The organism is Pseudomonas sp. GW822-FHT03F08 (assembly GCF_058801265.1).
The window spans coordinates 171,304-283,509 of record NZ_JBXANC010000001.1 but is presented as its reverse complement, the minus strand read 5'-3'; the positions used below and the strand labels follow the sequence as shown (position 1 = coordinate 283,509).

General features: G+C 61.4%; 113 protein-coding genes and 1 riboswitch (2 of these 114 cut by a window edge). Of the genes, 53 read left to right on the top strand and 60 right to left on the bottom strand.

From position 1 onward, the window contains the following. Positions 1-41 carry the 5' portion of a DUF2868 domain-containing protein gene (locus tag AC1RME_RS01300; RefSeq protein ID WP_096817527.1) on the bottom strand. 1,333 nt of this gene lie to the left of the window's left edge, so the window shows 41 of its 1,374 coding nt (coding positions 1-41); the start codon lies at positions 39-41; the stop codon falls past the left edge of the window. An 85-nt stretch (positions 42-126) separates the two neighbouring features. On the opposite strand from AC1RME_RS01300, the gene AC1RME_RS01295 reads away from it, so the two are divergent. Then, positions 127-639: a dihydrofolate reductase gene (locus tag AC1RME_RS01295; protein ID WP_096817529.1), complete on the top strand. Its 513-nt coding sequence runs from the start codon at positions 127-129 to the stop codon at positions 637-639. A 40-nt stretch (positions 640-679) separates the two neighbouring features. Here AC1RME_RS01295 and AC1RME_RS01290 read toward each other — a convergent pair whose 3' ends face one another. Further along, complete coding sequence (locus AC1RME_RS01290) at positions 680-2,071, bottom strand: L-cystine transporter (protein ID WP_096817531.1); 1,392 nt, start codon at positions 2,069-2,071, stop codon at positions 680-682. 240 nt (positions 2,072-2,311) lie between these two features. Here AC1RME_RS01290 and AC1RME_RS01285 point away from each other — a divergent pair, with 240 nt between their 5' ends. After that, positions 2,312-3,373, top strand: a complete 1,062-nt coding sequence (locus AC1RME_RS01285; RefSeq protein ID WP_096817534.1) for an HAD family hydrolase — start codon at positions 2,312-2,314, stop codon at positions 3,371-3,373. A gap of 61 nt (positions 3,374-3,434) precedes the next feature. Here AC1RME_RS01285 and ilvD read toward each other — a convergent pair whose 3' ends face one another. From ilvD to AC1RME_RS01260, 5 genes are all read right to left on the bottom strand, one after another. Further along, positions 3,435-5,276 carry a dihydroxy-acid dehydratase gene (gene ilvD / locus AC1RME_RS01280; RefSeq protein ID WP_096817537.1) on the bottom strand — a complete coding sequence of 614 codons (1,842 nt, stop codon included), beginning with the start codon at positions 5,274-5,276 and terminating at the stop codon, positions 3,435-3,437. 266 nt (positions 5,277-5,542) lie between these two features. Beyond that, positions 5,543-6,775 carry an MFS transporter gene (locus AC1RME_RS01275; protein ID WP_096817539.1) on the bottom strand — a complete coding sequence of 411 codons (1,233 nt, stop codon included), beginning with the start codon at positions 6,773-6,775 and terminating at the stop codon, positions 5,543-5,545. Continuing rightward, positions 6,768-7,724 carry a diiron oxygenase gene (locus AC1RME_RS01270; RefSeq protein WP_096817541.1) on the bottom strand — a complete coding sequence of 319 codons (957 nt, stop codon included), beginning with the start codon at positions 7,722-7,724 and terminating at the stop codon, positions 6,768-6,770. Before AC1RME_RS01270 ends, AC1RME_RS01275 begins: the two co-directional genes overlap by 8 nt. Further along, entirely contained in the window at positions 7,721-8,794 is a 1,074-nt protein-coding gene (locus AC1RME_RS01265) for a SagB family peptide dehydrogenase (RefSeq protein ID WP_096817543.1), read from the bottom strand. Before AC1RME_RS01265 ends, AC1RME_RS01270 begins: the two co-directional genes overlap by 4 nt. Positions 8,795-9,230: 436 nt before the next feature. Continuing rightward, positions 9,231-10,427 carry a class I SAM-dependent rRNA methyltransferase gene (locus AC1RME_RS01260; protein WP_096817544.1) on the bottom strand — a complete coding sequence of 399 codons (1,197 nt, stop codon included), beginning with the start codon at positions 10,425-10,427 and terminating at the stop codon, positions 9,231-9,233. Positions 10,428-10,693: 266 nt separating this feature from the next. Here AC1RME_RS01260 and AC1RME_RS01255 point away from each other — a divergent pair, with 266 nt between their 5' ends. The 3 genes from AC1RME_RS01255 (at position 10,694) to AC1RME_RS01245 (ending at position 12,737) form a co-directional block, all read left to right on the top strand. After that, entirely contained in the window at positions 10,694-11,506 is an 813-nt protein-coding gene (locus AC1RME_RS01255) for an HDOD domain-containing protein (protein WP_173861305.1), read from the top strand. A gap of 25 nt (positions 11,507-11,531) precedes the next feature. Beyond that, positions 11,532-12,344: a bifunctional DNA-formamidopyrimidine glycosylase/DNA-(apurinic or apyrimidinic site) lyase gene (gene mutM, locus AC1RME_RS01250; protein WP_096817556.1), complete on the top strand. Its 813-nt coding sequence runs from the start codon at positions 11,532-11,534 to the stop codon at positions 12,342-12,344. A gap of 69 nt (positions 12,345-12,413) precedes the next feature. Then, complete coding sequence (locus AC1RME_RS01245) at positions 12,414-12,737, top strand: multidrug transporter (protein ID WP_096817559.1); 324 nt, start codon at positions 12,414-12,416, stop codon at positions 12,735-12,737. Positions 12,738-12,775: 38 nt separating this feature from the next. Here the strand turns inward: AC1RME_RS01245 and AC1RME_RS01240 are convergent, their stop codons facing one another. The 5 genes from AC1RME_RS01240 to AC1RME_RS01220 form a co-directional block, all read right to left on the bottom strand. After that, positions 12,776-13,027 carry a YfhL family 4Fe-4S dicluster ferredoxin gene (locus tag AC1RME_RS01240; protein ID WP_003195146.1) on the bottom strand — a complete coding sequence of 84 codons (252 nt, stop codon included), beginning with the start codon at positions 13,025-13,027 and terminating at the stop codon, positions 12,776-12,778. 102 nt (positions 13,028-13,129) lie between these two features. Continuing rightward, positions 13,130-13,609: a pantetheine-phosphate adenylyltransferase gene (gene coaD / locus AC1RME_RS01235; protein WP_003229157.1), complete on the bottom strand. Its 480-nt coding sequence runs from the start codon at positions 13,607-13,609 to the stop codon at positions 13,130-13,132. Between the two features lie 115 nt (positions 13,610-13,724). Then, the gene (locus AC1RME_RS01230) at positions 13,725-15,320 is read right to left on the bottom strand and encodes a GMC family oxidoreductase (RefSeq protein ID WP_096817561.1); all 1,596 of its coding nucleotides are present in this window, start codon (positions 15,318-15,320) and stop codon (positions 13,725-13,727) included. Between the two features lie 41 nt (positions 15,321-15,361). Next, positions 15,362-15,907, bottom strand: a complete 546-nt coding sequence (locus AC1RME_RS01225) for a twin-arginine translocation pathway signal protein (RefSeq protein ID WP_096817563.1) — start codon at positions 15,905-15,907, stop codon at positions 15,362-15,364. 24 nt (positions 15,908-15,931) lie between these two features. Continuing rightward, positions 15,932-17,362, bottom strand: coding sequence for a coniferyl aldehyde dehydrogenase (locus tag AC1RME_RS01220; RefSeq protein WP_096817565.1), 1,431 nt, complete (start codon positions 17,360-17,362; stop codon positions 15,932-15,934). Between the two features lie 146 nt (positions 17,363-17,508). On the opposite strand from AC1RME_RS01220, the gene AC1RME_RS01215 reads away from it, so the two are divergent. Together AC1RME_RS01215 and AC1RME_RS01210 are read left to right on the top strand one after the other, a co-directional pair. Beyond that, positions 17,509-18,180, top strand: coding sequence for a TetR/AcrR family transcriptional regulator (locus AC1RME_RS01215; RefSeq protein WP_096817567.1), 672 nt, complete (start codon positions 17,509-17,511; stop codon positions 18,178-18,180). A gap of 27 nt (positions 18,181-18,207) precedes the next feature. Continuing rightward, a complete protein-coding gene (locus AC1RME_RS01210) occupies positions 18,208-19,062 on the top strand; it encodes a sulfurtransferase (RefSeq protein WP_493090288.1) in 855 nt (284 codons plus the stop codon). Between the two features lie 6 nt (positions 19,063-19,068). Here AC1RME_RS01210 and AC1RME_RS01205 read toward each other — a convergent pair whose 3' ends face one another. From AC1RME_RS01205 to AC1RME_RS01180, 6 genes are all read right to left on the bottom strand, one after another. Then, positions 19,069-19,899 (bottom strand): AraC family transcriptional regulator, encoded by an 831-nt coding sequence (locus AC1RME_RS01205; RefSeq protein WP_096817571.1) that lies wholly within the window; start codon positions 19,897-19,899, stop codon positions 19,069-19,071. A 4-nt stretch (positions 19,900-19,903) separates the two neighbouring features. Further along, on the bottom strand, positions 19,904-20,902 hold the full coding sequence (locus tag AC1RME_RS01200) for a hydrolase (RefSeq protein WP_096817573.1): 999 nt from the start codon (positions 20,900-20,902) through the stop codon (positions 19,904-19,906). Positions 20,903-20,965: 63 nt separating this feature from the next. Next, positions 20,966-21,574, bottom strand: a complete 609-nt coding sequence (rsmD, locus tag AC1RME_RS01195; RefSeq protein ID WP_096817575.1) for a 16S rRNA (guanine(966)-N(2))-methyltransferase RsmD — start codon at positions 21,572-21,574, stop codon at positions 20,966-20,968. Continuing rightward, the gene (locus tag AC1RME_RS01190; protein ID WP_096817576.1) at positions 21,574-23,064 is read right to left on the bottom strand and encodes a M16 family metallopeptidase; all 1,491 of its coding nucleotides are present in this window, start codon (positions 23,062-23,064) and stop codon (positions 21,574-21,576) included. The genes rsmD and AC1RME_RS01190 overlap by 1 nt, the downstream gene beginning before the upstream one ends. Further along, complete coding sequence (locus tag AC1RME_RS01185) at positions 23,057-24,412, bottom strand: M16 family metallopeptidase (protein WP_096817578.1); 1,356 nt, start codon at positions 24,410-24,412, stop codon at positions 23,057-23,059. Before AC1RME_RS01185 ends, AC1RME_RS01190 begins: the two co-directional genes overlap by 8 nt. Positions 24,413-24,563: 151 nt before the next feature. Next, complete coding sequence (locus AC1RME_RS01180) at positions 24,564-24,758, bottom strand: hypothetical protein (protein ID WP_096817581.1); 195 nt, start codon at positions 24,756-24,758, stop codon at positions 24,564-24,566. Between AC1RME_RS01180 and ftsY the strand changes: the two genes are divergently transcribed. From ftsY to rpoH, 4 genes are all read left to right on the top strand, one after another. Continuing rightward, entirely contained in the window at positions 24,757-26,271 is a 1,515-nt protein-coding gene (gene ftsY / locus AC1RME_RS01175; RefSeq protein WP_493090285.1) for a signal recognition particle-docking protein FtsY, read from the top strand. The genes AC1RME_RS01180 and ftsY overlap by 2 nt on opposite strands. Then, positions 26,268-26,939 carry a cell division ATP-binding protein FtsE gene (gene ftsE / locus AC1RME_RS01170; RefSeq protein ID WP_008065082.1) on the top strand — a complete coding sequence of 224 codons (672 nt, stop codon included), beginning with the start codon at positions 26,268-26,270 and terminating at the stop codon, positions 26,937-26,939. Before ftsY ends, ftsE begins: the two co-directional genes overlap by 4 nt. After that, positions 26,936-27,961, top strand: coding sequence for a permease-like cell division protein FtsX (gene ftsX, locus AC1RME_RS01165; protein WP_096817585.1), 1,026 nt, complete (start codon positions 26,936-26,938; stop codon positions 27,959-27,961). The genes ftsE and ftsX overlap by 4 nt, the downstream gene beginning before the upstream one ends. 115 nt (positions 27,962-28,076) lie before the next feature. Then, entirely contained in the window at positions 28,077-28,931 is an 855-nt protein-coding gene (rpoH, locus tag AC1RME_RS01160; RefSeq protein WP_003229146.1) for an RNA polymerase sigma factor RpoH, read from the top strand. A gap of 70 nt (positions 28,932-29,001) precedes the next feature. On the opposite strand, the gene mtgA is transcribed toward rpoH, so the two are convergent. Further along, positions 29,002-29,724: a monofunctional biosynthetic peptidoglycan transglycosylase gene (mtgA, locus tag AC1RME_RS01155; protein WP_096817587.1), complete on the bottom strand. Its 723-nt coding sequence runs from the start codon at positions 29,722-29,724 to the stop codon at positions 29,002-29,004. Positions 29,725-29,798: 74 nt separating this feature from the next. On the opposite strand from mtgA, the gene AC1RME_RS01150 reads away from it, so the two are divergent. From AC1RME_RS01150 to trmB, 4 genes are all read left to right on the top strand, one after another. After that, complete coding sequence (locus AC1RME_RS01150) at positions 29,799-30,179, top strand: DUF423 domain-containing protein (protein WP_085709061.1); 381 nt, start codon at positions 29,799-29,801, stop codon at positions 30,177-30,179. A gap of 71 nt (positions 30,180-30,250) precedes the next feature. Next, the gene (gene thiS, locus AC1RME_RS01145) at positions 30,251-30,451 is read left to right on the top strand and encodes a sulfur carrier protein ThiS (protein ID WP_167394879.1); all 201 of its coding nucleotides are present in this window, start codon (positions 30,251-30,253) and stop codon (positions 30,449-30,451) included. A gap of 60 nt (positions 30,452-30,511) precedes the next feature. After that, positions 30,512-31,306 (top strand): thiazole synthase, encoded by a 795-nt coding sequence (locus AC1RME_RS01140; protein ID WP_085731561.1) that lies wholly within the window; start codon positions 30,512-30,514, stop codon positions 31,304-31,306. Between the two features lie 9 nt (positions 31,307-31,315). Beyond that, complete coding sequence (gene trmB, locus AC1RME_RS01135) at positions 31,316-32,041, top strand: tRNA (guanosine(46)-N7)-methyltransferase TrmB (protein ID WP_085646976.1); 726 nt, start codon at positions 31,316-31,318, stop codon at positions 32,039-32,041. Positions 32,042-32,104: 63 nt separating this feature from the next. On the opposite strand, the gene AC1RME_RS01130 is transcribed toward trmB, so the two are convergent. From AC1RME_RS01130 to AC1RME_RS01080, 11 genes are all read right to left on the bottom strand, one after another. After that, on the bottom strand, positions 32,105-32,653 hold the full coding sequence (locus AC1RME_RS01130) for an RNA 2'-phosphotransferase (protein ID WP_096817589.1): 549 nt from the start codon (positions 32,651-32,653) through the stop codon (positions 32,105-32,107). A gap of 29 nt (positions 32,654-32,682) precedes the next feature. Continuing rightward, complete coding sequence (locus tag AC1RME_RS01125; protein ID WP_096817591.1) at positions 32,683-33,006, bottom strand: DUF3392 domain-containing protein; 324 nt, start codon at positions 33,004-33,006, stop codon at positions 32,683-32,685. A 34-nt stretch (positions 33,007-33,040) separates the two neighbouring features. Further along, the gene (gene hemW, locus AC1RME_RS01120; protein ID WP_096817593.1) at positions 33,041-34,246 is read right to left on the bottom strand and encodes a radical SAM family heme chaperone HemW; all 1,206 of its coding nucleotides are present in this window, start codon (positions 34,244-34,246) and stop codon (positions 33,041-33,043) included. Continuing rightward, on the bottom strand, positions 34,243-34,839 hold the full coding sequence (rdgB, locus tag AC1RME_RS01115; RefSeq protein WP_096817595.1) for an RdgB/HAM1 family non-canonical purine NTP pyrophosphatase: 597 nt from the start codon (positions 34,837-34,839) through the stop codon (positions 34,243-34,245). Before rdgB ends, hemW begins: the two co-directional genes overlap by 4 nt. Then, positions 34,836-35,270, bottom strand: a complete 435-nt coding sequence (locus tag AC1RME_RS01110; protein ID WP_096817597.1) for a DUF4426 domain-containing protein — start codon at positions 35,268-35,270, stop codon at positions 34,836-34,838. The genes rdgB and AC1RME_RS01110 overlap by 4 nt, the downstream gene beginning before the upstream one ends. Positions 35,271-35,296: 26 nt before the next feature. After that, a complete protein-coding gene (gene metW, locus AC1RME_RS01105; protein WP_096817600.1) occupies positions 35,297-35,917 on the bottom strand; it encodes a methionine biosynthesis protein MetW in 621 nt (206 codons plus the stop codon). Positions 35,918-35,924: 7 nt separating this feature from the next. Then, entirely contained in the window at positions 35,925-37,064 is a 1,140-nt protein-coding gene (gene metX / locus AC1RME_RS01100; RefSeq protein WP_096817602.1) for a homoserine O-succinyltransferase MetX, read from the bottom strand. A gap of 65 nt (positions 37,065-37,129) precedes the next feature. After that, entirely contained in the window at positions 37,130-37,420 is a 291-nt protein-coding gene (locus AC1RME_RS01095) for a DUF167 domain-containing protein (RefSeq protein WP_096817603.1), read from the bottom strand. Next, positions 37,417-38,007, bottom strand: coding sequence for a YggT family protein (locus tag AC1RME_RS01090; protein WP_096817605.1), 591 nt, complete (start codon positions 38,005-38,007; stop codon positions 37,417-37,419). Before AC1RME_RS01090 ends, AC1RME_RS01095 begins: the two co-directional genes overlap by 4 nt. Before the next feature lie 10 nt (positions 38,008-38,017). Further along, the gene (gene proC, locus AC1RME_RS01085) at positions 38,018-38,836 is read right to left on the bottom strand and encodes a pyrroline-5-carboxylate reductase (protein WP_096817607.1); all 819 of its coding nucleotides are present in this window, start codon (positions 38,834-38,836) and stop codon (positions 38,018-38,020) included. Between the two features lie 23 nt (positions 38,837-38,859). Further along, on the bottom strand, positions 38,860-39,546 hold the full coding sequence (locus tag AC1RME_RS01080; protein WP_096817608.1) for a YggS family pyridoxal phosphate-dependent enzyme: 687 nt from the start codon (positions 39,544-39,546) through the stop codon (positions 38,860-38,862). 56 nt (positions 39,547-39,602) lie between these two features. Here AC1RME_RS01080 and AC1RME_RS01075 point away from each other — a divergent pair, with 56 nt between their 5' ends. After that, positions 39,603-40,637, top strand: a complete 1,035-nt coding sequence (locus AC1RME_RS01075) for a type IV pilus twitching motility protein PilT (protein ID WP_085709073.1) — start codon at positions 39,603-39,605, stop codon at positions 40,635-40,637. A 51-nt stretch (positions 40,638-40,688) separates the two neighbouring features. Here the strand turns inward: AC1RME_RS01075 and AC1RME_RS01070 are convergent, their stop codons facing one another. Next, on the bottom strand, positions 40,689-41,312 hold the full coding sequence (locus AC1RME_RS01070; protein WP_096817610.1) for a C40 family peptidase: 624 nt from the start codon (positions 41,310-41,312) through the stop codon (positions 40,689-40,691). Between the two features lie 248 nt (positions 41,313-41,560). Between AC1RME_RS01070 and AC1RME_RS01065 the strand changes: the two genes are divergently transcribed. Further along, complete coding sequence (locus AC1RME_RS01065; protein ID WP_096817612.1) at positions 41,561-41,995, top strand: NINE protein; 435 nt, start codon at positions 41,561-41,563, stop codon at positions 41,993-41,995. A 35-nt stretch (positions 41,996-42,030) separates the two neighbouring features. On the opposite strand, the gene AC1RME_RS01060 is transcribed toward AC1RME_RS01065, so the two are convergent. The 7 genes from AC1RME_RS01060 to gshB form a co-directional block, all read right to left on the bottom strand. Then, on the bottom strand, positions 42,031-43,302 hold the full coding sequence (locus tag AC1RME_RS01060; RefSeq protein WP_096817614.1) for a dihydroorotase: 1,272 nt from the start codon (positions 43,300-43,302) through the stop codon (positions 42,031-42,033). Next, positions 43,299-44,303: an aspartate carbamoyltransferase catalytic subunit gene (locus AC1RME_RS01055; protein ID WP_095164512.1), complete on the bottom strand. Its 1,005-nt coding sequence runs from the start codon at positions 44,301-44,303 to the stop codon at positions 43,299-43,301. Before AC1RME_RS01055 ends, AC1RME_RS01060 begins: the two co-directional genes overlap by 4 nt. 27 nt (positions 44,304-44,330) lie before the next feature. Next, positions 44,331-44,834, bottom strand: a complete 504-nt coding sequence (gene pyrR / locus AC1RME_RS01050; RefSeq protein WP_493090280.1) for a bifunctional pyr operon transcriptional regulator/uracil phosphoribosyltransferase PyrR — start codon at positions 44,832-44,834, stop codon at positions 44,331-44,333. 81 nt (positions 44,835-44,915) lie between these two features. Then, entirely contained in the window at positions 44,916-45,353 is a 438-nt protein-coding gene (gene ruvX, locus AC1RME_RS01045; protein ID WP_096817618.1) for a Holliday junction resolvase RuvX, read from the bottom strand. Then, a complete protein-coding gene (locus tag AC1RME_RS01040; protein ID WP_096817620.1) occupies positions 45,353-45,925 on the bottom strand; it encodes a YqgE/AlgH family protein in 573 nt (190 codons plus the stop codon). The genes ruvX and AC1RME_RS01040 overlap by 1 nt, the downstream gene beginning before the upstream one ends. Positions 45,926-45,984: 59 nt before the next feature. Then, on the bottom strand, positions 45,985-46,884 hold the full coding sequence (locus tag AC1RME_RS01035) for an energy transducer TonB (protein ID WP_096817622.1): 900 nt from the start codon (positions 46,882-46,884) through the stop codon (positions 45,985-45,987). A gap of 107 nt (positions 46,885-46,991) precedes the next feature. After that, entirely contained in the window at positions 46,992-47,942 is a 951-nt protein-coding gene (gene gshB / locus AC1RME_RS01030) for a glutathione synthase (RefSeq protein ID WP_096817624.1), read from the bottom strand. Between the two features lie 225 nt (positions 47,943-48,167). On the opposite strand from gshB, the gene pilG reads away from it, so the two are divergent. The 15 genes from pilG to madM all read left to right on the top strand — a co-directional run bounded on the left by pilG (position 48,168) and on the right by madM (position 65,367). Continuing rightward, on the top strand, positions 48,168-48,572 hold the full coding sequence (pilG, locus tag AC1RME_RS01025; RefSeq protein ID WP_096817626.1) for a twitching motility response regulator PilG: 405 nt from the start codon (positions 48,168-48,170) through the stop codon (positions 48,570-48,572). A gap of 60 nt (positions 48,573-48,632) precedes the next feature. Continuing rightward, positions 48,633-48,998: a twitching motility response regulator PilH gene (gene pilH / locus AC1RME_RS01020; RefSeq protein WP_007953328.1), complete on the top strand. Its 366-nt coding sequence runs from the start codon at positions 48,633-48,635 to the stop codon at positions 48,996-48,998. Between the two features lie 10 nt (positions 48,999-49,008). After that, entirely contained in the window at positions 49,009-49,548 is a 540-nt protein-coding gene (locus AC1RME_RS01015; protein ID WP_085731577.1) for a chemotaxis protein CheW, read from the top strand. 13 nt (positions 49,549-49,561) lie between these two features. Continuing rightward, positions 49,562-51,622 carry a methyl-accepting chemotaxis protein gene (locus AC1RME_RS01010; RefSeq protein ID WP_096817628.1) on the top strand — a complete coding sequence of 687 codons (2,061 nt, stop codon included), beginning with the start codon at positions 49,562-49,564 and terminating at the stop codon, positions 51,620-51,622. Between the two features lie 22 nt (positions 51,623-51,644). Continuing rightward, positions 51,645-57,560, top strand: coding sequence for an Hpt domain-containing protein (locus AC1RME_RS01005; RefSeq protein ID WP_096817630.1), 5,916 nt, complete (start codon positions 51,645-51,647; stop codon positions 57,558-57,560). Next, complete coding sequence (locus AC1RME_RS01000; protein ID WP_096817632.1) at positions 57,553-58,020, top strand: chemotaxis protein CheW; 468 nt, start codon at positions 57,553-57,555, stop codon at positions 58,018-58,020. Before AC1RME_RS01005 ends, AC1RME_RS01000 begins: the two co-directional genes overlap by 8 nt. Before the next feature lie 99 nt (positions 58,021-58,119). Continuing rightward, positions 58,120-59,790 (top strand): malonate decarboxylase subunit alpha, encoded by a 1,671-nt coding sequence (mdcA, locus tag AC1RME_RS00995; RefSeq protein ID WP_096817634.1) that lies wholly within the window; start codon positions 58,120-58,122, stop codon positions 59,788-59,790. After that, positions 59,790-60,662, top strand: a complete 873-nt coding sequence (locus tag AC1RME_RS00990) for a triphosphoribosyl-dephospho-CoA synthase (RefSeq protein ID WP_096817636.1) — start codon at positions 59,790-59,792, stop codon at positions 60,660-60,662. The genes mdcA and AC1RME_RS00990 overlap by 1 nt, the downstream gene beginning before the upstream one ends. After that, complete coding sequence (locus AC1RME_RS00985; protein ID WP_003229075.1) at positions 60,662-60,961, top strand: malonate decarboxylase subunit delta; 300 nt, start codon at positions 60,662-60,664, stop codon at positions 60,959-60,961. Before AC1RME_RS00990 ends, AC1RME_RS00985 begins: the two co-directional genes overlap by 1 nt. Further along, complete coding sequence (locus tag AC1RME_RS00980; protein WP_096817637.1) at positions 60,954-61,805, top strand: biotin-independent malonate decarboxylase subunit beta; 852 nt, start codon at positions 60,954-60,956, stop codon at positions 61,803-61,805. The genes AC1RME_RS00985 and AC1RME_RS00980 overlap by 8 nt, the downstream gene beginning before the upstream one ends. Beyond that, positions 61,802-62,587 carry a biotin-independent malonate decarboxylase subunit gamma gene (gene mdcE, locus AC1RME_RS00975; RefSeq protein ID WP_096817638.1) on the top strand — a complete coding sequence of 262 codons (786 nt, stop codon included), beginning with the start codon at positions 61,802-61,804 and terminating at the stop codon, positions 62,585-62,587. The genes AC1RME_RS00980 and mdcE overlap by 4 nt, the downstream gene beginning before the upstream one ends. Continuing rightward, positions 62,581-63,201 (top strand): malonate decarboxylase holo-ACP synthase, encoded by a 621-nt coding sequence (locus AC1RME_RS00970; protein WP_096817640.1) that lies wholly within the window; start codon positions 62,581-62,583, stop codon positions 63,199-63,201. Before mdcE ends, AC1RME_RS00970 begins: the two co-directional genes overlap by 7 nt. Further along, positions 63,198-64,118 (top strand): malonate decarboxylase subunit epsilon, encoded by a 921-nt coding sequence (gene mdcH, locus AC1RME_RS00965; RefSeq protein ID WP_096817642.1) that lies wholly within the window; start codon positions 63,198-63,200, stop codon positions 64,116-64,118. The genes AC1RME_RS00970 and mdcH overlap by 4 nt, the downstream gene beginning before the upstream one ends. Positions 64,119-64,184: 66 nt before the next feature. Next, positions 64,185-64,601, top strand: coding sequence for a malonate transporter subunit MadL (madL, locus tag AC1RME_RS00960; RefSeq protein ID WP_085709094.1), 417 nt, complete (start codon positions 64,185-64,187; stop codon positions 64,599-64,601). Position 64,602: 1 nt separating this feature from the next. Next, complete coding sequence (madM, locus tag AC1RME_RS00955) at positions 64,603-65,367, top strand: malonate transporter subunit MadM (protein ID WP_096817644.1); 765 nt, start codon at positions 64,603-64,605, stop codon at positions 65,365-65,367. Between the two features lie 37 nt (positions 65,368-65,404). Here the strand turns inward: madM and AC1RME_RS00950 are convergent, their stop codons facing one another. Continuing rightward, the gene (locus AC1RME_RS00950; RefSeq protein ID WP_096817646.1) at positions 65,405-66,325 is read right to left on the bottom strand and encodes a LysR family transcriptional regulator; all 921 of its coding nucleotides are present in this window, start codon (positions 66,323-66,325) and stop codon (positions 65,405-65,407) included. A 141-nt stretch (positions 66,326-66,466) separates the two neighbouring features. On the opposite strand from AC1RME_RS00950, the gene trhA reads away from it, so the two are divergent. After that, positions 66,467-67,084, top strand: a complete 618-nt coding sequence (gene trhA, locus AC1RME_RS00945; protein WP_039757573.1) for a PAQR family membrane homeostasis protein TrhA — start codon at positions 66,467-66,469, stop codon at positions 67,082-67,084. A gap of 14 nt (positions 67,085-67,098) precedes the next feature. Here trhA and AC1RME_RS00940 read toward each other — a convergent pair whose 3' ends face one another. Together AC1RME_RS00940 and AC1RME_RS00935 are read right to left on the bottom strand one after the other, a co-directional pair. Continuing rightward, positions 67,099-67,818, bottom strand: coding sequence for a 16S rRNA (uracil(1498)-N(3))-methyltransferase (locus AC1RME_RS00940; RefSeq protein WP_096817649.1), 720 nt, complete (start codon positions 67,816-67,818; stop codon positions 67,099-67,101). Positions 67,819-67,963: 145 nt separating this feature from the next. Further along, positions 67,964-69,370: an adenosylmethionine--8-amino-7-oxononanoate transaminase gene (locus tag AC1RME_RS00935; protein ID WP_096817651.1), complete on the bottom strand. Its 1,407-nt coding sequence runs from the start codon at positions 69,368-69,370 to the stop codon at positions 67,964-67,966. Positions 69,371-69,593: 223 nt separating this feature from the next. Between AC1RME_RS00935 and AC1RME_RS00930 the strand changes: the two genes are divergently transcribed. The 3 genes from AC1RME_RS00930 (at position 69,594) to AC1RME_RS00920 (ending at position 72,803) form a co-directional block, all read left to right on the top strand. Further along, entirely contained in the window at positions 69,594-71,378 is a 1,785-nt protein-coding gene (locus AC1RME_RS00930) for a flavin monoamine oxidase family protein (RefSeq protein WP_096817653.1), read from the top strand. Positions 71,379-71,626: 248 nt separating this feature from the next. Next, the gene (locus AC1RME_RS00925; protein ID WP_096817655.1) at positions 71,627-72,178 is read left to right on the top strand and encodes a cytochrome b; all 552 of its coding nucleotides are present in this window, start codon (positions 71,627-71,629) and stop codon (positions 72,176-72,178) included. A gap of 31 nt (positions 72,179-72,209) precedes the next feature. Continuing rightward, positions 72,210-72,803, top strand: a complete 594-nt coding sequence (locus AC1RME_RS00920) for a YceI family protein (protein WP_096817658.1) — start codon at positions 72,210-72,212, stop codon at positions 72,801-72,803. 69 nt (positions 72,804-72,872) lie between these two features. Here the strand turns inward: AC1RME_RS00920 and rhlE2 are convergent, their stop codons facing one another. The 4 genes from rhlE2 to ahcY all read right to left on the bottom strand — a co-directional run bounded on the left by rhlE2 (position 72,873) and on the right by ahcY (position 78,401). Beyond that, entirely contained in the window at positions 72,873-74,753 is a 1,881-nt protein-coding gene (gene rhlE2, locus AC1RME_RS00915) for an RNA helicase RhlE2 (RefSeq protein WP_096817662.1), read from the bottom strand. A 222-nt stretch (positions 74,754-74,975) separates the two neighbouring features. Further along, entirely contained in the window at positions 74,976-75,788 is an 813-nt protein-coding gene (locus tag AC1RME_RS00910) for a substrate-binding periplasmic protein (protein ID WP_096817664.1), read from the bottom strand. A gap of 168 nt (positions 75,789-75,956) precedes the next feature. Then, the gene (gene metF / locus AC1RME_RS00905) at positions 75,957-76,802 is read right to left on the bottom strand and encodes a methylenetetrahydrofolate reductase [NAD(P)H] (protein ID WP_096817669.1); all 846 of its coding nucleotides are present in this window, start codon (positions 76,800-76,802) and stop codon (positions 75,957-75,959) included. 189 nt (positions 76,803-76,991) lie between these two features. Next, a complete protein-coding gene (ahcY, locus tag AC1RME_RS00900; protein WP_096817673.1) occupies positions 76,992-78,401 on the bottom strand; it encodes an adenosylhomocysteinase in 1,410 nt (469 codons plus the stop codon). Positions 78,402-78,423: 22 nt separating this feature from the next. Next, a riboswitch (S-adenosyl-L-homocysteine riboswitch) is annotated at positions 78,424-78,522 on the bottom strand. Between the two features lie 197 nt (positions 78,523-78,719). On the opposite strand from ahcY, the gene AC1RME_RS00895 reads away from it, so the two are divergent. Next, the gene (locus AC1RME_RS00895) at positions 78,720-79,127 is read left to right on the top strand and encodes an acyl-CoA thioesterase (RefSeq protein ID WP_007959686.1); all 408 of its coding nucleotides are present in this window, start codon (positions 78,720-78,722) and stop codon (positions 79,125-79,127) included. A gap of 73 nt (positions 79,128-79,200) precedes the next feature. Next, positions 79,201-80,088, top strand: a complete 888-nt coding sequence (locus AC1RME_RS00890) for a formate/nitrite transporter family protein (protein ID WP_096817678.1) — start codon at positions 79,201-79,203, stop codon at positions 80,086-80,088. On the opposite strand, the gene AC1RME_RS00885 is transcribed toward AC1RME_RS00890, so the two are convergent. Continuing rightward, positions 80,089-81,354 (bottom strand): cation:proton antiporter, encoded by a 1,266-nt coding sequence (locus AC1RME_RS00885; RefSeq protein ID WP_096817683.1) that lies wholly within the window; start codon positions 81,352-81,354, stop codon positions 80,089-80,091. A 237-nt stretch (positions 81,355-81,591) separates the two neighbouring features. Here AC1RME_RS00885 and AC1RME_RS00880 point away from each other — a divergent pair, with 237 nt between their 5' ends. Next, positions 81,592-82,425 (top strand): EamA family transporter, encoded by an 834-nt coding sequence (locus AC1RME_RS00880; RefSeq protein WP_096817687.1) that lies wholly within the window; start codon positions 81,592-81,594, stop codon positions 82,423-82,425. Between the two features lie 35 nt (positions 82,426-82,460). Next, the gene (locus AC1RME_RS00875; protein ID WP_096817690.1) at positions 82,461-82,844 is read left to right on the top strand and encodes an MAPEG family protein; all 384 of its coding nucleotides are present in this window, start codon (positions 82,461-82,463) and stop codon (positions 82,842-82,844) included. A gap of 49 nt (positions 82,845-82,893) precedes the next feature. Here AC1RME_RS00875 and mltA read toward each other — a convergent pair whose 3' ends face one another. Beyond that, on the bottom strand, positions 82,894-84,066 hold the full coding sequence (gene mltA / locus AC1RME_RS00870; protein ID WP_096817695.1) for a murein transglycosylase A: 1,173 nt from the start codon (positions 84,064-84,066) through the stop codon (positions 82,894-82,896). A gap of 128 nt (positions 84,067-84,194) precedes the next feature. On the opposite strand from mltA, the gene AC1RME_RS00865 reads away from it, so the two are divergent. Next, entirely contained in the window at positions 84,195-84,644 is a 450-nt protein-coding gene (locus tag AC1RME_RS00865) for a c-type cytochrome (RefSeq protein ID WP_096817705.1), read from the top strand. A gap of 42 nt (positions 84,645-84,686) precedes the next feature. Here the strand turns inward: AC1RME_RS00865 and AC1RME_RS00860 are convergent, their stop codons facing one another. From AC1RME_RS00860 to AC1RME_RS00845, 4 genes are all read right to left on the bottom strand, one after another. After that, on the bottom strand, positions 84,687-85,082 hold the full coding sequence (locus tag AC1RME_RS00860; protein WP_096817707.1) for a DUF1090 domain-containing protein: 396 nt from the start codon (positions 85,080-85,082) through the stop codon (positions 84,687-84,689). 96 nt (positions 85,083-85,178) lie between these two features. After that, a complete protein-coding gene (ligB, locus tag AC1RME_RS00855; RefSeq protein WP_096817709.1) occupies positions 85,179-86,858 on the bottom strand; it encodes an NAD-dependent DNA ligase LigB in 1,680 nt (559 codons plus the stop codon). Positions 86,859-87,003: 145 nt separating this feature from the next. Continuing rightward, the gene (metK, locus tag AC1RME_RS00850) at positions 87,004-88,194 is read right to left on the bottom strand and encodes a methionine adenosyltransferase (protein WP_096817710.1); all 1,191 of its coding nucleotides are present in this window, start codon (positions 88,192-88,194) and stop codon (positions 87,004-87,006) included. A gap of 18 nt (positions 88,195-88,212) precedes the next feature. Beyond that, entirely contained in the window at positions 88,213-89,208 is a 996-nt protein-coding gene (locus tag AC1RME_RS00845; protein ID WP_096817712.1) for an ArsR/SmtB family transcription factor, read from the bottom strand. A gap of 271 nt (positions 89,209-89,479) precedes the next feature. Here AC1RME_RS00845 and tkt point away from each other — a divergent pair, with 271 nt between their 5' ends. From tkt to AC1RME_RS00805, 8 genes are all read left to right on the top strand, one after another. Then, a complete protein-coding gene (gene tkt / locus AC1RME_RS00840) occupies positions 89,480-91,477 on the top strand; it encodes a transketolase (RefSeq protein WP_493090268.1) in 1,998 nt (665 codons plus the stop codon). Positions 91,478-91,636: 159 nt separating this feature from the next. Then, positions 91,637-92,689: an erythrose-4-phosphate dehydrogenase gene (gene epd / locus AC1RME_RS00835; RefSeq protein WP_096817715.1), complete on the top strand. Its 1,053-nt coding sequence runs from the start codon at positions 91,637-91,639 to the stop codon at positions 92,687-92,689. A gap of 12 nt (positions 92,690-92,701) precedes the next feature. After that, positions 92,702-93,865 (top strand): phosphoglycerate kinase, encoded by a 1,164-nt coding sequence (locus tag AC1RME_RS00830; RefSeq protein WP_102619725.1) that lies wholly within the window; start codon positions 92,702-92,704, stop codon positions 93,863-93,865. A gap of 34 nt (positions 93,866-93,899) precedes the next feature. Continuing rightward, positions 93,900-94,121, top strand: coding sequence for a hypothetical protein (locus AC1RME_RS00825; protein ID WP_085688661.1), 222 nt, complete (start codon positions 93,900-93,902; stop codon positions 94,119-94,121). A 57-nt stretch (positions 94,122-94,178) separates the two neighbouring features. Further along, the gene (locus tag AC1RME_RS00820) at positions 94,179-94,511 is read left to right on the top strand and encodes an MliC family protein (RefSeq protein WP_096817719.1); all 333 of its coding nucleotides are present in this window, start codon (positions 94,179-94,181) and stop codon (positions 94,509-94,511) included. Positions 94,512-94,635: 124 nt separating this feature from the next. Beyond that, positions 94,636-95,700, top strand: a complete 1,065-nt coding sequence (gene fba, locus AC1RME_RS00815) for a class II fructose-bisphosphate aldolase (protein ID WP_007959708.1) — start codon at positions 94,636-94,638, stop codon at positions 95,698-95,700. Between the two features lie 159 nt (positions 95,701-95,859). Beyond that, on the top strand, positions 95,860-96,111 hold the full coding sequence (locus AC1RME_RS00810; RefSeq protein WP_102619726.1) for a helix-turn-helix transcriptional regulator: 252 nt from the start codon (positions 95,860-95,862) through the stop codon (positions 96,109-96,111). Next, positions 96,104-97,375, top strand: a complete 1,272-nt coding sequence (locus tag AC1RME_RS00805; protein ID WP_493090265.1) for a type II toxin-antitoxin system HipA family toxin — start codon at positions 96,104-96,106, stop codon at positions 97,373-97,375. The genes AC1RME_RS00810 and AC1RME_RS00805 overlap by 8 nt, the downstream gene beginning before the upstream one ends. Before the next feature lie 157 nt (positions 97,376-97,532). Here AC1RME_RS00805 and AC1RME_RS00800 read toward each other — a convergent pair whose 3' ends face one another. The 3 genes from AC1RME_RS00800 to AC1RME_RS00790 all read right to left on the bottom strand — a co-directional run bounded on the left by AC1RME_RS00800 (position 97,533) and on the right by AC1RME_RS00790 (position 100,124). After that, positions 97,533-98,375 carry a hypothetical protein gene (locus tag AC1RME_RS00800; protein ID WP_493090263.1) on the bottom strand — a complete coding sequence of 281 codons (843 nt, stop codon included), beginning with the start codon at positions 98,373-98,375 and terminating at the stop codon, positions 97,533-97,535. 356 nt (positions 98,376-98,731) lie between these two features. Further along, a complete protein-coding gene (locus AC1RME_RS00795; RefSeq protein WP_493090261.1) occupies positions 98,732-99,091 on the bottom strand; it encodes a DUF6124 family protein in 360 nt (119 codons plus the stop codon). Positions 99,092-99,455: 364 nt separating this feature from the next. Continuing rightward, positions 99,456-100,124 (bottom strand): polysaccharide lyase family 7 protein, encoded by a 669-nt coding sequence (locus AC1RME_RS00790; protein WP_096817722.1) that lies wholly within the window; start codon positions 100,122-100,124, stop codon positions 99,456-99,458. A gap of 333 nt (positions 100,125-100,457) precedes the next feature. Between AC1RME_RS00790 and AC1RME_RS00785 the strand changes: the two genes are divergently transcribed. Genes AC1RME_RS00785 through AC1RME_RS00775 form a run of 3 tightly spaced genes read left to right on the top strand, consistent with a single transcriptional unit; the run spans position 100,458 to position 103,435 of the window. After that, positions 100,458-102,581: a putative bifunctional diguanylate cyclase/phosphodiesterase gene (locus AC1RME_RS00785; RefSeq protein WP_096817724.1), complete on the top strand. Its 2,124-nt coding sequence runs from the start codon at positions 100,458-100,460 to the stop codon at positions 102,579-102,581. Between the two features lie 41 nt (positions 102,582-102,622). Continuing rightward, a complete protein-coding gene (locus tag AC1RME_RS00780; protein WP_096817726.1) occupies positions 102,623-103,114 on the top strand; it encodes a YgjP-like metallopeptidase domain-containing protein in 492 nt (163 codons plus the stop codon). Positions 103,115-103,138: 24 nt separating this feature from the next. Next, the gene (locus AC1RME_RS00775; protein WP_007894945.1) at positions 103,139-103,435 is read left to right on the top strand and encodes a winged helix-turn-helix domain-containing protein; all 297 of its coding nucleotides are present in this window, start codon (positions 103,139-103,141) and stop codon (positions 103,433-103,435) included. A gap of 42 nt (positions 103,436-103,477) precedes the next feature. Here the strand turns inward: AC1RME_RS00775 and AC1RME_RS00770 are convergent, their stop codons facing one another. After that, positions 103,478-103,930, bottom strand: a complete 453-nt coding sequence (locus AC1RME_RS00770; protein ID WP_011336314.1) for a GNAT family N-acetyltransferase — start codon at positions 103,928-103,930, stop codon at positions 103,478-103,480. A gap of 256 nt (positions 103,931-104,186) precedes the next feature. Between AC1RME_RS00770 and AC1RME_RS00765 the strand changes: the two genes are divergently transcribed. Next, positions 104,187-104,924, top strand: coding sequence for a substrate-binding periplasmic protein (locus AC1RME_RS00765; RefSeq protein ID WP_096817728.1), 738 nt, complete (start codon positions 104,187-104,189; stop codon positions 104,922-104,924). Between the two features lie 6 nt (positions 104,925-104,930). Here AC1RME_RS00765 and yccS read toward each other — a convergent pair whose 3' ends face one another. The 5 genes from yccS to AC1RME_RS00740 all read right to left on the bottom strand — a co-directional run. Then, complete coding sequence (gene yccS / locus AC1RME_RS00760) at positions 104,931-107,114, bottom strand: YccS family putative transporter (protein WP_096817731.1); 2,184 nt, start codon at positions 107,112-107,114, stop codon at positions 104,931-104,933. Between the two features lie 110 nt (positions 107,115-107,224). Next, positions 107,225-108,403 (bottom strand): BaiN/RdsA family NAD(P)/FAD-dependent oxidoreductase, encoded by a 1,179-nt coding sequence (locus AC1RME_RS00755; RefSeq protein ID WP_493090258.1) that lies wholly within the window; start codon positions 108,401-108,403, stop codon positions 107,225-107,227. A gap of 149 nt (positions 108,404-108,552) precedes the next feature. Then, on the bottom strand, positions 108,553-109,938 hold the full coding sequence (dbpA, locus tag AC1RME_RS00750; RefSeq protein ID WP_096817735.1) for an ATP-dependent RNA helicase DbpA: 1,386 nt from the start codon (positions 109,936-109,938) through the stop codon (positions 108,553-108,555). Between the two features lie 200 nt (positions 109,939-110,138). Then, a complete protein-coding gene (gene mdtD / locus AC1RME_RS00745) occupies positions 110,139-111,566 on the bottom strand; it encodes a multidrug transporter subunit MdtD (protein ID WP_493090256.1) in 1,428 nt (475 codons plus the stop codon). 64 nt (positions 111,567-111,630) lie between these two features. Further along, positions 111,631-112,206, bottom strand: the final stretch of a protein-coding gene (locus AC1RME_RS00740) for a TldD/PmbA family protein (protein ID WP_493090254.1). Its footprint extends 762 nt past the window's final position; 576 of the gene's 1,338 nt are visible here — the last part of the coding sequence; its start codon lies beyond the right edge, outside the window — the gene reads right to left on this strand; its stop codon occupies positions 111,631-111,633.

The following is a 112,206-nucleotide window of genomic DNA, read 5'->3' as shown; positions in this document are numbered from 1 at the left end:
TCGGTGAGCCAGAGGTTTTGCAGTGGAGTCAGTTCAGTCACGCGGCATCCCGTTGCTTGATTGAGCCGTGAGCATAACCGCTGTGGCGCTTATCGGGGTAAGCGCGGCTCTGGTATCCTCGCCGGCATGACTAAATCACTCCCCCTCAGCCTGATCGCAGCCCTCGGTGAAAACCGCGTGATCGGCGTCGACAACAGCATGCCCTGGCACCTGCCGGGGGACTTCAAATACTTCAAGGCCACGACGCTCGGCAAGCCGATCATCATGGGCCGCAAGACCTGGGATTCGCTGGGTCGTCCGTTGCCGGGCCGTTTGAATATCGTGGTCAGCCGTCAGGCCGATCTGGTGCTGGAAGGGGCGGAAGTCTATCCGTCGCTGGAAGCTGCCGTGGTTCGCGCCGAAGAGTGGGCGAAAGAGCAGGGCGTCGACGAATTGATGCTGATTGGCGGGGCGCAACTGTATGCGCAGGGGCTGGCGCAGGCGGATCGTCTGTATCTGACCCGTGTGGCACTGAGCCCGGAAGGCGATGCGTGGTTTCCGGAGTTCGATCTGAACCAGTGGAAACTGGTGTCGAACGTGCCGAATCCGGCTGAAGGCGACAAACCGGCTTACAACTTCGAAGTCTGGGAAAAAGCCTGAATCTGTAGCGAGGGAGCACGCTCCCTCGCTACAACGTCAATCAAGCCTGAGCAAGCTCCGCATGCTCATCGGCATCCAGCAGGGCCTTGTCGGTCTGCTGCATCACCTGGCTGGTAATCGCGCCAGCGGTGATCGAACCACTCACGTTCAGCGCCGTACGACCCATGTCGATCAGTGGCTCGACCGAAATCAGCAGCGCCACCAGCGAAACCGGCAAGCCCATGGCCGGCAGCACGATCAGTGCCGCGAAAGTCGCACCGCCACCCACGCCCGCCACACCGGCCGAACTCAGGGTCACAATCGCCACCAGCGTCGCGATCCACAGCGGATCCAGCGGGTTGATGCCGACTGTTGGCGCAACCATCACCGCCAACATTGCCGGGTACAGACCGGCGCAGCCGTTCTGGCCGATGGTCGCACCGAACGATGCGGCGAAGCTGGCAACCGATTGCGGAATGCCCAGACGTCGGGTCTGCGCTTCGATGCTCAGCGGAATGCTCGCGGCGCTGGAGCGACTGGTGAACGCGAAGGTCAGCACCGGCCAGATCTTGCGGAAGAAGCGCAGCGGGTTGATCCCGGCGGCCGACACCAGCAGGCCGTGCACCACAAACATCAGGCCCAGGCCGAGGTACGACACCACCACAAAACTGCCGAGTTTGATGATGTCTTGCAGGTTGGAACCCGCCACCACTTTGGTCATCAGCGCCAGCACGCCGTACGGGGTCAGCTTCATCACCAGACGCACCAGACGCATCACCCAGGCTTGCAGGGTGTCGATGGCGTTGATCACTTTCTGACCTTTTTCGATGTCATCCTTGAGCAGTTGCAGCGCGGCAACCCCAAGGAATGCGGCGAAAATCACCACGCTGATGATCGAGGTCGGCTTGGCCCGCGCCAGGTCGGCGAACGGGTTCTGCGGGATGAACGACAGCAGCAGTTGCGGCACATTCAGGTCGGCGACCTTGCCGGCGTAGTCGGTCTGAATGGTTTGCAGACGGGCCATTTCCTGAGTGCCGGCGACCAGGCCTTCGGCGGTCAGGCCGAACAGATTGGTCAAGCCGATGCCGATCAGCGCCGCAATCGCGGTGGTGAACAGCAGTGTGCCGATGGTCAGGAAGCTGATCTTGCCCAGCGACGAAGCGTTGTGCAGGCGGGCCACGGCGCTGAGGATCGAGGCGAACACCAGCGGGATCACGATCATTTGCAGCAGTTGCACGTAACCGTTGCCGACCAGATCGAACCAGCCGATCGAGGCTTTCAGTACCGGGTTGCCGGCACCGTAAATCGTGTGCAGCGCGACGCCGAATGCCACGCCCAGCACCAGCGCGAGCAGGACTTTTTTCGCCAGGCTCCACGAGGTGTGGCGGGTTTGTGCCAGACCGAAGAGCAGGGCGAGGAACACCAGCAAGTTGAGAATCAGGGGCAGATTCATGAGGACTCCAGAAAAGACTGTGCCAACAACCTTCCGGGGCTGTTGCGAACCGGCAAGCCTAACAGTTTGATTTCCAATGAATTAATACCGAAATCGAAGGTCGTCCGTCGTTTTTGGAATAAGCGTGTGTCGCTCTCGGGGATGCAACTGGCGCGGAAGGGACGCGGACGGTCGCTGACAGACGAGGACTGTCACATTTATTTGTTAGCGTCGATTTCTTTGACTCAGGGAGAAGTGTCCATGAAGTTTGCACCGAAATTTCTGGCTGTCGCGCTGACTGTGGGGATGGGCCTGGCCACTCAGGCGTTCGCCACCGACCTGAAACACTGGCCGGCGGATCAGGCCAAGGCGCTGGACGCGATGATTGCCGCCAACGCCAACAAGGGTAACTACGCGGTGTTCGACATGGACAACACCAGCTACCGCTACGACCTCGAAGAGTCGTTGCTGCCGTTCATGGAAAACAAGGGCCTGATCACCCGCGACAAACTCGACCCCTCCCTGAAACTGATGCCGTTCAAGGACACCGCCGACCACAAGGAAAGTCTGTTCAGCTACTACTACCGCCTCTGCGAAGTCGACGACATGGTCTGCTATCCATGGGTCGCGCAGGTGTTCTCCGGTTTCACCCTCAAGGAACTCAAGGGCTACGTCGATGAGCTGATGGCCTCGGGCAAACCGGTGCCGGCAACGTATTACGATGGCGATGTGGTGAAGAACCTCGACGTCCAGCCGCCGAAAGTCTTCGCCGGTCAGGCCGAGCTTTACAACAAGCTGATGGAGAACGGCATCGAGGTCTATGTGATGACCGCCGCCTCCGAAGAACTGGTGCGGATGGTCGCGGCCGATCCGAAGTACGGCTACAACGTCAAACCGCAGAACGTGATCGGTGTATCGCTGCTGCTCAAGGACCCGAAAACCGGCGAACTGACCACAGCACGCAAGCAGATCACCGCCGGCAAGTATGACGAGAAGGCCAACCTTGGCCTGGAACTGACGCCTTATCTGTGGACACCTGCAACCTGGATGGCCGGCAAGCACGCGGCGATCCTGACCTACATCGACGAATGGAAAAAACCGGTGCTGGTGGGCGGTGACACCCCGAGCAGCGACGGCTACATGCTGTTCCACAGCGTTGACGTGGCCAAGGGCGGCATTCACTTGTGGGTCAACCGCAAGGACAAGTACATGACCCAGCTCAACGGCATGATGGCCAAACACGCAGCGGCGCAGGCGAAGGAAGGTTTGCCGGTGACCGCGGACAAGAACTGGGTGATCGTGAAGCCGGAAGAGATTCAGTAATCCTCAAGGCAAAAAAATGCCCCGCACTTGGCGGGGCATTTTTATGCGCGACGGTTAAGTATCACAGCCCGTCGAGCATCGCCTTGTTACGCACCGCACCCTTGTCGGCGCTGGTCGCCAGCAGGGCGTAGGCCTTGAGGGCGGTGGTCACTTTGCGTGGACGTATTTCCACCGGTTTCCAGCCCTTCTTGTCCTGCTCGACCCGGCGTGCAGCCAGTTCTTCGTCGCTGATCAACAGGTTGATCGAGCGGTTCGGAATGTCGATCAGCACCTTGTCACCGTCCTGCACCAGACCGATCGCGCCGCCGGCTGCAGCTTCTGGCGAAGCGTGGCCGATGGACAGGCCGGAGGTGCCGCCGGAGAAACGGCCATCGGTCAGCAGGGCGCAGGCTTTGCCCAGGCCTTTGGATTTCAGGTACGACGTCGGGTAGAGCATTTCCTGCATGCCCGGGCCGCCTTTCGGGCCTTCGTAGCGAATGATGACGATGTCGCCTTCCTTCACTTCGTCGGCGAGGATGCCGCGCACGGCGCTGTCCTGGCTTTCGAAGATCTTCGCGTTGCCTTCGAAGACGTGGATCGACTCATCGACGCCGGCGGTTTTCACCACGCAGCCGTCCAGGGCGATGTTGCCGTACAGCACGGCCAGGCCGCCTTCTTTCGAATAGGCGTGCTCGAAGCTGCGGATGCAGCCGTTTTCACGGTCGTCGTCCAGGGTTTCCCAACGGGTCGACTGGCTGAACGCTGTTTGCGTCGGAATGCCTGCCGGGCCGGCCTTGAAGAAATGATGCACGGCTTCATCGTCGGTCTGGGTGATGTCCCACTTGGCGATGGCTTCTTCCATGCTGCGGCTGTGCACGGTCGGCAGGTCGGTGTGCAGCAGGCCGCCACGGGCCAGCGAACCGAGGATGCTGAAGATGCCGCCGGCGCGGTGCACGTCTTCCATGTGGTACTTCTGGATGTTCGGCGCGACTTTGCACAGTTGTGGCACTACGCGCGACAGGCGATCGATGTCGCGCAGGTCGAACGCAATCTCGGCTTCCTGGGCAGCGGCCAGCAGGTGCAGGATGGTGTTGGTCGAGCCGCCCATGGCGATGTCGAGCATCATCGCGTTCTCAAACGCCTTGAAGTTGGCGATGTTGCGCGGCAGTACCGACTCGTCGTTCTCGCCGTAGTAGCGTTTGCACAGTTCGACGATGGTACGGCCGGCCTGCAGGAACAGCTGTTCGCGGTCACTGTGGGTGGCGAGGGTCGAACCGTTGCCCGGCAATGCGAGGCCCAGGGCTTCGGTCAGGCAGTTCATCGAGTTGGCGGTGAACATGCCGGAGCACGAACCGCAGGTCGGGCAGGCGCTGCGCTCGTACTCGGCAACCTTCTCGTCAGAAGCGCTGGAGTCGGCGGCGATGACCATGGCGTCGACGAGGTCGAGACCGTGGCTGGCCAGTTTGGTCTTGCCGGCTTCCATCGGGCCGCCGGAGACGAAGATCACCGGAATGTTCAGGCGCAGGGCGGCCATCAGCATGCCCGGGGTGATCTTGTCGCAGTTCGAGATGCAGACGATGGCGTCGGCGCAGTGGGCGTTGACCATGTACTCGACGGAGTCGGCGATGATCTCGCGGCTCGGCAGCGAATAGAGCATGCCGTCGTGGCCCATGGCGATGCCGTCGTCCACGGCGATGGTGTTGAATTCTTTCGCCACGCCACCGGCGCGTTCAATTTCACGGGCAACCAGTTGGCCCAGGTCCTTCAGGTGAACGTGGCCCGGTACGAACTGGGTGAAGGAGTTGGCAATCGCGATGATCGGCTTCTTGAAGTCGTCATCTTTCATCCCGGTGGCGCGCCACAGTGCGCGGGCGCCGGCCATGTTGCGGCCGTGGGTGGATGTTTTCGAACGGTAATCTGGCATGGAGCACTCCGGGCGGCTAATCACTTACTAATCAGGTGCAAAAGGGGAGTGAGCTTCTATTGACGTCTGGAACACTCAGAAATGGCCGTGTGTCCTGAAGTTGCCGATGACGTTGCGGGATCGCCGCTGGTCTCAGCCTGAGCTCATAAACCCGCCGGGGATGAATGGCGATGAATCTCGCGATTCTACACCGCTGGCGTCAGGAGGGAATGGCGCAAAACGTTGTTCCAGCGCTGACGCCCCGTGCGGAATGACGACTGGCAGGTTTAATCGCCGCCCGGCTGTGCGATGGCACCGGTTTGCAGGATTCTGGCGCGACGGCTGATCCGGTTGTTCAAGGCGAGCGCCACACCACTGAGCAAGACAAAGCTGTAGCCCAGGGTGGATTGCAGGTTGGTCGGGCTCAGACTGATCAAGGCACTGATCAAACCGCCGCAGATGAAAATGATCGTGCTGCCGGCCGAAGCCGAAGTGCCGGCGATGTCCGGAAACAGGCTCATGGCCCGTGAGGTGGCGGCCGGTCGGGCGATGGTGGTGCCGGCGGTGCAGATCAGCATCGGGATCAGCACTGTCGCCGGAGCCAGTGCAAAGCTCGACGACAGGTACAGCATGGTCACACCGGCGAACAGGATCAGGCTCAAACCGACGACCATCTGCTGGCCGCTGGTGATGCGCCTGCTCAGCACGCTGGCGAGGATGCCCCCGGTGACGTACGCCGCACCGTAGATCAGCAGGATCAAGGAAAATTCGTAGGCGGACAATTGCAGCCGGTCCATGAAGATCAGTGGCGAGATCACGATGAATGAAAAGTGGCAGGCGAACGCGAATGCCGAAATCAGCCAGTAGCCGACGAAGTCGAAATCCCCCAGCACCCGACGGTAGGCCTTGAGGAAGTGTGTACGTGTGCCGCTGGTGGTCGGTCGGCTGTTTTCCAGAAACAGACAGGCCTTGAGCAATACCACGGCGGATAATGCGATGAACACCCAGAAGCTGCCACGCCAACCCAACGTTGCCTGCATGAAAGTCCCTGCCAGCGGTGATACCGAGATGAAAATCCCGCCGGCGGTGACCATCAGGATTCGCAGGCGATCACGTTCCTCGCCTTCGAACAGATCCTGGACCAACGCCTGGGACAGCACGAAGCAACCGCAACCCAGCGCCTGAACGACCCGGAATATCAGGAACAGCGAATAGTCCGAGGTCATCACACACCCGAGGGCGCCGAGCATTGAAACGCTCATGCCGGCGAGCAGCAGGCCCTTGCGACCGATCACATCCGACAGCGGCCCGATCAGCAACTGGGCGAAGGCGATGCCGACGGCGAACAGGCTGATGGACAGTGCGATGTCCGCCGGAGTGCTGCGAAAGTGTTCGGCCAGCGCCGGGAACGAAGGCAGCAGGACATCCAGCGGAAATACACCCAGCAACACCATCGCCAGCAACAGGCTGACGGCCCCGCGACGTTGTCGGGTCGTCACCCCGGGTTTTCCTTTATCCATCGATCAATCCTGCCTTGGCGAAAAGTATCTGGTTTTGAGGTTCAGTGAAAAATCCGGCTTTCTTCAGTGCATTCAACGTGGCGACGCTGCCTGCCCGTGCGCGCGATCGGGTGGCTTGCACCGTTACCAGCTTGCCGAGTATCTCCGTCACGACGCTGTCTGCGATCCCGGCGTTGTACAGGCTTTGCCGCAGCCACGGTTCATCGATTTCGAAGAAGATCCCGAGGATCTCAAGCAGGGTGGCGGCGGCGAACGTTCGTTGTTGCGCGCCCAGGTGCAGCCAGAGGTAGTGGAACACTTCAGTGAAGTAGCGACTGTGGCGCGCTTCGTCCGCGAGGTGATCGCGCAGCATGTCGTTGACCCCGGACACCAGGCTGTCCCGGCAGACGTCGAGCAGTTCCCGGGCAATGATGGTTTCCGAGACGAAGCCGAGCAGGAACCCTGTCAGCGGTCGCTGCTCTTGAGGGGTTCTGGCGATCAGCCCGTTCATCCGCGTGATGCGCCTGGGCATCACCGGGCGCCCGGTGATGGCGTAGAACCCGGCGATCTGTTCCGCGACCTGATGGGAAAACAGGGCGTGGTAGCCCTCATCGGTGTAGAGCTGCAGTGCAGCGGTTTTCATGGAGGGCGGAACATCGACCGGCAGTTCGCCGTGGACGATGACTTCCACGGCGCGATTGACGATGCGGTGTTCAAGCAACGTGGTGTAGTCGAGAAAATGCACCAGATGACTGGCCGTGAGCCGATGCACTACCGAACGGCCCGCCGCTTCGATGGCCGGGTGGGCAAGATAGGGCAGAAATGCCGGCGGGAACCAATGACGGGTTTCCAGTTGTTGCGCGATGTCAGCCGGCAAGCGGTAATCGTGGGCGCTGGTACGCACCGAAGCGCGGGTGTTCCAGTCGCCTAGTGAAAACTCGAAGGCCGGGGCTTGGGAGAGAAGGCTCATGCTTGCGACTCACGCAGCAGGTCGCGCATTTCCTGGCACATCGCCTGACCGTCGCTTTCGCCGCAACCGACAAAGAACAGCGGTTGCTCGGTACCGTTCTCCAGTTGCAGCAATGTGTCAACCTGATCGTCGGCGAATGCACCTGTCAGCCAGGTGTTCATGCCTAGCGCGGTGGCGGCCAGTTGAAACGTCTGTGAAAGATGCCCGGCCTCGACGAACGCCATTCGGTAGGCGCGCGAGTGGGGATACTTCCACCAGAGCCTGTCGAAACGGGCGGTGATGAACAGGCCCAGTGGCAGGTTGTTGATGAAGTGCTGGCCTCCCAGCAGATTGCCCAGCGCTGTGTCGGGCGACGGGTTGATCAGGCTCAAGGCGTGTTCGGTCGGGTGATAGGCATATACGCCAGGTGCCAGTCCTTCGACGTTCTGGATCAGCAGGTAACCTTCGCAGGCATTGAGCCCGCCACCGGAAGGGCTGCTGCGGCGGGCGTCGAGTCCTTCGGCAATGCTGTCGTCGCAATCGCCTTCGCGCTCGTGCAGATAGCCGAGAGTCAGGTACAGCAAGGAGCCGACATCACTCAGCCGAACGGCTGAACCGGTGAAGGACCGGCAGGTTTTTCGCCGGGTCAGGGCGTTCGACAGACTGTCGTCATTCAATGTCGACGGCGCGGGGAGAGCGATGCGTCTGCCTGGGGGGCGCTCAGCCGTGTCATCGGCCGGGGGCGAGGAGGCGAGCACTTCGTTGCAATGTTCCAGGTATTGTCTGGCCCATTCATGAATGTTTTTCGGAATGTATTCGCAGGGAATGTTGCGGGTGCCGATGTGATAAATCTTCGACAGTTCATCCCAGCCCCATATGGGGTTGTTTATTGTCGATGTTGTCAGTATTCCGGCATTGAGTAACTGTGTATCTATGATGTTGTCGTTGTCGTACAGCTCGGGGTTGTGGATTAGTTGTGCCAGGCGAGATGAATAGTCCAGATCGAGTTCATGTTGCGTGTGATCTTTATAGTTCCAGACTATTTGTCCTGGCGTGCGCGGCAATATGAATAGATAGGGATTTATTTGCATGTTAAGGCAAGGCTCTCTGGATAGGTCATCAAAGACGCTGGGTAGCCGGCAATACCCAGCGCCGCCTTACTTATCGGGTTTTAGGTGCAACCAGAAAAGCCAGGTTTGCGATTTTTCGGGATTCCAGAGTAATTGCTTTCATGTTTGAACTCCTTGTTCATTGATGCTTCGTTGTTTGTTGAGTGTCACCTCGTGGTGACGACTTAATAATAGTTTGTAATGGATTAATCGCAAGCGGATATTAAGTAGGAATATTCCAGTAATTTTGTCGGAGTGATCTTCCGCTTGAAAAGGTCTTGTAAGTTAGATATTGGTAAATGATGGATGTAAGGAAATGTCCTGCACGCTGACCGGACGATAAATGTAGGAAAGCCAATAACGGAAGGCAAAAAGAAGGGGAGCCCGTTGGCTCCCCTTCTTTTATGCATCGATACCGTTAGCTGTTGGGCAGCAGACGGCAGGTGATGCTCTTGATGTAGCGGGTTTCCGGAATGGCCGGGTGCACCGGGTGATCCGGGCCCTGACCACCACGCTCCAGCAGCTGGATGTTGCGGTCCAGGTGGCGGGCGCTGGTCAGCAGGATGTTCTGCAGGTCGTCTTCCGGCAGATGCATCGAGCACGAAGCGCTGAACAGGATGCCGTCCTTGTTGAGCAGGCGCATGGCTTGCTCGTTCAGGCGGCGGTAGGCGCCTTCACCGTTTTTCATGTCCTTCTTGCGTTTGATGAACGCAGGCGGGTCGGCAACGATCACGTCGAAGCGTTCTTCGCTGGCCTTGAGTTCCTTCAGGGCTTCGAAGACGTCGCCTTCGATGCAGGTCATTTTGTCGGCGAAGCCGTTCAGCGCGGCGTTGCGCTCAACACCGTCGAGGGCGAAGCCCGAGGCATCGACGCAGAACACTTCGCTGGCGCCGAATGCGGCAGCCTGCACACCCCAGCCACCGATGTAGCTGTAGAGGTCCAGCACGCGTTTGCCTTTGGCGTAAGGGGCCAGGCGCGCGCGGTTCATGCGGTGGTCGTAGAACCAGCCGGTTTTCTGGCCCTGAATCACCGGGGCTTCGAATTTCACGCCGTTCTCTTCCAGCGCCACCCACTCCGGCACCAGGCCGAACACGGTTTCGGTGTAGCGCTCGAGGCCTTCGGCATCACGGGCGGCGGAATCGTTCTTGAACAGGATGCCGCTTGGCTTGAGCACTTGGGTCAGCGCCGCGATCACGTCATCTTTATGCGCTTCCATGGTCGCCGAAGCGATCTGCACCACGAGGATGTCGCCGAAACGGTCGACCACCAGACCCGGCAGCAGGTCGGAATCACCGTAGACCAGACGATAGAACGGCTTGTCGAACAGGCGATCGCGCAGCGACAGGGCCACGTTCAGGCGATGCACCAGCAGCGACTTGTCCAGCGGCAGCTTGATGTCGCGCGACAGCAGGCGGGCGCAGATCAGGTTGTTCGGGCTCATGGCGACGATGCCCAGCGGCTTGCCGCCGGCGGCTTCGAGGATCGCCTGGTCGCCGGCCTTGAAGCCGTGCAACGGGGTCGCGGCCACGTCGATTTCGTTGCTGTAGATCCACAGGTGACCGGCGCGCAGGCGACGGTCGGCGTTGGCTTTGAGGCGCAAGCTAGGCAGGGACATGACGTCGCTCCGGAAAAAAGAGCGGGAGTATACCGTGTTGCGCTGCACGCGGGTTCGGTGCTGGACATGTGGCGCGCAAGCCCGGCCTGTCAGCGGATGAAGGCAGAATTGGCCAAATGGTCTTGAATGAAAGTTTCCGTCGATCTGCCCCCGATGTGTCGTTCGTCGGTTTTTAGGGGTTAGAATCGCCGCCTGTCCCAGAGTGTGTACTTATGTCCCAAGAGCTGACCACCGAACAGATTCAACAGTCCCTGCAAGGCATCAGCGTGCCTGCGCAACCGCAGATCATGGTGGATCTGCAAATGGAGCAGTACATGCCCGACCCGGATCTGGAGACGATCGCCAAGCTGATCTCCCAGGACCCCGGCCTGTCCGGCTCTCTGTTGAAAATCGTCAATTCGCCGTATTACGGCCTGAGCAACAAGATCACTTCGATCAAGCGCGCGGTGAACCTGCTGGGCAGTCGTTCGATCATCAACCTGATCAACGCGATGTCGATCAAGGGCGAGATGAACGATGACACCATCGTCACCCTGAACCGCTTCTGGGATACCGCCCAGGACGTGGCCATGACCTGCCTGACCCTGGCCAAGCGCGTCGGCACCGAGGCGAGCGACGAGGCCTACGCATTGGGCCTGTTCCATGACTGCGGCGTGCCGCTGATGCTCCAGCGTTTCCCGGATTACATGAAGACACTCGAAGAGGCCTATGCCAACGCGGGTGCCGAACGCCGGGTTGTGGACACCGAGAACGATGTCTACAACACCAATCACTCGGTGGTCGGTTACTACACCGCCAAGTCCTGGCGCCTGCCGGAACACGTCAGCGCGGCCATCGCCAACCACCACAATGCGATGGCGATCTTCAGCGACGAGACTTCGCGCAACAGCCAGATGAAAAACCTGCTGGCGATCCTGAAAATGGCCGAGCACATCTGCGCGTCGTATCGGGTGCTGGGCAACCAGACCGAAGACTTCGAATGGCAGGCCGTCGGGCCGCTGGTGCTCGAATACATCGGCCTTTCGGATTACGACTTCGAAACGTTGAAGCAGACGATCCGCGAACTTGGCGCACATTGATTTAGCAAACTGATTCGAGACCCCCATGCCTGAATTGCCGGAAGTCGAAACCACCCGTCGCGGCATCGCCCCGCACCTGGAAGGCCAGCGCGTCAGCCGGGTGATCGTGCGTGACCGGCGGCTGCGCTGGCCGATTCCCGAAGACCTCGATGTGCGCCTGTCCGGGCAGCGCATCGTGCTGGTCGAGCGGCGCGCCAAGTATTTGCTGATCAACGCCGAGGTCGGCACGCTGATCAGCCATTTGGGCATGTCGGGCAATCTGCGGCTGGTTGACGTCGGGCTGCCGGCGGCCAAACACGAGCATGTCGACATCGAGCTGGAATCCGGCCTGGCCCTGCGCTACACCGATCCGCGGCGCTTCGGCGCGATGCTCTGGAGTACCGACCCGCTCAATCACGAATTGCTGATTCGTCTGGGGCCGGAGCCGTTGACTGACCTGTTTGATGGCGAGCGGTTGTTTCAGCTATCACGAGGGCGGTCGATGGCGGTCAAGCCGTTCATCATGGATAACGCAGTGGTGGTGGGCGTCGGCAATATTTACGCGACTGAAGCGCTGTTCGCCGCCGGTATCGATCCGCGTCGCGAAGCCAAGGGCATTTCCCGGGCGCGCTATCTGAAGCTGGCAATCGAGATCAAGCGCATCCTCGCCGCCGCCATCGAACGTGGCGGCACCACGTTGCGCGATTTCATCGGTGGCGACGGGCAGCCGGGGTATTTCCAGCAGGAACTGTTTGTCTACGGGCGTGGCAACGAGCACTGCAAAGTCTGCGGCACCGGTCTGCGGGAAGTGAAACTGGGTCAGCGTGCCAGCGTCTTCTGTCCGCGCTGCCAAAGCTGAGCGCAAAAGCTGAAAAAGTCCTACGGTCTATAGTGAGTTGTCTCACTGTTCAGCCCGAAGGATCGTGCCATGAAATCCTCGCAAGCCCTGTTCCTCGCACTGCTGCTGTGTTCCGGCCTGACCGTTCATGCCACGGAAGGCGGCAGCGGTGACCCGCGATACGCCATCCAGAACCCGCCAGCCTACGCCATGCTCGGCGATCTGCTGATTGCCCGCCCCTTGCTGGTAGCGGCGACAGTGATCGGTGCGGGGGCGTTTGTGGTGTCTTTGCCGTTTACCGCGCTGGGTGGCGGCGTCGGCGATGCGGGGGAGGCGCTGGTGGTGGCACCGGCGAAAGCGGCGTTCGTGCGCTGCCTGGGCTGTACCGGGGAAGGATTCGAGCAGCGTGAGTAACGCGATCGCAGCCTGGCGCTGCGATCGGGGTCAGAGGCTCAAGCCTTGCCGGTAATCTTGCGGTACTTCTCCATCAACTGTTCTTCAGTCTCCGGATGGGCTTCGTCCAGTGGAATGCAATCCACCGGGCAGACCTGCTGGCACTGCGGCTCGTCGTAGTGGCCGACGCACTGGGTGCACAGGTTCGGATCGATCACGTAGATCTCTTCGCCCTGGGAAATGGCGGCGTTCGGGCACTCAGGTTCGCAGACGTCGCAGTTGATGCAATCGTCGGTGATGATCAGGGACATGCTAACTCCAGCCGGGGCGGCGGGCCCGGGCGCAATAAATCAATGCGCGCAATTGTGCCGCATTGGCGCCCGCAGTGCACGCGGGCGCCGTTTGAACGGTCGTTACTTCTTGAAGCGCAGGGTCAGGGCGTCAGCCACCGCCGGGTGGACGAACTTGCTGATATCGCCGCCCAGGGCTGCAATTTCCCGCACCAGCGTCGAGGAAATGAACGAATAACGCTCGGACGGGGTGAGGAACAGGCTCTCCACATCCGGTGCCAGTTGGCGGTTCATGTTGGCCAGCTGGAATTCGTATTCGAAGTCCGACACCGCGCGCAAACCACGCAGGAACACATTGGCGTTCTGCTCTTTGGCGAAATGCGCCAGCAGCGTCGAGAAGCCGACCACTTCCACGTTCGGCAGGTGTTTGGTGACCTCGCGAGCCAGCTCGACCCGTTGTTCCAGCGGGAACAGCGGATTCTTCTTGGGGCTGGCGGCGACGGCGATGATCACATGGTCGAACAGGCGCGAGGCGCGTTCGACCAGATCGCCATGGCCCTTGGTAATAGGGTCGAAGGTACCTGGGTACAACACTCGGTTCATCGCGTCGTCCTGGCGGGAATCCGTTGGGGAGTCGGATGGTATCGCAGCCGTCCCGGTCGGCCAAGTCGCCTTTTGGGTAAGAAAGCACTATAGACGGTACGAATCTTCGGCTTTTTCACGAGTTTCTCAGCCGTTCGCCGAGGGATGTCGCCAGTTGCGCCGTCAGACCATACACCGACAGCTGCGGGTTGGCGCCGATGCTGGTGGGGAACAGCGAGCCGTCATGAATCGACAGATTGCGCAGTTGATGATGCCGGCCAAGACTGTCGGTGACGGCGGTTTTCGGGTCTTCGCCCATTGCACAACCGCCCATGACGTGGGCGCTGCCCAGGCGTGTGCGGTACAGCTCAAGGCTCAAGCCGTCGATCATTTTGCGTGCCTCGGCCAGACTGTTCACATAGCGCGCATCGGCGTGCATCGGCATCACCGCTTTGGCGCCACCGGCGAACTGGATTTCGGCCATGACGTGGAAGGCCCGGCGCAAACCGTCCCAGGCGTAGGACGACACCTGATAATCGAGCACCGGCGAGCCGTCGCCACGCAATTCGACACTGCCGCCCTGGCTGTCCTGATGAAAGCCGTCACGCAGCAACGCCAGCATGGCGTGGGTGTGCGGAAGATCCGCCATGTGTTGCGCGTTTTCCTGGCCGAAGCCGCCGAGCAGGGTGGCAGCCAGCGCCGGGTGCAGCGGCGGCACTTCGAGTTTGAAGGCCATCGGCCCGGTGGTGCCGTCCTTCCACTGGAAGTGGTCGGAGTAGATCGACTGCGGCGCGCCATAAAACGGGTTGATGACCTCGTCGAAGCGCCCGGCGGACATGTTCACCGGGTGCAGAAAGGTGCGTTTGCCGAGGCGCTGATGGGGATCCGGCGCATCCGAGCGCAGCAGCAGGGCAGGGCTGTTGATCCCGCCGCCGGCCAGCACGTAATGGCGGGCCTTGACCGTGATCTTGCGTCCGGTCGGCTCGACGCAGCGTTCGTCCATTGCCACGCATTGCAGTCCGGTCACTTTGTCGCCGCTGATCAACAGCTTCTCGGCACGGGCCAGATAAAGCAGTTCACCGCCCTTTTCCAGGGTCGCCGGAATGGTCGTGACCATCATCGATTGTTTGGCGTTGGTCGGGCAGCCCATGCCGCAATAACCCAGATTCCAGCAGCCGCGCACGTTGCGCGGGATCACGTGCCAGCTGTAGCCCAGTTGTTCGCAGCCTTTGCGGATTACGTCGTTGTTGGCGTTGGGCGGGATCATCCATGGCGCTACGCCGAGGCGCTGCTCCATTTTTTCGAACCACGGCGCCATGTCGGCGGGGCTGTGGCCTTTGACGTTGTGTTCTTTAGCCCAGTGTTCGAGGGTCGGCTCGGGGGTTCGGAAGCTCGATGTCCAGTTGATCAGGGTGGTGCCGCCGACCGCGCGGCCCTGAAGGATGGTGATCGCGCCGTCCTTGCTCATGCGGCCGATGCCTTCCTGATAGAGGCTGCTGTAGGCCTTGTCTTCCAGCATTTTGAAGTCGCTGCTGGTCTTGAGCGGACCTTCTTCGATCAGCAGCACTTTATAACCGGCGGCGCTGAGGATTTCCGCCGTGGTGCCGCCGCCGGCACCGCTGCCGATGATGGCCACGTCGGCTTCCAGAGTCAGGTCGTCGGTCAGTTGTGCGCCGTTGTAGGTTTTCCAGCCACGGGCAAGGCCTTCGCGAAACGGGTCAGGTACGGGCATCAATCAGGCTCTCTTATTATTTTTCGGAGGAGGCGCGCGTCTCAGACGGTGGGCGGGCCGGGATAACCGCAGTGCGCCCAGGATTCGGCGCGGGTGTACCAGGCCATCATCACCATTTGCTGCAGGGAGCTGTGGCCCATGCGCAGCAGGCTCAACGAACTGTTTTCCCAGCGCTCGAGGAAGTGTCGGATCGCCTCCGGGCTGGCGTTTTCCCAGCTGCCCCAGATTCCGGTCAGCGGTCCTCGGGTCACGGCCATGCCCAGCACGTCGAACAGTTGCCGGGTCAGCTTGAGCATTTCCGGCGACAGGTGATCGAGGCTGTAGTCCAGGGACTTCAGCGCTCCGTCGACAGCGGTGGGCATCTTCTCCACTGCGACGGCGCCCTCGAGCATCACCGGAATCAAGGCGCGCAGAAAAAGCAGGTCGCCGCTGCGCAACGCGGTGAATCCGTTGGCCGATACGCTCGACGAACAGCCGCTGAGGCTGGCGCCGAGGCCGGCGGTGGCGAGGAAAGCCGTGGCGCCCAGGCTGAATTTCAGCAGGCCACGGCGCGACAGTGCAGGTGTTTCGGTCAGGCTTGGGTGCATTGTTGTTATTACCCGGCGGTGACGTTAGCGAATGAACAGTTTCTGGATCAGTTTCTGGATGGATTTGCCGTACGGCGGGTAGATCAGCTTCGCCGCGTTGAAGCGCTGTTTAACCAGTACACCCTTGGCCTTGCTGAAGGTCAGAAAACCTTCGTGCCCGTGGTAATGGCCCATCCCCGACGGCCCGATACCGCCGAAGGGCATGTCGTCCTGGGCCACATGCAGCAACGTATCGTTGAGGCAGACGCCGCCGGAATGGGTTTCGTGGAGCACGCGCTTTTGTTCGCGTTTGTCGTAGCCGAAGTAGTAAAGAGCCAGAGGACGTGGCCGTTGATTGATGTAAGCAAATGCCTGATCCAGATCCTGATACGGCACGATCGGCAGCAGCGGGCCGAAGATTTCGTCCTGCATCACCGTCATCTCGTCACTGACATTCAGCAGCAGGCTGTGAGGCATGCGTCGGCCCTGGCCCTGGTCGAACAGCGGAATCAGCAGCGCGCCCTTGCTGGTGGCGTCGCTGAGGTAGCTGTTCAGCCGCGCCAATTGGCGCTCGTTGATGATGGCGGTGTAGTCCGGGTTGTCGGCGAGTGTCGGATAAAACCCGCGCACGGCCTGGCGATAGGCTTCGACGAAACCGCCGACCCGATCTTCCGGCACCAGCACGTAGTCCGGGGCCACGCAGGTCTGGCCGGCGTTGAGCGTCTTGCCGAAGGCGATGCGCTCGGCGGCGTCCTTGAGCGGCACATCGCGGGAGACGATGGCCGGGGATTTGCCGCCCAGTTCGAGAGTCACTGGCGTGAGGTTTTCCGCCGCTGCGCGCATCACGTGCTTGCCGATGCTGGTGGCGCCGGTGAACAGCAGGTGATCGAAGCGTAGTTTCGAGAACGCCACGCCGACATCGGCCTCGCCGAGCACCACGCAAACCAGGTCTTCCGGGAAGATCCGCGCCAGCAACTCCTTGAGCAGCAGGCCGGTGGCCGGGGTCGATTCGCTGAGTTTGAGCATCACCCGATTGCCCGCTGCGAGCGCGCCGGTCAACGGGCCCATGGCCAGAAACAGAGGGTAGTTCCAAGGCACGATCACGCCGACCACGCCCAGCGGCTGATACACCACTTTTGCCGATGCCGGCTGGAAGGCGACACCCACTTTGCGCCGCGATGGCTTCATCCACTGGCTGATATGGCGGCTGGCGTAATGAATGCCATGCAGGCTCGGCATCAACTCGGCGAGCAGGGTTTCATCGGCGCTGCGGTGGCTGAAATCCGAACTGATCGCCTCGACCAGCGCCTGCCGTTCGCTGCTCAGCAGATCGCGCAACGCCTTGAGCCATTGCTGGCGCTGGGCGGCCGGCGGCATCGGGTTGGCGGCGTAGGCGGCGCGCTGCGCGTTGAACAACCGGTTGAGCTCTTCCAGCGGCTGTTGCAACGATTGCAGGTAGGCAATATCGGCGGTCATTGTCGGCTCCGGATTTGTTGTCGTGAGGAACTTTTTAGAGTCTATGCTCTAGAAAGTCAAATGACTTCCTTGTGCGTCATGGTTTTATCCCATTCCGGTTAGGTCGTAAGATGCCCCCCAACGCACTCTGAATTAAAGCTCAAGCCATGGCCCCACGGATCAAAACCAGCGAGCGCATCGTGCAGAACAGCCTCGAGCTGTTCAATCAGCAGGGCGAGCGCAGCATCAGCACCAACCACATCGCCGCTCACATGGAGATTTCTCCGGGCAACCTGTACTACCACTTCCCCAACAAGCAGGCGATCATCTCCGTGCTGTTCAGTGAGTACGAAAGCCTGGTGGACAGCTTCCTGCGCCCGCCTCAGGGGCGTGCGGCGACGGTCGAAGACAAGCGTTTCTATCTCAAGGAACTGTTGTCGGCGATGTGGCGCTACCGCTTCCTGCATCGCGATCTTGAGCACCTGCTCGACAGCGACCCGGACCTGGCCGGGCGTTACCGGCGCTTTTCCCAGCGCTGTGTGATTCAGGGCGCGGCGATCTATGAAGGCTTCGTCGCCGCCGGCATCCTCAAGATGGACCGGGTGCAGATCGAATCCCTGACCCTCAACGCGTGGATCATCCTCACCTCCTGGGTGCGCTTTCTGTGCACGACCCGGGAAAACTCCAATCACCTCAGCGAGCAGGCCATTAAACGTGGCGTGTATCAGGTGCTGGTGCTGGAAGCGGGGTTTGTCACCGAGCAGGCCCGCGATGAGGTCAACGCACTGTTCGAAGAGTTCTACGTACCGTTGGCCCAGGCCCTCGAAGAAAGGTCCTGACCCATCCGCTCACAGGAGTCGTTCGCTATGCCGATTGCGCAACTGATCAGCCCGACCACGCTGGATGCCCGCAAGGAGCAACCGGGGCTGGTGATTCTCGACTGCCGTTTTGCCCTCGAAGACCCGGACTACGGCCAGCGCAGCTATGCCGAAGGACACATTGCCGGGGCGAGCTATGCCGATCTTGAGCGAGACCTCAGCGGCCCGGTGACCAAGGGCGTGACCGGACGTCATCCGTTGCCGGAGCCGGCAGCGCTGATCGAGCGCCTGCAAGCCTTCGGCATCAACAACGACAGCGACGTGGTTCTGTATGACGACGGCCCCGGTGCCTACGCGGCGCGGGCCTGGTGGTTGCTGGCGTGGCTGGGCAAGCGCGACGGCGTGTTCATTCTCGATGGCGGGCTCAAGGCCTGGCACGCGGCCGGTCTGCCGCTGAGCCTGGATGCGCCTTCGGTGACTCGCGGGACGTTCAGCGGGCATCCGGACAAACATCTGCTGCTCAGCGCCGAGCAATTGCAGCAACGCCTCGGTCAACCGGCTCTGACTCTGCTCGATGCCCGCGCCTTGCCGCGTTTCAAGGGTGAAGTGGAGCCGATCGACCCGATCGCCGGGCACATCCCCGGTGCGCAATGCGCGGCGTTCACCGACAACCTGGGCAGCGATGGGCGTTTCCTGCCGGCCGACCAGCTCAAGCAGCGCTTCGCCGCGAAACTCGGCGCACGTTCGCCGGCCGATCTGGTGGCGTATTGCGGCTCGGGGGTGACGGCGTGTCACAACCTGTTCGCCCTGTGCCTGGCGGGTTATCCGTTGGGTTCGCTGTATGCCGGGTCGTGGAGCGAGTGGATCAATGAGCCTTCGCGCGGTATCGCCACCGGCGAGTAAGCGCGTTCAGCGGTCCAGCCGCGCACTGCGATAGGCCGCTGGCCCCACGCCGTAAACCTGTTTGAACTGCCGGCTCAGATGGCTCTGGTCGGCAAAGCCCAACTGCGTGGCGACTTCTACCGGCAGGCAGCCGCTCTGCAACAAGCCCCGCGCGCAGGCAATCCGCTGTTGCATCAGCCAGGTGTGCGGCGGCATGCCGGTGGCGCGGCGGAACACCCGGGCGAAGTGGAAGGGCGACAGGTTCACCGCAGCCGCCAGTTCTTCCAGGGAGGGTGGCGCCGCCAGTTGCGCGTGCAGCAATTCCTTGGCCATTGCCACCGCTCGATGTTCCTTGCCGGGCTTGCCGTTGATCTGCACCGCCGCGTGGCGTTGCAACAGCAGCATCATCATTTCGCGCCACACCGTTTGCTGTTGCAGCGCGGTGGCGGGGCTTTCCAGCAAGCGGTGCAACTGGCTGAAGCCGTTGACCAGATCCGGATCGCGATAGAGCGTCGCGCCAAAAGCCGGCATCGGCGCAGTCGGCAGTTCCAGTTCTTCGAGCAGCGAGACAATCTTGCCGGTATCCGGATAAAACGCCCGGTACAGCCAACCGTCCTCGGTGCCTTTGTGGCCGGTGTGCAATTCGTCCGGGTTGATCAGCACCAGCGTGCCGCTGCCGGCCAGGTGTTCGGCGCCGCGATAGCGGTAGCGCTGGGCGCCGGCCATGATCATGCCGATCACGTAGCCGTCGTGGACATGCGGGGCGAAGCGATGCTCGATGTAGCGCGCCGACAGTAATTCGACCCCGGCCAGTGGCGCGGTTTGCCAGAAACGGATCGACTCGCCCTGTTCGCTCATGACGTCACCCGCGCCCCGAGTCGGCCAGCCATTGGGGAATGCGCCGTTCCAGGTAATAACCCGGTTGGCGGAACGAGCCATCGACGAAGCCGACATGCCCGCCCTTGCTCTGCAATTCGAACGCGGTCGAACTCGACAGCTCACTGGCTGAAGGCAGGCTGTGGGGGAACACGAACGGGTCGTCCGCCGCTTGAATGATCAGGGTCGGTGTACGGATCTCGCCAAGAAAGTAGCGGCTCGATGCCCGGCGATAGTAATCCTCGGCATCGGCAAAGCCATTCAGTGGCGCCGTCACCCGGCCGTCGAAATCCCAGAAGGTGCGCATGTTTTCCAGTGAGCCGAGGGCGGCCAATGCGGCAAGACCCTCCTCGCGGCCGTCGTGCTGGAACTGGCGCTGCTTGTTCTTGATGTAGGCGACCATCTCGCGCATGAAGTGCGCCTGATAGACCTTCGAGAAACCCTGGCCAATACGGTCGGCGCACTGATCCAGACGAAACGGCACCGACACCGCCACCGCACCGAGCACGCCGCTGGCGCTGCCGGTTTCCCCCAAATGCTTGAGCAGCACGTTGCCGCCGAGGGAGTAGCCGACCGCATACAGCGGCGCCAGTGGCCGCTTGGCCTTCAGATGACGGATGGTTTCGGCGAGGTCTTCGCTGGCGCCGGAATGGTAGCTGCGCGGCAACAGGTTCGGTTCGCCCGAGCAGCCACGCCAGTTCAGCGCAACACTGGCCCAGCCTTGGGCGGCGAGCGCTGCCTGGATTCCGGCGACGTAAGGCGAATTGGAAGAACCAGTCAGCCCGTGCAGCACCAATACCAACGGCGCTTCCGCACTGTGGGGGCCGTGCCAGTCAAGGTCGAGGAAATCGCCGTCGTCCAGCCACAGTCGTTCGCGCTGGCGATCAAGGTGCACGGTTTTGCGCCACAGCGGCCCCCACAAGGTTTGCAGGTGCGGATTGCCGAGGCCGAAGGCGGGGATGAACGGTTTTGACGAAGGGGACACGATTGCTCTCGATGCAGCGCAGCGAGCCTCGGCTGAAGCTCGCCGCTTTTTCAGGCCGGTCGGTTAACCGGCGATCACTGCCATACGTTGCCACAACGCGTAGTACACCCGCCCGGATTTCTGCTCGCGGTGCAGGCGCCAGTTGCCTGGCAGGCCGAGGGTCGATGGCGCGGTTTCGCTTTCAGTGTAGATCCACGAATCATCGGCCAGCCATTGGCGCTCTTCCAGCAGCGTGCAGACGGCTGGCAGCAGGTTCTGGTTGAAGGGCGGGTCGAGGAACACCAGATCGAACGCGGTCGCGGTCTGGGTTTCCAGGTAGCGCAAGGCATCGGCGGTCTGCACGTGGCCGTTGGTGCAGCGCAGCGTGCCGAGGTGTTCTTTCAGGCTGGAGACCGCGACATGGCTGGCATCCAGCGCCTGACCCATGGACGCGCCGCGAGACAGCGCTTCCAGGAACAGCGCGCCGCTGCCGGCGAACGGATCGAGCACCTTGGCCCCGGCAACGTACGGCGCGAGCCAGTTGAACAGGGTTTCACGCACCCGGTCCGGCGTCGGACGCAGGCCCGGCGCATCAGGGAAGCTCAGTTTGCGGCTGCGCCATTCGCCGCCGATGATGCGCAACTGGTTCACACCGTTGTGCAGTTTTTGTACAGGTTTCTTTGGGCTGGCCATTAATGCTCCGGAACCCCGAGCGGCTGCTCGGCAGGTTTATCAGATGGGGCCGGTAACGGCTTTTGCGGCACGGTCGGGCCAGCGCTGACGATGACCAGTTTATCCGTGCTCAAGTGTTTGTTCAGGGCGTCGCGAACCTGCTCGACGGTCAGGCTCTGGGACTGACGCATGAAGTCGTCCAGATAATTCAGCGGCAGGTTGTAGAAACCCATGGCGCCGAGTTGGCCGACGATATCGGCGTTGCTCGCAGTGGACAGCGGGAAGCTGCCGGCCAGTTCGCGCTTGGCGTCATCAAGTTCTTTCTGGGTCGGGCCTGTCTTCAGGTAATCGGCGAGCACATCCTGCACCAGTTTCAGGGTGCCTTCGCTCATTTCCGCGCGGGTCTGCAGATTGATCATGAACGGGCCGCGCGCCTGCATCGGGCTGAACGCCGAATACACGGTGTAGGCCAGACCACGTTTCTCGCGGACTTCACTCATCAAGCGGGTGCCGAAGCCTCCGCCACCGAGGATCTGGTTGCCCATCGACAGTGCGGCGTAGTCCGGGTCGTCACGGTCGATGCCCAGTTGCGCGAGCATCAGATTGGTCTGCTTGGACGGGAACTCGATATGGCCGACGCTGGCCTTCGGCTCCTGCGGCTGGGCGATCTTCGCCAGCGCCGGGCCTTTTGGCAGGGCGGCAGAAACCTGATTGGCAATTGCCTCGGCCTCGGCACGGGACAGGTCGCCGACCAGCGCAATCACCACGTTGCCGGCGGCATACGCCTTGGCGTGGAACTCACGCAGTTGCGCCAGGGTGATCTTCGGTACGCTTTGCGCGCTGCCATCGCTGGAGTGCGCGTACGGGTGATCGCCGTACAGGCGCTTCATCAATTCCAGGCTGGCGAGTTTGCCGGGGCTCTGTTTCTGGTATTCGAAACCGGCGAGCATCTGGTTCTTGATACGCGCGAAGGAGTCGGCGGGGAAGGTCGGTTTGCCGATCACTTCGGAGAACAGCTTCAGTGCCGGTTCGCGTTTGTCGACGGCACTCAGGCTACGCAGCGATGCGATGGCCATGTCCTTGTAGGCGCCGTTGCCGAAATCCGCGCCCAGGCCTTCAAAGCCCTGGGCGATTGCACCGACATCCTTGCCGGCCACGCCTTCGTTGAGCATGGCGTTGGTCAGCAGGGCCAGGCCCGGCGCGTTGCCGTCCTGGCTGCTGCCGGCGGAGAAGATCAGGCGCATATCGAACATCGGCAGTTCGCGAGCTTCGACGAACAACACCTTGGCGCCTTCGGCGGTGTTCCAGGTCTGCACGTCGAGCTTGCGGCTGGCCGGGGCCTTGCCGTCGAGTTCGGCCAGCGATTGCAGCTTCTGGCTGGACTTGGCGTTATCCAGTGCTTCGCTGGCTTTGGAGTTGTCGCTCGGCGCCAGGTAGAACGCGGCGGAACCGATCACCGCCACGGTGATCAGGCCGAGCAGCAACAGGCGTGGGGTTTTGCGCTCACTCATGAGTCGTCTCCAGTGGCAGGACGTGGGCGACGCTGAGACGTTCGCGGGTGAAATACAGCTTGGCGGCGTTCTGGATGTCTTGCGGGGTGACGCTTTCCAGATCGGCCAGTTCGGTGTCCATCAATTTCCACGACAGGCCGACGGTCTCGAGTTGGCCGATGGCGGTGGCCTGGGCAGTGATCGAGTCACGCTCGAAGACCAGGCCGGCGATGACTTGCGCACGCACGCGCTCCAGTTCTTCGGCGGACGGTGCGGTGGTTTTCAACTGTTCCAGCAGTTTCCACAGACCGGCTTCAGCCTGGGCCATGGTCTTTTTCTTCTGGGTGTTCGGTGTGGCGGACAGGGTGAACAGGCTGTCACCGCGTGTGTAGGCGTCATAACTCGACGAACCGCCGGACACCAGCTCTTCGCCGCGCTCCAGTTGGGTCGGGATACGACCGCTGTAGCCGCCGTCCAGCAGTGCCGAAATCAGACGCAAGGCATTGATGGAGCGCTTGTCCTCGACGGTGGCCAGGCTCGGCACGTTGAAACCGAGCATCAGGCTGGGCAGTTGGGTCTGCACATGCAGAGTGATCTGGCGTTCGCCGGGTTCGGCCAGTTCCAGCGGTTTTTTCGCCGGTGGCACGTCGCGTTTCGGGATCGGCCCGAAATAGCGCTGGGCGAGGGTTTTCACCTCGTCCGGGGTCACGTCACCGACCACCACCAGCGTGGCGTTGTTCGGCACATACCAGGACTGGTACCAGTGGCGCAGCTCTTCGACCTTCATCCGGTCGAGGTCGGCCATCCAGCCGATGGTCGGCGTGTGATAGCCGCTGGCCGGGTAGGCCATGGCCTTGTAGCGCTCGTAAGCCTTGGACATCGGTTTGTCGTCGGTGCGCAGGCGGCGCTCTTCCTTGATGACTTCGATTTCCTTGGCGAACTCGTCGGCCGGCAGACGCAGATTGGCCATGCGGTCGGCTTCCAGTTCAAAGGCTACGCCCAGGCGGTCGCGGGCCAGCACCTGGTAGTAGGCGGTGAAGTCATCGCTGGTGAACGCGTTCTCTTCGGCGCCGAGGTCGCGCAGGATCAGCGAGGCTTCACCGGGGCCGACTTTCTCGCTGCCCTTGAACATCATGTGCTCGAGGGCGTGGGACAGACCGGTCTGGCCCGGGGTTTCGTAGCTGGAGCCGACCTTGTACCAGACCTGCGACACCACCACCGGCGCGCGATGATCTTCGCGCACGACGACCTTCAAGCCGTTGTCGAGGGTGAATTCGTGAGTCGGTTGCGGGTCGGCTGCCAGGGCCGAAAGGGGCAGGCAGACTGTGCTGAGCAGCAGGCCTGCGGCGCGGCGGGCTAGAGCATTCATTCGTTTTTAAACCTGTTGGGCTGCCCGCTTGGTCTTAGCCTAGGCGGGCGAGGAGGTGCTAGGATACTGATCCGTTTTACCGGCGACCACGCCTATCCGGTTTTGAAACTTGATCAGGTTGTATGGGTTTGCGGCAGAAGGCCTTGGTTTATCAGCTAAACTTCGCTTTTTCGCCGATTTTGCCGGCTAGTCCTTCATTAAAACGATTCCTTTGAGGTGCCGTTGGCGCTTCGACAAAATGTTGCGCGTGAACAAGCTGGGTGAAACGCAGTCTGTTCTGCATCGAATATTTATTTGCCGGGGCGCCCCTGTGGCGCGTCGCTACCGTGAGATAGCCGTCCTCCATGTTTGGTTCCAACGACGACAAGAAGACCCCAGCTGCGGCTGGCGAGAAGAAAAGCCTGTTCGGATGGCTGCGCAAGAAACCGCAGGAACCCGTCGTCGAACAGCCGACGGCCATTCCTGAGCCGGCCCCGGCGCCAGCGCCGGTAATAGAGGAAGCGCCGGCCCCGGTTGTGCTGCCGATTGCCGAGCCGGTGTTGCAACCGGTGGCTGAGGCCGAACCTGAAATGCCGGCTGCCGCCGAACTGCCGCTGACTCCGGTTGCCCAGCCGTGGCTGACCTTGCCGGTGGCCGAAGAGCCGGTGGCATTGGTTGAAGAGGCTGCGCCGCATGTGACGCCGGTGATTCCTGCGCCGGTTGCTTGGGTGCCTGAGCCGGTTCCCGTTCCGGCGGCCGAGCCTGTGATCGAGACCGCACCGGTTCCTGCAGAGCCTGTCGCAGTTGCTCCGGTTGCTCCGGCTATCGAAATCCCCGAGCCTGCACCTGCACCTGCACCTGCACCTGCACCTGCACCTGCACCGGTCGTCGTTGCGCCTGTCGCGGTCGTCGAAACTCCGGTCGCTGCGCCTCGCACCGAAGAAACCAAGGCCGGCTTCTTCGCGCGTCTCAAGCAAGGCCTGTCGAAGACCAGCGCCAGCATCGGCGAGGGCATGGCCAGTCTGTTCCTCGGCAAGAAAGCCATCGATGACGAGTTGCTCGACGACCTCGAAACCCGCCTGCTGACCGCTGACGTCGGCGTCGAAGCCACGTCGGTGATCATCCAGCGTCTGACCCAGAAGGTCGCACGCAAGGAGCTGGCCGATTCCGACGCCCTGTACAAATCCCTGCAAGCCGAGCTGTCTGCGATGCTCAAGCCGGTCGAGCAGCCGCTGAAGATCGTTTCGCAGAACAAGCCGTTCGTGATCCTGGTGGTCGGCGTCAACGGTGCCGGCAAAACCACCACCATCGGCAAGCTGGCCAAGAAGCTGCAACTGGAAGGCAAGAAAGTCATGCTCGCCGCCGGTGACACCTTCCGTGCCGCGGCGGTCGAGCAGTTGCAGGTCTGGGGCGAGCGCAACAAGATTCCGGTGATCGCCCAGCACACTGGTGCTGACTCAGCCTCGGTGATCTTCGACGCCGTGCAGGCCGCCAAGGCCCGTGGCATCGATGTGCTGATCGCCGACACCGCCGGTCGCCTGCACACCAAAGACAACCTGATGGAAGAGCTGAAGAAGGTTCGCCGGGTAATCGGCAAGCTCGACGCCGATGCGCCGCACGAAGTGCTGCTGGTGCTCGACGCCGGTACCGGTCAAAACGCCATCAACCAGGCCAAGCAATTCAACCAGACCGTCGAACTGACCGGCCTGGCGCTGACCAAGCTCGACGGCACCGCCAAGGGCGGGGTGATTTTCGCCCTGGCCAAGCAATTCGGCCTGCCGATCCGCTACATCGGCGTCGGTGAAGGCATCGACGATCTGCGTACCTTTGAAGCCGAACCCTTTGTCCAGGCACTGTTTGCCGAGCGGGAGCGTTCATGATTCGTTTCGAACAGGTCGGTAAACGCTACCCGAACGGTCACGTCGGCTTGCATGAGCTGAGCTTTCGAGTCCGTCGCGGCGAGTTCCTGTTTGTCACCGGCCATTCCGGTGCCGGTAAATCCACTCTGTTGCGCCTGCTGCTGGCGATGGAGCGTCCGACCAGCGGCAAACTGCTGCTGGCCGGGCAAGACCTGAGCACTATCAGCAATGCGCAGATTCCGTTCCTGCGCCGGCAGATCGGCGTGGTGTTCCAGAATCATCAACTGTTGTTCGATCGCACGGTGTTCAACAACGTCGCGCTGCCGTTGCAGATCCTCGGGCTGTCCAAGGCGGAAATCGCCAAGCGCGTCGATTCGGCGCTGGAGCGCGTGGCGCTGTCGGACAAGACCGATCTGTACCCCGGCGACCTGTCCACCGGTCAGCAACAGCGCGTCGGCATTGCCCGCGCCATCGTTCACCGTCCGGCCCTGCTGCTGGCGGACGAACCGACCGGTAACCTCGACCCGCGTCTGGCGGCCGAAATCATGGGTGTGTTCGAAGACATCAACCGTCTGGGTACCAGCGTGCTGATCGCCAGTCACGACCTGGCCCTGATTGCGCGCATGCGCCATCGCATGCTGACCCTGCAACGCGGCCGATTGATCGGTGACGGGGAGGCTGGCGAATGAGTGCAACACGTAGTCCGAAGGTTTCCGAGCGTGTGGCTCCCAAAGCCGCCGATCCGCAGCCGCCAAAAAAGAAAAAGCACGACGATGACGATGGCCCGGATTTCGCCACGCTGTTCCGTGCCTGGGTAGAAAACCACCGTGCCAGCCTGCTCGACAGCCTGCGCCGCCTCGGCAAGCAGCCGATCGGCAGCTTCTTCACCTGCATGGTGATGGCGGTCGCACTGAGTCTGCCGATGGGGCTGTCGCTGTTGCTGAACAACGTCGAGCGCCTGGGTGGTTCTTGGCAGCGTGCGGCACAGATCTCGCTGTACCTGGAGCTCGAAGCCAGTCCGGCTCAGGGCGAGAAGCTGCGCGATCAGATCAAGGGCATGCCCGGTGTAGCTGATGCTGAATATGTCGGCCGCGATCAGGCGCTGGAAGAGTTCCAGCAGCAGTCCGGATTGGGCGAAGCCCTGCGCGAGCTGCCGGAAAACCCGCTGCCGGGCGTGGTGCTGGTCACGCCGAACGAGGTCGACAAGTCGACGCTGGAAGCATTAAGACAAAAACTTTCCGAGCTGCCCAAGGTACAACAGGCGCAACTTGATCTAGTCTGGGTCGAGCGTCTGGCTGCCATCCTCAAGCTCGGCGACCGCTTTGTCTTCGGTCTGACGGTGTTGCTGGTTTCCGCATTACTTTTGGTGATAGGCAATACCATTCGTCTTCATATTGAAAACCGCCGCACCGAGATAGAAGTGATTAAACTCGTTGGCGGCACTGACAGCTATGTGCGTCGTCCCTTCCTTTATATGGGCGCGTTGTATGGCTTCGGTGCGGGGCTGCTGTCCTGGGGTGTGCTGGCGTTCGGCCTGAACTGGCTGAACGACGCGGTGGTTGGACTGGCCGGCTTGTACGGCAGTGATTTTGCACTGGCCGGAGTGCCAGTTGCCGACGGTCTGTCGCTCTTGCTTGGCGCGGTGCTGTTGGGTTATATCGGTGCATGGATTGCAGTCGCACGTCATCTCAGGGAGCTGGCGCCGAAGTAGAATCTTTTTTTGCGCGTGATTGACCTTACGGTTTTTAGGGAACTTGTACTTGAGTTCCCGGTCAATTTTTCGCAGTGCCGAAAGGCGCGAGTATGTAAGTCGGAGGTTTTTTCGTATGACCAATTCTTTGCAACCTGCGTATGCATTGGTTCCGGGCGCAAACCTGGAAGCCTATGTACACACCGTCAACAGCATTCCATTGCTGACGCCGGAGCAGGAGCGTGAACTGGCCGAGAGTCTCTACTATGAGCAGGATTTGGGGGCGGCTCGGCAGATGGTGCTCGCCCACCTGCGATTTGTCGTACACATTGCCCGTAGCTATTCCGGCTACGGTCTGGCTCAGGCTGACCTGATCCAGGAAGGCAACGTCGGCCTGATGAAGGCTGTGAAGCGTTTCAACCCGGAAATGGGCGTGCGTCTGGTGTCCTTCGCGGTGCACTGGATCAAGGCCGAAATTCACGAGTTCATCCTGCGCAACTGGCGGATCGTGAAAGTCGCGACCACCAAGGCCCAGCGCAAGCTGTTCTTCAACCTGCGCAGCCAGAAGAAACGTCTGGCCTGGCTGAACAACGAGGAAGTCCACCGTGTGGCGGAAAGCCTCGGCGTCGAGCCGCGTGAAGTGCGTGAGATGGAAAGTCGCCTGACCGGTCATGACATGGCCTTCGACCCGGCTGCCGAAGCGGACGACGACAGTGCTTTCCAGTCGCCGGCCAACTACCTGGAAGACCACCGGTACGACCCGGCGCGTCAGCTGGAAGATGCCGACTGGAGCGACAACTCCAATCACAACCTGCACGAAGCGCTGGAAGTGCTGGACGAACGCAGCCGCGACATCCTCTACCAGCGCTGGCTGGCAGAAGAGAAAGCCACGCTGCACGACCTGGCACAGAAGTACAACGTGTCGGCCGAGCGGATCCGTCAGCTCGAGAAGAGCGCGATGAACAAGCTCAAGTTGTCGATTGCCGCGTAACCGGTAGTCCGACAATAAAAAACGCCCCGATCAGTGATGATCGGGGCGTTTTTGTTTGCCTGTCAGAAAGTCATTGAGCCCAGGGTGCCCGCCGCGAATCATTGAGTGTCAGCAAATAGCTGTCGCCACCCAGTTGGCTCATCTGCTGGCGAATCCATCCGGCCCTGCGTGAAACATAGGATGTCGGGTGGCTGGCGCTCCAGACCCGGGGATTGGGCAATACGGCTGCCAGATAACTCGCCTGCTGCCGGGACAAAGACTTGGCGCCTACGCCAAAGTGATGCCTTGCTGCCGCTTCGGCACCAAACACGCCGTCATCCCACTCGACACTGTTCAGGTACACCTCAAGAATCCGCTGCTTGGGCCAGAACACTTCGATCAGCGCGGTAAACCACGCTTCCAGGCCTTTGCGCAGATAACTGCGACCCGACCACAAGAACAGGTTCTTCGACACTTGCTGGCTCAAGGTGCTGGCGCCGCGAATCGAGCCGCCGAGTTCGTTGTGGGCCAGTGCGGCCTTGATCGCGCTCAGGTCAAAACCCCAATGCTCGGGGAATTTCTGGTCTTCGCCGGCAATCACCGCGACCTTCAGGTCATCGGAGATCTCGTCCCACGGCTTCCAGGTGCGCTGCAGATCAATCGGCTCGCCGTCGACCCAGGATTCGATCTTGCGCTCGACCATCAGCGCCGTGCCCGGTGGCGGCACGAAGCGAAACACCAGCACCAGCAATACGCTGCCGCCCGCGAACCAGAGCAGAGCCTTCGTGAAACGACGGAGAAATAAACGCAGCATAGAGATGGCTTGGCCGAACCGGTTGAGCGGGCCATTATACAGACCCTGCCGATCGAGTCTGACTGGAGTTCTACATGCTGCGTAGCTTTCTGATGCTGGCTGCCTTCTTTGGTTTTACCGGTGTCGGCCTCGGCGCATTCGCCGCCCATGGCCTGAAAAACCGCCTGACCCCCGAGTACCTCGCGATCTTCCACACCGGCGTCACCTATCAACTGGTGCATGCGCTGGCGTTGTTCGGCGTGGCACTGCTGGCCACGCAGCTTCAGGGGCGACTGGTTGCCTGGGCCGGTATCTCGTTCAGCATCGGCATCCTGCTGTTCTCCGGCAGCCTGTACCTGCTGACCACCGTCGGCATCGGCAAGCTCGGCATCATCACCCCGTTCGGTGGCCTGGCGTTCCTGATCGGCTGGTTGTGCCTCGGACTCGCCGCCTGGCGCCTGCAGCCAACCGCTTGACGCTTGGTGCTGACCTTTAGGTCATGATCGGGCTAGAATGCCACCCCCTAAAAATGATGGCGGCATCCGGCATGCGCATTCAGTTGAACGGCGAATCCCTTGAACTGCCCGACGGTGAAACCGTTGCGGCCCTGCTGACCCGTCTGGACCTGACCGGACGCCGTGTGGCGGTCGAACTCAATCTGGATATCGTCCCGCGCAGCCAGCATGCCGACACCACGCTGAACGACGGCGACAACGTCGAAGTGGTACACGCCATCGGCGGCGGCTAGTCGCCAGGCCTGCATGGGCCGAGAATTCTGCAAGACCCTCACCCCAACAGAGGATTTCCCATGAGCATCGTTCGTAGCGACAAGCCTTTCGTTCTGGCCGGTCGTACTTACCAGTCGCGTTTGCTGGTCGGTACCGGCAAGTACCGTGACATGGAAGAAACCCGTCTGGCCATCGAAGCCTCGGGTGCCGAGATCGTCACCTTCGCCGTGCGCCGCACCAACCTGGGCCAGATCGAAGGCGAGCCGAACCTGCTCGACGTGCTGTCGCCGGATCGCTACACCTTCCTGCCGAACACCGCTGGCTGCTACGACGCTGTCGAGGCTGTGCGCACCTGCCGCCTGGCCCGTGAGCTGCTCGATGGCCACAACCTGGTGAAGCTGGAAGTGCTGGCCGACCAGAAAACCCTGTTCCCCAACGTGATCGAAACCCTCAAGGCCGCCGAAGTGCTGGTCAAGGAAGGTTTCGACGTGATGGTTTACACCAGTGATGACCCGATCATCGCCCGTCAACTGGCTGAAATCGGCTGCATCGCAGTGATGCCGCTGGCCGGTCTGATCGGTTCGGGCCTGGGGATCTGCAACCCGTACAACCTGCAGATCATCCTTGAAGAAGCAAAAATTCCGGTGCTGGTGGATGCCGGTGTCGGCACCGCTTCCGACGCCACCATCTCCATGGAGCTGGGCTGTGATGCGGTGCTGATGAACTCGGCCATCGCCCACGCCCAGCAGCCGATCATGATGGCTGAAGCCATGAAACACGCGATCGTCGCGGGCCGCCTGGCCTACCTCGCCGGCCGCATGCCGAAAAAACTCTATGCCAGCGCCTCTTCGCCGCTGGATGGTCTGATCAAGTAAGAGCTATTGATGACTGAATCGAACGACACGCCAATCCAGACGGAAGAAGGCGACGAGCGCCAACACCGCCGCATCAAGAGTTTCGTGATGCGCGCCGGGCGCATGACCGAAGGCCAGCAGCGCGGCCTGGATCAGGGCGCGCCGAAGTTCGTCCTGCCGCTGGCCGATGCGCCGGTGGATTACGACCAGGTGTTCGGCCGTTCCGCGCCGCGTTCGCTGGAGATCGGTTTCGGCATGGGCCACTCGCTGCTGGAAATGGCAGCCGCTGCGCCGGAGCAGGATTTCATCGGTGTCGAAGTTCACCGTCCGGGTGTTGGTGCGCTGCTCAATGGCGTGCTGACGCAGGGCCTGACCAACCTGCGGGTCTACGATTGCGACGCGATCGAAGTGCTCAATCGCTGCATCGCCGACAACAGCCTCGATCGCCTGATGCTGTTCTTCCCGGATCCGTGGCACAAGAGTCGTCACCACAAGCGCCGCATCGTTCAGGCGTCCTTCGCTGAGCTGGTGCGCAGCAAGCTGAAGGTTGGCGGCATTCTGCACATGGCCACCGACTGGGAACCGTACGCCGAATACATGCTGGAAGTGATGAACGTCGCCCCGGGCTATCGCAACCTCGCCGAAGACGGCAAGTGCGTGCCACGCCCGGCCGAACGCCCGATCACCAAGTTCGAACGCCGTGGCGAACGTCTTGGGCATGGCGTTTGGGATCTGAAGTTCGAAAAGCTCGCTTAAGCATCACGCAATAAAACTGTGGGAGCCATTGGCTCCCACAGTTGTTTTAGCAGTACTCGGAAGTTACACCGTTGAAAGAAATGCCGCCGGAACCCGCTCGGTCAGCCAGACGCCATTCTCGGCCTGATAGAACTTGAAACCCTGTTCCTGCATCTGCCGCGCTGCAACCTTCAGAATCACCACCGTTCCGTAACGTTGCCCAACCGCCGAGGCGGTAGCGGTTTCCTGAGAAAGGTGCACGTGATGGCGTGACCCCGGAATCAATCCCTGCTCGTTGATCGAGTCCATGAAGCGCGTCGCGGTGCCGTGATACAGCGTTTCCGGAGGCTGCTTTTCTTCGAACTGCAGCTCCACGCTTTTCGTCGAGTGTCCCTGAACCGCACGAATCGACTGACCGTCGGCGGAGATCGAAAAGCGCTTCTTGTCGCTGCTCGCCACGACGTTTTCGATTAGCGCGCGATCCAGCGTTCTACCGTCCCGCGCCGCGCCATTGATCAAGGCGTCGATGTCTGCCCAGCCTTCAGAGTCCAGCGTCAAGCCAATCGCCTGTGGCTCATGACGCAGCACGAAGCTGAGAAATTTGCTTGTTTCGTCCAGCAGTTTCTTGCTCATGAACTTCCCTGTCTGTTTTCAATGCGCGGTCAGCGGCGATCCGCGACTACGCCGATCAAAACGAGCACCACCAACAACACCGGTGCCAGGCTGTAGTTGTTGAACTGGCTCAAGCCCTTCACCACCCAAGGCGTGGCGTAGATCAGTGCCGCGCCGCTGCCGATCAGGCAGAGCAGGGCCATCAGCGGGACGCGCAGGGCGCCGGTGATGCTGCCCAGGCGTTGGTCGACCCAGGCCTTGAAGTCAGCGCCGAACAGCACCAGCAGGCAGCCCACCAGGGCCAGCGCGATTTCCGAGAGGTTGCTGCGGCTCCAGCGGGACACGGTGGCGAGCAGGTCGAGAATCAAATCCATGGTTTTTCCTTGGGGCTGCCGTTGGGCGTTGGGCTCAGTTCAGAAATTTCTGCAGCAAGTCATTGAGGAACAGTTGTCCGCGCTCGGTGGCCGCCAGACGTGACGGTTCGACCTGCAACAGACCGCTTTGTTCGGCCTCGCGGCGGTGTTCGTCGAGGCTCTCCAGCGGCAGGCCGGTGCGCTCGGGGTACAGGCGTGATTCGACGCCGGCAGTCAGGCGCAGGGCGTTCATCAGGAACTCGAACGGCATCTCGTCATCGGTCAGGGCTTTCTCGCCAGCCTGGAAGCTTTTGGCCGGGTTGAGGTAGTCCTTCGGCAAGCGCGTCTTCCAGGTGCGCACGATCCGCCCGTCCGGGTGGCTGAGCTTGCCGTGGGCGCCGGCGCCGATACCGATGAAGTCGCCGAAGCTCCAGTAATTGAGGTTATGCCGCGCCGGGCGACCGGGCTGCGCATAGGCGGAGACTTCGTACTGCGCGTAACCGTGTTCGGCCAGCAGCGCCTGTCCGGCCTCCTGAATGTCCCACAGCGTGTCGTCTTCCGGCAGCACTGGCGGCTGGTTCCAGAACACGGTGTTCGGCTCCAGTGTCAGCTGATACCAGGAAATGTGCGTTGGCTTCAGCTCGATCGCCTGACGCAGGTCGCTCAGGGCATCGTCCAACGACTGATCCGGTAAGCCGTGCATCAAGTCGAGGTTGAAGTTATCGAACCCGGCCTGGCGCGCCATGCCGGCGGCGCGGATGGCTTCGTCGCCGTTGTGGATACGGCCGAGGGCCTTGAGCTTTTCCTGCTGGAAGCTCTGGATACCGATCGACAGGCGATTGATCCCCAGTTTGCGGTAGGCGACGAACTTCTCTTGCTCGAAAGTCCCGGGGTTGGCTTCCAGGGTGATTTCGATGTCATCGGCAAACGGAATGCGTTGTTTCACACCTTCGAGCAAGCGGCCGAGGGCTTCGGCACTGAACAGGCTCGGCGTGCCACCGCCAAAGAAGATCGAACTCAACTCACGGCCGTACACCGCGTGCAGGTCCTGATCGAGGTCGGCCAGCATCGCGTCGACGTATTCCTGCTCTGGTAGCACCGGGCTGGCGGTGTGGGAGTTGAAGTCGCAATACGGGCATTTGCGCACACACCACGGGATGTGGATGTACAGCGCCAGGGGCGGCAGCGTCGGCAACGGCGCCCGAGGCGAGGAGGCGGCGCCGCCGATGATCAGCGACGACGCAGAGGAGCTATCGGTCATTTCAAGCCCAGACGCAGGCGCAGCAGATCCATTGCACGGGCGCGGTGGCTGATCTGGTTCTTGTCGCTCGGGCTCAGCTCGGCACTGGACACGTTACGCTCCGGGACCCAGAACAATGGGTCGTAGCCGAAACCGTGTTCACCGCTGGCGGCAGTCAGGATGCGCCCATGCCACAGACCTTCGCAGAGGATCGGCAGCGGATCATCGGCATGACGCACCAGCGCCAGCACGCAGACGAACTGCGCGCCGCGCTCGGCTTCCGGTACGTCCTTCAAGGCGTCGAGCAGTTTGGCGTTGTTCGCCGCATCGCCCTTGCCGTCGGCGTAGCGCGCCGAGTAGATACCCGGCGCACCGCCGAGGAAATCCACCGCCAGACCCGAATCGTCGGCCAGCGCCGGCAGCCCGGAGATGCGCGCAGCATTTCGGGCCTTGAGGATCGCGTTCTCGATGAACGACAGACCGGTTTCTTCCGGCTCCACGCTGCTGAATTCGCCGATCGAGCGCAGATGCACTGATTCGCCGAGCATGGCCTGGAGTTCCTTGAGTTTGCCGGCGTTATGGCTGGCCAGTACGAGTTGCTTGAGGTTCATCATTCGCCGGGGAAAAGCTCTTGGTTGAAATTGATGGTGTTGATCTTGTCACCGTTCTGCACCTTGATTTCAAAGGTGCGGGTTTCCTGCTGTTCCACCGGATACTGGGCGATGTAATAGATCGCGCCCTGTTCGGTGATCTGGCGGAATTTCAGCGGCACGCTCTGGCTGGTCAGGTCTTTGACCGTGCCGGTGACATTGGCGATCAACGGCTTGCCGTCCTTGATCACCGAGACATTGATCACGCCCTGATTCTTGCTGCGGATCAGCTCGGCGGCCTTGGCAATGTCCGGTTGCAGGTAGGTCGAGTTGAAGGTGTTGTAGTGCACCGTCACGTCGCCGAAGGTTTCCTGGCGCTCGCCTTTGATGACGTCGGCAGCGATGGCCGAGAGGCTCAGGCAGGCGGCCAATAGCGCGGTAATCAAGCGTCCCATGTTCGTTCTCCTCGCAATGTCGTGGTTCAGACCGCGATTCTGTGATCCTGCAGCCCCGGGCTGCTGACGCGGTAGATACCGATCTCACCTAACAGATTAGGCCATAGCTTACTGGCCCACCCGTGGCGGTGCTGTTGATCCACGGCAAGCCGATCAATGACCTTCGCCTCACGTTCGCGGCAAAGTTCTTCAAAGTCTTCGAAGGTGCAGAAGTGAATGTTCGGCGTGTTGTACCAGGTGTACGGCAGGAACTCGGACACCGGCATCCGGCCCTTGCTCGCCAAGTACCAGCGGCAGCGCCAGTGGCCGAAGTTGGGGAAGGTGATGATGCACTGGCGACCGACCCGCAGCATTTCGTCGAGGATCTTGTCCGGGTAGTGCACGGCTTGCAGGGCCTGGGTCATCACCACCACGTCGAAGCTGTTGCTGGCGAAGTTGCCCAGGCCCTTGTCCAGGTCCTGTTCGATGACGTTGATGCCCTTGGCCACGCACTCGGCGATGTTGTCCGGGTCGTTTTCCAGGCCATAACCGGTGACCTGCTTGTGGTCGCGCAGCCAGGTCAGCAACTCGCCGTCACCGCAGCCGAGGTCGAGCACGCGGCTGCCGGCGGGGATCCATTCCTGGATGATTTCCAGATCAGCTCTCATGGCTTTCTCACAACGTAATGCGGTTCATGTAATTGCCGAACGCCTGCAAATAGCGCGGGATCGGAATCAGGAAGGCGTCGTGGCCCTGCGGCGCATCGATTTCCAGGTAGCTGACGTCCTTGCGCGCGGCCATCAGCGCGTCCACCAGTTCCCGCGATCGGGCCGGGGAGAAGCGCCAGTCGGTGGTGAACGACATCACGCAGAATTTGGCTTTGGCACCTTCGAAGGTTTTCGCCAGGTTATCGTCGAAGTTCGCCGCCGGATCGAAGTAATCCAGCGCCTTGGTCATCAACAGATACGTGTTGGCATCGAAGCGCCCGGAGAACTCTTCGCCCTGGTAGCGCAGGTAGCTTTCGACCTGGAACTCGACGCTGTGGAAGTCGTAGTTGAGCTTTTCGCTCTTCAGGCCACGGCCGAATTTCTCGCCCATGGAGTCGTCGGACAGGTAGGTGATGTGCCCGACCATCCGCGCCAGCATCAGCCCGCGCTTGGGGATCACGCCCTGTTCCTGGAACGAGCCGCCGTGGAATTCCGGGTCGGTGAGAATCGCCTGGCGCGCCACTTCGTTGAAGGCGATGTTCTGCGCCGACAGCTTGGGGGCCGAGGCGATGGCCAGGCAGTGGCGCACGCGATCCGGATACGTGATGGTCCATTGCAGCGCCTGCATGCCGCCGAGGCTGCCACCGATCACTGCGGCCCACTGGCCGATGCCGAGCAGGTCGGCGAGGCGTGCCTGGCTGTGCACCCAGTCTTCCACGGTCAGCACCGGGAAGTCGGCGCCGAACGGCTTGCCGGTTTCCGGGTTGAGGCTGCTCGGGCCGGTGGAGCCGTTGCAGCCGCCGAGGTTGTTCAGGCTGACCACGAAGAACTTGTTGGTGTCGATCGGTTTGCCGGGGCCGATGCAGCTGTCCCACCAACCGGGCTTGCGGTCGTCGACGCTGTGGTAGCCGGCGGCATGGTGGTGGCCGGACAAGGCGTGGCAGATCAACACGGCGTTGCTCGCTTGCGCGTTCAGCGTGCCGTAGGTTTCGTAGATCAGGTCATAAGCGGCCAGCGAACGGCCGCAGGCCAGGGCCAGCGGTTCGCTGAAGTGCGCCGTTTGCGGCGTCACCAGACCAACAGAATCGGGGGGAAAGGCAGCTGGCATCGACCCTGCTCTCGTTGAAATGAGGCGTAAGTCTAAAGACCGCTGCCCCCAGCGGCAAGCAACGATCAGGGGTGTTGAAGCCCCGGCAGATCCGGCAGTTTTTTGGGGGCGTGGATGCGCACACGTTTCTGCCGGTTCAACTCACCGCTGATCAGGCTGACCTGACTCTTGGAAACTCCAAAAGCCTTGGCCAGAAACCCCATCAGGTACGCATTGGCCTTGCCCTCGACCGGCGGGGCGGTCAGGCGGATCTTCAAGCGGTCGCCGTGCAGCCCGCAGAAATCATCGCTGCGGGCTGCCGGTTGCAGGTGACACTCGAGGATCAAGTCGTCACCGTCCCAACGAAACCAGCTCACATCAACAGGCGCAAAATTTCCGGCATCATCGTCATCGCCGCGAGGTTGTTGATCACCAGCATGTCGATCAGCTTCAGCGCGAGGAAGGCGAAGATCGGCGACAGGTCCAGACCGCCCATGCTCGGCAGGAAGCGACGGAACGGCGCCAGGGCCGGTTCGCAGATCTGGTTCACCAGCTCGGCGCCCGGGTTATGGCTGCCCGGAGCGACCCACGACAGGATCACGCTGATGATCAGGGCGAAGAAGAAAATCTTCAGGAACAGCGCGGTCACGCCGATGATCGACCAGATGAACAGTTGCAGCGGGTTGCCGGTGGTGCCGTAGGTCAGCAGCAGGGTCAGCGCCATCAGTGCCAGTTGCACGAGGATTGCCAGCACCAGCGACGACATGTCGAGGCCGAAGACGCTCGGGATGATCCGGCGCAGTGGCTTGAGCAGCGGCTGGGTAGCCTTGACCACGAACTGGCACAGCGGGTTGTAGAAGTTCGCCCGCACCAGTTGCAGGACAAAGCGCAGCAGCACGATCAGCAGGTACAGGCTGCCGAGGGTTTGCAGCACGTAGACCGCTGCAGTGTTCAATCCAATCATGTAAGGCTCCTTATTTGCCCAGTTGTTCGGCCATTTCGGCCGAGCGGTGCGCGGCGGCGCCGAGTGCTTTTTCCACCAGGGCTTCGAAGCCGCCGGCCTGGAACGATTTGATCGCCGCTTCAGTGGTGCCCGCTGGCGAGGTCACGCGGCGGCGCAGTTCGGCGGCGTCGACGTCGCTGGACACGGCCATGTGCGCGGCGCCCAGTGCGGTTTGCAGGGTCAGTTGCTCGGCGGTTTCCTTCGGCAGACCGAGTTTGACGCCAGCGGCGGTCATGGCTTCGATCAGCAGGAAGAAGTACGCCGGGCCGGAACCGGAGACAGCGGTGACCGCGTCCAGTTGTTGCTCTTCGTTCAGCCACAGGGCGATGCCCACGGCGGACAGCAGCTCTTCAGCCTGCTGGCGCTGTTCGGCGCTCACGTCGCCAGTGGCGTACAGACCGCTCACGCCCTGACGCAGCAGCGCCGGGGTGTTGGGCATGCAGCGCACGATCGGCTGCTCGCCAAGCCATGCGGTCATGCTGGCGCAGGTGATGCCGGCGGCAATCGACACCACCAGTTGATTCGGTTTCAGGCTCGGGCGGATCGCTTCGCACACGGCTTTCATGGCCTGTGGCTTGACCGCCAGCACGACAACGTCGGCACCGTCGATGGCCTGGGCGTTGTCGGCGAAGGTTTCGATGCCGTGCTCGGCGCTGACCCGGTTGCGGGTCTCTTCGCCCGGATCGCTGGCGCGGATCGATGCGGCTTCCAGACCCTTGGCCCGCAAGCCGCCGATCAGGCTGGCGGCCATGTTGCCGGCACCGATAAAGGCAATACGTGTGTTGCTCATGTCAGGTCCTTATCTGGAAATCATCAAGATTGGGAGTAGTCGCGAGCGCCAAACAGGGCCGTACCGATACGGACCCAGGTGGCGCCCTGGGCAATGGCCGACTCGAGGTCGTGGCTCATGCCCATGGAAAGTGTGTCGAGCGGCAGATCGAGGCTGGCCTGCAGCTTCTGAACAGCGGCGAATGCGGCGTCTTGCTCGGCGCGATCGTCGGTCGGCTCGGGAATCGCCATCAGCCCGCGCAGCTTCAGGCGCGGCAGGGCGCTGATGGCCTGGGCCAGCGCCGGCAGGTCGGCCGGGGTGCAGCCGGACTTGCTGGCTTCGCCGCTGACGTTGACCTGAATGCAGATATTCAGTGGCGGCAGATCCGCCGGGCGTTGTTCGGACAGGCGTTGGGCGATTTTGAGGCGATCCACGGAGTGCACCCAGGCGAAATGCTCGGCAATCGAGCGGGTCTTGTTCGACTGAATGGGGCCGATGAAGTGCCAGATCAAGGGCAGGTCGGCCAGTTCGAGCTGTTTGCCCAGGGCTTCCTGCAGATAGTTCTCGCCAAAGTCGCGCAGGCCGGCGGCGTACGCTTCGCGCAGGGCTTCGGCGGGTTTGGTCTTGCTCACGGCCAGCAGCTGGACGCTGTTTTCATCGCGGCCGGCGGCTTGGGTCGCTGCCTGGATGCGCGAACTAACCAGTGAGATGTTGTCTGCTATCGTGGACATCAAGAGGCGCCAGCGGTCTGTAGGTTCGCGGCATTCTACTGGAATTGAGGAACGCTATGGATATCACTGAACTGCTGGCCTTCAGCGCCAAACAGGGCGCTTCCGACCTGCACCTGTCAGCCGGACTGCCGCCGATGATCCGCGTGGATGGTGATGTGCGGCGGATCAATCTGCCGGCGCTGGATCACAAGCAGGTGCATGAGCTGATCTACGACATCATGAACGACACCCAGCGGGTGGAGTACGAGAAACATCTGGAAACCGACTTTTCCTTCGAAGTACCGGGTGTGGCGCGCTTTCGGGTCAACGCCTTCAACCAGAACCGTGGCGCCGGCGCCGTGTTTCGCACCATTCCGTCGAAAGTGCTGAGCATGGAAGACCTCGCCATGGGCGACGTCTTTCGCAAGATCACCGACGCCCCGCGCGGGCTGGTGCTGGTGACGGGGCCGACCGGTTCCGGCAAGTCCACCACGCTGGCGGCGATGATCGATTACCTCAACACCCATCGCCATCACCACATCCTGACCATCGAAGACCCCATCGAATTCGTTCACGAATCGCGCAAATGCCTGATCAATCAGCGTGAGGTCCATCGCGATACCCGCAGTTTCGCCACGGCGTTGCGTTCAGCGCTGCGTGAAGACCCGGACGTGATCCTGGTGGGCGAGATGCGCGATCTGGAAACCATCCGCCTGGCGTTGACCGCTGCCGAAACCGGGCACCTGGTGTTCGGCACGCTGCACACCACGTCGGCGGCCAAGACCATCGACCGGGTGGTGGACGTGTTCCCGGGGGATGAGAAGTCCATGGTGCGCTCGATGTTGTCCGAGTCGCTGCTGGCCGTGGTGTCGCAAACGCTGATCAAGAAGATCGGCGGTGGGCGGGTGGCGGCGCACGAGATCATGCTCGGCACGTCGGCGATCCGTAACCTGATCCGCGAGGACAAGGTGGCGCAGATGTATTCGGCGATCCAGACCGGCGGGTCACTGGGGATGCAGACACTCGACATGTGCCTGAAGGATCTGGTGACCAAGGGCCTGATCAGTCGCGAACATGCGCGGGAGAAGGCGCGGACACCGGATAATTTCTAGGGACGAAAAAAAACGCAGCCCGAAGGCTGCGTTTTTTTTGATCTGCAAAGATCAGCGCTGAACCACGCGCATCTGCTTGCCACCTGGTTCTTTCGGCAGCACGCGCTTGGCTACCACGTAATGCTGTTCCCAATACGGCTTGTTCAGCGTATCGATGCTCACCGCTTTACCGCGGCGCGGTGCGTGGATGAAGCGGTCGTTGCCCAGGTAGATGGCAACGTGATTGACCCGACGGCTCTTGATGTTGAAGAAAATCAGGTCGCCAGGCTTGAGATCCTTGCGCTCGACTTTCTCGCCGTGGCCGCTGGCCATGGCATTCGAGGTGCGGGGCAGGTCGAAAGTCGCGTCGTTGAACGCGTATTTCACCAGACCGCTGCAATCGAAGCCTTTACTTGGGCTGCTGCCGCCCCAACGGTAAGGTGTACCGAGGACGTTCACCGCGCGACTGAGGACGTTGCTGCTTTCCTTGTTCGCCATCGGTGGGACCAGCTTGCCGTGACTCTTGCTGGCAAGCGTGGTGTGTTTCGTTTGCTTGCCTTTGTTCGATGGAGCAGAGGCATGGGATTTAGGGGTGAAGCCGTTGACGTTGGGAAGACGTTGCTCACGATTGGTGGCGTGGGCGGCCAGTGGCATTAATAGGCAAATGGTTAGCCATGTCTTGAAAAATGGACGCATTAGGCAGGGCTCTTATGTGTTAGCGCGCAACTTTATAACAGCTTTTTTGTCCCTTCCGAGGCCGTTGGTCGATTCAAAAGGCGGGCAACGGAACCAAACAAGCGGCAAATAGACGCAATTGTCGGACAGAAGTCAGGTGCTATAAGGCTTTGACGGAACACACGGTAGCATTTGCCGTACGTCGGCTACCTGTAAAAAAGTCACAAAGAATTAAAGAATATTTATCTATCGTGTGAATCGAGGTCTTCATGAACAGCTATCAGCTACCCCGTGTGAAGGAAAAAGACACCCATAGCAAAGTGATCGGTTACCTGCTGTGGATCTTCGGTTTTACCGGTTCTCACCGCTTCTATTACGGCAAGCCGGTGACCGGAACGATCTGGTTTTTCACCTTCGGGCTGCTGGGGATCGGCTGGCTGATCGACGTGTTCCTGATCCCGGCGATGGATCGGGAAGCGGACCTGCGCTTTGCGGCGGGGCCGATCGAATACAACGTGGCGTGGATCCTGCTGACGTTCCTCGGGGTGTTCGGTGTGCACCGGATGTATCAAGGCAAGTGGATCACTGGCTTGCTGTACCTGCTGACCGGCGGATTGTTCTTTATTGGCGTGCTGTATGACTTCTGGACGCTGAACGATCAGGTGTCGGTGCGTAATGCCGAAGGGCGGGGCGCTTTTCAGTAAGTGATGGCGAGGGAGCAAGCTCCCTCGCCATTTTTTTATGCCTGGTGGCTGATCCGGCCATCCACCAAGGTGTAACGCACCACACTCGGCAGGCTATGACCGAGGAACGGGCAGTTCTCGCCCTTCGATAGCCAGGTTTCGCCGGCAACGGTCGAGGCCTTCGGATCGAACAGCACGATATCCGCCGCGCCACCCACCGCCAGTTTGCCCGCCGGCAGGCGCAAGGCCTCGGCCGGGCCGGCGCTCAGGCGTGAGAGCAGGGTCGGCAGGTCCAGCAGACCGTCCTCGACCAGCGTCATCGCCAGCGGCAGCAGCAGCTCGACGCTGCTGATGCCCGGCTCGGTCGCGCCGAACGGTGCCAGTTTCGCATCGCGCTCGTGGGGTTGGTGATGGCTGGAAATCGCCGAGACCACGCCGGACTTCACCGCTTCACGCAGGCCGTCGCGGTCGGCGCGGGTGCGCAGCGGCGGTTGCACGTGATACAGGCTGCTGAAGTCGATCAGCGCTTCGTCCGTCAGGATCAACTGATACAGGGCGACATCCGCCGTGACTTTCAAACCACGGGCTTGTGCCTGAGCGATCAGCGCAACGCCGCGAGCGCTGGTGAGCTGGCTGAAATGCGCACGCACGCCGGTCTGCTCGACCAGCAGCAGGTCACGGGCCAGGGCCACGGTTTCAGCGGTTTCTGGAATGCCCGGCAAGCCGAGGAAGCTGGCGGTGGCGCCTTCGTGGGCCAGGCCGCCGTCGGCCAGGTCGTGATCCTGCGAATTGAAAATCACGGTCAGGTCGAAGGTCGCCGCGTAATCCAGCGCCCGGCACAGGGTGCGGGTGTTGCGGAAGCTTTCCAGGCCGTTGCCGAACGCCACGCAACCGGCGTCGCGCAGGGCCACCAGCTCGGCGAGCTGTTCGCCGTCCAGACCTTTGCTCAGAGCGCCGATCGGGAACACCTTGGTGTTGCCGGCTTCGCGGGCGCGGTCGAGGATCAGCTCGGCCACTGCGGAGGTGTCGAGCACCGGCTTGGTTTTCGGCGGGCAGCACAGGCTGGTCACGCCGCCGGCCGCCGCAGCGCGGGTTTCGCTGGCGATGGTGCCTTTGCGGCTGTAGCCCGGCTCGCGCAGGGCGACGTTCAGGTCTACGAGACCTGGAGCGGCCACCAGGCCTTGGGCATCGATGGTTTCGAGGGCAGTGAAACCGGCCGGTGCGGCGCCGAGGGCGACGATCTTGCAGGCTTCAACGTGAATATCGGTGACTTGATCCAGGCCGCTGCTTGGATCGATGACGCGGGCGCCGAGAATGCTGAGCTTCACTGGGCGTTCTCCTGCTCGAATTGGCGCTGGGCTGTTTGTCCGCTCATGGCCATCGACAACACGGCCATACGGATCGCGATGCCGTAGGTGACTTGATTGAGGATTACCGAGTGCGGGCCGTCGGCCACCGCCGACTCGATCTCCACGCCGCGGTTGATCGGCCCCGGGTGCATGACGATGCAATCGGGCTTGGCGCCGGCCAGGCGCGCGGTGGTCAGGCCGAACAGGCGGTAGAACTCGCCTTCGCTCGGCAGCAGGCCGCCGGTCATGCGCTCACGCTGCAGGCGCAGCATGATCACCACGTCGACGTCTTTCAGGCCTTCGGTCATGTCGGTGTAGACCTTCACGCCGTATTGCTCGATGCCGATCGGCAGCAGGGTTTTCGGTGCGATCACGCGGATGTCCGGGCAACCGAGGGTCTTCAGGGCGAGCATGTTCGAGCGCGCCACCCGCGAGTGCAGGATGTCGCCGACGATGGCCACCGAGAGGTTTTCGAAGCTGCCCTTGTGCCGACGGATGGTCAGCATGTCGAGCATGCCCTGGGTCGGGTGGGCGTGACGGCCGTCGCCGCCGTTGATGATTGCCACTTGCGGGCACACATGTTCGGCGATGAAGTGCGCAGCGCCCGAATCACCGTGGCGTACGACGAACATGTCGGCGGCCATGGCTTCGAGGTTGCGCAGGGTATCGAGCAGGGTTTCGCCCTTGCTGGCCGACGAAGTCGACACGTTCAGGGTGATCACGTCCGCCGACAGCCGCTGGGCCGCCAGTTCGAAGGTGGTGCGCGTGCGGGTGGAGTTTTCGAAGAACACGTTGCACACGGTCTTGCCGCGCAGCAACGGGACCTTCTTCACGGCCCGTGCGCCGACTTCGAGGAACGAGTCGGCGGTGTCGAGGATTTCCGTCAGCAACTCGCGGCGCAGGCCGTCGAGCGAGAGGAAGTGGCGCAGCTGGCCCTGATCATTGAGCTGCAGCGGGCGCTTGGTATCTAGAGGCGTCATCGCGAAGGGGACTCTCAATAGGGCGGATTAAAGGGCGAGGTCTTGCAGTTCGAGGGCCAGCTCCGGGCCGGACAGCTTCACTCGTTCGTGGGGGGCGAGCGACAGCGTCGCGCCGACCACGTTCGGGCGGATCGGCAGTTCGCCGGCGTCCAGGTCCAGCAGGCAGACCAGCGTCACGCTGGCCGGGCGGCCGTAGTCGAACAGTTCGTTCATGGCGGCGCGGATGGTGCGGCCGCTCATCAGTACGTCGTCGATCAGTACCAGATGCTGGCCTTCGATTTCGAAGGGCAGGGCGGACGGGCGCACTTGCGGGTGCAGGCCGTTCTGGCTGAAGTCGTCGCGGTAGAAGGAAACATCCAGCGTGCCCAATGGCGCATCGCTGCCCAGCTCTTCGAGCAGGGCCTGGGCGACCCAGACGCCACCGGTGCGGATGCCGATGTAACGCGGTTCGCTGATATCACGCTGGGCAAGGTGCGCCTTGAGGCGGGACGCCATCTGGCTGATCAGATCGGCGGGATTGGGCAGGCTCATGGTTGCTCCTTCTTGGGGTCGAGCCGGTTCTCGCGAACCGAGGCTCGGGTTGTAACCAAAAGAAAAGCGCCGTAGCGCTTGTCAGGATTCAAATAGTGCGGTGTTTTCGTCGAGCCAGCCTTGCAGCAGCAAGGCGGCGGCGATGGCGTCCACCGGGTTGTCGCGGTAACTGCCTTTCTGCCCGCCGCGCACCAGTCGTTCGCCTTTGGCTTCGAAGGTCGTCAGGCGCTCGTCGTGGGTATAGAAGGGCAGGTTGTAGCGGCCGTTGAGGCGACGGGCGAATTTCTCGGCGCGCAGGCACATCTCGCTTGGCGTGCCGTCCATGTTCAGCGGCAGGCCGACCACCACGGCGTCGGGTTTCCATTCCTTTATCAGGGCTTCGACCTGATTCCAGTCCGGCACACCGTTCTGTGCCTTCAAGGTGCACAGCTCGCGGGCCTGGCCGGTAATCACCTGGCCGACCGCCACGCCGATCTGTTTGGTGCCGTAGTCGAAGCCGAGGATCAGGCGCAGGGCCATCAGGCGTGCCCTGCCTGGCTGGTCAGCAGATTGAGGTTGATCCCCAAATGCTTGGCCGCCGCTTCCAGACGCAGCTCGCTGCTGGTGTTGAACAGGATGTCGGCGTCGTACGGGCAGGTCAGCCAGGCGTTGTCGGCCATTTCAGCCTCCAGTTGCCCGGCTTCCCAGCCGGCGTAGCCGAGGGCGATCAGGCTTTTCGCCGGGCCCACGCCGTCAGCGATGGCAAACAGCACGTCTTGGGAAGTGGACAGTGCCAGCTCGCCTTCCAGTTCGACGGTCGCCTGGAAGGTCTTGCCCGCCGGGTGCAGCACGAAACCGCGATCGGTCTGCACCGGGCCGCCGATGAAGATCGGCACATGCTGGCACAGCGCTGGCGGATCGATGTCCGGGCGCAGTTGCTCGAGGATGTCGGCCAGATTCAGCTCTTGCGGTCGGTTGACCACCAGCCCCATGGCCCCATTGGCCGTGTGCTCGACGATGTAGGTCAAGGTGTGGGCAAAGTTCGGGTCGGCCATGTGTGGCATGGCGATCAGGAAGTGATGCTTGAGGTAGCTGGGGCTGACGTTTTTCATGTGCGGTAGTGTGGCGTTCGGGGGGCGAACTGACAAGCTGGAGCGGTCAAAAGATCGGCTCAGTTGCTGGACAACCGGTCGCCCCGGGCGAATTTCCAGGTACGGATGATTTCCAGCCGGTCGATGTCCGACAGATCCCCGGTAAACGGTGCGAAAGGCGCGGCCAGCCGCACGATGCGCTGCGCCGCCTGATCCAGCAGTGGCTGGCCGGAGGATTCCAGCACCAGCACTTCATACAGCGAGCCGTCGCGGTTGATCGACACCATCAGGCGCAGATTGCCGTAGATCTGCTGGCGACGGGCTTCGTCGGGGTAATTGAGGTTGCCGATGCGCTCGACCTTCTTGCGCCATTCGTCCTTGTACCAGGCGCCCTTGTCGCGCATGGTCGAGGCCGCGCTCAGGCGGTGGATGCGCGGGCGCTTGGCGTACAGCTGTTGTTCGTTGGCCAGTTCGGCTTCCAGGCTGGCGATGTCGCTGGAGAGCTGCGAGCTGTCGAAAGTCGGGGCGTCGACCGTCGGTTTGGTCTCGGTCTTGGCTTCTTCTTTCTTGGTCGGTGCCTTTTTCGGTTTCGGCGCGACGGTGGTCACGGCTGCCTTGGGCGCGGCTTCCTGCACTTGCGGCTTGGCGGCCGGCGGCGGGGTGACTTTCTTGACCTGATTGTCCTGGAACGGCGCGACCTCGGTGGTCTTGGGGATCGCCTTCTTGTCGAGGGTGCCGCTGCCTTCCTGGTTTTCCTGAGCGATGAAATCAGCCTTTTTCGGCTTGGTTTCGCTCTTGAAGGTGGCGAGGGTGATTTCCAGGGTTTTGCTGATCTGCTTGGGCTCGACCATGGTGAAACCCACGCCGAGCAGCAGCGCCAAATGGATCAGCGCCGCGAGAAACAGGGTAAATCCGAGGCGATCGACCGGGCGCACGCCTTTATGGGCGAGTTCAGCGGGCAGATCGGACGGAAGTGTCATGACAAGAAAACCAACATCGCGTTTTTCACAGGCCGCGCATGATAACGCAATGTTGGTTTCTCGCCTTGGGCTTCAAGCATCAAGCGACAGGCTGCATGTGACACACATCAAGCTTGCAGCTTTTTCTCGATGGCATCCATCAGCAGGCCGCCGATGTCGGTGCCGAAGGCATTGTCGATCTCGCGGATGCAGGTCGGGCTGGTGACGTTGATTTCGGTCAGGTGTTCACCGATCACATCCAGGCCGACGAACAGCAGGCCCTTCGCGCGCAAGGTCGGGCCGACCTGAGCGGCGATCCAGCGATCCTTGTCGGTCAGCGGACGGGCTTCGCCACGGCCGCCGGCCGCGAGGTTGCCACGGGTTTCGCCCTGGGCCGGAATCCGCGCCAGGCAGTAATCCACCGGCTCTCCGTCGATCATCAGGATGCGTTTGTCGCCATCCTTGATCGCCGGCAGGTACGCCTGGCCCATGATCTGTTGGGTGCCGAGTGCGGTCAGGGTTTCGAGGATCACCGACAGGTTCGGATCGCCGACGCGGTGACGGAAGATCGACGTGCCGCCCATGCCGTCCAGCGGCTTGAGGATCACGTCGCCATGCTTGGCGGCGAATTCACGCAGCACGTCGGCGCGGCGGCTGACCACGGTTGGCGGCGTGCACTGCGGGAACAGCGTGGCGAACAGTTTTTCATTGCAGTCGCGCAGGCTCTGCGGCTTGTTGACCACCAGTACGCCGGCGGCTTCGGCCTGTTCGAGCAGGTAGGTGGAGTAGACGAACTCCATGTCGAACGGCGGATCCTTGCGCATCAGGATCACGTTCAGGTCGCTCAGCGGCAGATCCTGCTCGGCGCCCAGTTCGAACCATTTTTCCGGGTTGGCGAAGACTTTCAGCGGCTTCATCCGCGCCCGTGCCTGACCTTCGCCCTGATAAAGGTCCTGCTGTTCCATATAGAACAGTTCCCAGCCGCGCTTCTGCGCCGCCAGCAGCATGGCCAGCGAGCTATCCTTTTTATAGGAAATGCTGGCGATTGGGTCCATGACTATCCCGACGCGAACGCTCATTGGGTTTTCCTCGAAAATTGGCTACCGGATCGGTATGAAAAAAGTGCCGCCAGAGTGGCTCCGGGCGGGTTTTCGGTCAAGGAAAAACCCGTCGATAGATTGGATCAGGAGACTGTGCTAAAAAGGCTGCCATATCGTGCTGGCCCTTAAGCATCAAGGGTTTCCGGCCATTACGCATCGCAAAACGGACAAATTGATTCGCAAAGGCGACGGTAGAGCCCCCTTATGGAACAGCAGTCCAGCGCCTTGAAGGTCATGGTGATCGACGACTCGAAAACGATTCGTCGCACCGCCGAGACCCTGTTGAAAAATGCAGGGTGCGAAGTCATCACGGCGATCGACGGTTTCGACGCCCTGGCGAAGATCGCCGACAACCACCCCGGGATCATTTTTGTCGACATCATGATGCCGCGTCTGGATGGTTATCAGACCTGCGCTTTAATCAAGAACAACAGTGCTTTCAAGGCAACGCCGGTGATCATGCTGTCGTCCCGCGACGGGCTGTTCGACAAGGCCAAGGGGCGGATTGTCGGTTCCGATCAATTTTTGACCAAGCCTTTCAGCAAGGAAGAACTGCTCGACGCGATTGCGGCCCATGTTCCGGGCTTTACCGCTGATTTGCCGCAGTAAGACACGCACAGTGACGCTCGGCCAGCGGGCCCGGTGTCGACAAGAAAAATGGGGAAGACCATGGCACGTATTCTGATCGTCGATGATTCGCCGACCGAAATGTACAAACTGACCGGCATGCTGGAAAAGCACGGCCACGAAGTGTTGAAAGCCGAAAACGGCGCCGACGGCGTGGCCCTGGCCCGTCAGGAAAAGCCCGACGCGGTGCTGATGGACATCGTCATGCCCGGCCTCAACGGTTTCCAGGCGACCCGCCAATTGACCAAGGACGCTGAAACCAGCCACATCCCGGTCATCATCATTACCACCAAGGATCAGGAAACCGACAAGGTCTGGGGCACTCGCCAGGGCGCCAAGGATTACCTGACCAAACCGGTCGACGAAGACACGCTGATCAAGACCCTGAACAACGTGCTGGCCGGTTGATCGCGCCGCCATGAGCGAGTCGCTGACCGCGTTCGAACTGTTGTGGCAGATCGACCAGCGCTGTCGCCTGCTGGCGGCGGACCTGCCGTCGCAACCGGCGCGCCAGGATCGCTGGAGCGGCATCGGCTTTCGCCTCGGCGAGCACTGGTACGTCGCGCCGATGGGCGAAGTCAGCGAAGTGCTGCCCGAACCGCGTTTCACCCAACTGCCGGGGGTAAAGCCGTGGGTCAAGGGCGTGGCCAATCTGCGCGGGCGGTTGTTGCCGATCATGGACCTGTGCGGATTCTTCGGCCATGAGCTGTCACCCATGCGCAAGCAGCGGCGGGTATTGGTAGTGGAGCATCAGGACGTTTTTGCCGGTGTGCTGGTCGATGAGGTTTTCGGCTTGCAGCACTTCGAGCAAGACAGCTTCGAACCCGTCTCGATCCGTAAACGGCAAGGCTCCAAGGGCGAGTTCGTCAAAGGGTATTTCCGACGCGAGCAGAACTGGCGAGTGTTCAGCCTGTTTGCGCTGGCGCAGTCACCGAGTTTCATGCACGTCGCGGTTTAACAGGCGAGGACCGATGATCAAAGCAAAAACCAGCAAGCCCGCAGAAGGCTCGCGCAGCCGCTCGCAGATCATCGTGCTGTTCATCGCGCTGATCGTGTTCATTATGCTGCTGTTCGCCAATTTCGCTTACCTCAACACCCAGGCCAACTACGACAAACAGTACATCGGCCACGCCGGTGAGCTGCGGGTGCTGTCGCAGCGGATCGCCAAGAACGCCACCGAAGCGGCGGCCGGCAAGTCGGCCGCGTTCAAGCTGCTCAGCGATGCGCGCAACGATTTCGCCCAGCGCTGGGGTTACCTGAAGAAGGGCGACCCGGCCACCGGCCTGCCGCCGGCACCGTCCACCGTGCGCCCGGAAATGCGCGCCGTGCAGCTGGACTGGGAACGCCTGCTGAAAAACACCGACGCCATTCTGTCCAGCGAACAGACCGTGCTGTCCCTGCATCAGGTCGCCGCAACCCTGGCCGAAACCGTGCCGCAGTTGCAGATCGAATACGAAAAAGTCGTCGAGATCCTCCTGCAACGCGGCGCCCCGGCGGCGCAGGTGGCGATGGCCCAGCGTCAGTCGCTGCTGGCCGAGCGAATTCTCGGCGCGGTGAATACCGTGCTCTCCGGCGATGAAAACTCGCAACAGGCTGCCGATGCCTTCGGTCGTGACGCCGCGCGTTTTGGTCAGGTGTTGAACGGCATGCTGCAAGGCAACCCGACGCTGAAGATCAGCCAGGTCGAAGACCGCGACGCCCGCGCTCGTCTGAGCGAGATTTCCGAGCTGTTCCAGTTCGTCTCGGGCTCGGTGGATGAAATTCTCGAAACCTCGCCGGAGCTGTTCAAGGTCCGCGAGTCCGCCACCAACATTTTCAGCCTGTCGCAGACCCTGCTCGACGAAGCCTCGCACCTGGCCACCGGTTTCGAGAACCTCGCCGGCGGGCGCAACACCGACACCATCGGCGGTTACGTGCTGGGCCTGCTGGCGCTGGCGTCGATCATCCTGATCGGCATGGTCATGGTCCGGGAAACCAACCGGCAGTTGCAGGAAACCGCCGAGAAGAACGAACGCAACCAGAACGCGATCATGCGTCTGCTGGATGAAATCGAAGATCTCGCCGATGGTGACCTGACGGTAACGGCTTCGGTGACCGAAGACTTCACCGGGACCATCGCCGATTCGATCAACTATTCGGTCGACCAGTTGCGCGACCTGGTGGCGACCATCAACCTCACCGCCGGCCAGGTCGCCGCTGCGGTGCAGGAAACCCAGGCCACCGCCATGCACCTGGCCCAGGCTTCCGAGCATCAGGCCCAGCAGATTTCCGAAGCCTCGACCGCGATCAACGACATGGCCCAGTCCATCGATCAAGTGTCGGCCAACGCCGCCGAATCCTCGGCGGTGGCCGAGCGTTCGGTGGAGATCGCCAACAAGGGCAACGAGGTGGTGCACAACACCATCCACGGCATGGACAACATTCGCGAACAGATCCAGGACACCGCCAAACGCATCAAGCGTCTGGGTGAGTCGTCCCAGGAAATCGGCGATATCGTCAGCCTGATCGACGACATTGCCGACCAGACCAACATCCTCGCCCTCAACGCGGCGATTCAGGCGTCGATGGCCGGTGACGCCGGGCGCGGTTTTGCGGTGGTTGCCGACGAAGTACAACGGCTGGCCGAACGTTCGTCCGCTGCGACCCGGCAGATCGAGACACTGGTACGGGCGATCCAGACCGACACCAACGAAGCCGTGATTTCCATGGAACAGACCACCACCGAAGTGGTGCGCGGCGCGCGGCTGGCGCAGGATGCCGGTGTGGCCCTGGAAGAAATCGAAGGCGTGTCCAAGACCCTCGCGGCGCTGATCCAGAGCATTTCCAACGCAGCGCAGCAGCAGACGTCTTCGGCCGGGCAGATTTCCCTGACGATGAACGTGATCCAGCAGATCACCTCGCAGACCTCGTCCGGCTCCACGGCCACCGCCGAAAGCATCGGCAACCTGGCGAAAATGGCCAGCCAGTTGCGGCGTTCGGTGTCCGGGTTCACCTTGCCCGCGGCGGCAGCGCCCGCCACGGACAAGGCGTGAGTTCATGTCGAGCGGAGTGGTTATGGGTGACCGGCACGACTACGTGGCCCTCGAATGGGTCAAGGGCGAAATTGCCGAAACGCTGAGGCAGGCGCATCAGGCCATCGAAGCCGTGCTCGACGATCCGCAGTCGGTGCCCGGCCTCGACGAGTGCCTGGCGTGCATCCACCAGGTCCACGGCAGTCTGCAGATGGTCGAGTTCTACGGCGCGGCCTTGCTCGCCGAAGAGATGGAGCACCTGGTCGAAGCCCTGCAGAACGATCGCGTCAGCCACCGCGACGAAGCCTTGCACCTGCTGTTGCAGGCCTTCGGCCAATTGCCGATCTACCTCGATCGCGTGCAAGGTGCCCGTCGTGACTTGCCGTTGGTGGTGCTGCCGCTGATCAATGATCTGCGCAGCGCCCGGGGCGAAAGCCTGTTGTCCGAGACCAGCCTGTTCAGCCCGCAATTGCCCGAGCTGCCGCCGCTGAGCCCTGAAGCGTTGGCCCTGCTGGAACCGGCGGATCTGCCCAATGTGCTGCGCAAGTTGCGGCAGATGTTGCAGATGGCACTGGTGGGATTGCTCCGCGAGCAGGACGACCAGACGCATCTCGGTTACCTGAGCAAAGTCTTCACCCGCCTCGAAGCCTTGAGCGGCGAGGCACCGCTGAGCCCGTTGTGGCAGGTCGCCTCGGCGCTGGTCGAGGGCATGCGCGAAGGCCGGATCGCCAACAGCCCGGCCCTGCGCAGCCTGTTCAAGGACGCCGACAAGGAACTCAAGCGTCTGCTCGAGCAAGGCATGGCCGGCCTCAACCAGCCACCGCCGCCCGAGCTGTTCAAAAGCCTGCTGTTCTATATTGCCAAAGCCGAACATCCCACCGGGCAGATGCTGACCATGAAAGATCGCTACTCCCTGGACGACGCGTTGCCCGACAGCGCGATGGTCGACGAAGAACGCGCGCGCCTGGCCGGCCCCGACCGCGATGCCATGCGCTCGGTGCTCGCGGCGTTGTGCGAAGAGCTGGTGCGGGTCAAGGAGCGCCTCGACCTGTTCGTGCGCAGCGACCGCCAGCACACCTCGGATCTGGACAGCCTGCTGGCGCCGCTGCGGCAGATCGCCGACACCCTCGCGGTGCTCGGTTTCGGACAGCCGCGCAAGGTCATCATCGATCAACTGGCGGTGGTGCTCAGCCTCGCTCAGGGTCAGCGCGAACCGAACGACGCCACGTTGATGGACGTCGCCGGTGCCTTGCTTTACGTCGAAGCGACGCTGGCCGGAATGGTCGGCACGGTGGAACCGGAGAGCCCGGAAGACTCGCGCCTGCCAACCACCGACCTGACGCAGATCCATCAGATCGTGATCAAGGAAGCGCGTATCTGCCTGCAACAGGCCAAGGACATGATCGTCGACTACATCGACGCCGACTGGGATCGCCAGCAACTGCAACCGTTGCCAGCGCTGCTGACCCAGGTGCGCGGCGCACTGGCGATGATTCCGTTGACCCGTGCGGCGAGCCTGCTGGAAGCCTGTAACGGGTTCATCCGCGAGCATCTGCTGCTCGATCCCCATGAGCCGGGCTGGCAGCAACTGGATAACCTCGCCGATGTCATCACCAGCCTTGAGTATTACCTCGAACGCCTGACCGATGACCCGCAGGCGCCGAGCGAGCAACTGCTGGACGTGGCGCAGAAAAGCCTGGCCAGCCTCGGCTACTTTCCTGACGAGCCGCCCAGCGAACAACGGGTGCCGCTGCTCGACGATGTGCTCAGCCCCAGCGAAGCGCTGGTGATGCAGGACCTTCAGGAACTCGATGACCCGGACATCGTGCAGTCGCTGGCCGACGTACTGGCCAGCCCGGTGTCGGCGGTCAACCCGCCAGCGCTGACCACGCCCGGCAGTCTGCTGCCGCCACCGGCCGATGAAGAGCCGGTGGACGACGAGTTGCGTGAGGTGTTCCTCGAAGAGACCGAGGAAGTGCTCGATGTGCTGCGCGAATACCTGCCGCGCTGGACCGCCGATCCGCAGGATCGCACAGCCCTGAGCGAACTGCGCCGGGCCTTTCACACCTTGAAAGGCAGCGGACGCATGGTGCGTGCACTGGTTCTCGGCGAACTGGCCTGGGCGGTGGAAAACCTGCTCAATCGCGTGCTGGAGCACAGCGTCGAGCCGGGCCCGGCGGTGCAACAATTGCTCGCCGATACGTTGCTGTTGCTGCCGGACCTGATTGCCGAATTCGCCATCAACCACCAGCGCCAGCGTCAGGATGTCGATCAACTGGCGGCTCGCGCCCACGCCTTGGCCAAGGGCGACACGCCGCTGCCGGCCGAAGACGTGGAAGACGTCGCGGCGCTCGATCCGCTGTTGCTGGAGATTTTCCGCAACGAAGCCGAAACCCACCTCGCCAGCCTCAACCGCTTCCTCGATCAGGCCGCCGAACACGTGCCGTTGCAGGCCAGCGATGAATTGCAGCGAGCGCTGCACACCCTCAAGGGCAGCGCGTCGATGGCCGGCGTATTGCCGATCGCCGAACTGGCGGCGCCGCTGGACAAACTGGCCCGGGAATACAAGGCCCATCAACTGGCGCTGGACCTCGACGAAGTGGAATTGCTGCTGGAAGCCGAGGGCCTGTTCCGCGTCGGTCTGCGTCAGCTCAAGCACGATCCGCTGGCGCCGATTGTCGGTGCCCAGTCGTTGATCAAACGCACTGAAACCCTGCTGAGTGAGCGGCTGGAATCGATCCTCAATGCGCCGAGCAGCAGCTTGCGGGTCAAGCGTGATCCGCAACTGATCAACAACTTCCTGGCCCAGGGCATGGACATCCTGCTCGACGCCGAAAACCTCCTGCAACGCTGGCAGCAGCACCCCGGCGAACGCCAGGAACTCAGCGCGCTGCTGGATGAACTGACGACCCTCGGCGAGGGCGCGCACCTGGCAGATCTGCTGCCGGTGGATGTGTTGTGCGAAGCCTTGCTCGACCTGTATGGCGCGGTGGAAGAAAGCAGCCTGGCGGTCAGCGAGCGGTTCTTCCTTGAGGCGCAACACGCTCACGAAGCGCTGATCAACATGCTCGACGAACTGGCCGCCGGCCAGGAAATTACCCCGCAACCGCAGCGCATTCGTGCGCTGCACGAACTGCTCGACGAAAGCCTCGACCCGTCGGCCATGGGCCTGATTCGCAGCGACGGCAGTCGAACCCTGAGCATTTCCGAACTGGGCAGCGCCACTGCCGAACTGCAAAAAAGCACCACCGGGATCGCCCCGGATGACGAGATCGTCGAGATCTTCCTCGAAGAGGCGGTGGACATCCTCGACAGCGCCGGGCAAGCCTTGCAGCGCTGGTTGAACGACCCGGAAAACGGCGCGCCGCTGTCGTCGCTGCAACGGGATCTGCACACTCTCAAGGGCGGTGCGCGAATGGCCGAGGTCGAGGCCGTCGGTGATCTTGCCCAGGAACTGGAGAGCCTTTACGAAGGCCTGGTGGATCGCCGCTACAACCACAGCGATGCCTTGGGCCGGCTGTTGCTGCAAAGCCATGACCGCCTGGCGTTGTTCCTCGATCAACTGCATGACCATCAGCCGTTGAAACCGGCCCAGGAGTTGATCGACGCGATCCGCCAATTCCGTCAGGGTCAGGCCGGCAGTCCCGAGACACCGCCCGCCGTCGCCAGCCATGACGGCCCGGGGCACGATCCGGAATTGCTGGAAATCTTCCTCGAAGAAGGTTTCGACATCATCGAAAACTCCGGCGCCGCGCTGCTGCGCTGGCAGGCCGAGCCCGGCAATCGCCAGGAAGTGGAAACCCTGCTGCGCGACCTGCACACCCTCAAGGGCGGCGCGCGGATGGTGGAAATCGGCCCCATCGGCGACCTCGCCCATGAGCTGGAATACCTGTACGAAAGCCTGTCCTCCGGCACCCTGCAGGGCAGCGCCGAACTGTTTGCCCTGTTGCAGCGCGGCCATGACCGGTTGGCGCAGATGCTCGACGCGGTGCGCGCCGGCCAGCCGTGCCCGCCAGCGGATCGACTGATCAGCGCGATCCAGAATTTCAGCCACCCGGTGGCCGCACCAACGCCACCGCTGTTGTTGCCGGCGCCGGTTAAAACCGAAGCCACCGCCCCCGTCCCCGAGGCCGGCGCGGACATGGTCAAGGTCTCCGCCGAACTGCTCGATGACTTGGTCAACCTCGCGGGCGAAACCTCGATTTTCCGTGGGCGTATCGAGCAGCAAGTCAGCGATGCACAGACAGCCCTGAACGAGATGGAAACCACCATCGAGCGCATGCGCGATCAGTTGCGCCGGCTCGATACCGAAACCCAGGGGCGGATTCTCAGTCGTCAGCAAGTGGATGCCGAGCGCCTGGGCTATGAAGAATTCGATCCGCTGGAAATGGATCGCCATTCGCAGTTGCAGCAGTTGTCCCGGGCGCTGTTCGAATCCGCCTCCGACCTGCTCGACCTCAAGGAAACCCTCGACCGGCGCACCCACGACGCCGAGAACCTGTTGCAGCAACAGGGCCGGATCAACACCGAATTGCAGGAAGGCCTGATGCGTACGCGCATGGTGCCGTTCGAGCGCATGTTGCCGCGGCTCAAACGCATCGTCCGCCAGGTTGCCGAAGAGCTGAACAAGGACGTGGCGTTCACCGTCGGCAACGCCGAAGGCGAGATGGATCGCAACGTCCTCGAACGCATGGCCGCACCGCTGGAGCACATGTTGCGCAACGCCGTCGACCATGGTCTGGAGCCGGCCGACGTGCGACTGGCAGCGGGTAAACCGGCCCAAGGACAGATCAGCCTCGACCTGTCCCGCGAGGGCGGCGACATCGTTTTCGACATCCGCGATGACGGCGCCGGCGTGCCGTTGGACGCGGTGCGACGCAAGGCGATCAAGCGTGGCTTGCTGGCGCCGAACGCTGAAATCAGCGACCGCGAAGTGTTGCAGTTCATCCTTCAGCCGGGCTTCTCCACCGCCGAAAAAATCACCCAGATTTCCGGGCGCGGCGTGGGCATGGACGTGGTGCACGAAGAAGTACGGCAACTGGGCGGCACCATGAGCATCGACTCGGTGCCGGGGCAGGGTGTGCATTTTCGCATTCGCCTGCCGTTCACCGTGTCGGTCAACCGTGCGCTGATGGTGCAGTGCGGCGAGGATCAATACGCGATTCCGCTGAACACCATCGACGGCATCGTTCGCGTGTTGCCAAATGAACTGGACGGGCATTTCCGTCACGATCCGCCGCGCTACGAGTACGGCGGCCAGCGTTATGAACTGTGCTATCTGGGCGAGCTGCTGAAAACCGCGCCACGGCCGAAACTGCTCGGCCAGAGCCTGCCGCTGCCGGTGCTGCTAGTGCAATGCAACGAGCGGCACATCGCGGTGCAGGTCGACGCCATGGCCGGCACCCGCGAGATCGTGGTCAAGAGCCTCGGCCCGCAGTTCGCGGCGGTGCAGGGCGTGTCCGGGGCGACGATCCTCGGCGATGGCCGGGTGGTGCTGATCCTCGATCTGCTGGCGCCGATCCGCGCGATGCAGGCGCGGTTGCCGCAGCGTCCGACCGGTCACGAGATTGAAAGCGAGCCGCAGAAGCCGCTGCTGGTGATGGTGGTCGACGACTCGGTCACCGTGCGCAAGGTCACCAGCCGTCTGCTCGAACGCCACGGCATGAACGTGCTGACCGCCAAGGACGGGGTCGACGCAATGTTGCTGCTGGAAGAGCACATGCCGGACCTGATGCTGCTCGACATCGAAATGCCGCGCATGGACGGCTTCGAAGTGGCGACCCAGGTGCGCCACGATGAGCGCCTGCAACACCTGCCGATCATCATGATCACTTCGCGCACCGGGCAGAAACACCGCGACCGCGCCATGGCCATCGGCGTCAACGACTACCTCGGCAAGCCGTACCAGGAATCGGTGCTGCTCGAAAGCATTGCCCTGTGGAGCAAAAAACATGCATGAGCGGCGTCATAACCAGCGCAGCAGCCAGCTCACCGGGCTGCTGCTGCCGCTGGCCGATCGCAACCTGATCCTGCCCAACGTCGCTGTGGCCGAGCTGATCGACTACCAGTCCAGCGCCTTCGACCTCGATACACCGCCGTGGTATCTGGGCCGGGTGACCTGGCGCGAACGGCAGATTCCGCTGCTGAGTTTCGAGTCGGCGTGCGGCAACAAGATCGTCATCGGCGAACGGGCACGGATTGTCATCCTCAACGCCCTGGGCGGATTGCCGACGCTGCGCTTCATTGCCTTGCTGGTGCAGGGGATTCCGCGCTCCTACAAGCTCGACAGCCAGTTGAGCTATGTCGACGTGCCGCTGTGTGCGCTGGAGCAGGCGGCGGTGCAGGTTGGGGAGCAGGTGGCGAAGGTGCCGGATCTGTTGGCGCTGGAGAAGCTGTTGGTAGATGCCGGCTTGGCGTAATCGTTACTCCAGGCGTAACGATCACGCGCCGCGCTTGATTGATGCCCCTCGAACACACTCCTAAGGTAGCTCCACGACAGCGAACCCCGTGGAGTGAGCATGACAACAACAATTTCCCCCGACTCGCGCTGGACGCGGCGGCGCGACGAGAAGCAGCGTCGCCTCGACAAGGTGCGCGGGCTGGCCGACGGTGTGGTGTTGCCCACCGACAGGATCGTCGCGGCGCTTGAGGCGCTGATCCTGCCCGGCGACCGTGTGGTGCTGGAGGGCAACAACCAGAAGCAGGCGGATTTTCTTTCCCGTGCGCTGGCCAAGGCCGATCCCGAGAAGCTGCACGACCTGCACATGATCATGCCCAGCGTTGGCCGCTCCGAGCACCTCGACCTGTTCGAACGCGGCATCGCCCGCAAACTCGATTTCTCCTTTGCCGGTACCCAGAGCCTGCGCATCAGCCAGTTGCTCGAAGACGGCTTGCTGGAAATCGGTGCGATTCACACCTACATCGAACTCTACGCCCGGCTGGTGGTGGACCTGATCCCCAACGTCGTGCTCTCGGCCGGGTTTATGGCCGACCGTGCCGGCAACATCTACACCGGCCCGAGCACCGAAGACACCCCGGCGCTGATCGAACCGGCCGCGTTCAGTGACGGCATCGTCATCGTCCAGGTCAATCAACTGGTGGACGACGTCAGCGAACTGCCTCGCGTTGACATTCCTGCGTCGTGGGTGGATTTCGTGGTGGTGGCGGACAAGCCGTTCTACATCGAGCCGCTGTTCACCCGCGACCCTCGGCACATCAAACCTGTGCATGTACTGATGGCGATGATGGCGATCCGCGGGATCTACGAAAAACACAATGTGCAGTCGCTGAACCACGGCATCGGTTTCAACACCGCGGCCATCGAACTGATCCTGCCGACCTACGGCGAATCCCTCGGCCTCAAGGGCAAGATCTGCCGCAACTGGACGCTCAACCCGCACCCGACGCTGATCCCGGCCATCGAAAGCGGCTGGGTCGAAAGCGTGCATTGTTTCGGCACCGAACTGGGGATGGAAAACTACATCGCCGCGCGGCCGGACGTGTTCTTCACCGGGCGTGACGGTTCGCTGCGTTCCAACCGAATGTTCTGCCAACTGGCCGGGCAATACGCGGTGGACCTGTTCATCGGCGCAACCCTGCAAGTCGATGGCGATGGCCATTCCTCCACCGTGACCCGTGGTCGCCTCGCCGGTTTCGGCGGCGCACCGAACATGGGGCACGACCCACGCGGTCGCCGTCACGGCACTCCAGCCTGGCTCGACATGCGCCATGACGATTCGCAGCAACCGATGCTCGAACGCGGCAAGAAACTCGTGGTGCAAATGGTCGAGACCTTCCAGGAGGGCGGCAAACCGACCTTCGTCGAAACCCTCGATGCGGTGGAGGTGGCAAAGAAAAGCGGCATGCCGCTGGCGCCGATCATGATCTACGGCGACGACGTCACTCACTTGCTCACCGAAGAGGGCATCGCCTATCTGTACAAGGCGCGCTCGCTGGAAGAGCGTCAGGCGATGATCGCAGCGGTGGCCGGCGTCACCGCCATCGGCCTGCGGCACAACCCGAAAGACACCGAACGCATGCGCCGCGAAGGCCTGATCGCCTTGCCCGAAGACCTCGGCATCCGCCGCACCGACGCCACCCGCGAACTGCTCGCGGCGAAGAGCGTGGCCGATCTGGTCGAGTGGTCCGGCGGCCTCTACAACCCGCCCGCCAAGTTCAGGAGCTGGTAATGCACGCACTCAACCTGCAACCGAAAACCATCACCCTCGCGGAACGGCTGGCGGACCTGGCAGTGGACGCGCTGATCGACGAAGCCGATCTGTCGCCGAAACCGGCGCTGGTCGACCGTCGCGGCAATGGTGCGCATACCGATCTGCACCTGGGATTGATGCACGCTTCGGCGCTGGCGCTGTGGCCGGCGTTCAAGGAAATGGCCGAGGCCGCGCTTGAGTTCGGCGAGATCGGCTTGCCGCTGCGTGAAGCCATCGGCCGTATCGGACGGGAAGGGGAGCAAGCGATGCTCGCCACCACCCACGGCGTGAACACCCATCGCGGGGCGATCTGGGCGTTGGGCCTGCTGGTCACGGCCGCTGCGCTGGATACCAAATCCACCAGCGCCAGCGCCGTCACTCTGCGCGCCGCACGTCTGGCGTTGCTCGATGACCGTTATGCGCCGCGCCCGCTGAGCCACGGCGCCCAAGTCGCCCAACGCTACGGCGCTCGCGGTGCCCGGGAAGAAGCGCAGCTCGGCTTCCCGTCCGTAGTGCAGCGCGGCTTGCCGCAGCTCAAACGCAGCCGCGTCGCCGGCCATGGCGAACAGAACGCCCGGCTTGATGCCTTGCTCGCGATCATGACCGACCTCGCCGACACCTGCGTCCTGTACCGCGCCGGCGAACCGGGCCTGCACGCCATGCAGCACGGCGCCCAGGCAGTGCTCGACGCCGGTGGCAGCGCCAGCCTCACCGGTCGCCGCCGCTTGCACGAGCTGGATCAACAACTCATCGCATTGAATGCCTCGCCCGGTGGCGCCGCCGACTTGCTCGCCGCCACGTTATTGCTCGACCGGATCGAGTGCGACGGCATCCTTCAGGGAGCGTTTTGATGGAAACCTTATCTTTTGAATTCCCCGCCGGGCAGCCGCCACGTGGTCGGGCGCTGGTCGGATGTGTCGGTTCCGGCGATCTGGAAGTGCTGATCGAACCGGGCCTCGCCGGCAAGTTGACGATCAACGTGCAGACCTCGGTCAACGGCGCGCAGCAGCGCTGGCAGCATCTGTTCGCACGGATGTTCGACGGCACCACACCGCCGGCGATGGCCATCGATATCCACGACTTCGGTGCGACCCCGGGCGTGGTGCGCCTGCGTCTGGAACAAGGCTTCGAGGAGATCGGCCATGACTGATACCTCAGCGCTTCTGCACAAACATTCGTTCGTCGAACTTGGCGCACGGCAGCGGGCGAAAGCCTTGCTCGACGCCGGTACTTTCCGCGAACTGCTCGACCCGTTTCAACGCGTCATGTCGCCGTGGCTGGAACGTCAGGGCGTGGTACCGCAGGCCGATGACGGCGTGGTCATCGCCAAGGGCAGCCTCGACGGTTTGCCGGTGGTGATCGCGGCGATTGAAGGCGCGTTTCAGGGCGGCAGCCTCGGTGAAGTCGGCGGCGCCAAAATCGCCGGCGCGCTGGAGCTGGCCGCGGAAGACAACCGCAAAGGCATCCCGACCCGCGCCATTCTGTTGCTGGAAACCGGCGGCGTGCGCTTGCAGGAAGCCAACCTCGGACTGGCCGCGATTGCCGACATCCACGCGGCGATTGTCGATCTGCAGCAATACCAACCGGTAGTCGGCGTGGTGGCCGGCAGTGTCGGTTGCTTTGGCGGCATGTCGATTGCCGCCGCCCTGTGCAGCTACTTGCTGGTGACCCAGGAAGCACGCCTCGGCCTAAACGGCCCGCAGGTGATCGAGCAGGAAGCCGGGATCGAGGAATACGACTCCCGCGACCGGCCCTTCATCTGGAGCCTGACCGGTGGCGAGCAACGGTTTGCCAGTGGCCTGGTGGATCGCTATGTCGCCGATGACGTGGCGCAGATTCGCCAACAGGTCGGCGAGTTGCTGCAACAAGGCTTGCCGCTGCAACCGCGCAGCCAGCGGGCCGAATGGTTCCTGCAACGTCTGGCGAGCCTGGACACTGACAAGCAAATCGAGCCTTCGGTGGTTCGCGATCTGTATCAAGGAGAGCGCTCATGAGCGGTTATTCCGTGCGCGGTTTGAACTGGTTCAACGCCTTGAGCGCTGGCGCGAATGTGGTTGAAGGTTTGCCGCCATCGTTGAAGGTCGCCGACGGCCCACTTGGGCGCTTTATCGCGGTGGTCGCCGATCCGCAAAACCGTTTCCCTCGCGCTCGCAACGGTGAAGTCGGGTTGCTCGAAGGCTGGGGTCTGGCCAAAGCGGTGGATGACGCAATCACCGCTGACCGTGACAAAACACAAAAACGTCCCTTAATTGCCATCGTCGATGTGCCGAGCCAGGCCTACGGTCGCCGCGAAGAAGCCCTCGGCATTCATCAGGCTCTGGCCGGTGCGGCGGACGCTTACGCCCGCGCTCGTCTGGCCGGGCATCCGGTGATTGCATTGTTGGTAGGCAAGGCCATGTCGGGGGCATTTCTGGCTCACGGTTATCAGGCCAATCGCTTGATCGCCCTGCGTGATCCGGGGGTGATGGTGCATGCGATGGGCAAGGCTTCGGCGGCGCGGGTGACCTTGCGCAGCGTCGAAGAACTGGAAGCTCTGGCCTCCAGCGTGCCGCCGATGGCCTATGACATCGACAGCTACGCCAGCCTCGGCTTGCTCTGGGAAACCCTGTCGGTGCAGCAGATCGAACAGCCGACGGCGGAGGATCTGGCGCGGGTCGGCGAATGCCTGAAGCAAGCCATCGGCGATGTTGCCGCGACTGACTTGAGCAATCGTCTCGGCGCGAAAAATCGCGAAGCCTCCAGCCGCGTACGTGAATTGCTGAGGGCGCAGTGGTGAACAGCGTTCTCGCCCACGACCTGCTGTGGGGCATGACGCCGGCGCAGTTGCCGGCGGATGCGCCGCAGTGGGCGATTGATTCGCTGGCTGCCGGGCAACCGGTGGTGGTGCGGCGGGCGTTGAGTGCTGAGGGATTCGTGGCGGTGGGTGTACGCGGTGTGTTGCGCGAGCAGCGGTTGGCGGCGTTCATGGCCATCGATGCGATTGCTTGTCGGGTCAGCCCGGAAGCCCTTTGTCATGTCGAGAGCGAGCGTGATCTACCGGTCATGCAAGCGCTCCGGCAACTGCGGCCGGTGCTTGATGATTGCGGTTGGATCTGGGGCGTCAGTGGCAGTGCCGGGTTTGAGCTTGCGAGCGGCTTTGCGGCAATGCACGAGGCCAGCGATCTCGACTTGATCCTGCGAGCGCCGCAACTGATGACCCGTAATCAGGCGCGCAAACTGGTGGCGCTTTTCGATCAGGCAGCCTGCCGGGTCGACCTGCAATTGCAGACACCATTCGGTGCCGTCGCGCTGCGCGAGTGGGCCGGGAATGCTGCGCGGGTGCTGCTGAAAAATGCCCATGAAGCCTGTCTGGTCAGCGACCCATGGAACCCGCAGGAGCAGGCAGCGTGAGCAGCCTGCTGGTGTTTCCCGGTCAGGGCGCGCAGCAGCCCGGCATGCTCCAGCGTTTGCCTCGGGAAACACTGATCGAGGCCAGTGATGGGCTCGGTGAAGATGTCTTGCGGCTGGATTCCAGCGAAGCGTTGCGCAGCACCCGGGCGGTTCAGCTCTGTCTGCTGATCGCCGGGGTCGCGGCCTCGCGGCAGTTGTTGCAGGCCGGACTCACCGCAGATTACGTGGCCGGCCTGTCCATCGGTGCCTACCCGGCAGCCGTGGTTGCCGGAGCGTTGAGCTTCAGCGATGCGTTGCATCTGGTCAGCCTGCGGGGTGAGTTGATGCAGCAGGCTTATCCACAGGGCTTCGGCATGACCGCGATCATCGGTCTGCAATTGTCCACAGTCGAAGCTTTGCTGGCTCAGGTACACAACGCAGAAACACCGGTGTACCTGGCCAACATCAACGCCGATAACCAGGTGGTGATTGCCGGCAGCGACAAGGCAATGCAAACGGTCGCCGAGTTGGCGCGCAGTCGTGGCGCCGGGCTGGCAAAACGTCTGACGGTTAGCGTGCCGTCGCACTGCCCGTTGCTGGATAAGCCTGCGCAAACCCTCGCCGAAGCGTTCGCCAGGGTTGAACTGAAAACACCGAAAATCGCTTACCTGAGCGGCAGTCGCGCAAGGCCCGTGACCAAGGTTGAAGCGCTGCGCGACGACCTCGCCTTCAACATGTGCCGCGTGGTGGACTGGCGCGGCACCGTGCAAAGCGCCTACGAGCGCGGCGTGCGACTACAGATCGAACTGCCGCCCGGTGCGGTGCTGACCGGGCTGGCGCGCCGGGTGTTCGAACAGGGGACTGTCACTGCCTTCGACAGTGCCCGGCTCGACACCTTGCAGGCGCTGTTGCGAGAGGAGGAGGGCCGCCGACTCTAGACCGCCGCGACTCAGGCTTCGAACAACAAAAACAACATTCGACGATGCACTTTGAGGACTACAACAATGATTATTTACGGTGTGGCGCTGCTGGCGATCTGTACGCTGGCAGGGGTGATCATGGGTGACCTGCTTGGCGTGCTGCTGGGGGTCAAATCCAACGTCGGCGGGGTCGGCATCGCCATGATCCTGTTGATCTGCGCGCGGTTGTGGATGCAGAAACGCGGCGGCATGACCAAGGACTGCGAGATGGGCGTCGGCTTCTGGGGCGCCATGTACATTCCGGTGGTGGTGGCGATGGCTGCGCAACAGAACGTCGTCACCGCCCTGCACGGCGGCCCGGTGGCGGTGCTGGCGGCAATCGGTTCGGTGGTGGTCTGTGGCTGCACGATTGCGCTGATCAGCCGTACCCACAAGGGCGAACCGTTGCCCGATGAACCGGCGGAAGTCTCCCCGGTCGGCACGCCCGTAGGAGGTCGCTGATATGTGGGATCTCATTGAAAAAGGTCTGGAGCACAACGGTCTGGTCACCGCGTTCGCCTTCGTCGGCGTGATCATGTGGGTCTCGGTGATTCTCTCCAAACGCCTGACGTTCGGGCGGATTCACGGCTCAGCGATCGCCATCGTCATCGGCCTGGTGCTGGCCTGGGTTGGCGGCACCATGACCGGTGGGCAGAAAGGCCTGGCGGATCTTTCGCTGTTCTCCGGCATCGGCTTGATGGGCGGCGCGATGCTGCGGGATTTCGCCATCGTTGCCACGGCGTTCGAGGTGCAGGCGACCGAGGCGAAGAAGGCCGGGTTGATTGGCGTGATCGCGCTGCTGCTGGGCACGATCCTGCCGTTCATAGTCGGCGCGTGCATGGCCTGGGCGTTCGGTTACCGCGATGCGGTAAGCATGACCACCATCGGCGCGGGTGCGGTGACTTATATCGTCGGGCCTGTGACCGGCGCAGCGATTGGCGCGACCTCGGATGTGATGGCGTTGTCGATTGCCACCGGGTTGATCAAGGCGATTCTGGTGATGGTCGGCACCCCGGTGGCGGCGCGCTGGATGGGCCTCGACAATCCGCGCTCTGCGATGGTGTTTGGCGGGTTGGCCGGGACCGTGAGTGGCGTGACGGCCGGGCTGGCGGCGACGGATCGGCGGTTGGTGCCTTATGGGGCGTTGACGGCTACGTTTCACACCGGGCTTGGGTGCTTGCTGGGGCCTTCGCTGCTGTTCTTCATCGTGCGCGGGATTGTTGGCTAGGTTCTGAAGATCGCTCCCACGCAGAGCGTGGGAGCGATCATTGGGTGGTCTGGCGATTCGCATACATCCGACACTCCGCCAGCAACGCCAGCAGATTCGGATCCCGCTCCTTGGCCTTCAGGAACACCACGCCAATGTGCTGTTGCAACCGATACTTTTCCTGCAACGGAATCAGCTTCACCCGGTTCTCGTACACCGCCGCAATCCTCCCCGGCAGCAATGCATAACCGACCCCGGAGCTGACCATGCTCAGCAGGGTGAAGATGTCGTTGACCTGCATCGCCACCTTCGGCTCGAACCCCGCCTGGCGGAACACCCGAATACCGTCCTGATGGGTGGCAAAGCCTTGCGTAAGGGTGATGAAGGTTTCGTCGCGGACCTCCGCCAGATCCACTTCGCTGCGTTGGGCGAAGCGGGAATCGGCCGGCGTGGCGAGAAAGATGTCGTCGGAAAACAGTGGAATCTGCTCGCAGTCCGGGTCGTTGACGCTGTCGTCCAGCGACACCAGGATCGCGTCGACTTCCATGTTTTTCAGCTTGTAGAGCAGGTCGATGTTCGAGCCGAGGATCAGATCGATGTTGAGTTCGCTGCGGCGGATCTTCAGGCCCATGATCAGCTGCGGCACGGTCTTCACCGTCAGCGAATACAGCGAGCCGAGCTTGAAGCGTTCTGCCGAGAACCCGGCGGCTTCGCGGGTCAGGCGCACGCTTTCGACCACGTCCTGAATCAGCTTCTGCGCCCGCTCTTCGAGTACATAGGCGCTCTCCAGCGGCGTCAGGTTGCGTCCTTCGTGCTTGAACAACGGGCAGCGCAGGGCGCTTTCCAGCGAATGGATCGCGCGGTGCACGCTGACATTGCTGGTCTGCAACTCGGCGGCGGCGCGGGCGAGGTTGCCGGTACGCATGAAGGCGAGGAACACCTCGAGTTTCTTCAGGGTCAATTCTTCGTCGATCAGCATGGCGCGGACTCTTCTTGGTATCGGTCGATTGTGCCCAAATATCAGGACAGGCGCAGGCCCGCGTTGAACGGAAACATTGCGCTTTTACGCTCAAGGCCCGAGCCTTGCGCGCTGCGGTAATGAAATCGAGGTGTGCGACACATGTATCACGGAGAAAAACTGAACGCCTGGACGCATCTGGTCGGGGCGATAGCGGCGTTTATCGGGGGCGTCTGGATGCTGGTGATTGCCAGCCTCGACGGCAGCCCGTGGAAGATCGTCAGCGTGGCGATTTACGCTTTCACTTTGCTGGTGCTCTACAGCGCATCCACCGTGTACCACAGCGTGCGCGGGCGCAAGAAAGCGATCATGAAGAAGGTCGATCACTTTTCGATCTACCTGCTGATCGCCGGCAGTTACACGCCGTTCTGCCTGGTGACCCTGCGCGGGCCGTGGGGCTGGACGCTGTTCGGGATTGTCTGGGGACTGGCGCTGATCGGCATCCTGCAAGAGATCAAGCCGCGCTCGGAGGCGCGGATCCTGTCGATCGTGATCTACGCGGTGATGGGCTGGATCGTGCTGGTGGCGGTCAAGCCGCTGATCGCGGCGCTGGGGACGGCGGGGTTTGCCTGGCTGGCGTCGGGCGGCGTGTTGTACACCGTCGGGATCATCTTCTTTGCCCTTGATCACCGGTTGCGGCATGCCCACGGGATCTGGCATCTGTTTGTGATCGCCGGGAGCCTGCTGCATTTTGTGGCGATTCTGTTTTACGTTCTGTAATCGCTCCCACAGGTTTAGAAATCACCCCACAGTTGCTGCGCCACCGCCAGCGCCACAACCGGCGCGGTCTCGGTGCGCAGCACGCGCGGGCCGAGGCGGGCGGCGTGGAAGCCGTTGCCTTTGGCCTGCTCGACTTCGGCGTCGGACAAGCCGCCTTCAGGGCCGATCAGGAACGCCAGGGTCGATGGCTTGGCGTGGCTGACCAAGGGTTCGGCCACCGGGTGCAGAACCAGTTTCAGTTCGGCTTCGGTCTGTTTCAACCAGTCGGCCAGCAACACCGGCGGATGAATCACCGGCACCCGCGAACGACCGCACTGCTCGCAAGCGCTGATCGCTACCTGACGCCAGTGCAGCAGGCGTTTGTCGGCGCGTTCATCCTTGAGGCGGACTTCGCAGCGTTCGCTGAAAATCGGGGTGATTTCGTTGACGCCCAGTTCGGTGGCTTTCTGGATCGCCCAGTCCATCCGCTCGCCCCGGGACAGGCCCTGGCCGAGGTGGATTTGCAACGGCGACTCGACCTGGCCGGCGAGTTGTTCGTCGATCCTGACCGTCACGCGCTTCTTGCCGACTTCCAGCAGTGCACCGCGAAACTCGTGGCCGGAGCCGTCGAACAGCTGCACCGCATCGCCCTCGGCCATGCGCAGCACGCGGCTGATGTAATGCGCCTGGGCTTCCGGCAGTTCGTGTTCGCCAATGCTGAGCGGGGCGTCGATAAAGAAGCGGGACAGTCTCATGGTGGTTCTCTTTAATTAGATCGTTCCCACGCTCTGCGTGGGAATGCCTCATTGGACGCTCTGCGTCCGCTTTGGGACGCGGAGCGTCCCGGGCTGCATTCCCACGCAGAGCGTGGGAACGAGTAACGAGTACGAGCCGTTGTGCTTAGCCCGGATCACGGAAACCGGGATGGAAATCCTTCGGCACCGCCACGCTGACGCTGTCACGGGTGGCGATGTCGATGCCTTCGCTGGCGACTTCGGCGAGGAAGTCGATCTGCTCCGGGGTGATCACGTACGGCGGCAGGAAATACACCACGCTGCCCAGCGGACGCAGTAACGCGCCACGCTCCAGCGCGTGCTGGAACACCTTCAGGCCGCGACGTTCCTGCCACGGATAGGCTTCTTTCGTGGCCTTGTCCTTGACCATCTCGATGGCCAGCACCATGCCGGTCTGGCGTACTTCGGAAACGTTCGGGTGATCCACCAGATGCGCCGTGGCCGACGCCATCCGTTGAGCCAGCGCCCGGTTGTTCTCGATCACGTTGTCCTGTTCAAAGATATCCAGCGTCGCCAGCGCCGCCGCACAGGCCAGCGGGTTGCCGGTGTAGCTGTGCGAATGCAGGAAGGCGCGCAGGGTCGGGTAATCGTCGTAGAACGCGCTGTACACCTCGTCGGTGGTCAGGCACGCCGCCAATGGCAGATAACCGCCGGTCAGGGCTTTCGACAGGCACAGGAAGTCCGGGCGGATGCCGGCCTGTTCGCAGGCGAACATCGTTCCGGTACGGCCGAAACCGACAGCGATTTCATCGTGGATCAGGTGCACACCGTAACGGTCGCAGGCCTCGCGCAGCAGCTTGAGATAGACCGGGTGATACATGCGCATGCCGCCGGCGCCCTGGATCAGCGGCTCGACGATCACCGCAGCGACGCTGTCATGATTTTCCGCCAGGGTCTGTTCCATGGCCGCGAACATGTTGCGCGAATGCTCTTCCCAGCTCATGCCCTGGGGGCGCAGGTAGCAATCGGGGCTCGGCACCTTGATGGTGTCCATCAGCAGCGCTTTGTAGGTTTCGGTGAACAGCGGCACGTCGCCGACCGCCATCGCCGCCATGGTTTCGCCGTGGTAGCTGTTGGTCAGGGTGACGAAGCGCTTCTTGTTCGACTGGCCGCGGTTGAGCCAGTAGTGAAAGCTCATTTTCAGTGCGACTTCGATGCAGGACGAGCCGTTATCGGCGTAGAACACCCGGTTCAGGCCCTCTGGCGTCATTTTCACCAGACGCTCGGACAGCTCGATCACCGGCTGATGGCTGAAGCCGGCCAGAATCACGTGTTCCAGCTGATCGACCTGATCCTTGATGCGCTGGTTGATGCGCGGGTTGGCGTGACCGAACACGTTGACCCACCAGGAACTGACGGCATCCAGATAACGCTTGCCTTCGAAATCTTCCAGCCAGACGCCTTCACCGCGCTTGATCGGGATCAGCGGCAGCTGTTCGTGGTCTTTCATCTGGGTGCAGGGATGCCACAACACCGCGAGATCGCGTTGCATCCACTGGTTGTTCAGGCCCATGTTCAGTCTCCTCGAGGCGGCTCGCGTCAGGCGCGGGCAAACAATCGCGCAAGCCTATGCAATGCGTCGCGTCGGGACAACCCATTGTGTCGATTGAGCTACTTTGTATGGGCCGATAGACGTTGCTGGCGGCGTTTTGATGGCTGACGTATTCTTCGCGGTTCTTTGGGTCGTCTGACCCGCAAAACTGCTTTTTCCTACGTGTTTTTCCGGAGTTCGCTGAATGTCTGTCGGTTGGCTGCGCGCCTGTGCGCTTGTGGTGTTGGGGCTGTTTAGCGTTACGGCGCTGGCCAAGGATAAAACCGCGATCGTGATCGGCGGCGGCCTGTCGGGCCTGACTGCGGCTTACGAACTGCAGAACAAGGGCTGGCAGGTGACGCTGCTGGAAGCCAAGCCGAGCCTGGGCGGTCGCTCGGGCATGGCCACCAGCGAGTGGATCGGCAACGACAAGGCTCAGCCGGTGCTGAACAAATACGTGTCGACCTTCAAGCTGAGCACCACGCCGGCCCCTGAATTCGTGCGGACCCCGGGTTACCTGATCGACGGCGAGTATTTCTCCGCCGCCGACCTGGCCACCAAGCAACCGGCCACCGCCCAGGCGCTGAAGGCCTACGAGAAGACCCGCGACGATCTGGCGCGTTCGATTGACGATCCGCAGAACCCGGCCGCGACCAACACCCTGCACGCCCTGGACCAGATCAACGTGTCGAGCTGGCTCGACAAGCAGAACCTGCCAGCCACCGCGCGTCAGCTGATCAACCAGGATATCCGCACCCACTACGACGAACCTTCGCGCCTGTCGCTGCTGTATTTCGCGCAGCAGAGCCGGGTTTATCGCGGCGTGTCCGACCGTGACCTGCGCGCTTCGCGTCTGGTCGGTGGCAGCCCGGTGCTGGCCCAGGCCTTCGTCAAGCAGCTGAAAACCATCAAGACCGATTCGCCGGTGTCCGCCATCACCCAGGACAAGGACGGCGTGACCGTCAAGGTCGGCAGCGTTGGCTATTCGGCGGATTACGTCGTATTGGCCGTGCCACTGCGCGCGCTTAACAAGATCCAGCTGACCCCGGCGCTGGACGCCCAGCACCTGGCGGCGATCAAGGGCACCAACTACGGCTGGCGCGACCAGATCATGCTGAAATTCAAGACGCCAGTGTGGGAAAGCAAGGCGCGGATGTCCGGCGAGATCTACAGCAACACCGGTCTGGGCATGTTGTGGATCGAGCCGGCCCTGAAGGGCGGCGCGAACGTGGTGATCAACCTGTCCGGCGACAACGCCCGTGTGATGCAGGCCTTCGGCGACAAGCAGATGGTCGATCAGGTGCTGATCCGTCTGCACACGTTTTATCCACAGGCCCGTGGCTCGTTCACCGGTTATGAAATCCGTCGCTACAGCACCGACCCGTCGACTGGCGGTTCTTACCTGGCCTTCGGTCCTGGCCAGATCAGCAAATTCTGGCGCCTGTGGGAACGTCCGCTGCAACGCGTAGCGTTTGCCGGCGAACACACCGACACCTTGTACCCGGGCACCCTGGAAGGCGCACTGCGCACCGGTCAGCGTGCGGCCAGTCAGGTTGAAGACCTGGCGGCGGGCAAATCCTTCGAACCGATCAAGGTCGGCCCGGCAGCGGCCACCGCAGCAGCGGCGGCAGGCGCAGCGGGTGCGGCCACGGCGGCGAAGAAAGGCAACTTCTTCACCAACCTGTTCGGCGGTTCGGACGACGACAAGAAACCGGAGCCAGTGAAAGCGCCAGAGCCGGCACCGGCCCCAGCCGCTCCAGCACCTGCGCCGACCCCGGCTCCTGCGCCAGCCCCGGTAGAAGCACCGAAACCAGCGGCCCCGGCGAAAGCCGAGCCAGCCAAGAAAGCGGCAGCCAAGCCAGCAGCGAAAAAACCTGCGACGAAAACCGAGGCGAAAAAGGCCCCGGCCAAACCTGCAGCGAAAAAGGCTGAGCCGGCGAAGAAGCCAGCGGCCAAGCCTGCAGCAGCGACCGATACCAAAGCGCAGTAAGGCTTTGCGGTGAATGAAAAAGCGCGGCTTTCATGCCGCGCTTTTTTATTGCCTGTCAGTCGGTCCGGTGAGTGGAAATCTGCGAGCCGCCAACTAACATCCCGCCACACTTTCGCCTTTAATCTTTCCTTAACTCCCCTGTTCAAGACTCTTGATCGTATTTCTCGATATTTCAAAGCGAAATTTTCCGCTTTAATTCGATAGATAACTCGCTAGTCTTGGTTCGCAGTTCTCACAGGATTTGGGCAATGCAGCTACGTAACTCTTCTTCGCGCTACGGTTGGGTCAGCATTTTCATGCACTGGGGCGTGGCGCTGGCAGTCTTCGGATTGTTCGCACTCGGTCTGTGGATGGTGGGGCTGGATTACTACAGCACCTGGCGCAAAGACGCGCCGGATCTGCACAAGAGCATCGGTCTGGTGCTGCTGGCTGTGATGGTGTTGCGGGTGCTGTGGCGTTTTGTCAGCCCTCCGCCGCCAACGCTGCAGAGCTACAGCCGCATGACCCGCATCGGCGCCAAGTTCGGCCATGGGTTCCTCTACCTTGCGCTGTTCGCCGTGATGCTTGCCGGTTACCTGATTTCCACCGCAGACGGTGTCGGGATCCCGGTGTTTGGCCTGTTTGAAGTTCCTGCACTGGTTTCCGGACTACCGGACCAGGCAGATACCGCTGGGGTGATTCATCTGTACCTGGCGTGGGCGCTGGTAATTTTTTCCGGCCTTCATGCGTTGGCAGCATTGAAGCACCACTTTATCGATCGTGATGCGACCCTTACCCGAATGCTCGGTCGCAAAGCCTGACGTTCAACCTCGACTCAAAGGAAAAGAAAGTATGTTGAAAAAGACTCTGGCCGCTCTGGCAATCGGTTCTGCCGTGCTGTCCGCCAACGTAATGGCCGCTGACTACACCGTCGACAAAGAAGGTCAGCACGCCTTCGTCGACTTCAAGATCAGCCACCTGGGCTACAGTTTCATCACCGGTACCTTCAAGGACATCAGCGGCAAGTTCAGCTTCGATGCTGCCAAGCCTGAAGACAGCAAGATCGAGTTCGACGTGAAGACCGCCAGCGTGTTCACCAACCACGCCGAGCGCGACAAGCACATCGCCAGCAAAGACTTCCTGGACGTGGGCAAATTTGCTGACGCCAAGTTCGTCTCCACCAGCGTCAAATCCACCGGCAAGAACGCCGCAGGCAAAGACACTGCTGACGTGACCGGCGACCTGACCCTGCACGGCGTGACCAAGCCGATCGTGGTCAAGGCCACGTTCCTGGGTGAAGGCAAGGATCCATGGGGCGGCTACCGTGCCGGCTTCGAAGGCACCACCAGCATCAAGCGCTCTGATTTCGGCAAGATGATGGATCTGGGTCCACAGTCCGACAACGTCGACCTGTACATCTCGTTCGAAGGTGTCAAAGCGAAGTAATTTTCGCCAGACATACAAAAACGCCCCCGGTCTTGCGACCGGGGGCGTTTTTTATTGCCTTGTTGAAACTCAGCGATTGCGAGTCAGCAAGGCCGGTTTTTCACCGCGTGGACGACTTGGCAGTTGATCGAGCTGTTCCGGAGTCGGGAAGCGGTCGGCTTTCGATTCCTTGTGCATGATCTTCGGGCCGCTGCTGCGCGGGTTCTGCACGGCCGGCTCGGCACGTTGCTGATCGTCACGGGCCGGGCGGCGGTTGCGCGGGTTTTCGTCGCGACGACCCTGGCCGTCACGCGGCGCACCGTTACGCGGGCCGCTGCGTTTGGCCGGTGGGGTGCCGGTGCTCGAACCGTTGCTGTTGCGCGGACCGTTCTGGCGACCTTGTGGCTGGCCACCGGTGCGCGGCGCGCCCGAACCTGCGCCTTGCGCCGGAGCGCCTGGACGACGACCACGGCCGCCGGCCGGAGCCTGCTTCGGCACGTAGTCAACGCGGTTACCGAAGTTATCCACATCGTCGTCGAGGAATTCGTCCGGAGCACGGTCAGCAGCGGCGCGTGGCGGTTGGCTCGGCTGACGCTGTTCGCGGGCCGGGGTGCCTTCGCGCGGCTTCTGTTGACGGGCTGGACGCTCGCCACGCTCACCGCGTTCGCCGGCAGGTTTTTCCTTGCCCTTGTCTTTGCCTTTGTCTTTACGACCGCCACCACCACCGCCGCCATTCGGGCCGTCGCCGCGTGGGCCACGGGCATTGCGCGGGTTGCGCATGTCCGGACGCTCGCGCACTTCAGGCTTCTCGGCCTCGATGGTGCTGGCATCGAAGCCCATCAGGTCGCCGTCGGCGATTTTCTGCTTGGTCATGCGTTCGATGCTTTTCAGCAGTTTTTCTTCGTCCGGCGCAACCAGCGAGATCGCCTCGCCCGAACGACCGGCACGGCCGGTACGGCCGATGCGGTGCACGTAGTCTTCATCGACGTTCGGCAGTTCGAAGTTGACCACGTGCGGCAACTGGTCGATGTCCAGGCCACGGGCGGCGATATCGGTCGCTACCAGGATGCGCACTTCGCCGGCCTTGAAGTCGGCCAGGGCTTTGGTGCGGGCGTTCTGGCTCTTGTTACCGTGGATCGCCACAGCCGGCAGGCCGTGTTTGTCCAGGTACTCGGCCAGACGGTTGGCGCCGTGCTTGGTACGGGTGAACACCAGCACCTGTTCCCAGGCGCCAGCGGTGATCAGGTGAGCCAGCAGCGCACGCTTGTGGCTGGCTGGCAGACGGAATACGCGTTGTTCGATGCGCTCGACCGTGGTGTTCGGCGGCGTCACTTCGATGCGTTCCGGGTTGTGCAGCAGCTTGCCGGCGAGATCAGTGATGTCTTTGGAGAAGGTCGCCGAGAACAGCAGGTTCTGGCGCTTGGCCGGCAGACGCGCGAGGACTTTCTTCACGTCATGGACGAAGCCCATGTCGAGCATGCGGTCGGCTTCGTCCAGCACGAGGATTTCAACGTGGGACAGATCGACGCTGCCCTGGCCGCACAGGTCGAGCAGACGACCTGGGCAGGCAACCAGTACGTCCACACCACGGGACATGGCCTGAACCTGCGGGTTCATGCCGACGCCGCCGAAGATGCAGGCGCTGACGAATTTCAGGTCACGGGCGTAGATCTTGAAGCTGTCGTGAACCTGGGCCGCGAGTTCGCGGGTCGGGGTCAGCACCAGGACGCGCGGTTGGCGCGGGCCGTGACGCTGGGATTTGTCCGGGTGACCGTTAGGGAACAGCCGCTCCAGGATCGGAAGGGCGAAGCCGCCGGTTTTACCGGTACCTGTCTGTGCCGCAACCATCAGGTCGCGACCTTGCAACACGGCGGGAATGGCCCGCTGTTGCACCGGAGTAGGCTCGGTATAGCCCGCGTCTTCGATAGCGCGGACCAAAGCCTCGGAGAGACCGAGGGAAGCAAAGGACATGAGTAATCCTGTTTTAGTTAGGGCTTGGCCCAATGGGAGTCTTGCCTGGCGCGAATGGCGTTTAAGAGGACGCAATCCCGTCCGGTCCTGCTGCGGTTCCGAAGGCACGTCCGGAGCGCTCGCGCGGGCTGAAAAGCTGCGCTGTAGCGGGTCGGGAGGCCTGTTACGGTTCCGGGCGTCCGGGCGTGAGCCTGGCGGGAACGCCGGAGTATAACAGAGCAATCACTGCGCGCCGCTTTCCTGCTGCTCAACGGTTTTGCCGCTGGCGGTGGCGCTGCCCAGTGGCGCTGTCATGGCCGGGGTCGCGCCGTAGCGTGCGCTGAGCTCGGCATAGGCCGGTTCACGCTTGAAACGCTTGAGTTCGGCGCCGAAGCGCTGCACCAGCAAATCCATCCCTGCGTTGCGCCGAACGGCCAGGAACTGGCTCTGACGGCTGATGACCGTGGGGTTTTCAGTGATCTGGTTGCGGATATTCAGTTCATCGAGCAAGTGTTGGCCCACGCGTCGGTCGGTGATCAGCAGGTCGATCCGCCCGCGCACCAGTTTGCCGAAGTTGGCTTCGTGGGTCGGGGCCGGTTCCCGGGTGAACAGGGTCGACTCGCTGAAGTCCGGGCTGTACAGATAACCCGGCGAGGTGCCGATGGTCAGGCCCTTGAGGTCTTCAAGGCTGCGAAAGGGATGCGGTCGTTCGTTGGCGTAGAACATCACGAATTCGACGTCCGACAGCGGTTCGCTCGGGTAGAGCAGGGTGGCGTCGCGTTCGGCGCTGTGAAAAATGTCCAGTGCGCCGTCGGCCTGGCCGGTTTCGAGCATCGACAGGCAGCGTTTCCACGGCAGGAACTGCCATTCGACTTCGATGCCCAGGCGTTTGAACACGATGGCGGTGGTTTCGTAGTCCAGCCCGAGGTTCTTGCCGTTCTCTTCGTAAACGTACGGGGCCCACGGTTCGGTGACGATACGCAGCTTCTCGCCCCGAGCTGCAAAGCTCAGGCAAGCAAAAACCAGCACGGCGAATAACTGCGTGATCAAAGGCATGACTTGAGATTACGACGAGAAACGCCAAAGAGCCAGAAACTGGCAGCAGAAGCTCTGTTTCGGGCCTTAAAAGCAAAAGATCGCAGTTGCGACAGCGCTATAAAAGCTGTCGAAAGTTGCGATCTTTTGTTGTGGCATGAAGCGTTCAGCTTGCGGCGTACAGCGGTCTCAGCGTGGCAACTTCAGGTTGTTCCAGATCGCCAGGCTAGGTTCGGCCTGGTTCATGGAATAGAAGTGCAGACCAGGTGCGCCGCCCTGCAGCAGGCGTTCGCACATTTCGGTGACGACCTGTTCGCCGAAGCGCTGAATGCTTTGGCTGTCATCGCCGTAGGCTTCCAGTTGCTTGCGGATCCAGCGCGGGATTTCCGCACCGCAGGCATCGGAGAAACGCGCGAGCTTGCTGTAGTTGGTGATCGGCATGATCCCCGGCACGATCGGAATGTCCACGCCCAGCGCCTGCAAACGGTCGACAAAGTAGAAGTAGCTGTCGGCGTTGAAGAAGTACTGGGTGATCGCGCTGTCGGCGCCGGCACGGGCCTTGCGCACGAAATTGGCGAGATCGTCTTCGTAGTTGCGCGCTTGCGGATGCATTTCCGGGTAGGCGGCGACTTCGATGTGGAAATGATTGCCGGTTTCTTCACGAATGAACTCAACCAGTTCATTGGCGTGACGCAACTCGCCGCTGGTCATGCCCATGCCGGACGGCAGGTCACCACGTAGGGCGACGATGCGCTTGATGCCGGCAGCCTTGTACTCGTTCAGCAGGCCGCGCAGGTCGTCCTTGCTGTCGCCGACGCACGACAGGTGCGGGGCGGCGGGGATTTTGACTTCGCTTTCCAGCTGCAACACGGTGTTCAGCGTGCGGTCACGGGTCGAACCGCCCGCGCCGTAGGTGCAGGAAAAGAAGTCAGGGTTGTAGGTGGCCAGCTGACGGGCAGTGGCGAGCAGTTTTTCATGCCCAGCATCGGTCTTGGTCGGGAAGAACTCGAAGCTGTAGCGACGGTCTTGGGACATGGAGGGGACCTCCAGCTACAAGCTGCAAGCTTCAAGCTGCAAGAGCAGCGGAGGTGCGCTGGTCTCTTGTGCCTGAAGCTTGCGGCCTGACACTGTTTTGACAAATAGGGGCAGAGCTTTCGGGCTTCGCGCGGCAAGCTCGGCTTGTGGCCTTGCTTGCCGCTTGAAGCTTGAAGCTCGCAGCTGCTCTTAGTAGCGGTAAGCGTGCGGCTTGAACGGGCCTTCGACGGTCACGCCGATGTAGTCAGCCTGTTGCTTGGTCAGTTGGGTGACCACGCCGCCGAAGCCGCGAACCATTTCCAGGGCCACTTCTTCGTCGAGTTTCTTCGGCAGTACTTCAACGGTCAGGCGCTCGGCTTTCTGGGCTGGCGACAGGTCGGCGTACTTCTGGCCGAACAGGAAGATCTGGGCCAGAACCTGGTTGGCGAACGAACCGTCCATGATGCGGCTCGGGTGACCGGTGGCGTTGCCCAGGTTCACCAGACGGCCTTCGGCCAGCAGGATCAGGTAGTCGTCGTTCTGAGCGTCGAAAGCGCCCGGGCCGGTACGGTGGATCTTGTGTACCTGTGGCTTCACTTCTTCCCATGCCCAGTTCTTGCGCATGAAAGCGGTGTCGATTTCGTTGTCGAAGTGACCGATGTTGCAGACAACGGCGCGCTTCTTCAGGGCTTTGAGCATGTTTGCGTCGCAAACGTTGACGTTACCGGTGGTGGTCACGATCAGGTCGATCTTGCCCAGCAGCGCTTTGTCGATGCTGGTTTCGGTGCCGTCGTTGATACCGTCGATGAACGGCGAAACCAGTTCGAAACCGTCCATGCAGGCTTGCATGGCGCAGATCGGGTCGACTTCGGATACTTTGACGATCATGCCTTCCTGACGCAGGGACTGGGCTGAGCCCTTGCCCACGTCACCGTAACCGATGACCAGCGCTTGCTTGCCGGACAGCAGGTGGTCAGTACCACGCTTGATGGCGTCGTTCAGGCTGTGACGGCAGCCGTACTTGTTGTCGTTCTTGGACTTGGTCACCGAGTCGTTGACGTTGATGGCCGGGATGCGCAGTTCGCCCTTGGCCAGCATGTCCAGCAGACGGTGTACGCCGGTGGTAGTTTCTTCGGTCACGCCGTGAACGCGATCCAGAACCTGTGGGTACTTGTCGTGCAGCAGCTGAGTCAGGTCGCCGCCGTCGTCGAGGATCATGTTGGCGTCCCATGGCTGGCCATCTTTCAGGATGGTCTGCTCCAGGCACCACTCGTACTCTTCTTCAGTCTCGCCTTTCCAGGCGAAAACCGGGATGCCGGCAGCGGCGATGGAAGCAGCGGCCTGATCCTGAGTCGAGAAGATGTTGCAGGACGACCAGCGAACTTCGGCACCCAGGGCAACCAGGGTTTCGATCAGCACGGCGGTCTGAATGGTCATGTGGATGCAGCCGAGGATTTTTGCGCCTTTCAGCGGCTGCTCGGAAGCGTACTTGCGGCGCAGACCCATCAGGGCCGGCATTTCCGACTCGGCGATGATGGTTTCGCGACGGCCCCAGGCAGCCAGGGACATGTCGGCAACTTTGTAATCGTTAAAATCTGCAGGCGTGATAACAGCGCTCATGAGAGCCTCCATTCGTAATGTATGCGAATGGGCGCCGTTGTGCGTTTAGTGTCCGGCCTGAGCCAGTCAACGCCCCATCCGAGCCTGACAGGTTGAACCTGCTGCAGCGCCCCTCGGACAGGTGGCGGGAAAACGGTATCAAGTGAACGTTACCGTTTTGAAACGGGGGCGATTATAGCCGTCTAGACTGATCTTCCAAAGGGTTTCTGTCGGCCAAATGAAGATCGCCAATCGCGACCATAGTAGAAGCCTCATGGAGCATGACCGATCAGTCTGCCAAGATGGCGCCCATCTTTCGGCAAACGCTCAGGAGTGAACATGAATTTCCACACCCGCAAATGGGTAAAACCCGAAGACCTCAACCCCAACGGCACCCTGTTCGGCGGCAGCCTGCTGCGCTGGATCGACGAAGAAGCCGCGATCTACGCCATCGTTCAACTGGGCAACCAGCGTGTGGTGACCAAGTACATTTCCGAGATCAACTTCGTCAGCGCCTCGCGCCAGGGCGACATCATCGAGCTGGGCATCACCGCCACCGAGTTCGGCCGCACCTCGATCACCCTGACCTGTGAAGTGCGCAACAAGATCACCCGCAAGAGCATCCTGACGGTCGAGAAGATGGTCTTCGTCAACCTCGGTGAAGACGGCCTGCCGGCACCGCACGGGCGGACCGAAATCAAATACGTCAAAGACCAGTTCAAGGATGAAACGCCTGTTACCGAGTAATCGGCGCGTTCTGTAGAACGGAAGCCGAATGGCGCGTGTCGTAGTTTTATGACCCCGCCACCGGTTTCCCGCCATGACCACGCCAACAGACGGCAAGACCCCCGACCTCTCGGCCAAGGAACAGCACGAAGTCGAGAAAAACCAGCCGCCCCGCGCGGCAGTCCTGCATGAAATCATCCGTACACAGGGCGACCAGGAACTGGAGCGCAGCATTGCCGCGCTGTGGTGGTCGGCGCTGGCGGCGGGGCTGACCATGGGCCTGTCGCTGATGGGCATGGGCCTGCTCAATTCCCGGTTGCCCGAGGGTGACGAATTCAAGGTGATCGCCAGCTTCGGTTACTGCGCAGGCTTTCTCGCGGTGATCCTCGCCCGCCAGCAGTTGTTCACCGAAAACACCCTGACCGCTGTGCTGCCGGTCATGACCAAACCGACGATCCGAAACTTCGGCCGACTGATCCGACTCTGGACAGTCGTACTGTTCGGCAATCTGTGCGGCACGATTCTGGTGGCTTACGTGATGCTCGAGCTGCCGATCTTCGACAGCAAGACCGACGCCGCCTTCCTCGAAATCGGTCGCAAGGTCATGGAAAACCACGCCAGCCAGATGTTCGCCAAGGGCATCGTTTCCGGCTGGATGATCGCCACCATGGTCTGGATGATCCCGTCCATGGAGAGCGCAAAGATGTGGATCATCATCCTCATCACCTACCTCATGGCGCTGGGCGACTTCACGCACATTGTGGTCGGATCGGCGGAAGTGTCGTATCTGGTATTTGCCGGCGAGTTGCCGTGGAGTGATTTCTGGGCAGTGTTTGCCGGGCCGACATTGGCGGGGAACATCATCGGCGGCAGTTTCATCTTCGCCCTGATCAGCCATGCGCAGATCCGTAGCGAAAGTGGAAAACCGAAGGAGTCTGCGGACCGGGTTGAAAAGCCCGGTCCGCAGCCGATCAAGAAATGATCAGTGGTGCGCGGGCTCGGCAGCCGTTACCGGCTCGTCGCGAGTCGCGTGCTTGACCAGTTTGCCGATGGTCAGGCCCTGCAGCAGGATCGACGACAGCACCACGATGTAGGTGATGCTCAGCAGCAGATCGCGTTCCGGGCCAAGCGGCAGGGCCAAAGCCAACGCCACCGAAACACCGCCGCGCAAACCGCCCCAGGTCAGGATCCGGATGGTGCCGCGCGGCACTGTGCGCCAGCGGCGCAACAGGACAATGGCCGGGGCCACGGTGAGCAGGCGCGACAGCAGAATCGCCAGCGCCAGCAGGCTCGCCGCCGCCACGTGCAGCCAGTTGAACGGCAGCAGCAACAGCTCCATGCCGATCAGCGCGAACAGCAGGGCGTTGAGCATGTCGTCGAGCAACTCCCAGAAACCGTCCAGGTATTTGCGCGTCATGTCGTTCATTGCCAGGTTGCGACCGAGGTTGCCGATGATCAGACCGGCGACCACCATCGCAATCGGCGCCGAGACGTGCAGCTCGGTGGCCATCGCCGAACCGCCAATCACCAGCGCCAGGGTCAGCATGACTTCGATCTGGTGCTGCTCGATGCTCTTGATCATCAGGTACACCAGATAACCGATCAGCCCGCCGAACAGCACGCCACCGACGGCTTCATGGACGAACAGCATGGCCGTGGCGCCGACGGTCGGGGTTTCGCCCAGTTGCGCGATGCCCAGCAGCACGGTGAACACCACCACGGCGGTGCCGTCGTTGAACAGCGATTCGCCGACGATGGTGGTCTTCAACGGTTTCGAGGCATTGGCCGTACGCAACACGCCAAGCACCGCGATCGGGTCGGTCGGGGAAATCAGCGCGCCGAACAACAGGCAGTAGAGGAAGCTCACGTGCCAGCCGAACAGGGCAAAAATGTAGTAGGCGAGGCTGCCGATCACGGCGGTGGCGATCAGTACACCGAACGTCGCCAGCAGGCCGATGGGCCAGCGGTAGCTGCGCAGGTCGTTCAGGTTGACGTGCAAGGCGCCGGCGAACAGCAGGAACGACAGCATCCAGTTCATCAGCAGATCACCGAAGTCGATCTGGCCGATCAGTTGCTGTACGCGCTCTTCGAGGCCGGGGTAGCCGAGCAGGCTCAGGCCTTGCAGCAACAGGGAAAACATCAGTGCGGTAACCATCACGCCGATGGTCGGAGGCAAACCGATGAAGCGGAAATTCACAAAAGTGAGGAGGGTGGTGAGGCAGATGAAAGCGGCGACGAGTTCAAGCATCCGGGGTCCTTTGGATGGGGGTGAAAAGACAGCGCGCCCGTTCGTGGACGCAAGGGTTGGATGGGCAGATGCCGGGTGGGGGCACAATTGTGTCGCCCAGACAGGATTTTTTGAGATTTGTCTGTGCGCAACCGGTTGCGACGGGGGCGCTTGACGTATAAACAGCGCCTGACACATCGCGAATCAAAGACCTGATCAAATGGCTCAGGTTCAAAAACAAGAATGAAGGAGTGACACGTGCTGGCGACAGCTCTGGTGTTGGTGGCGGCGCTGTTGCACGCAGCGTGGAATACCCTGATCAAGTTCAGCGCCGAACGGCTGCTGGTGGTGGCCTGTATGGACACCGTGGCGCTGTTGTTCGTCGCGCTGGCATTTCCTTTCATCAGCCTGCCGCCGCAGGAAATCTGGCCGTGGATTCTGGCGTCGGCGGCGTTCGAGCTGCTCTATCGCTACCTGTTGATCCAGGCCTATCGGGTCGGCGACCTGGGGCTGGTCTATCCGTTGATGCGCGGTTTGTCGCCGCTGGTGGTGCTGGCGCTGACCCTGATCTTCGCCGGTGAAGTGCTGACCACGCAGCAGATCTTCGGGATCATGTTGATCCCGCTGGGCATGGCCTGCCTGCTCTGGCAGGGCGGCGGCGGGAAACACTTGCCATGGTCGATGTTGCCGGTGGTGGCGCTGATCGGGTTGTGCATCGGCTGCTACACCTACATCGATGGTCAGGCCTTGCGGCGCTGGTCGCATCCCCTGGATTACCTGGTCTGGGTCACGCTGCTCAGCGCGTGGCCGTTCCCGCTGCTGGCGTGGGTGGCCAAGCGGCCGGCGTTCATGCTGTTCTGGCGCGAACAATGGAAGCTGGGACTGGCGGTCGGGTTCTGCGTGTTGTTCAGCTACGCTCTGGTGCTGTGGGCGATGCAACTGGGGTCGATTGCCGAAGCGGCGGCGTTGCGTGAAATCAGCGTGATTCTGGTGGTGCTGTTCGGCATGCGCTACCTGAAAGAACCTTTCGGTCGGCCACGGCTCTTAGCCTGTGGGCTGGTGCTGATCGGCATGCTGGTGATGAAGTTCTGACCCGCCAACTCTAAAAACTGAAGAAGGACGGCGTTATGACGGTGGCTCTGTGGTGCGTTTTGATTGCGATCTTTCTGCCCTATCTGTGCACGGGCGTGGCCAAGGCTGTCGGTGGTTATCGGCTGAGCGACAACCACGATCCTCGGGATTTTCTCGAAAGCCTGAACGGTTTGGCCCGACGGGCCCATGCGGCGCAACTGAACAGTTTTGAAGTGACGCCGGCCTTTGCGGCGGCGGTGATCGTCGCGCATCTGGTGGGCACGGCGGAGCTGGTGACGGTCAACGTGCTGGCGGTGCTGTTTATCACCAGTCGTCTGCTCTACATCATTTGCTATCTGGCGGACTGGGCGATTCTGCGGTCGCTGGTGTGGTTTGTCGGGATGGGGCTGATCGCCAGTTTCTTCTTCGTTTCGGTCTGAAGCTGAACAGATCGCAGGCTGACGAGGCCTGCGATCTTTTGCGTTGCGCTTACAGCTTGTCGGCCACCTGCGGCACTTGCGGTAACGCCGCGCCTTTGGGCCAGAGCATCCAGATCTGCCCCTGCTGCTTCATGTCACCGGCCAGTTGCCCGGCGGCCTCACCGGTGCCCCAGAACAGGTCTGCACGAACTTCGCCGGCAATCGCGCCGCCGGTGTCCTGCGCGGCTACCGGGCGTACCAGTGCCGTGCCGTCAGGGCGAGTGGTCGACAGCCACAGCAGGCTGCCCAGCGGGATCACCTTGCGATCCACCGCCGCGCTGTAACCGGCGGTCAGCGGCACATTCAACGAGCCGCGCGGGCCTTCGTTGCTGTCCGGGTTGCGGGTGAAGAACACATAGCTCGGGTTGCTGCCGAGCAACTCCGGAATACGCGACGGATTGGTCTTGGCCCAGTTGCTGATGGCGCCCATGGTCACGTCTTCTTTCTTCAGCTCACCCTGTTCCACCAGCCAGCGGCCGATCGGCCGGTACGGATGACCGTTCTGGTCGGCGTAGGCGATGCGCAGTTGCCGGCCGTCATCGGTCTGAATCCGCCCCGAACCCTGGATCTGCAGGAATTGCAGGTTCATCGGATCGGTCAGCCACGCCACCACCGGTGCCTTGACGCCTTTGGTCTCGATGGTCGCGGCGTCGTCGTAAGGCTTGAGCACGCGACCTTCGAGGCGTCCGCGCAGACGTTTGCCTTTCAGCTCGGGGTAAATGCTGTCCAGGGACACGATGATCATGTCTTCAGGCACGCCGTACACCGGCACGTTGGCGGTCGCTGTTTGCGTCAGGCTGCCGGGGTAGACCGGTTCGTAGTAGCCGGTGATCAGGCCGTTGGGATTGTCGTGCTCGGCGCGCAGTCCGAAGACGTCGAGGTGCTGCTTGAGGAAGCTGCGGATGTCGCCGGCGCTTTGCGGCACATTGGCGGCCGCCGCGCAGGTGGCGCCCCAGATCGGGTCAGCCTTGAGCCGGGTGCAGGCGCTGCGCCACGAACCGAAACCGGCCACCAGATCGTTGTCGGACACTGCGGGCAGCGCTTCCCAAGTGGCGCTGGAGTAAGTGGCCAGTGCGTGGGTTTTCGGCTTGGCACTGTCGCCCCCGGTGCAGCCGGCGAGGATGGCCAGCAGCGGCAGGGTTGCGATGAGTGGGTGACGCCAGGCCTTGAAACGGCTGTTCATGGAGAATTTCCTGTGTCGGTTGCAGGCGTGCTCCATGCGCGCCAGCAACCCGTATTATTAATAGGGCTATTGGTGTTTGGCGGTGACGCGAGGATACTGGCCGCCGAATTCCGTGACCTGAAGCCACCATGACTCTTAAAAGACTTTCTGTTGTATTGCTGGCCTGTCTGACCTTGTCCGCCTGCGGCGGTGTCGATCCGAATTCCCCGCTGGGCCAGCGCAAGGCGATCTTCAAGCAGATGCTCAAGACCGGCGAAGACCTGGGCGGCATGCTGCGCGGGCGCATTGCCTTCGACGGGCCGAAGTTCACGGAAGGCGCGGTCAAGCTCGATGCGCTGTCCCATGAACCGTGGAAGCATTTCCCTTCGGTGCGCGAAGAAGATCACACCAGCGCCAAGGACGATGTCTGGCAGCGACAGGCACGTTTCCAGGAGATGGCCCGCACCCTTGAGGCCGCCACTGGTGAACTGGTGATCGCCAGCAAGGTTCAGCCTTACAAGGTCAGCAACCTGGGGCCGGCGGTGCAGAAGGTCGAAGATGCCTGCAGTGCCTGTCATAAAGAGTTTCGCGACCATTGATGTTCAAGGGATCACAGCCTCTGGCTGTGATCCCTTGCTTTGTTACTTGTCGAGCTCGTCCAGCGCGTCCTGCAATTCCTTGCGCGACTCGGCGAGCTTGTTCTTGCGCTTGTCGATCTTCTCCGGATCGCCTTTCTTCATGGCCTTGTCGAGGTCGGCCTGGCGCTTGCTGACTTCGTGCTTGGCGTCGAGCACCTTGTTTTCACGTTCCTTTTTCAGGCCGGCGTCGGTGCAGTGTTCGGTGACTTCGCGCAGGGCGGTTTCGAGGCCGGCCTGCTGGTCGGCGTTGCCGCGGGATTTGGCCTGTACGATCTGATTGATGATGCCTTGCTTCTTGGCAGCACAACCGGTCAGGCCCGGGGCGTCTTCGCCAGCCATCGCGGGGGCGGCCATTACGCCGCAAAGAATGAGCATGGCGAGCGGTGCGAGAAATTTCATAAAAGCTCCATGTGCAAAGGCAATCGGGTCGTGAAAGCACTGCGCTCTTGGAGCGCCTCGGCGACCGTTGGGTTCCCGGCGTACCGGGATGCATGTTCAGAAACCGTCGATTCCGGCGGCACGTAAGGTTTCACTCAGGACCAGCACCTGCGGGTCGCGGAAAAAAGCGCTCAATTGCGCTGCGCGACCGGGGCCGATTCCGGGCTCTGCCTGCCATTGTTCGGTATTTCGTTGTGCCAGCGCTTGCCATGAGTCAGCCAAAGAAGCCTGGCCGGTCGGCGGCAGCCCGAGGGCTTTGAGCCACTGGGTGAACGGCCGTTGGCGAGCGCTGTGAAAACTGTGCGACAGGCGAGCGCTGCTGCGTTCGCCGAGGCCGGCAATCTTAGCAAGCTCTGGCCCGTCGAGGGTCAACCAATCCAGCAGGCTGTTCAGGCGGCCTGTTTCCAGAAGTTTCTCCCACGTACCGCGCCCGACATGGGGCAGTGCCAGCCCTTGCTTGCCGCCAAGCCAGGTCAGGCGCGCGAGGAACTGACTCTCGCATCCGGGCGTTGGTTGCCAGCAGCTTAGCGCGTGAAAGTCGCTGGCGAGTGGAGCGTTCAGCTCGACGCGCTCTGTGCTGCGCAGTACAACGCTGTCGAGTCGCGGTATCGTCAGCCCGGCCAGGCTGATCGCCACTTGATCGCCGGGACGAATGTCCAGTTCCTGCCAGCGTTTGAGTGAACTGACGCTGACGCGTCTGATCTGGCGGTCATCGAGCATGACCGACGCCAGTTCCAGCACGGGGGTGATGCGCCCGGTACGGCCGATCTTGAAATCGACCTTGCGTACATTGGCCAGTGCCTGGGCGAACGGGTACTTCCAGGCCACGGCCCAGAAAGGCGAGCGCGCCTGCCAACGTTCGGCTGCAGGGCGCAGACTTTGGCGCAAGACGATGCCATCACTGGCGAAGGGCAGCGGTGAGCGATACCAGTGATCACGCCACTTTTGCGCCTCGGCAAGATCACCAACGGGATGGCTGTAAGGTTCAGTCGTGGCGAAGCCCAGTGATGCCAGGCCCGTGATTCGCTCTGTGAGGCTGCTTGGGCCCAGCGGCCAGTCCCAGACAAAAAGCCCGATGCCTGCTGCCTGTTCGGCACTCAAGTCCTTGCGTCCCATCAGGCCGGCGACTGTCGCACGGGCGTTGGCGCTGCCGGCTCGGGCCTGGATATGGTCGTTCAGTCGCCAATAGAGTTCACCCTGCACTGACAGATCTCGCGGTTGTGTCAGTTGCCGGGGAATGGCGTTGATCTTGTGCGCCGATGCAGTCCAGTCCTGCCCGCGAATTCCGTCGCCGCGACTGATCGCCTGCTGCAAACGCCCGGCGCGATAGACCAGCGTGACGGCCACGCCGTCGATCTTGGGTTGTGCCCAGACGTCCTTGCGGTCGCGCAGCCAGGTTTCGATGTCCGCTGCGTCGTGCAGTTTGTCGAGGCCGGTATGGGCGATCGGGTGCGCGACCGGCCCTGACGCCGTTCGTAACGGCTTGGGCGGTGGGGGAAGTTTGAAGCACTGGCGCCATTCGCCGAGCCGGGTGCGGGACTGATCATAGAGTTCGTCGGTGATCAGTGATCGGCCTTCCCGATGATAGGCGTCGTCCCACTGATCGACCTGCTGCTGCAGGGCGGCGATTTCGGTTTGTGCACGGTCGGCGGGCCAGGTGGGGCAGTCGTCAGCGAAGGCGCTGAGGTGGATGAAAACCGGCAGGAAAAAGAAAAACAGGCGCAGTGTGGCAAGCATCGTGAGCGTCCTTGCTCAGAGAGATACCTGAAGGCTAGCCGGGATTTTCAAGCGGGTCGGCCGGCTGTTTTGCCGGTTGTTTCGCGGCCATGAAAAAGCCCCGCACGGTGCGAACCGTGCGGGGCTTCTTGTACCGCCAGGGAAATTACAGGCCGGCAGCAGAACGCAGAGCGTCGGCGCGGTCGGTTTTTTCCCAGGTGAACGTGGTGAAGGTGTCTTCGCCAACGGTCTTGGTCTGCGGAGCGCGGCCGAAGTGGCCGTAGGCTGCGGTTTCCTGGTACATCGGGTGCAGCAGGTCGAGCATGGTGGTGATTGCGTATGGACGCAGGTCGAACACTTCGCGGACCAGTTTGATGATCTTGTCATCGCTGATCTTGCCGGTGCCGAAGGTGTTCAGCGAGATCGAGGTAGGCTGGGCCACACCGATCGCGTAGGAAACCTGAATCTCGCAACGCTCGGCCAGGCCGGCAGCCACGATGTTCTTGGCAACATAACGGCCAGCGTAGGCGGCCGAACGGTCAACCTTCGATGGATCTTTACCGGAGAATGCGCCACCGCCGTGACGGGCCATGCCGCCGTAGCTGTCGACGATGATCTTGCGACCGGTCAGACCGCAGTCACCTACCGGGCCGCCAATGATGAACTGGCCGGTCGGGTTGATGTGGAACTGGGTGTCCTTGCTCAGCAGTTCGGCAGGCAACACGTGCTTGACGATCAGCTCCATCACGCCTTCGCGCAGGTCTTTGTACGACACTTCAGGGTTGTGCTGGGTCGACAGAACAACAGCGTCGATACCCACAACCTTGCCGCCTTCGTAACGGCAAGTCACTTGCGACTTGGCGTCCGGGCGCAGCCAAGGCAGCAGACCCGATTTGCGGGCTTCGGCCTGGCGCTGAACCAACTGGTGCGAGAAGGTGATCGGTGCTGGCATCAGCACGTCGGTTTCGTTGCTGGCGTAGCCGAACATCAGGCCCTGGTCGCCGGCGCCCTGATCTTCAGGCTTGGCACGGTCAACACCCTGGTTGATGTCAGGGGACTGCTTGCCGATGATGTTCATCACGCCGCAGGTCGCGCCGTCGAAGCCGACGTCGGAGCTGTTGTAGCCGATGTCGAGAATCACGTTACGCACGATCTCTTCCAGATCGACCCAGGCGCTGGTGGTCACTTCACCGGCAACGATGGCCACGCCAGTCTTGACCAGGGTTTCCACGGCAACGCGTGCGTGTTTGTCCTGGGTGATGATGGCGTCCAGCACCGCATCGGAAATCTGGTCGGCGATTTTGTCCGGATGCCCTTCGGACACGGACTCGGAGGTGAAGAGGGAGTATTCGCTCATCTCGATGTTTTCCTGAATTTACCGATGGTGAGTGTCGCCAGCCGGTCGCTGAAAATGGCGGACCTGAATCTGGAAACCATTACGTAAGCCTACATAGAGGCTGTCCCCGGGAACGAGTCCCGCAGCGGTGGCCCAACGGGCCAGATCGTCCTGTTCAAACCCCAACCACAGATCACCGCAGGCCTCCCTGGCCCAACTCTGGTTGTGGCTACATAACTCTGTCACGAGCAGGCTACCGCCCGGTTGCAGCAGGCTGGCCATGTGCTTGAGCGCTTCGGCCGGCGCGGCGAAATGGTGCAACACCATGTTCAACACCACGCAATCGGCCTGAAGGCTCACGCCATTCAATGCATCGGCCAATTGCAGGCTGACGTTAGCCAGCTTTTCACGTTCACATACCTGGCGGGCCAGTTCGAGCATCGCCGCGCTGTTGTCCAGTGCGGTTACGGTGCCGAAACGACGGGCCAGTTCCGGCAGGAAAGCACCATCGCCGGGGCCGACTTCGATGGCCGAGGCTGCACCATCGAAATTCAGTTTGTCGAGCAGGGCCAGCACGCTTTCACGGTACTGCGGCAGGCCGGCAATCAAATCCTGCTGGGCGCGGAATTTCTCTGCGACCCGTGCGAAAAAGTCCTGGCTGTTGGCAGCACGCTGCCCGTGTACTTGTGCGATCCGCGTTTCCACGTCGGCCGGCAGCGCCAGATTGTCGACTTCTTCTAACAACGCCGCGTGCAACTTGCCGCCCAGCAACTCGGTGTGGGGCAGGGCGCGGCGATAGAAAACCGCATTGCCTTCACGGCGAGTCGCCACCAGATCCGCCTGTGCCAACACTTTAAGGTGATGGCTCATGCCGGACTGGCCGATATCGAAGATCTGCGCCAGTTCCAGAACGCCGAACGAATCGTTGGCCAGGGCGCGCAATACATTCAGCCGCAGCGGATCGCCGCCGGCCTTGCACAGGGCCGCCAGCTCGTCGCAATCGTCATGGCGAATGGAAGGCACGCGTAAGTTCATAGGGCCAGCAGTCTAGAGACGGCCGGAAAACACCGCAAGGCCAATATCAAAAAGTTTTGATATTGCTCGATGGGTGGCACTTTTTATTGCACTTCTCACTGACCGGTTAACTCTACAGACGAACAGCGGAAAGGTTTCACCAGCCGAAACCGATGTTATCCATGGGAAAAACGTCTCCGGATGACTATCTGTCATTGCCCCGAGGCGCTCGGGTGAGGGAAAATGCCCTCCTTTTTTCCGTTTCAATCTATTCAAACCCAGGAGATCAGCGATGCCTAGCCGTCGTGAGCGTGCCAACGCCATTCGTGCCCTCAGCATGGATGCCGTGCAAAAAGCCAACAGCGGCCATCCCGGTGCCCCTATGGGTATGGCAGATATCGCCGAAGTGCTTTGGCGCGACTACCTCAAGCACAACCCGAGCAATCCATCGTTCGCTGACCGTGACCGCTTCGTGCTGTCCAACGGCCACGGCTCGATGTTGATCTACTCGCTGCTGCACCTGACCGGTTACGACCTGTCGATCGACGACCTGAAACAGTTCCGTCAATTGCACAGCCGCACCCCGGGTCACCCGGAATTCGGTTACACCCCGGGCGTTGAAACCACCACCGGCCCGCTGGGTCAGGGTCTGGCCAACGCCGTGGGCTTCGCCCTGGCTGAAAAGGTACTGGGCGCGCAATTCAACCGTCCTGGCCACAACATCGTCGACCACCACACCTACGTGTTCCTGGGTGATGGCTGCATGATGGAAGGCATTTCCCACGAAGTCGCTTCCCTGGCCGGTACGCTGGGCCTGGGCAAGCTGATCGCCTTCTACGATGACAACGGCATCTCCATCGACGGCGAAGTCGAAGGCTGGTTCACCGACGACACGCCGAAGCGTTTCGAAGCCTACAACTGGCAGGTGATCCGCAACGTCGACGGTCACGACCCGGAAGAGATCAAGACTGCCATCGACACCGCTCGCAAGAGCCCGCTGCCGACCCTGATCTGCTGCAAGACCACCATTGGTTTCGGTTCGCCGAACAAGCAAGGCAAGGAAGACTGCCACGGCGCCCCGCTGGGTGACGCGGAAATCGCCCTGACCCGTCAAGCGCTGAACTGGAACCACGGTCCGTTCGAAATCCCGGCCGACATCTACGCCGAGTGGGATGCCAAGGAAAAGGGCCGCGCCGTCGAGTCCGAGTGGGACCAGCGTTTCGCTGCCTACTCCGCCGCGTTCCCGACCGAAGCCAACGAACTGATCCGTCGTCTGAGCGGCGAGCTGCCGGCTGATTTCTCCGAGAAGGCTTCGGCCTACATCGCTGAAGTCGCGGCCAAGGGCGAAACCATCGCCAGCCGTAAAGCCAGCCAGAATGCCCTGAACGCGTTCGGCCCTCTGCTGCCGGAAGTGCTGGGCGGTTCGGCTGACCTGGCCGGTTCCAACCTGACTCTGTGGAAAGGCTGCAAAGGCGTCAGCGCCGAAGACGCCAGCGGCAACTACATGTACTACGGCGTGCGCGAATTCGGCATGACCGCGATCATGAACGGCGTTGCCCTGCACGGCGGCCTGGTGCCTTACGGCGCGACCTTCCTGATGTTCATGGAATACGCCCGCAACGCGGTGCGCATGTCCGCACTGATGAAGCAGCGTGTGATCCACGTCTATACCCACGACTCCATCGGTCTGGGCGAAGACGGCCCGACGCACCAGCCGATCGAGCAATTGACCAGCCTGCGTACCACGCCGAACCTCGACACATGGCGTCCAGCCGATGCCGTTGAATCGGCAGTGGCCTGGAAAAACGCCTTGGAGCGCAAGGACGGCCCGTCGGCGCTGATCTTCTCGCGTCAGAACCTGCAGCACCAAACCCGTGATGCCGGCCAGATCGCCGACATCAGCCGTGGTGGCTACGTGCTGAAGGACTGCGCAGGCGAGCCTGAGCTGATCCTGATCGCCACCGGTTCGGAAGTCGGCCTGGCCGTTCAGGCCTTCGACAAACTGACCGAGCAAGGCCGCAAGGTGCGCGTGGTTTCCATGCCTTGCACCAGCCTGTTCGATGCTCAGGACGCCAGCTACAAGCAATCGGTCCTGCCGTTGCAGGTTGGCGCGCGTATCGCGATCGAAGCGGCCCACGCCGACTTCTGGTTCAAGTACGTGGGTCTGGAAGGTCGCGTGATCGGCATGACCACCTACGGCGAATCGGCTCCGGCTCCGGCCCTGTTCGAAGAGTTCGGCTTCACCCTGGAAAACATCCTGGGTCAGGCTGAAGAGCTGCTGGAAGACTAAGCAGTACGAATGCGGTGGCCCTGGCCACCGCATTCCCCTGTAGGCGCTGCCGAAGGCTGCGTTCTTTTGATCTTGATCTTAAAAACAGGATCAAAAGAACGCAGCCTTCGGCAACTCCTGCATAGGGTTGTGTTGTTAGCGAATACTATCGAGAACCCCATGCCTCAACCGCGTCCCTACAAAGTTGCACTCAACGGCTACGGCCGGATTGGTCGTTGCGTCTTGCGTGCGTTGTTCGAGCGAGGCGAGAAGGCCGGGTTTGAAATTGTCGCGATCAACGATCTGGCCGACATGGCCAGCATCGAATACCTGACACGCTTCGACTCCACCCACGGCCGGTTTCCCGGTGAAGTGAAGGTCGACGGCGATTGTCTGCATATCAATGGCAACTGCGTGAAGGTCCTGCGCAGTGCCACCCCCGAAGGCATCGATTGGGCGTCGCTTGGCGTCGATCTGGTGCTCGAATGCTCAGGCGCCTACCACACCCGCGAAGACGGCCAGCGTTTCCTCGACGCCGGCGCGCCACGGGTGCTGTTCTCGCAGCCGATGGCCAGCGAGGCGGATGTCGACGCCACCATCGTCTACGGCGTCAATCAGGATTGCCTGACCGGTGACGAACTGCTGGTGTCCAACGCCTCCTGCACCACCAATTGCGGCGTGCCGCTGTTGCGTCTGCTGGATCAGGCAGTCGGCCTGGATTACGTGTCGATCACCACGATTCACTCGGCGATGAACGATCAGCCGGTGATCGACGCCTATCACCACGAAGACCTGCGCCGCACCCGTTCGGCGTTCCAGTCGGTGATCCCGGTGTCCACTGGTCTGGCGCGCGGTATCGAGCGTCTGCTGCCGGAACTTGCCGGGCGAATTCAGGCCAAAGCCGTACGCGTGCCGACGGTCAACGTGTCCTGCCTCGACATCACGATGCAGACCGCGAGCGACACCGACGCCGGCGAGGTCAACCGGATCCTGCGCGACGCCGCCACCAGCGGCCCGCTCAAAGGTCTGCTGGCCTACACCGAATTGCCTCACGCAAGTTGTGATTTCAACCATGACCCACATTCGGCCATCGTCGATGCCAGTCAGACCCGCGTTTCCGGCCCTCGGCTGGTGAACATCCTGGCCTGGTTCGACAACGAATGGGGTTTTGCCAACCGAATGCTGGATGTTGCAGAACACTATCTGCAAACAGCGACTTCAAAAAAACCGTAGGAAGTGCGACCCATGACCGTGTTGAAGATGTCCGACCTCGATCTGCAAGGTAAGCGCGTATTGATCCGCGAAGACCTCAACGTCCCAGTCAAGGACGGTGTTGTCACCAGCGATGCGCGTATCCTGGCTTCGCTGCCGACCATCAAGCTGGCCCTGGAAAAAGGCGCGGCCGTGATGGTCTGCTCGCACCTGGGTCGTCCGACCGAAGGCGAGTTCTCCGCCGAGAACAGCCTCAAGCCCGTCGCCGACTACCTGAGCAAGGCCCTGGGCCGCGAAGTGCCGCTGGTGGCCGACTACCTGGGCGGCGTTGACGTCAAGGCCGGCGACATCGTGCTGTTCGAAAACGTGCGCTTCAACAAGGGCGAGAAAAAGAACGCCGACGAACTGGCCCAGCAATACGCCGCCCTGTGCGACGTGTTCGTGATGGACGCTTTCGGCACCGCTCACCGCGCCGAAGGCTCGACCCACGGCGTTGCCAAGTTCGCCAAAGTCGCCGCTGCCGGCCCGCTGCTGGCCGCTGAACTCGACGCGCTGGGCAAAGCCCTGGGCGCGCCGGCCAAACCAATGGCGGCCATCGTTGCCGGTTCCAAGGTGTCGACCAAACTCGACGTGCTGAACAGCCTGAGCCAGATCTGCGATCAACTGATCGTCGGCGGCGGCATCGCCAACACCTTCCTCGCTGCGGCCGGTCACCCGGTCGGCAAGTCGCTGTACGAGCCGGACCTGCTGGACACCGCTCGCGCCATCGCCGCCAAGGTCAGCGTGCCGCTGCCGGTGGACGTCGTGGTTGCCAAGGAATTCGCTGAAAGCGCCGAAGCGACTGTGAAGCTGATCGCTGACGTTGCTGCCGACGACATGATCCTCGACATCGGTCCGCAGACCGCCGCCAACTTCGCCGAACTGCTGAAGTCGTCGAAAACCATCCTGTGGAACGGCCCGGTCGGCGTGTTCGAATTCGACCAGTTCGGCAACGGCACCAAAGTACTGGCCCAGGCCATCGCCGACAGCGCTGCGTTCTCGATTGCCGGCGGTGGCGACACCCTGGCCGCCATCGATAAATATGGCGTGGCGGAAAAGATCTCCTACATTTCCACCGGCGGTGGCGCGTTCCTCGAGTTCGTCGAAGGCAAGGTGCTGCCGGCCGTTGAAGTCCTGGAAAGCCGGGCCAAGGCCTGAGGCCGCCCGTTTGGCCAGGCAAAGGAGTGTTCAGATGGTCAAGTCGTTAGCGCTGTTGCTGCTGACCGGTACATTGGCAGCCTGCGGGAGTAACCCGAAGGCTGCGCCGGAACCGGCACCCGGCGAGGCACAGAAAGGCTGCTACCAGGCCGACTGGCAGGCCGAAACCAACCCGGTGCTGAACAAGCGCTCGGGTCCGGAAGGCCTGGACAAATACGAGACGCAAACCCCGGCCAAGGAACATGGTTGTCCTTGACCGGTCTGACTCTTTAACTCAGGGCCGGTGGCGTGTGCTGCCGGTCGAGGAACACGGATGAAAGGCTTGATCGCCGTTGCGGCATTGGGATTGTTGGGTGGTTGCGCGCAGTGGAACCCGTTCCAGTCATCCGCCCCTGTGGATAACTGGACCACCTGGACCTGCGACAGCCAGGCCAAGGTGCTGTGGCGCTTCACCGATGCCGGCCAGAAGGCAGTCGATGTGCGGCTAGGTGGTGGCGATCAGGTCTATCGCCTGAAAGAAGAGCCGGGCGCCTCGGGCGCGTTGTACAGCGACGACATGCTGGCGTTTCACATCAAAGGTAATGAAGGTCTGGTCTACTGGGTCGCTACCAATGATTTGATCGGCCGGGGCTGCAAAGCCGAATAAAACAGAATTTGCTGCACCGAATCACCGGGCCGGGGCCGACCCCCGATCCGCAATCACTTGAATAGCCGCCGCCGCTCCGGCAGGCTGGCACGATTAACGACCCAAACCGGGAGAGACACACACAATGGCACTTATCAGCATGCGCCAGATGCTGGACCACGCAGCCGAATTCGGCTACGGCGTTCCAGCCTTCAACGTCAACAACCTTGAGCAGATGCGCGCCATCATGGAAGCCGCTGACAAGACTGACTCCCCGGTGATCGTTCAGGCTTCGGCCGGCGCTCGCAAATACGCTGGCGCGCCGTTCCTGCGTCACCTGATCCTGGCCGCGATCGAAGAATTCCCGCACATCCCGGTCTGCATGCACCAGGACCACGGCACCAGCCCTGACGTCTGCCAGCGCTCGATTCAGCTGGGCTTCAGCTCGGTGATGATGGACGGCTCCCTCGGCGAAGACGGCAAGACGCCGACCGACTACGAATACAACGTCCGTGTTACCCAACAAACCGTCGCCATGGCTCACGCCTGCGGCGTTTCGGTTGAAGGCGAGCTGGGCTGCCTGGGTTCGCTGGAAACCGGCATGGCCGGTGAAGAAGACGGCATCGGCGCCGAAGGCGTTCTGGATCACAGCCAGATGCTGACTGACCCGGAAGAAGCCGCTGACTTCGTCAAGAAGACTCAGGTCGATGCCCTGGCCATCGCCATCGGCACCAGCCACGGCGCCTACAAGTTCACCAAGCCACCTACCGGCGACGTGCTGGCGATCGACCGCATCAAGGAAATCCACAAACGCATCCCGAACACCCACCTGGTGATGCACGGTTCCTCGTCGGTTCCACAAGAGTGGCTGGCGATCATCAACCAGTACGGCGGCGACATCAAAGAAACCTACGGCGTACCGGTTGAAGAAATCGTCGAAGGCATCAAGCACGGCGTGCGCAAGGTCAACATCGACACCGACCTGCGTCTGGCATCCACCGGCGCCATGCGTCGCCTGATGGCCACCAACCCGAGCGAATTCGACCCACGTAAATTCTTCGGCGAAACCGTGAAGGCGATGCGCGACGTGTGTATCGCTCGTTACGAAGCTTTCGGTACTGCCGGCAACGCTTCGAAGATCAAGCCGATCTCGCTGGAAAGCATGTATCAGCGTTATCTGAAGGGTGAGTTGAACGCCAAGGTCAATTGAGACTGGGTGTTGAGCTGATTTAAAAGAAACCCGCCGTGAGGCGGGTTTTTTTTGCCTGGAGTTTTATCAAGCAGTCGACTGACGCAAGGCGCTTGAAATGTAACCAATAACGGACATAATCGATTCTATATTGTAAAAAGTCCCATATGGGTGACATTTATGCTGCTCCCCAATCCCGCTGTTTTCGGTGAAAGAATTCGGCAATTGCGTCGGGCCAAAGGCTATAGCCAAGCGATATTGGCCCACAGAGCCAAATGCAGCCGCAAAACCATCATTGACCTTGAGGCCGGCGAGAATGTCGCGCTCTACACCGCGTTCAGGGTGTTGTCAGCGCTGGGCATGGCGCTGGAAATTGTCGATAACCGCATTGACCTCAAATCCCTGGCCGACCTGGTAGAGCACGATGAGTAAAGTCAAACGGCTCAACGTCACCACGCCTCAAGGCTTCTCCGGCGAGTTGTCCAGGGGATCGCAGTTTTCCTTTGCCTACCAATCCGCTGATGCAACGAGGGAGGTCTCACTGGTCATGCCCTATGACCCGACGCCCTCGGTGAGCAACGTGCTGCATCCGATCTTCGATATGAATGTGCCTGAAGGGTTTCTGGCGGATCAGATCAAGCGCCGGATGGCCAAGCACATGCAAGTCGATGAGATGCGCCTGTTATCGGTCATCGGCGGGAACCAGATCGGACGCCTCACCTACCAGAATCCGATAGAGACTCCGATATCCGTGCGTGCGCAAGTCGGATTGCAGGAGATCCTGTCTGCCGATGTTTCGCAGGGTGTTTTCGAGTTTCTGGTCGACACCTATTTCGAGTCGGGCATTTCAGGTGTGCAGCCCAAAGTGTTGGTACCCGACCTGGACAAACTCACCGGCAATCGGAAAACCATGCTCAGCTCCGATCTGATCGTCAAATCAGGCGCGGATGAGTACGCACACTTGGCGCAAAACGAATTTCTCTGCCTGGAGGCCGCTCGACTTTCCGGGCTGGAAACGCCGCCGTTCTGGCTGTCCGAAAACGGCGATTTGTTTGTGATGGAGCGCTTTGACCTGACAGAGGCTGGTCGTCTCGGGTTTGAAGACATGGCCGTTCTGTTGGGACTCAACAAGGATCCCCATGACAACTACAAGTACTCACAGAGTTACGAAACGCTTGCTGCTGTGATTGGCCAAGTCTGTCGGCATGGTGATTCGCTTCGAGAGTTGGAGCGTTTTTTTTCTTCGGTCTGCCTTTCGGTGATGGTTCGAAACGGGGATGCTCATCTGAAGAACTTCGGCGTTATATACACCCACCCCAATGTGCTTGAAACGGTGCAATTGGCACCCGTTTTCGATGTCACCACCACAACCGTTTACGAAAACTACAATCCCAAATCCGGCCGTTCATTGGTTGATCGCACGTTGGCCATCAAGATGAACAAAGTGAAAAACTATCCAGATCGCCAACAACTGATCGAGTTTGGGCGCAAGCATTGCTCAGTGGAGAAGCCAGGATTGATCATCGAGCGTATTGCCGAGGCGATGACTCAAACCTTGGCGAATCATCAGACGCGAGTGAATGGCGAGTTGTTTGCCGATATGCAGCGGGAATGGGATGCGGGGCGGGTAGTGGCGCTGAATGACTCCGTCGGCTCAGGAATAAAGCGAAAGCCAGTCGGCACGACCGGTATTTGATGTCTGTCGGCTGAGTTGAAACTAAAGTAAAGCGGGGGGGCAGATTAATTTAATCGATCAGCAGATAAATAAATCTGTCCCCTTTTATCTTTATCCCTTTTATCCGCCTTTTATCCGGATTGCATCTTTGTTGGGGTGAGTGGCATTTTTCTGTTTGTTATGGAGTAAGCTGTAAATTTCCTAAAAGAAAACTAAAGGGTATAGCTGATGTCGCACTTACGGATGTGGATATACTGAATGTAGTTGAGTTGGGTAATGAAATGCTAAATAGTAATGGGGTGGTTGGGTTTTTAGGTAGCGTTCTTTGTAGTGGTGTAGTGCTGGCGGAATTGTATATGGTTAATGTGCAGTCGATGTGGCTTAGGTAATAGAACTCTATTTTTGACCATGAGGCAAATGAATTGTTGGTCGATGAACTACATAATCCTAGGACCATCAATGAATTAGGGTTGGCGTTGGGGTCGGGGAGAGGGAAGTAATTCAAGCAAAGAACATTCTCGTCGAGTTTTCCTGTGAAGCCGGCAGGTATTGTGTTCCAGAACTCTCTGGCGCTTCTGATGCTCCCTTCGTACATGCTGTTATAACTAATGAGGATATTGTTTCTAGTTATATGTCTCCAGTTTGCTTTGAAATCAAGCCCAAGAAGCCCGGCGAAGTCCTCTTTTACAACTAGTTTCACTGTAAACGTCCATGAGGCCGTTCCTGGGGGTGATGTTACGACCGGGTTGGCTGTTGATTCGGTAAATGTGACAACTGCTGTGCCTGCTAGTAGTCCTGTCAGAGTGACCGTCCATGTAGCACTGGCGGTGATTAATATACTTGGCGTTGAAGGGGGTTGTGTTACTCCATTTATAGTTACGGTGATATTGAGTGTCACTCCAGGCAAGCCGCCGCCGGTGAAGGTAATGGTATTGCCCGAGAGGGTGCCAGAGTTATTTGCTATGGGGTTTGTTGATGGATCTAAGGCACTTGTGATTGTGGGGGGTAGAGGGCTGGGCATTATGAGTTCTCCAGTGATTCAGGGGTTTATAAAAAACGTGATTTATTGAGGAGAAAAGGAGCGGGATTTATTTGTTTTGCAGGTGAGTTCAAGCGCCTGATAAATAAATCCGCTCCCTTTGATTCGTTTTTTATATGCGGCTCCAGAATACTGAGGGGTGTGAGCTTTAACACCTGTCAGAAATTACAGTCTTTTATGTTTTTTTATTATTGTCCGTATGTTTTTTTGCTATAAGGTTCTGGAGAAAATCGCAGCGTTACGGTTTTATGAAATAAATCAGTTCCTTTATCAAAAACGAAACCCGTCGAGAGACGGGTTTCTGTTGAGCCAATGTTGTTTCCGGATGATTGAAATTCTTAGCGTGGCTCTACGTGATCCAGTGCCTGATTCACCGCCAGTTCCCCCAGCATTACCAACTGTGCGATGCCTATCGCAGTTTTGCGGTCGGCGGGGGCGAGAGTGGCGGCGAAGTTGTTGAGCATTTCGCTGGCGGAGCCGAGGGTTTCGCTGGCGTTGGCCAGCAGGGATTCGGTGTTGTAGGCGGGGTTGGCGAAGTACATGGGGTCGGGTTCGTTGATCGTGGCCATGATGCGGGCGCCGGGGCAGAGGTAGTGGTCGAGGGCGCGTTCGGCGGCTTCGTTGAGTTTTTTGGAATCGAGGGATTCGTAGGGGGAGGCCGGGTCTGTGACCGGCGGATGAGGTGTCGATTGAATCATGTTTCGTCTCCGGGAAATGGAGCCGACACCGGATCGCTACTAAACGATGGGGTGGCAGCTGAACGCAGGTTAGTAGACCGGGGAGACGCGAACCGGCACGCCCGAAAGCGCCCTGCGTACAGCTACCATCAAGCGCAGATATCGAGATATCTCACTTTCAGGAGTGCAAATACGCCTCGCGAACCCTCGGGCTACTAAACCCGATCACTGCGAATCAGTGACCCGGATCAAGCTACCGATGGCCCTCCAGGCGCACAAGCCGGCGGATTCTGGCGTACCGGTAGGCAGCGACGCAAGCCGTTGTAGGCTTCGGGACGTTACGCGCGCTGCCTTTAAACAGAAGCCTTAAACGGTCGCGCCGCCGCTATTTATCGTGATCGATATCCAGCTTGCTGAACGTGACCTGCCCACCCTCGCTGGTGTAACCGGTGTTGTCCTGCACATACACGCCCGCCTTGAAGTACAACGGCTTGTTGCGCCACGTGGCGCTGATCTGCGAGTCCCACTGATACCCGGCCGCGCTGATACCCAGTGCACCTCCGGGGCTCAGGTGAATCAGGTAATTGAACTCGCGATCCAGTTTGATCCCGGTCGCCAGGGTAATCACCCGGCCTTCGTCATCATCCGGGTGCATCCGCACCTTGATCACCAGGTTGCCGGAGTCCAGTTTGGTCTTGTACTGATACTCGAGTTTCACCAGCGGCTTCTGGCTTTCATAGGCATGGATCTGGCCGATGACGATCTTGCCGGAACTGGGCACTTTATTGACCGAAAGGGTCGCGCGCAGCAGGTTGTCGGCGTCCGGGTAGTACCAGTTGCGCAGGGTGCCGTTGCTGTAGGTTTCGCGCAGTTCGGTGCGCGGGTAGATGGCGTTTTCGGTTTTCGAGCCGGTCACCGGGGACCAGAAGAACAGGGTGCCGGTGTCGGAATGGAAGTACTGATCCTTGAAGCCGTTCACCAGTTTGGAGGTTTCGACGGTGTAGGGCGGGCTGCCAACGGGAACGCTGAGGTTCCAGGTTGCGAGGTCGATCATGTCGGTTCTTCCACTCTATTTTTCCTGCACGCGCGTGCCAGAAGCTCTAGCCCGCGGTTCTTGGGGGCGGCCTTTATAAGCGTAGAGGGTTTTTTTGTTAACGGCCGTCTGGCGGATGATTGGCGTCAACATCCTGTCGAAATGCCATCTTTCCCGGTTTTCGGGGGCTGCAGCGATGACCGTTAGTCGGCTTCTTACCGGTTTGGTTAAATGATGGCCTGATGACAGCTACTGCTTTTTCGGATCCAGGACTAGAGTGAAGGCTCAGTAACTGTACGGTTTTCACGAGAAACCGGCCGCGTCCCGATTGGATGTCCCGACAAGAGAAGCAGCATGGAATGCGCGCAACCCACGCCAGGTGAAGGCAGCTCAGTCCTTTTGATCGTTGATGACTACCCTGAAAATCTGATCAGCATGCGCGCGTTGTTGCAGCGCCAGGACTGGCAGGTGATGACCGCGGCTTCCGGTTTCGAAGCCCTCAGCCTGTTGCTCGAACACGACATCGACCTGGTGCTGCTGGATGTGCAGATGCCGGGCATGGACGGTTTCGAGGTCGCGCGTCTGATGCGTGGCAGCCAGCGAACGCGGCTGACGCCAATCATTTTCCTCACCGCCAACGAGCAGTCCCAGGACGCCGTGATCAAGGGCTATGCCAGTGGCGCGGTGGATTACCTGTTCAAACCCTTCGATCCACAGATTCTCAAACCGAAAGTCCAGGCGTTGCTGGAGCACCAGCGCAATCGCCGGGCGTTGCAGCGCTTGAGTCAGGATCTGGAGTCGGCGCGGGCCTTCAATGCGTCGGTGCTGGATAACGCGGCCGAAGGGATTCTGGTGCTGGCCGAGGATGGTTTGATCCGCTTCGCCAACCCGGCGATTTCGCGGTTGCTGAATGCCCCGGTGAAGGAGTTGGAGGGGCAGGAGTTTCTCGATTACTTGCAGAAACCGCACATTCCGCTGTGGGCCGATTCCGAGTTTTATGCCAGTTACAAACGTGGCGAGACGCTGCGATTACACGATGCGTTGCTGCGTACCGCACCGGGTCAGCAGGTGCCGGTGGCACTCTCCTGCGCGCCGTTGCCGAGCGAGCAACACGCGATGGTGGTGACGGTGCTGGACATGTCGGTGGTGCGTCATCTGCATCAGCAGTTGGAATTTCAGGCAGTCACCGATCCGTTGACCGGACTGCTTAATCGTCGCGGTTTCTACCAGACGGTTGAGAACCTGCTGCTGCGCGGCGAGCGCACGGACAGCAGTTGGGTGTTGATGTACCTCGATCTCGACGGCTTCAAACGGGTCAATGACTCCCTCGGCCATGATGCCGGGGATCGGGTGCTGCGCTGGGTCTCCGAGCAACTGAAAGCCTGCCTGCGACCGTTCGACATTCTGGCGCGGATGGGCGGTGACGAGTTCACCGCGCTGCTGGATCTGGAATTCCCCGAACAGGCAGCAAAGATCGCCGAGAAGCTCATCGAACGAGTGTCGATCTGTCAGCAGATCGAAGGCATGGACATCGCCCTCGGCGCCAGCATCGGCATCGCGACGTACCCGGATTGCGGCAACAACCTCGACGGTTTGATGCGCGCCTCGGACATTGCCATGTACGAAGCCAAGCGCGCCGGGCGTCAGCAATATCGCTTCTACGATCATGAAATGAACGGCCGCGCGCGCTCACGGCTGATGCTGGAAGAGAGCGTGCGCAACGCCATCGAGAACCGTGATTTCAATCTGGTGTATCAGCCGCAGGTGGCGATCGGTGACGGCAGGATTCGCGGTTTCGAGGCGTTGCTGCGCTGGCAGCATCCGAGCGTCGGCGACGTGCCGCCGGGGTTGTTCCTGCCGTTGCTGGAGGAGGCGACGCTGATCAGCCGGCTCGGCAGTTGGATCTATCATCGCGGCGCCGGGCAGCGTAAGGCCTGGGAGTCCGAGTTTTCCAAGGATCTGGTGCTCGGCGTGAGCCTGAGCAATACCCAGTTCGGGCTGCCGAATCTGGTGACCGAATTGCGCCAGGTGCTGGAGCGCCATGGTTTGCAGCCGCATCAGATGGAAGTGGAAGTCACCGAGGAGGCGCTGACGGTCAATCCCGATGAAACGCGCAAACAGCTGCGGTTGCTGCGCAATCTCGGGGTACGGGTGGCGCTGGATGATTTCGGTTCCGGGTCCTGTTCGTTGTCGCATCTGCGCGACCTGGAACTGGATACCCTCAAACTCGATCGCCACCTGATCGCCCGATTGCCGGACTCGTCCCGGGACGCCTCGCTGGTGCGCAGCGTCATCGAGCTGTGCAAGGAATACGGCTTGCTGGTGATTGCCGAAGGCGTGGAAACCGTCGAGCAATACCAATGGCTGCAAGCCCATGGTTGCGAGTACGTGCAAGGGTTCCTGGTGGCGCGGCCGTTGGTCGCCGAGGACGCCACGCGCTTTGCCGAGCCGTTCGACTGGAGCGCGTTGGCCAGTTGAATTCGTTACACTGGCGGCCTTTTCATGACCCGTGCCGCCCCATGACTGCGTTGAAATACCTCCAGGCCTATCCCGCGCAATTGCAGGATCAGGTGCGCCAATTGATTGCCGAAGATCGCCTCGGTGATTACCTGAGCCAACGCTATCCGGGCCGCCACGATGTGCAGAGCGACAAGGCGTTGTATGGCTACGCGCTCGATTTGAAACAGGAATACCTGCGTAACGCCCCGGCCATCGACAAGGTCTTGTTCGACAACCGCCTCGATCTGACCCATCGCGCCCTCGGTCTGCACACCACGGTTTCTCGGGTGCAAGGCGGCAAGCTCAAGGCCAAGAAAGAGATTCGCATCGCCTCGCTGTTCAAGGAGGCCGCGCCGGAGTTTCTGAAGATGATCGTGGTGCACGAGCTGGCGCACTTCAAGGAATCGGATCACAACAAGGCGTTCTACAAATTGTGTGATCACATGCTGCCGGGCTATCACCAGATCGAGTTCGACCTGCGGGTCTATCTGACCTGGCGAGACATGCAATAAAAAATCAAACAGCGGAGTGCATGCATGGACGTAAGCAAGACCAAGAGCAGTTTCTACCGGCGCTTGTACGTGGCGTACCTGATCGACAGCGGCCTGGCCAGCAGCGTGCCGGCGCTGACCGAAGTCACCGGCATGCCCCGGCGCACGGCGCAGGACACCATCGCGGCGCTGGCGGATCTGGATATCGTCTGCGAGTTCGAACAGGAAGAGGGCGCGCGCAATCATGCGGGGCGCTATCGGATTCGCGAGTGGGGGGCGATTGATCGGGGGTGGATCGAGCGGAATTTGCGGCAGATCAAGGCTGTTCTCGAGTATCCCTGACCAATGCAGTTCCTTCGCGGGCAAGCCCGCGAAGGGGGAATCTCAAGACCTGCGCATGCCAATGTGTGGAATGTCATCCTCCAGATATTCCTCACCCGCCACCACAAACCCATACCGCCCGTAATAGCCCTGCAAATGCGCCTGCGCCGACAGATAGATCGGCACCTCGGGCCAGCGCTTCTCGGCCTGTTTCAGCGCCTGCTCCATCATTTCATGCCCCAGCCCTTTGCCACGTCCGGCCGGTGCCGTCAGTACGCGGCCGATCACCACGTCGCCACCCTGGGATTCCGGGTCCAGCAGACGCAGGTACGCCACCAGTTGATCACCGTCCCAGCCCATCAGGTGGCAGGTATCGCCATCCAGATCCTGACCGTCCGGGTCCAGGTAGGCGCAGCGCTGTTCGACCACGAACACTTCCGAGCGCAATTTCAAAATGGCGTACAGCTGCTCCAGTCCCAGATCGCTGTGATGTTTGCAGACCCACTCGATTGTCATCTTCCGATTCCTTGAACAACGTCGCCCGATACTAAGCGCACCGTCGAAATATGTCTGTATGGCGCAATAATCTGTGACGAAGGCCAAAATGCCATCATTCCTTTCTCGCGCCGCCGACTTCTTTGTGTAATCTGCAGAGAAGCGCTGTGCAACGGCTTCAATGAGCTAATGTTAGGGCCTGGGATTCGCCGGTACGGGGCCTTGGGGTTTTGACTGAAAACACGCCGGGCGGCCCGCCCGCTAAGGATTTTCAAGCATGCCGCGATTGCATCGAGCGTTTGCTTTGATCGGATTGCTGTTGCTGGGTCAAAGCGCTGCAGCGGAGAAATTGCGTCTGGTCTTCGACGTCTGGCCGCCGTTTACCGATGACACGCTGGTCAACGGTGGGCTGGCCACGGACATTGTCAGCACGGCCCTGGCCCGGGCCGGTTATGCCAGCGATTACGAACAGGTGCCGTGGGCGCGGGCGCTGCTCGGGGTTGGCGAGGGGCGCTACGACGTGCTGGTCAACGCCTGGTACAACGACGAGCGCACGAAGCTGGGGCAGTTTTCCGACGAATACCTGCTCAACCGTGTGCGTTTTCTCAAGCGCAAAGACACGCCCATCGAATACAACAACTTGCAGGAACTGCACACCTATCCGATTGCGGTGGTGCGCGGCTACGCCTATTCCGCACCGTTCGATGCCGACACGGCGTTGCAGAAAGTCCCTGTGCATAACTTCGCGATGGCCGTGCGCATGCTGGCGGCGGATCGGGTCAAGCTGACTCTGGAAGATGAGTTCGTCGCCCGCTATTACCTGGCCCGTGAATCACCGAAAGTGCGCAACGCGGTGGAGTTCCTGCCCAAGCCGCTGAGCGAGAACAGTCTGCATATTCTGGTCAGCCTGAAAAACCCGGAGCACGAACAGATCGTGGCCGGGTTCGACAAGGCGATTGCGGCGATGAAGGCCGACGGCAGCTATGACAAGTTGCTCAGGCAGCATGGCATGTGAGGCGGCTCAAGCCTCGCCGGTGTCCTTGATCAGATGCGCCGCCAGCGTCCGCAACGGGCCCAGCTGGCGGCAGATCAACGCCAGTTGCGTCTGCACCAGTCGCTGGCCTTCGTCGATCTCGTCTGCCATTTGCTCTAGCTCATTGGCCAGCGCCTCTTCTTCATCGCTCTGAATCGCAATCGGCTGTTTACTCGCCAGACCCTGGGCGATCTCGTCGATGCTGCTGGCCAGTTTCACCCCGGCGCCATCGATCAGATGCTCACGCACCTCGGCCGGCAGTTGGGTTTCCCGGTGTGCGCCGAGGCCTGACAGATAACTGAGCAACGTGTGCGACAGCACCAGGAAACGGAAGCCAACGTCGGCCTCTTTCCGGAAATGCCCCGGCTCCATCAGCATGTTTGCCAGCGTGGTCGACAGCGCCGCGTCGGCGTTGTGCGCGTTGCGGCGGGCGAGGCGGTAGGCGAGGTCGTCGCTCTTGCCGGCGGCGTATTGCTGCATGATCTGGCGCAGGTAGATGCTGTTGCAGGTCAGGGTGTTGGCCAGCACTTTGTTCAGGCGCCGACCCTGCCAGTCCGGCAGGAACAGGATCACCGTCAGGCCTGCGATCAGACTGCCGAGCAAGGTATCGAACAGGCGCGGCACAAACAGCCCGTAACCGTCACCGACCTGGTTGAAGCAGAACAGCACCATGATCGTGATCGCGGCGGTCGCCACGGTGTAGCGGGTGGTGCGGTTGGTAAAGAACACCACACCGGCGGCGATGGCGAAGCACGACTGCACCAGCGGGCTCGGGAACAGATCGAACAGCGCCCAGGCGATGGTCAGGCCGATGGCGGTGCCGAGAATCCGCTGGCCGAGTTTGCGTCGGGTGGCGCCGTAGTTCGGCTGGCAGACGAACAGCGTGGTGAGGATGATCCAGTAGCCTTGCGACGGGTGAATCAGATGCACCATGCCGTAACCGATGCTCAACGCCAGCGGCAGGCGCAGGGCGTGGCGGAACAGCAATGACGTCGGTGTCAGTTGGGTGCGCAGGCGAACCAGTACGTCCTTGAAGTTACGCGGCGAGCGGTCGAGCAGGCTGCTGTCGGTGGCATCGGCCAAGGCATCAGGGTTGCTCGCGTCGCTGAGCAGACGGTCGAGGGTGCCGAGGTTGGCCGCCAGTGCCCGCAGCGAGCGCAACAGTCCACGCCAGGCCGGGTTGCTCTGGATGCGCAGGTGTTCGAGGGAGGCGTGCAGGTCGCTCAGGGCTTCGGCGAATGTCGCGTCGTAGATGAACGGCTGGCGCATCTGGATCGATTCGGCCAGCGCCCGGCAGGCCTTGCCTTGCTGGCGCAGCAGACGCTGGCAGCGGAACAGCACGTCGCTGTGGAAAAACGCTTCGGCCAGCGCGTTGTAGGGATAGTGCGAAGAACTGGCGCGTTCGTGAATGTCCTGGGCAAGAAAATACAGCTTCAGGTAACGGCTGACCTTCGAGCCGGGACGACCGTTGCCGACCCGGTGCAGGATGATTTCCTTGGCGCTGTTCAGTGCCGCCACGACGCGGCCGTTTTGTTGAGCCAGTTCCAGCCGCCGCGCTTCGACATCCATCTGACGGATCGGCTCGAACAGCGAGGATTTCAGCTTCAGGTAATAACCCAGTTCACGGAACAGCCGCGCCAGACTCTGCTGCACCGGCTGGTTGGAAAACATCGCCTGCCACAGCACCGACAACAAGCCGTACCACGCGGCGCCGGCCACCAGCAGCATCGGCTCGTGCCAGAAATCCGTGACCGCGCCACCACGCTGGTCGACGCCGATCATGGTGTAGACGGAAAGAATCAGGGTCGCCGAAGCGATCGCGCCATAGCGTTCGCCGAGCGCCCCGAGCATGGTCAGGCCGAAACTGGCCAGTGCCAGAGCGATGACGAACACGATGGGGTAGGGGAACAGCAATTCCACCGACAGCGCCGCGACGCTGAAACACACCAGCGTCACCGCCAGTGCGTTGAGGCGGCCCTGCCAACTGTCGTCGGTCTCGGCCAGGGCGCTGGCGATGATCCCGAGGAACAGCGGGATCAGCAGCCCCATTTCATCCTGATACCAGCACAGCGCCATGCTGCCGGTCAGGGCGATGAACACCCGCACGCTGTAGCTGAATTTATCCAGCGCCCACAGGCGCCGCAAAGACTGACGAAACGAGGTCGAGGACATGAAGTGCGAAGGCCTTCCGAGGCGATGCCGCTAAATTGAGCCAGTAATGACGCCGACGCAATGGCGCCGATCACATCTGACAGCAAAAAGTGTTCCGCCCGGCCTTCGAATCAGACGTATTGCGCCGCCGCGTAACCCGATGCCCAGGCCCACTGGAAGTTGAAACCGCCCAGATGCCCGGTGACATCCAGCACTTCGCCGACAAAGTACAGGCCCGGGCTTTTCAGCGATTCCATGGTCTTGGACGAGACTTCGCGGGTGTCGACGCCACCGAGGGTGACTTCGGCGGTGCGGTAGCCTTCGGTGCCGGCCGGGACGACTTTCCAGCTGCCGAGTTTCTCGGCGATGTCCGCGAGGTCGGCGTGGGTGTACTGCTTCATCGGTTTGGAGACGAACCAGTTGTCCGCCAGCAGGTTGGCCATCTTCTTGGTGAAGATTTCGCCGAGCAGGGTTTTCAGTTCGCTGTTCGGGCGTTCGGCGGTTTGCTGTTGCAGCCAGCTCGCCGCGTCGTGATCGGGCAGCAGGTTGATCTCGACGGTGTCGCCGGATTCCCAGAACGAGGAAATCTGCAAAATCGCCGGGCCGCTGAGGCCGCGGTGAGTGAACAGGATGTTCTCGCGAAAGCTCTGGTCGTTGCAGCTGACCAGGCAATCCACCGAGGTGCCGGACAGTTCGGTGCACAAATCCTTGAGCTGATCGGTGATGGTGAACGGCACCAGCCCGGCGCGGGTCGGCAGCAGGTCGTGGCCGAATTGCTTGGCGACCTGATAACCGAAACCGGTGGCACCCAACGTCGGGATCGACAGGCCGCCGGTGGCGATCACCAGCGACTGGCACTGGATCTGGCCGAGGGTGGTGTCGAGCAAGTAACCGCCCTCGACTTTCTCGATGGTCTGGATCGAGGTGTCCAGGTGCAGGTTGACGCCGACCTGATCGCACTCGTCCAGCAGCATGCCGAGGATGTCGCTGGATTTGTTATCGCAGAACAACTGGCCGAGCTTTTTCTCGTGATACGGCACGCCGTGTTTGGCGACCATGCCGATGAAATCCCACTGGGTGTAGCGGGCCAGCGCGGATTTGCAGAAGTGCGAATTCTGCGAGAGGAAATTGCTCGGCTCGGTGTACATGTTGGTGAAGTTGCAGCGCCCACCGCCGGACATCAGGATTTTCTTGCCGGCCTTGTTCGCGTGGTCGAGCAGCAGCACCTGACGCCCGCGCCCGGCGGCGGTCAGTGCACACATCAACCCTGCGGCGCCAGCGCCAATGATCACGACTTCGGTAGAGCGCAAAACGGTGTCCTCACACAATGATCGTTCCCACGCTCTGCGTGGAAATGCCGCCATGGACGCTCTGCGTCCGCTTTTAAATCGTGACGCGGAGCGTCACAGGATGCATTCCCGCGCGGACGGTTCGACGCCTCGACGCGGGAACGATCAGGTCAGAGGACGCGTACGCGCAGCGAACGACCCTTGATCTTGCCGTTGTTCAAACGCTGCAGCGCCTGCATGACCACGGTGCGCTCAACCGCCACATAGGACTGGAAGTCGAAGATCGCGATCTTGCCAACCTGAGCGCCAGGGATGCCGGCATCGCCGGTCAGTGCGCCAAGAATGTCGCCCGGGCGCACCTTGTCTTTACGGCCGCCACCGATGCACAGCGTGCTCATCGGCGGTTGCAGCGGGGCACCGCCCTGGGATTTCAGGTTGTCCACCTGATCCCAGTTCAGCGGGGTTTTCTGCAGTTGTTCGATGGCTTGCGCGCGGTGCGCTTCGGACGGCGCCACCAGGCTGACCGCGATGCCTTTCTCGCCGGCACGACCGGTACGGCCGACGCGGTGAATGTGGATTTCCGAATCGCGGGCCAGTTCGACGTTGATCACCATGTCCAGTGCATCGATGTCCAGACCACGGGCGGCGACGTCCGTGGCAACCAGTACCGAAGTGCTGCGGTTGGCGAACATTGCCAGTACCTGATCGCGGTCGCGCTGTTCCAGATCGCCGTGCAGGCCGACGGCGGAAATGCCTTTGGAGGTCAGGTGATCGACGGTTTCCTGCACTTGCTGCTTGGTGAAGCAGAATGCCACGGTGGAAGCTGGACGGAAGTGGTGCAGGACCTTGGTCACCGCGCTCATGCGCTCTTCCGGAGAAATCTCGTAGAAGCGCTGTTCGATCTGCGTGTCGTCGTGGAACGCTTCGGCTTTCACCGTTTGCGGATCACGCATGAACTTCGACGCCAGTTGCTTGATGCCCACCGGGTAGGTCGCGGAGAACAGCAGGGTCTGACGACGGGCCGGGGTCTGCTCGATGATGTCTTCGATGGCGTCGTAGAAACCCATGTCGAGCATGCGGTCGGCTTCGTCGAGGATCAGCGTGTTGAGGCCGTCGAGGACCAGCGAACCCTTGCGCAGGTGCTGCTGGATGCGGCCCGGGGTGCCGACGATGATGTGCGCGCCGTGCTCCAGCGAGCCGATCTGCGGGCCGAACGACACGCCTCCGCACAGGGTCAGGACCTTGATGTTGTCTTCGGCGCGGGCCAGACGACGGATTTCCTTGGCGACCTGGTCGGCCAGTTCGCGAGTCGGGCAAATCACAAGCGCCTGGCAGCCAAAGTAGCGCGGATTGATCGGGTTCAGCAGGCCGATGCCGAACGCGGCGGTCTTGCCGCTGCCGGTCTTGGCCTGGGCGATCAGGTCCATCCCCTTGAGGATCACCGGCAAGCTCTGCGCCTGGATCGGCGTCATCTGGGCATAACCGAGCGATTCGAGGTTAGCCAGCATGGCGGCGGACAGCGGCAAAGTATTAAAAGCGGTGGCGATGGTGGTCACGGGACTGGCCTGCAAAACAAAATGTCGCGCAGTGTACCAGCCCAGTGGCCATTAGCCCGTAGTTTCCGGACGAGAAGTCGCCGAGCGAAGGCCAGGCAAGGCGAAAACAGGCGAGAAAGCGGAGTTGGCTTTAGCCAATGAGCATTTCGAGCCTGTTTTCAACGCAGCATGGTCGAGTGTAGGCACTTATCGTCCGGAAACTAAGACTCGATGTGCTGTTCCGGACCTCTGACACGCCGTCCGTCATTCTTGGAAAGCTGCGAGAAGATGGTTGCGGCCAGCATCGCCATGATCCCAACGGTCACGAACGTGAGCTGAAACGCGCCCAACACGGTCTCAACACCGTCGTTTCCGATCTCCGCCGTGAAGCCGCCGAGCAGCGCACCGGCGCACGCCACGCCGAGGCTGAGCGACAACTGCGCCACCACCGACAGCAGGCTGTTGCCGCTGCTGGCGCTGGCGTCGTCGAGGTCGATCAGGGTCACGGTGTTCATCGCGGTGAATTGCAGCGAGTTGATCGCCCCGAGAATCGCCAGCAGGCACAGCAGCAGCCAGTACGGCGTCTGCTCGCTGACCAGGCCCATGCTCGCCAGCATGATCCCCAGAAACAGCGTGTTGCCGGTCAGCACGATGCGATAGCCGAGGCGTTCGATCAGCGGCCGCGCGCCCCACTTGGCGACCATCGCCGCAGCGGCCAATGGCAACATGCTCATCCCGGCCTGGGACGGCGAATAACCCAGCGCCACTTGCAGCAGCAACGGCACCAGAAACGGCAGGGCGCCGCTGCCCAGGCGAGCGAACAGGTTGCCGAGGATGCCGACCGCGAAGGTGCGGGTCTTGAACAGCGACGGCGCGAACAGCGGATTGTCGATGTGCCCGGCGCGCAGCCAGTACGCCGCCAGACACGCCATGCCGCCGAACAGCAACAGCATCACCCGCAAGTGCGGCAGGTGCAGTTCGCCGAGGCCTTCCATGGCGATGGTGATCAGCACCATCGCCGCGCCGAACAGCAGGAAGCCCAGGCTATCGAAGCGCGTACGTTCGGTGCCGCGCAGGTCGGGGATGAACTTCCACACCGCGTAGCAACCGATGACGCCCACCGGCAGGTTGATCAGGAAGATCCAGTGCCACGTCAGGTATTCGACCATCCAGCCGCCCATGGTCGGGCCGATCAGCGGGCCGAGCAGGCCGGGAATGGTAATGAAGCCCATGATCCGCACCAGTTCCGAACGCGGGTAGGCGCGCAGCACCACCAGCCGTCCGACCGGCAACATCAGTGCGCCGCCGAGGCCCTGAATCACCCGGGCACCGATCAGCATGCTCAGGCTGCTCGACAGGGCGCAGAGCAACGAGCCGATGCTGAACAGCAGGATCGCGCCGAAAAAGATTTTCTTGGTGCCGAAGCGGTCGGCGATCCAGCCCGAGGCTGGAATCAGCAACGCCACGGTGAGCATGTAGGCGATGACCACGCCTTGCATGCGCAACGGGTCTTCGGCCAGATCCCGGGCCATGGCCGGCAGGGCGGTGTTGAGGATGGTCCCGTCGAGGGACTGCATGAAGAAAGCGATGGCGACGACCCACGGCAACCAGCGGGCGGTGATGGCGTCGAGAGGCGGGCGGTTGGGCATGGAACCTCTTGTGGTGTAGGGCCGTGAATGATCGTTCCCGCGCAAGGCGCGGGAACGATTTGTATCAGAGCGTCAGGGTCAGACGGCTCACCAACGCCCCCGGCAACAGCGCCGACGACGTATTGCGCTGGCTGTAGGTGCTCGCTGACAGCAGCAACTCGCGCTCGGCAGTCAACGCTTCCAGCTGCGAACCCAGCAGGCTGTAGGCGCTGTCGTCGAAACGCATGGTGCTGACCGGCGCCTGAATCTCGCCGTTTTCAACCCAGAACGTGGCAAACCGGGTCATGCCGGTCAGGCGCGCGGCCGGTTGATCGGAGAAGTTCAGGTACCACAGGTTGCTGATGTACAAGCCGGTGCCCAACTGCTTGAGGATCTCGGCCTGCGGCAGATTGCCTGCGCCCATGTTCAGCGCACTCGGCGACTCACCACCGCCGGCACCGTTGGCCGTCAAACCGTATTCGGCGGCACTGCGCGAACCGACCAACTGGTCACCCGCCTTGCCTTCGATGATCAACCGCAGATCGCTGCGCGGGTAACCTTCGCCGGAAAACGCCGGGCTCAGCGAGTCGCTGACTTTCTCGTCGAGGGACACCAGCGGGCTGAACGCCTGGTCGCCGGCATACAGCTTCTGCAACGGGCT

Coding starts and splice junctions, on each gene's coding strand:
- metX (WP_096817602.1), bottom strand. CDS start 37,064: ATGCCAGCTGCCTTTCCCCCCGATTCTGTTGGTCTGGTGACGCCGCAA.
- AC1RME_RS00780 (WP_096817726.1), top strand. CDS start 102,623: ATGACTGCGTTGAAATACCTCCAGGCCTATCCCGCGCAATTGCAGGAT.
- ftsX (WP_096817585.1), top strand. CDS start 26,936: ATGAGTGCAACACGTAGTCCGAAGGTTTCCGAGCGTGTGGCTCCCAAA.
- AC1RME_RS00890 (WP_096817678.1), top strand. CDS start 79,201: ATGACCACGCCAACAGACGGCAAGACCCCCGACCTCTCGGCCAAGGAA.
- proC (WP_096817607.1), bottom strand. CDS start 38,836: ATGAGCAACACACGTATTGCCTTTATCGGTGCCGGCAACATGGCCGCC.
- AC1RME_RS01220 (WP_096817565.1), bottom strand. CDS start 17,362: ATGACCGCCGATATTGCCTACCTGCAATCGTTGCAACAGCCGCTGGAA.
- AC1RME_RS01005 (WP_096817630.1), top strand. CDS start 51,645: ATGGGTGACCGGCACGACTACGTGGCCCTCGAATGGGTCAAGGGCGAA.
- AC1RME_RS00800 (WP_493090263.1), bottom strand. CDS start 98,375: ATGCCCAGCCCTCTACCCCCCACAATCACAAGTGCCTTAGATCCATCA.
- AC1RME_RS00775 (WP_007894945.1), top strand. CDS start 103,139: ATGGACGTAAGCAAGACCAAGAGCAGTTTCTACCGGCGCTTGTACGTG.
- mtgA (WP_096817587.1), bottom strand. CDS start 29,724: ATGCTGCGTTTATTTCTCCGTCGTTTCACGAAGGCTCTGCTCTGGTTC.
- AC1RME_RS01130 (WP_096817589.1), bottom strand. CDS start 32,653: ATGAGCAAGAAACTGCTGGACGAAACAAGCAAATTTCTCAGCTTCGTG.
- AC1RME_RS01185 (WP_096817578.1), bottom strand. CDS start 24,412: ATGAATGCTCTAGCCCGCCGCGCCGCAGGCCTGCTGCTCAGCACAGTC.
- AC1RME_RS01180 (WP_096817581.1), bottom strand. CDS start 24,758: ATGGAGGACGGCTATCTCACGGTAGCGACGCGCCACAGGGGCGCCCCG.
- tkt (WP_493090268.1), top strand. CDS start 89,480: ATGCCTAGCCGTCGTGAGCGTGCCAACGCCATTCGTGCCCTCAGCATG.
- thiS (WP_167394879.1), top strand. CDS start 30,251: ATGCGCATTCAGTTGAACGGCGAATCCCTTGAACTGCCCGACGGTGAA.
- gshB (WP_096817624.1), bottom strand. CDS start 47,942: ATGAGCGTTCGCGTCGGGATAGTCATGGACCCAATCGCCAGCATTTCC.
- AC1RME_RS01065 (WP_096817612.1), top strand. CDS start 41,561: ATGAACAGCTATCAGCTACCCCGTGTGAAGGAAAAAGACACCCATAGC.
- AC1RME_RS01295 (WP_096817529.1), top strand. CDS start 127: ATGACTAAATCACTCCCCCTCAGCCTGATCGCAGCCCTCGGTGAAAAC.
- AC1RME_RS01080 (WP_096817608.1), bottom strand. CDS start 39,546: ATGTCCACGATAGCAGACAACATCTCACTGGTTAGTTCGCGCATCCAG.
- AC1RME_RS00820 (WP_096817719.1), top strand. CDS start 94,179: ATGAAAGGCTTGATCGCCGTTGCGGCATTGGGATTGTTGGGTGGTTGC.
- AC1RME_RS00985 (WP_003229075.1), top strand. CDS start 60,662: ATGGAAACCTTATCTTTTGAATTCCCCGCCGGGCAGCCGCCACGTGGT.
- mltA (WP_096817695.1), bottom strand. CDS start 84,066: ATGAACAGCCGTTTCAAGGCCTGGCGTCACCCACTCATCGCAACCCTG.
- AC1RME_RS00805 (WP_493090265.1), top strand. CDS start 96,104: ATGAGTAAAGTCAAACGGCTCAACGTCACCACGCCTCAAGGCTTCTCC.
- trmB (WP_085646976.1), top strand. CDS start 31,316: ATGACTGAATCGAACGACACGCCAATCCAGACGGAAGAAGGCGACGAG.
- AC1RME_RS01000 (WP_096817632.1), top strand. CDS start 57,553: ATGCATGAGCGGCGTCATAACCAGCGCAGCAGCCAGCTCACCGGGCTG.
- coaD (WP_003229157.1), bottom strand. CDS start 13,609: ATGAACCGAGTGTTGTACCCAGGTACCTTCGACCCTATTACCAAGGGC.
- AC1RME_RS01245 (WP_096817559.1), top strand. CDS start 12,414: ATGAAATCCTCGCAAGCCCTGTTCCTCGCACTGCTGCTGTGTTCCGGC.
- AC1RME_RS01260 (WP_096817544.1), bottom strand. CDS start 10,427: ATGTCCCTGCCTAGCTTGCGCCTCAAAGCCAACGCCGACCGTCGCCTG.
- AC1RME_RS01125 (WP_096817591.1), bottom strand. CDS start 33,006: ATGGATTTGATTCTCGACCTGCTCGCCACCGTGTCCCGCTGGAGCCGC.
- fba (WP_007959708.1), top strand. CDS start 94,636: ATGGCACTTATCAGCATGCGCCAGATGCTGGACCACGCAGCCGAATTC.
- AC1RME_RS01215 (WP_096817567.1), top strand. CDS start 17,509: ATGGCCCCACGGATCAAAACCAGCGAGCGCATCGTGCAGAACAGCCTC.
- metW (WP_096817600.1), bottom strand. CDS start 35,917: ATGAGAGCTGATCTGGAAATCATCCAGGAATGGATCCCCGCCGGCAGC.
- mdcE (WP_096817638.1), top strand. CDS start 61,802: ATGAGCGGTTATTCCGTGCGCGGTTTGAACTGGTTCAACGCCTTGAGC.
- AC1RME_RS01090 (WP_096817605.1), bottom strand. CDS start 38,007: ATGATTGGATTGAACACTGCAGCGGTCTACGTGCTGCAAACCCTCGGC.
- pilG (WP_096817626.1), top strand. CDS start 48,168: ATGGAACAGCAGTCCAGCGCCTTGAAGGTCATGGTGATCGACGACTCG.
- pyrR (WP_493090280.1), bottom strand. CDS start 44,834: ATGAGCCTGCCCAATCCCGCCGATCTGATCAGCCAGATGGCGTCCCGC.
- hemW (WP_096817593.1), bottom strand. CDS start 34,246: ATGACCGATAGCTCCTCTGCGTCGTCGCTGATCATCGGCGGCGCCGCC.
- AC1RME_RS00785 (WP_096817724.1), top strand. CDS start 100,458: ATGGAATGCGCGCAACCCACGCCAGGTGAAGGCAGCTCAGTCCTTTTG.
- metF (WP_096817669.1), bottom strand. CDS start 76,802: ATGTCCCAAGACCGTCGCTACAGCTTCGAGTTCTTCCCGACCAAGACC.
- AC1RME_RS01290 (WP_096817531.1), bottom strand. CDS start 2,071: ATGAATCTGCCCCTGATTCTCAACTTGCTGGTGTTCCTCGCCCTGCTC.
- AC1RME_RS01265 (WP_096817543.1), bottom strand. CDS start 8,794: ATGCAAATAAATCCCTATCTATTCATATTGCCGCGCACGCCAGGACAA.
- trhA (WP_039757573.1), top strand. CDS start 66,467: ATGTATCACGGAGAAAAACTGAACGCCTGGACGCATCTGGTCGGGGCG.
- AC1RME_RS00930 (WP_096817653.1), top strand. CDS start 69,594: ATGTCTGTCGGTTGGCTGCGCGCCTGTGCGCTTGTGGTGTTGGGGCTG.
- AC1RME_RS01240 (WP_003195146.1), bottom strand. CDS start 13,027: ATGTCCCTGATCATCACCGACGATTGCATCAACTGCGACGTCTGCGAA.
- rhlE2 (WP_096817662.1), bottom strand. CDS start 74,753: ATGTCCTTTGCTTCCCTCGGTCTCTCCGAGGCTTTGGTCCGCGCTATC.
- AC1RME_RS00845 (WP_096817712.1), bottom strand. CDS start 89,208: ATGAACTTACGCGTGCCTTCCATTCGCCATGACGATTGCGACGAGCTG.
- AC1RME_RS00895 (WP_007959686.1), top strand. CDS start 78,720: ATGAATTTCCACACCCGCAAATGGGTAAAACCCGAAGACCTCAACCCC.
- madM (WP_096817644.1), top strand. CDS start 64,603: ATGTGGGATCTCATTGAAAAAGGTCTGGAGCACAACGGTCTGGTCACC.
- AC1RME_RS00935 (WP_096817651.1), bottom strand. CDS start 69,370: ATGGGCCTGAACAACCAGTGGATGCAACGCGATCTCGCGGTGTTGTGG.
- AC1RME_RS00810 (WP_102619726.1), top strand. CDS start 95,860: ATGCTGCTCCCCAATCCCGCTGTTTTCGGTGAAAGAATTCGGCAATTG.
- rsmD (WP_096817575.1), bottom strand. CDS start 21,574: ATGGCCAGCCCAAAGAAACCTGTACAAAAACTGCACAACGGTGTGAAC.
- AC1RME_RS00925 (WP_096817655.1), top strand. CDS start 71,627: ATGCAGCTACGTAACTCTTCTTCGCGCTACGGTTGGGTCAGCATTTTC.
- AC1RME_RS00865 (WP_096817705.1), top strand. CDS start 84,195: ATGACTCTTAAAAGACTTTCTGTTGTATTGCTGGCCTGTCTGACCTTG.
- madL (WP_085709094.1), top strand. CDS start 64,185: ATGATTATTTACGGTGTGGCGCTGCTGGCGATCTGTACGCTGGCAGGG.
- ftsY (WP_493090285.1), top strand. CDS start 24,757: ATGTTTGGTTCCAACGACGACAAGAAGACCCCAGCTGCGGCTGGCGAG.
- AC1RME_RS01210 (WP_493090288.1), top strand. CDS start 18,208: ATGCCGATTGCGCAACTGATCAGCCCGACCACGCTGGATGCCCGCAAG.
- AC1RME_RS00795 (WP_493090261.1), bottom strand. CDS start 99,091: ATGATTCAATCGACACCTCATCCGCCGGTCACAGACCCGGCCTCCCCC.
- AC1RME_RS00885 (WP_096817683.1), bottom strand. CDS start 81,354: ATGCTTGAACTCGTCGCCGCTTTCATCTGCCTCACCACCCTCCTCACT.
- AC1RME_RS01275 (WP_096817539.1), bottom strand. CDS start 6,775: ATGGATAAAGGAAAACCCGGGGTGACGACCCGACAACGTCGCGGGGCC.
- AC1RME_RS00980 (WP_096817637.1), top strand. CDS start 60,954: ATGACTGATACCTCAGCGCTTCTGCACAAACATTCGTTCGTCGAACTT.
- AC1RME_RS01230 (WP_096817561.1), bottom strand. CDS start 15,320: ATGCCCGTACCTGACCCGTTTCGCGAAGGCCTTGCCCGTGGCTGGAAA.
- mdtD (WP_493090256.1), bottom strand. CDS start 111,566: ATGCCCAACCGCCCGCCTCTCGACGCCATCACCGCCCGCTGGTTGCCG.
- AC1RME_RS00910 (WP_096817664.1), bottom strand. CDS start 75,788: ATGCCTTTGATCACGCAGTTATTCGCCGTGCTGGTTTTTGCTTGCCTG.
- AC1RME_RS01110 (WP_096817597.1), bottom strand. CDS start 35,270: ATGGGACGCTTGATTACCGCGCTATTGGCCGCCTGCCTGAGCCTCTCG.
- mdcA (WP_096817634.1), top strand. CDS start 58,120: ATGACAACAACAATTTCCCCCGACTCGCGCTGGACGCGGCGGCGCGAC.
- AC1RME_RS01075 (WP_085709073.1), top strand. CDS start 39,603: ATGGATATCACTGAACTGCTGGCCTTCAGCGCCAAACAGGGCGCTTCC.
- AC1RME_RS01070 (WP_096817610.1), bottom strand. CDS start 41,312: ATGCGTCCATTTTTCAAGACATGGCTAACCATTTGCCTATTAATGCCA.
- AC1RME_RS00990 (WP_096817636.1), top strand. CDS start 59,790: ATGCACGCACTCAACCTGCAACCGAAAACCATCACCCTCGCGGAACGG.
- AC1RME_RS00770 (WP_011336314.1), bottom strand. CDS start 103,930: ATGACAATCGAGTGGGTCTGCAAACATCACAGCGATCTGGGACTGGAG.
- AC1RME_RS01190 (WP_096817576.1), bottom strand. CDS start 23,064: ATGAGTGAGCGCAAAACCCCACGCCTGTTGCTGCTCGGCCTGATCACC.
- metK (WP_096817710.1), bottom strand. CDS start 88,194: ATGAGCGAATACTCCCTCTTCACCTCCGAGTCCGTGTCCGAAGGGCAT.
- AC1RME_RS01205 (WP_096817571.1), bottom strand. CDS start 19,899: ATGAGCGAACAGGGCGAGTCGATCCGTTTCTGGCAAACCGCGCCACTG.
- AC1RME_RS00765 (WP_096817728.1), top strand. CDS start 104,187: ATGCCGCGATTGCATCGAGCGTTTGCTTTGATCGGATTGCTGTTGCTG.
- AC1RME_RS00950 (WP_096817646.1), bottom strand. CDS start 66,325: ATGCTGATCGACGAAGAATTGACCCTGAAGAAACTCGAGGTGTTCCTC.
- AC1RME_RS00920 (WP_096817658.1), top strand. CDS start 72,210: ATGTTGAAAAAGACTCTGGCCGCTCTGGCAATCGGTTCTGCCGTGCTG.
- AC1RME_RS00875 (WP_096817690.1), top strand. CDS start 82,461: ATGACGGTGGCTCTGTGGTGCGTTTTGATTGCGATCTTTCTGCCCTAT.
- AC1RME_RS01225 (WP_096817563.1), bottom strand. CDS start 15,907: ATGCACCCAAGCCTGACCGAAACACCTGCACTGTCGCGCCGTGGCCTG.
- AC1RME_RS01285 (WP_096817534.1), top strand. CDS start 2,312: ATGAAGTTTGCACCGAAATTTCTGGCTGTCGCGCTGACTGTGGGGATG.
- ilvD (WP_096817537.1), bottom strand. CDS start 5,276: ATGCCAGATTACCGTTCGAAAACATCCACCCACGGCCGCAACATGGCC.
- AC1RME_RS00790 (WP_096817722.1), bottom strand. CDS start 100,124: ATGATCGACCTCGCAACCTGGAACCTCAGCGTTCCCGTTGGCAGCCCG.
- AC1RME_RS01040 (WP_096817620.1), bottom strand. CDS start 45,925: ATGAAAAACGTCAGCCCCAGCTACCTCAAGCATCACTTCCTGATCGCC.
- AC1RME_RS01035 (WP_096817622.1), bottom strand. CDS start 46,884: ATGACACTTCCGTCCGATCTGCCCGCTGAACTCGCCCATAAAGGCGTG.
- AC1RME_RS01015 (WP_085731577.1), top strand. CDS start 49,009: ATGAGCGAGTCGCTGACCGCGTTCGAACTGTTGTGGCAGATCGACCAG.
- epd (WP_096817715.1), top strand. CDS start 91,637: ATGCCTCAACCGCGTCCCTACAAAGTTGCACTCAACGGCTACGGCCGG.
- AC1RME_RS01055 (WP_095164512.1), bottom strand. CDS start 44,303: ATGACGCCTCTAGATACCAAGCGCCCGCTGCAGCTCAATGATCAGGGC.
- pilH (WP_007953328.1), top strand. CDS start 48,633: ATGGCACGTATTCTGATCGTCGATGATTCGCCGACCGAAATGTACAAA.
- AC1RME_RS01010 (WP_096817628.1), top strand. CDS start 49,562: ATGATCAAAGCAAAAACCAGCAAGCCCGCAGAAGGCTCGCGCAGCCGC.
- ftsE (WP_008065082.1), top strand. CDS start 26,268: ATGATTCGTTTCGAACAGGTCGGTAAACGCTACCCGAACGGTCACGTC.
- ahcY (WP_096817673.1), bottom strand. CDS start 78,401: ATGAGCGCTGTTATCACGCCTGCAGATTTTAACGATTACAAAGTTGCC.
- rpoH (WP_003229146.1), top strand. CDS start 28,077: ATGACCAATTCTTTGCAACCTGCGTATGCATTGGTTCCGGGCGCAAAC.
- ligB (WP_096817709.1), bottom strand. CDS start 86,858: ATGCTTGCCACACTGCGCCTGTTTTTCTTTTTCCTGCCGGTTTTCATC.
- rdgB (WP_096817595.1), bottom strand. CDS start 34,839: ATGATGAACCTCAAGCAACTCGTACTGGCCAGCCATAACGCCGGCAAA.
- AC1RME_RS01270 (WP_096817541.1), bottom strand. CDS start 7,724: ATGAGCCTTCTCTCCCAAGCCCCGGCCTTCGAGTTTTCACTAGGCGAC.
- mutM (WP_096817556.1), top strand. CDS start 11,532: ATGCCTGAATTGCCGGAAGTCGAAACCACCCGTCGCGGCATCGCCCCG.
- yccS (WP_096817731.1), bottom strand. CDS start 107,114: ATGTCCTCGACCTCGTTTCGTCAGTCTTTGCGGCGCCTGTGGGCGCTG.
- ruvX (WP_096817618.1), bottom strand. CDS start 45,353: ATGGCCCTGCGCCTGATCCTCGGCTTCGACTACGGCACCAAACAGATC.
- AC1RME_RS01150 (WP_085709061.1), top strand. CDS start 29,799: ATGCTGCGTAGCTTTCTGATGCTGGCTGCCTTCTTTGGTTTTACCGGT.
- AC1RME_RS00940 (WP_096817649.1), bottom strand. CDS start 67,818: ATGAGACTGTCCCGCTTCTTTATCGACGCCCCGCTCAGCATTGGCGAA.
- AC1RME_RS00830 (WP_102619725.1), top strand. CDS start 92,702: ATGACCGTGTTGAAGATGTCCGACCTCGATCTGCAAGGTAAGCGCGTA.
- AC1RME_RS01140 (WP_085731561.1), top strand. CDS start 30,512: ATGAGCATCGTTCGTAGCGACAAGCCTTTCGTTCTGGCCGGTCGTACT.
- AC1RME_RS00825 (WP_085688661.1), top strand. CDS start 93,900: ATGGTCAAGTCGTTAGCGCTGTTGCTGCTGACCGGTACATTGGCAGCC.
- AC1RME_RS00860 (WP_096817707.1), bottom strand. CDS start 85,082: ATGAAATTTCTCGCACCGCTCGCCATGCTCATTCTTTGCGGCGTAATG.